At 68.1% G+C, this 86241-nt stretch carries 77 protein-coding genes, 2 tRNA genes and 3 pseudogenes (1 of these 82 cut by a window edge); 46 read left to right on the top strand and 36 right to left on the bottom strand.

What is annotated here, in order from left to right; translation table 11 throughout:
• Positions 1-258: pseudogene (locus tag ACWDKQ_RS01335) on the top strand (inositol-3-phosphate synthase); the annotation flags it as partial.
• 378 nt (positions 259-636) lie between these two features.
• On the opposite strand, the gene ACWDKQ_RS01330 reads toward ACWDKQ_RS01335, so the two are convergent.
• Positions 637-1488 (bottom strand): diguanylate cyclase domain-containing protein, encoded by an 852-nt coding sequence (locus ACWDKQ_RS01330; RefSeq protein ID WP_450136765.1) that lies wholly within the window; start codon positions 1486-1488, stop codon positions 637-639.
• A gap of 292 nt (positions 1489-1780) precedes the next feature.
• Here ACWDKQ_RS01330 and ACWDKQ_RS01325 point away from each other — a divergent pair, with 292 nt between their 5' ends.
• Positions 1781-3091: a glycosyltransferase 87 family protein gene (locus tag ACWDKQ_RS01325; protein ID WP_450136764.1), complete on the top strand. Its 1311-nt coding sequence runs from the start codon at positions 1781-1783 to the stop codon at positions 3089-3091.
• Positions 3092-3282: 191 nt separating this feature from the next.
• On the opposite strand, the gene ACWDKQ_RS01320 is transcribed toward ACWDKQ_RS01325, so the two are convergent.
• A complete protein-coding gene (locus ACWDKQ_RS01320) occupies positions 3283-4656 on the bottom strand; it encodes a hypothetical protein (protein ID WP_450136763.1) in 1374 nt (457 codons plus the stop codon).
• Positions 4657-4837: 181 nt separating this feature from the next.
• The gene (locus ACWDKQ_RS01315) at positions 4838-5677 is read right to left on the bottom strand and encodes a hypothetical protein (protein ID WP_450136762.1); all 840 of its coding nucleotides are present in this window, start codon (positions 5675-5677) and stop codon (positions 4838-4840) included.
• A gap of 199 nt (positions 5678-5876) precedes the next feature.
• Between ACWDKQ_RS01315 and ACWDKQ_RS01310 the strand changes: the two genes are divergently transcribed.
• Positions 5877-7055 (top strand): AI-2E family transporter, encoded by a 1179-nt coding sequence (locus ACWDKQ_RS01310; RefSeq protein WP_450136761.1) that lies wholly within the window; start codon positions 5877-5879, stop codon positions 7053-7055.
• Between the two features lie 65 nt (positions 7056-7120).
• Here the strand turns inward: ACWDKQ_RS01310 and ACWDKQ_RS01305 are convergent, their stop codons facing one another.
• Entirely contained in the window at positions 7121-8350 is a 1230-nt protein-coding gene (locus tag ACWDKQ_RS01305) for a GGDEF domain-containing protein (RefSeq protein WP_450136760.1), read from the bottom strand.
• Positions 8351-8489: 139 nt separating this feature from the next.
• Between ACWDKQ_RS01305 and macS the strand changes: the two genes are divergently transcribed.
• The 7 genes from macS to ACWDKQ_RS01270 all read left to right on the top strand — a co-directional run bounded on the left by macS (position 8490) and on the right by ACWDKQ_RS01270 (position 14057).
• Positions 8490-9671 carry a MacS family sensor histidine kinase gene (macS, locus tag ACWDKQ_RS01300; RefSeq protein ID WP_450136759.1) on the top strand — a complete coding sequence of 394 codons (1182 nt, stop codon included), beginning with the start codon at positions 8490-8492 and terminating at the stop codon, positions 9669-9671.
• A complete protein-coding gene (locus ACWDKQ_RS01295; RefSeq protein WP_450136758.1) occupies positions 9668-10345 on the top strand; it encodes a response regulator in 678 nt (225 codons plus the stop codon). The genes macS and ACWDKQ_RS01295 overlap by 4 nt, the downstream gene beginning before the upstream one ends.
• A 297-nt stretch (positions 10346-10642) precedes the next feature.
• On the top strand, positions 10643-10804 hold the full coding sequence (locus tag ACWDKQ_RS01290; protein ID WP_450136757.1) for a hypothetical protein: 162 nt from the start codon (positions 10643-10645) through the stop codon (positions 10802-10804).
• 84 nt (positions 10805-10888) lie between these two features.
• Positions 10889-11062, top strand: coding sequence for a hypothetical protein (locus tag ACWDKQ_RS01285; protein ID WP_450136756.1), 174 nt, complete (start codon positions 10889-10891; stop codon positions 11060-11062).
• Between the two features lie 114 nt (positions 11063-11176).
• Positions 11177-12508 carry a hypothetical protein gene (locus ACWDKQ_RS01280; protein WP_450136755.1) on the top strand — a complete coding sequence of 444 codons (1332 nt, stop codon included), beginning with the start codon at positions 11177-11179 and terminating at the stop codon, positions 12506-12508.
• A gap of 233 nt (positions 12509-12741) precedes the next feature.
• Positions 12742-13521, top strand: coding sequence for an AfsR/SARP family transcriptional regulator (locus ACWDKQ_RS01275; protein ID WP_450136754.1), 780 nt, complete (start codon positions 12742-12744; stop codon positions 13519-13521).
• Positions 13522-13793: 272 nt separating this feature from the next.
• Positions 13794-14057 carry a hypothetical protein gene (locus ACWDKQ_RS01270; protein WP_450136753.1) on the top strand — a complete coding sequence of 88 codons (264 nt, stop codon included), beginning with the start codon at positions 13794-13796 and terminating at the stop codon, positions 14055-14057.
• A 316-nt stretch (positions 14058-14373) separates the two neighbouring features.
• Here ACWDKQ_RS01270 and ptsP read toward each other — a convergent pair whose 3' ends face one another.
• Entirely contained in the window at positions 14374-16020 is a 1647-nt protein-coding gene (gene ptsP / locus ACWDKQ_RS01265) for a phosphoenolpyruvate--protein phosphotransferase (RefSeq protein ID WP_450136752.1), read from the bottom strand.
• Positions 16021-16230: 210 nt separating this feature from the next.
• On the opposite strand from ptsP, the gene ACWDKQ_RS01260 reads away from it, so the two are divergent.
• The gene (locus ACWDKQ_RS01260) at positions 16231-16518 is read left to right on the top strand and encodes a hypothetical protein (protein WP_450136751.1); all 288 of its coding nucleotides are present in this window, start codon (positions 16231-16233) and stop codon (positions 16516-16518) included.
• A gap of 305 nt (positions 16519-16823) precedes the next feature.
• Here ACWDKQ_RS01260 and ACWDKQ_RS01255 read toward each other — a convergent pair whose 3' ends face one another.
• Positions 16824-17156 (bottom strand): glutaredoxin family protein, encoded by a 333-nt coding sequence (locus ACWDKQ_RS01255; RefSeq protein WP_450136750.1) that lies wholly within the window; start codon positions 17154-17156, stop codon positions 16824-16826.
• A gap of 347 nt (positions 17157-17503) precedes the next feature.
• Here ACWDKQ_RS01255 and ACWDKQ_RS01250 point away from each other — a divergent pair, with 347 nt between their 5' ends.
• Complete coding sequence (locus ACWDKQ_RS01250; protein WP_450136749.1) at positions 17504-18205, top strand: TetR/AcrR family transcriptional regulator; 702 nt, start codon at positions 17504-17506, stop codon at positions 18203-18205.
• Between the two features lie 11 nt (positions 18206-18216).
• Here the strand turns inward: ACWDKQ_RS01250 and ACWDKQ_RS01245 are convergent, their stop codons facing one another.
• Positions 18217-18612, bottom strand: a complete 396-nt coding sequence (locus ACWDKQ_RS01245) for a hypothetical protein (protein WP_450136748.1) — start codon at positions 18610-18612, stop codon at positions 18217-18219.
• A 34-nt stretch (positions 18613-18646) separates the two neighbouring features.
• Positions 18647-18874 carry a zinc finger protein gene (locus tag ACWDKQ_RS01240; protein ID WP_450136747.1) on the bottom strand — a complete coding sequence of 76 codons (228 nt, stop codon included), beginning with the start codon at positions 18872-18874 and terminating at the stop codon, positions 18647-18649.
• Positions 18875-19062: 188 nt separating this feature from the next.
• Here ACWDKQ_RS01240 and ACWDKQ_RS01235 point away from each other — a divergent pair, with 188 nt between their 5' ends.
• Both ACWDKQ_RS01235 and ACWDKQ_RS01230 read left to right on the top strand, forming a co-directional pair.
• Entirely contained in the window at positions 19063-19926 is an 864-nt protein-coding gene (locus tag ACWDKQ_RS01235) for a helix-turn-helix domain-containing protein (protein WP_450136746.1), read from the top strand.
• Between the two features lie 4 nt (positions 19927-19930).
• A complete protein-coding gene (locus ACWDKQ_RS01230; RefSeq protein WP_450136745.1) occupies positions 19931-20113 on the top strand; it encodes a DUF397 domain-containing protein in 183 nt (60 codons plus the stop codon).
• On the opposite strand, the gene ACWDKQ_RS01225 is transcribed toward ACWDKQ_RS01230, so the two are convergent.
• Together ACWDKQ_RS01225 and ACWDKQ_RS01220 are read right to left on the bottom strand one after the other, a co-directional pair.
• Complete coding sequence (locus ACWDKQ_RS01225) at positions 20103-22322, bottom strand: ATP-binding protein (RefSeq protein WP_450136744.1); 2220 nt, start codon at positions 22320-22322, stop codon at positions 20103-20105. The two genes, ACWDKQ_RS01230 and ACWDKQ_RS01225, sit on opposite strands and share 11 nt — an antisense overlap.
• A 328-nt stretch (positions 22323-22650) precedes the next feature.
• A complete protein-coding gene (locus tag ACWDKQ_RS01220; RefSeq protein ID WP_450136743.1) occupies positions 22651-23616 on the bottom strand; it encodes a hypothetical protein in 966 nt (321 codons plus the stop codon).
• 203 nt (positions 23617-23819) lie between these two features.
• Here ACWDKQ_RS01220 and ACWDKQ_RS01215 point away from each other — a divergent pair, with 203 nt between their 5' ends.
• Positions 23820-24647 (top strand): isocitrate lyase/PEP mutase family protein, encoded by an 828-nt coding sequence (locus tag ACWDKQ_RS01215; RefSeq protein ID WP_450136742.1) that lies wholly within the window; start codon positions 23820-23822, stop codon positions 24645-24647.
• A gap of 131 nt (positions 24648-24778) precedes the next feature.
• Positions 24779-25366 carry a hypothetical protein gene (locus ACWDKQ_RS01210; protein WP_450136741.1) on the top strand — a complete coding sequence of 196 codons (588 nt, stop codon included), beginning with the start codon at positions 24779-24781 and terminating at the stop codon, positions 25364-25366.
• An 81-nt stretch (positions 25367-25447) separates the two neighbouring features.
• Here ACWDKQ_RS01210 and ACWDKQ_RS01205 read toward each other — a convergent pair whose 3' ends face one another.
• From ACWDKQ_RS01205 to leuS, 4 genes and pseudogenes are all read right to left on the bottom strand, one after another.
• Entirely contained in the window at positions 25448-25588 is a 141-nt protein-coding gene (locus ACWDKQ_RS01205) for a hypothetical protein (protein WP_450136740.1), read from the bottom strand.
• A gap of 88 nt (positions 25589-25676) precedes the next feature.
• Positions 25677-25907: pseudogene (locus tag ACWDKQ_RS01200) on the bottom strand (acyl-CoA dehydrogenase); the annotation flags it as partial.
• Positions 25908-25909: 2 nt separating this feature from the next.
• On the bottom strand, positions 25910-26038 hold the full coding sequence (locus ACWDKQ_RS01195; protein ID WP_450136739.1) for a hypothetical protein: 129 nt from the start codon (positions 26036-26038) through the stop codon (positions 25910-25912).
• Between the two features lie 216 nt (positions 26039-26254).
• Positions 26255-29143 carry a leucine--tRNA ligase gene (gene leuS, locus ACWDKQ_RS01190; RefSeq protein ID WP_450136738.1) on the bottom strand — a complete coding sequence of 963 codons (2889 nt, stop codon included), beginning with the start codon at positions 29141-29143 and terminating at the stop codon, positions 26255-26257.
• 465 nt (positions 29144-29608) lie between these two features.
• On the opposite strand from leuS, the gene ACWDKQ_RS01185 reads away from it, so the two are divergent.
• The 5 genes from ACWDKQ_RS01185 to ACWDKQ_RS01165 all read left to right on the top strand — a co-directional run bounded on the left by ACWDKQ_RS01185 (position 29609) and on the right by ACWDKQ_RS01165 (position 34281).
• Positions 29609-30271, top strand: coding sequence for a hypothetical protein (locus ACWDKQ_RS01185; protein ID WP_450136737.1), 663 nt, complete (start codon positions 29609-29611; stop codon positions 30269-30271).
• Entirely contained in the window at positions 30268-32523 is a 2256-nt protein-coding gene (locus ACWDKQ_RS01180) for an N-6 DNA methylase (RefSeq protein WP_450136736.1), read from the top strand. The genes ACWDKQ_RS01185 and ACWDKQ_RS01180 overlap by 4 nt, the downstream gene beginning before the upstream one ends.
• 36 nt (positions 32524-32559) lie before the next feature.
• The gene (locus ACWDKQ_RS01175) at positions 32560-32790 is read left to right on the top strand and encodes a hypothetical protein (protein ID WP_450136735.1); all 231 of its coding nucleotides are present in this window, start codon (positions 32560-32562) and stop codon (positions 32788-32790) included.
• Between the two features lie 47 nt (positions 32791-32837).
• Positions 32838-33251, top strand: a complete 414-nt coding sequence (locus ACWDKQ_RS01170; protein WP_450136734.1) for an SdpI family protein — start codon at positions 32838-32840, stop codon at positions 33249-33251.
• Between the two features lie 64 nt (positions 33252-33315).
• A complete protein-coding gene (locus tag ACWDKQ_RS01165; protein ID WP_450136733.1) occupies positions 33316-34281 on the top strand; it encodes a magnesium and cobalt transport protein CorA in 966 nt (321 codons plus the stop codon).
• A gap of 212 nt (positions 34282-34493) precedes the next feature.
• Here the strand turns inward: ACWDKQ_RS01165 and ACWDKQ_RS01160 are convergent, their stop codons facing one another.
• Together ACWDKQ_RS01160 and ACWDKQ_RS01155 are read right to left on the bottom strand one after the other, a co-directional pair.
• Positions 34494-35069, bottom strand: a complete 576-nt coding sequence (locus tag ACWDKQ_RS01160) for a YqgE/AlgH family protein (RefSeq protein ID WP_450136732.1) — start codon at positions 35067-35069, stop codon at positions 34494-34496.
• A 204-nt stretch (positions 35070-35273) separates the two neighbouring features.
• Positions 35274-36722, bottom strand: a complete 1449-nt coding sequence (locus ACWDKQ_RS01155; RefSeq protein ID WP_450136779.1) for a CCA tRNA nucleotidyltransferase — start codon at positions 36720-36722, stop codon at positions 35274-35276.
• 260 nt (positions 36723-36982) lie between these two features.
• Here ACWDKQ_RS01155 and ACWDKQ_RS01150 point away from each other — a divergent pair, with 260 nt between their 5' ends.
• The 9 genes from ACWDKQ_RS01150 to ACWDKQ_RS01110 all read left to right on the top strand — a co-directional run bounded on the left by ACWDKQ_RS01150 (position 36983) and on the right by ACWDKQ_RS01110 (position 48045).
• Positions 36983-37540, top strand: a complete 558-nt coding sequence (locus tag ACWDKQ_RS01150) for an NUDIX hydrolase (RefSeq protein WP_450136731.1) — start codon at positions 36983-36985, stop codon at positions 37538-37540.
• Positions 37537-39846: a DUF6049 family protein gene (locus ACWDKQ_RS01145; protein ID WP_450136730.1), complete on the top strand. Its 2310-nt coding sequence runs from the start codon at positions 37537-37539 to the stop codon at positions 39844-39846. Before ACWDKQ_RS01150 ends, ACWDKQ_RS01145 begins: the two co-directional genes overlap by 4 nt.
• A gap of 226 nt (positions 39847-40072) precedes the next feature.
• Positions 40073-41818 carry a murein biosynthesis integral membrane protein MurJ gene (murJ, locus tag ACWDKQ_RS01140; RefSeq protein WP_450136729.1) on the top strand — a complete coding sequence of 582 codons (1746 nt, stop codon included), beginning with the start codon at positions 40073-40075 and terminating at the stop codon, positions 41816-41818.
• Positions 41819-41915: 97 nt separating this feature from the next.
• The gene (locus ACWDKQ_RS01135) at positions 41916-43493 is read left to right on the top strand and encodes a protein kinase family protein (protein WP_450136728.1); all 1578 of its coding nucleotides are present in this window, start codon (positions 41916-41918) and stop codon (positions 43491-43493) included.
• Between the two features lie 121 nt (positions 43494-43614).
• Positions 43615-44223: an RNA polymerase sigma factor SigM gene (gene sigM / locus ACWDKQ_RS01130; RefSeq protein WP_450136727.1), complete on the top strand. Its 609-nt coding sequence runs from the start codon at positions 43615-43617 to the stop codon at positions 44221-44223.
• Positions 44220-45035 carry a hypothetical protein gene (locus ACWDKQ_RS01125; RefSeq protein WP_450136726.1) on the top strand — a complete coding sequence of 272 codons (816 nt, stop codon included), beginning with the start codon at positions 44220-44222 and terminating at the stop codon, positions 45033-45035. The genes sigM and ACWDKQ_RS01125 overlap by 4 nt, the downstream gene beginning before the upstream one ends.
• Positions 45036-45234: 199 nt before the next feature.
• Entirely contained in the window at positions 45235-46242 is a 1008-nt protein-coding gene (gene trxB, locus ACWDKQ_RS01120; RefSeq protein ID WP_450136725.1) for a thioredoxin-disulfide reductase, read from the top strand.
• A gap of 35 nt (positions 46243-46277) precedes the next feature.
• On the top strand, positions 46278-46607 hold the full coding sequence (trxA, locus tag ACWDKQ_RS01115) for a thioredoxin (RefSeq protein ID WP_450136724.1): 330 nt from the start codon (positions 46278-46280) through the stop codon (positions 46605-46607).
• A gap of 289 nt (positions 46608-46896) precedes the next feature.
• Positions 46897-48045: an N-acetylmuramoyl-L-alanine amidase gene (locus ACWDKQ_RS01110; protein WP_450136723.1), complete on the top strand. Its 1149-nt coding sequence runs from the start codon at positions 46897-46899 to the stop codon at positions 48043-48045.
• Positions 48046-48114: 69 nt separating this feature from the next.
• Here the strand turns inward: ACWDKQ_RS01110 and ACWDKQ_RS01105 are convergent, their stop codons facing one another.
• Entirely contained in the window at positions 48115-48741 is a 627-nt protein-coding gene (locus ACWDKQ_RS01105) for a GNAT family N-acetyltransferase (protein WP_450136722.1), read from the bottom strand.
• 440 nt (positions 48742-49181) lie between these two features.
• On the opposite strand from ACWDKQ_RS01105, the gene ACWDKQ_RS01100 reads away from it, so the two are divergent.
• Both ACWDKQ_RS01100 and ACWDKQ_RS01095 read left to right on the top strand, forming a co-directional pair.
• Complete coding sequence (locus tag ACWDKQ_RS01100) at positions 49182-50525, top strand: aminotransferase-like domain-containing protein (RefSeq protein ID WP_450136721.1); 1344 nt, start codon at positions 49182-49184, stop codon at positions 50523-50525.
• A 342-nt stretch (positions 50526-50867) separates the two neighbouring features.
• Positions 50868-51818, top strand: a complete 951-nt coding sequence (locus ACWDKQ_RS01095; protein WP_450136720.1) for a D-alanine--D-alanine ligase family protein — start codon at positions 50868-50870, stop codon at positions 51816-51818.
• A 131-nt stretch (positions 51819-51949) separates the two neighbouring features.
• Here ACWDKQ_RS01095 and ACWDKQ_RS01090 read toward each other — a convergent pair whose 3' ends face one another.
• The 8 genes from ACWDKQ_RS01090 to rpmH all read right to left on the bottom strand — a co-directional run bounded on the left by ACWDKQ_RS01090 (position 51950) and on the right by rpmH (position 57496).
• Positions 51950-52951, bottom strand: coding sequence for a ParB/RepB/Spo0J family partition protein (locus tag ACWDKQ_RS01090; RefSeq protein ID WP_450136719.1), 1002 nt, complete (start codon positions 52949-52951; stop codon positions 51950-51952).
• Complete coding sequence (locus tag ACWDKQ_RS01085) at positions 52948-53847, bottom strand: ParA family protein (protein ID WP_450136718.1); 900 nt, start codon at positions 53845-53847, stop codon at positions 52948-52950. The genes ACWDKQ_RS01090 and ACWDKQ_RS01085 overlap by 4 nt, the downstream gene beginning before the upstream one ends.
• Positions 53848-53945: 98 nt before the next feature.
• On the bottom strand, positions 53946-54644 hold the full coding sequence (rsmG, locus tag ACWDKQ_RS01080) for a 16S rRNA (guanine(527)-N(7))-methyltransferase RsmG (RefSeq protein WP_450136717.1): 699 nt from the start codon (positions 54642-54644) through the stop codon (positions 53946-53948).
• Positions 54645-55024: 380 nt separating this feature from the next.
• Positions 55025-55537, bottom strand: a complete 513-nt coding sequence (locus tag ACWDKQ_RS01075; protein WP_450136778.1) for a Jag family protein — start codon at positions 55535-55537, stop codon at positions 55025-55027.
• A gap of 80 nt (positions 55538-55617) precedes the next feature.
• Complete coding sequence (yidC, locus tag ACWDKQ_RS01070; RefSeq protein ID WP_450136716.1) at positions 55618-56550, bottom strand: membrane protein insertase YidC; 933 nt, start codon at positions 56548-56550, stop codon at positions 55618-55620.
• Between the two features lie 5 nt (positions 56551-56555).
• Positions 56556-56894: a membrane protein insertion efficiency factor YidD gene (yidD, locus tag ACWDKQ_RS01065; protein ID WP_450136715.1), complete on the bottom strand. Its 339-nt coding sequence runs from the start codon at positions 56892-56894 to the stop codon at positions 56556-56558.
• On the bottom strand, positions 56894-57340 hold the full coding sequence (gene rnpA, locus ACWDKQ_RS01060) for a ribonuclease P protein component (protein WP_450136714.1): 447 nt from the start codon (positions 57338-57340) through the stop codon (positions 56894-56896). The genes yidD and rnpA overlap by 1 nt, the downstream gene beginning before the upstream one ends.
• A gap of 12 nt (positions 57341-57352) precedes the next feature.
• Entirely contained in the window at positions 57353-57496 is a 144-nt protein-coding gene (gene rpmH, locus ACWDKQ_RS01055) for a 50S ribosomal protein L34 (protein ID WP_083822226.1), read from the bottom strand.
• Between the two features lie 602 nt (positions 57497-58098).
• Between rpmH and dnaA the strand changes: the two genes are divergently transcribed.
• The 11 genes and pseudogenes from dnaA (at position 58099) to ACWDKQ_RS01000 (ending at position 71938) form a co-directional block, all read left to right on the top strand.
• Positions 58099-59850 (top strand): chromosomal replication initiator protein DnaA, encoded by a 1752-nt coding sequence (gene dnaA, locus ACWDKQ_RS01050; protein WP_450136713.1) that lies wholly within the window; start codon positions 58099-58101, stop codon positions 59848-59850.
• A gap of 1463 nt (positions 59851-61313) precedes the next feature.
• A complete protein-coding gene (dnaN, locus tag ACWDKQ_RS01045; RefSeq protein WP_450136712.1) occupies positions 61314-62438 on the top strand; it encodes a DNA polymerase III subunit beta in 1125 nt (374 codons plus the stop codon).
• 152 nt (positions 62439-62590) lie between these two features.
• The gene (gnd, locus tag ACWDKQ_RS01040; RefSeq protein ID WP_450136711.1) at positions 62591-63478 is read left to right on the top strand and encodes a phosphogluconate dehydrogenase (NAD(+)-dependent, decarboxylating); all 888 of its coding nucleotides are present in this window, start codon (positions 62591-62593) and stop codon (positions 63476-63478) included.
• 269 nt (positions 63479-63747) lie between these two features.
• Entirely contained in the window at positions 63748-64923 is a 1176-nt protein-coding gene (gene recF, locus ACWDKQ_RS01035) for a DNA replication/repair protein RecF (RefSeq protein WP_450136710.1), read from the top strand.
• 136 nt (positions 64924-65059) lie between these two features.
• Positions 65060-65596, top strand: a complete 537-nt coding sequence (locus ACWDKQ_RS01030) for a DUF721 domain-containing protein (protein ID WP_450136709.1) — start codon at positions 65060-65062, stop codon at positions 65594-65596.
• Between the two features lie 439 nt (positions 65597-66035).
• The gene (gene gyrB, locus ACWDKQ_RS01025; RefSeq protein ID WP_450136708.1) at positions 66036-68009 is read left to right on the top strand and encodes a DNA topoisomerase (ATP-hydrolyzing) subunit B; all 1974 of its coding nucleotides are present in this window, start codon (positions 66036-66038) and stop codon (positions 68007-68009) included.
• A gap of 49 nt (positions 68010-68058) precedes the next feature.
• Positions 68059-70554 (top strand): DNA gyrase subunit A, encoded by a 2496-nt coding sequence (gyrA, locus tag ACWDKQ_RS01020; protein WP_450136707.1) that lies wholly within the window; start codon positions 68059-68061, stop codon positions 70552-70554.
• A gap of 54 nt (positions 70555-70608) precedes the next feature.
• Entirely contained in the window at positions 70609-71406 is a 798-nt protein-coding gene (locus tag ACWDKQ_RS01015) for a DUF3566 domain-containing protein (RefSeq protein ID WP_450136706.1), read from the top strand.
• A gap of 116 nt (positions 71407-71522) precedes the next feature.
• Positions 71523-71596 (top strand) — tRNA-Ile (locus ACWDKQ_RS01010).
• Between the two features lie 62 nt (positions 71597-71658).
• A pseudogene (locus ACWDKQ_RS01005) lies at positions 71659-71766 on the top strand (DLW-39 family protein); the annotation flags it as partial.
• 99 nt (positions 71767-71865) lie between these two features.
• Positions 71866-71938 (top strand) — tRNA-Ala (locus tag ACWDKQ_RS01000).
• 843 nt (positions 71939-72781) lie between these two features.
• On the opposite strand, the gene ACWDKQ_RS00995 is transcribed toward ACWDKQ_RS01000, so the two are convergent.
• Together ACWDKQ_RS00995 and ACWDKQ_RS00990 are read right to left on the bottom strand one after the other, a co-directional pair.
• Positions 72782-72991 carry a helix-turn-helix domain-containing protein gene (locus ACWDKQ_RS00995; protein WP_093260818.1) on the bottom strand — a complete coding sequence of 70 codons (210 nt, stop codon included), beginning with the start codon at positions 72989-72991 and terminating at the stop codon, positions 72782-72784.
• Between the two features lie 209 nt (positions 72992-73200).
• The gene (locus ACWDKQ_RS00990) at positions 73201-73776 is read right to left on the bottom strand and encodes a hypothetical protein (protein WP_450136705.1); all 576 of its coding nucleotides are present in this window, start codon (positions 73774-73776) and stop codon (positions 73201-73203) included.
• Between the two features lie 140 nt (positions 73777-73916).
• On the opposite strand from ACWDKQ_RS00990, the gene ACWDKQ_RS00985 reads away from it, so the two are divergent.
• Positions 73917-74465 (top strand): peptidylprolyl isomerase, encoded by a 549-nt coding sequence (locus ACWDKQ_RS00985; protein WP_450136704.1) that lies wholly within the window; start codon positions 73917-73919, stop codon positions 74463-74465.
• 56 nt (positions 74466-74521) lie between these two features.
• Entirely contained in the window at positions 74522-75451 is a 930-nt protein-coding gene (locus ACWDKQ_RS00980; RefSeq protein WP_450136703.1) for a rhomboid family intramembrane serine protease, read from the top strand.
• 3 nt (positions 75452-75454) lie between these two features.
• Here the strand turns inward: ACWDKQ_RS00980 and ACWDKQ_RS00975 are convergent, their stop codons facing one another.
• Both ACWDKQ_RS00975 and crgA read right to left on the bottom strand, forming a co-directional pair.
• Positions 75455-75862: a PH domain-containing protein gene (locus ACWDKQ_RS00975; protein ID WP_450136702.1), complete on the bottom strand. Its 408-nt coding sequence runs from the start codon at positions 75860-75862 to the stop codon at positions 75455-75457.
• Between the two features lie 166 nt (positions 75863-76028).
• Positions 76029-76295 carry a cell division protein CrgA gene (gene crgA, locus ACWDKQ_RS00970; protein ID WP_093260808.1) on the bottom strand — a complete coding sequence of 89 codons (267 nt, stop codon included), beginning with the start codon at positions 76293-76295 and terminating at the stop codon, positions 76029-76031.
• Positions 76296-76882: 587 nt separating this feature from the next.
• Here crgA and ACWDKQ_RS00965 point away from each other — a divergent pair.
• The gene (locus tag ACWDKQ_RS00965) at positions 76883-77524 is read left to right on the top strand and encodes an aminodeoxychorismate/anthranilate synthase component II (RefSeq protein WP_450136701.1); all 642 of its coding nucleotides are present in this window, start codon (positions 76883-76885) and stop codon (positions 77522-77524) included.
• Between the two features lie 145 nt (positions 77525-77669).
• Here the strand turns inward: ACWDKQ_RS00965 and pknB are convergent, their stop codons facing one another.
• The 7 genes in view from pknB to ACWDKQ_RS00930 are tightly spaced (at most 47 nt apart) and all read right to left on the bottom strand, a layout consistent with a single transcriptional unit that may run on beyond the window.
• Positions 77670-79631, bottom strand: a complete 1962-nt coding sequence (pknB, locus tag ACWDKQ_RS00960) for a Stk1 family PASTA domain-containing Ser/Thr kinase (protein WP_450136700.1) — start codon at positions 79629-79631, stop codon at positions 77670-77672.
• A 37-nt stretch (positions 79632-79668) separates the two neighbouring features.
• Positions 79669-80997 (bottom strand): serine/threonine-protein kinase, encoded by a 1329-nt coding sequence (locus ACWDKQ_RS00955; RefSeq protein WP_450136699.1) that lies wholly within the window; start codon positions 80995-80997, stop codon positions 79669-79671.
• 3 nt (positions 80998-81000) lie between these two features.
• Positions 81001-82455, bottom strand: coding sequence for a peptidoglycan D,D-transpeptidase FtsI family protein (locus ACWDKQ_RS00950; RefSeq protein WP_450136698.1), 1455 nt, complete (start codon positions 82453-82455; stop codon positions 81001-81003).
• Positions 82452-83876 (bottom strand): FtsW/RodA/SpoVE family cell cycle protein, encoded by a 1425-nt coding sequence (locus ACWDKQ_RS00945; RefSeq protein ID WP_450136697.1) that lies wholly within the window; start codon positions 83874-83876, stop codon positions 82452-82454. Before ACWDKQ_RS00945 ends, ACWDKQ_RS00950 begins: the two co-directional genes overlap by 4 nt.
• Positions 83876-85246 (bottom strand): protein phosphatase 2C domain-containing protein, encoded by a 1371-nt coding sequence (locus ACWDKQ_RS00940; protein ID WP_450136696.1) that lies wholly within the window; start codon positions 85244-85246, stop codon positions 83876-83878. The genes ACWDKQ_RS00945 and ACWDKQ_RS00940 overlap by 1 nt, the downstream gene beginning before the upstream one ends.
• Positions 85243-85707 carry an FHA domain-containing protein FhaB/FipA gene (locus ACWDKQ_RS00935; RefSeq protein WP_450136695.1) on the bottom strand — a complete coding sequence of 155 codons (465 nt, stop codon included), beginning with the start codon at positions 85705-85707 and terminating at the stop codon, positions 85243-85245. Before ACWDKQ_RS00935 ends, ACWDKQ_RS00940 begins: the two co-directional genes overlap by 4 nt.
• Positions 85708-85754: 47 nt before the next feature.
• Positions 85755-86241: the final stretch of an FhaA domain-containing protein gene (locus tag ACWDKQ_RS00930; RefSeq protein ID WP_450136694.1), read on the bottom strand. Its footprint extends 926 nt past the window's final position; 487 of the gene's 1413 nt are visible here — the last part of the coding sequence; its start codon lies beyond the right edge, outside the window — the gene reads right to left on this strand; it ends in the stop codon at positions 85755-85757.

Raw genomic sequence — 86241 nt, 5'->3', positions numbered from 1 at the left:
TACATCCGGCTGGAGGGCCGCGCGTTCGGCGACGTGCCGCTGAACCTGGAGTACAAGCTGGAGGTGTGGGACTCGCCGAACTCGGCGGGGATCATCATCGACGCCATCCGGGCCGCCAAGATTGCCAAGGACCGGGGCATCGGCGGACCGATCCTGTCGGCGTCGTCGTACTTCATGAAGTCGCCGCCGGAGCAGTATTCCGACGCCGCCGCCTACCAAGCGGTCGAAGACTTCATCGCCGGCAAGCTGGAGCGCTGATCGGCTGTTCGGGGTTGCCGCACGATCGGCAACCCCGAACCGCACGAGCGGCAATTCGCAAAACTCGCACGGTGCGCGCACCGCGACAGGTGACGAGGTGTTCGCCGGAGTTGTCGCAAGCGGTGAAGCCGCTTTGCCCACCCTTCGCAAGTGGCACCGCCGCGGGTTCTCAGAGGCCTTCTCGCCAGGACAGCCCCGACGCGACGTTGGTTACGTGTGTCGGGGATCCCGGAGTCGAGCAGGCCTCTGAGATTGCGCCACCCGCACCGCCAAGCAAAACGAGCCCGGAATCCGGGCGAAGAAAGGGCACCCGCTTCGGCGCAGGTGCCCGCTTTTCCTGTACGAGGTGTGCTCCCGCCCCACGCGCTGCCTCCTTCTTCAGTGTTGGAGCTGCTGCTCGGCCCGCGCCAGGACCGAATGCACCGTGGCCTGGCCGTCGGTGGTCACCCACGACACCCGCAACCCGGGGCGAACGCGCTTGCGGCCAATGCGCACCGGCCAGCCCGCAACTTCCCGCGCCTGCTCGGCGATCTCCTCGCCGGTGCCGTTCGGGTGCTCCGCGACCACCGCGAACTCGTCGCCGCCGTAGCGGGCGACGGTGTGCTCGTCGCTGAGCCCCTCCCGGAGCCGGCCGGACAGCGTGGTCAGCAGGTCGTCGCCGCGATCGAAGCCGTGCTCGGCGTTGAATGCCGCCAGCCGCTGCACGTCGATCAGCACCAGCGTGGACAGCGTGCCGCGACTGCGGGCGCGGACCAGCGACTGCTCGAGCCGGTCCAGCAGGAGCACGCGGCCCGGCAGCCCGGTCAGCGGGTCGAGCAGGCCCCGGCTGTGCGAGACGTCGGTGTGCACCGGCTGCAGCAGCATCAGCACCCGGCTGCGACCCTGCACCCGCACAGCGTGGTAATCCGCCCAGATGCGGCTGCGCGGTTGGCCGCTGCGGGCGATCACCATCGGGATGGACAGCGGCGAGCCGGCCCGCAGCACCTGACCGGCCAGCTCTGCCCAGTCCGGCATCGGTGCTCCGGTGTCGTCGCGCACCTGCCAGCCGACGGGCCGGGTGCCGGTGAGCAGATCGGACTTCGCCAGCTGCATCAGTTCGGCAGCGACGTCGTTGGTGGCCAGCACCTGGCCGCGTTCGTCGGTCAGGAGCACGCCGACCGTGAGCCCACTGATGAGTTCGTCCCAGACTGGCGCCCACTGACCGGGTGCAGCCACTTCGAGGACACTCATTCGGCCCCCTCCTCCCCACCGAACGGAGCAGTCCGTCTGAGCCTCCCCTTCGGGCAGGGCGAAATTCAAGGTCTCGGCGACTACCCGTATTGGTGGTATTCACGCTCCGCACATAACGGTGAGTCAGTTGTTCGCGGTGCGTTCCCCCCAGATCACCTCGGGGCCGGGGCTTGATGAATCGGGCAGGTGAAACATCGCCCGGTGGCCCGGGACTCAAAATCGCCCTGCGGCACCCACTTCACCCGATCGAATATCTACGCTGGTCGAGGTGCCGCAGGCGAGAGGATGGTGCATGCCCGTGCATGGGACCGCGGGTCGAATGCCGCTGCAGGAGCGGTTGCGCGACCACCGATCACTGCTGGTCGTGATCGCAGTCGCGGAGCTGATCGCGGTGATGGTGGTCTCCACCGTCAACACGCACGACCACATCGACGGTGAGGTCTACCGGCTCGGCGCGCAAGCGCTGCTCCGCGGACGCGATCTCTACAACAACCTCCCGGCCACCGAGTCCGGGCTGCTGCTGCCGTTCATCTACCCGCCGTTCGCGGCGATCGTGTTCGCGCCGCTGGCGCTGATCCCGAAGGCCGCCTCTACCGCGGTGATCATGCTGGTCAGCCACGCCGCGCTCATCGTCACGCTGTACGTCGTGCTCAGCGCCTCGACTTTCCTGCGCGCGCACCGGGAGAAGGTGCTGCTGGTGACGGCCGCGGTGCTGCCGCTGGCGACGATCAGCGAACCGGTTCTGGAGACGATCACCTACGCCCAGGTAAACATCGTGCTGATGGCGCTGGTCGCGGTGGACCTCCTGTGGCGGACGGACGGCGCGAAGAAGCTGCCGTACCCGCGCGGCCTGCTGATCGGCCTGGCCGCGGGCATCAAGCTCACGCCGCTGGTGTTCCTGCTGCTGCCGCTGCTGCGCCGGGACGTCCGCACGATCGTGGCCTCGCTGCTGACCTTCCTGGGCACCGTGCTGCTGGGGTTCGCGCTGACCTTCGACAACGCCCGCCGGTTCTGGCTGCACGAGATGCTGGCCAGCAGCAACGTGTCGTTCGGCCCGAAGTTCACCGGCGACGCGTCGACGTACGCGGGCAACCAGTCGCTGCGGTCGTTGCTGAGCAAGATGTCGACGCCGAGCCTGACCATAGTCTTCGCCCTGCTCGCGGCGATCGTGCTGGTGCTCGCGGTGCTGGGGATGGTGCACGCGATCCGGCAGCGGGACCTGCCGATGGCGGTGACGATCAACGGCATCCTAGGGCTGCTGGTGTCGCCGATCTCCTGGTCGCACCACTGGGTTTGGGCGATCCCGGGGTTGGTGCTGCTGATCGGCGCGGCGCAGGCCCAGCGCGACTGGGCGCTGGGCCTGGCGACCACGTTGACGGCCGGGTTTTTCATGATGGGCCCGCACTGGAAGATGCCCCAGGGCCACGGTCTGGAGCTGCGCTGGAACTTCTTCGAGCAGCTGATCGGCAACTCCTACGTCTACTTCGGACTGGCGTTCCTGCTCTACAACGCGGTGCGCTGGTGGCGCTCCCGCCGAACGCCGATCAAGCCCGTCAACGACGACCCGGCCCCCGAAGCCCCGCTTACCGCCCCGGTCCCGTAACAACGGCCGTTTCCAGGCTCGTTGTGCGTGGCGGTGCTTCAAAGGCGAGAAGAACAGATCCGTGAGTGCTTCTCGGGTTTGTGCGGCACCTGAAAAGCGCTCACGCGTTTTGGGCTGGCGCCTTCGTTCGGGCCATGGGCGTGAAAAAACCGGGGCGAGCTTGGCGCTCGCCCCGGTTTTCGGTCTTGGGGTCAGATGCGGTTGAAGACCACCGTGTCCGCGTTCTCCAGGGTGCGCAGCGCGCCCTGCGGGTTCAAGCCCGGCGTCGGCAACGTCTCGCCCTGCACGGCCGTGATGTCCGGGACACCGCCGCCGAGCACCGGCAGCGCCACGCCACCGGTCCGCGGCGCGGGCATCTGCCCGAACGGGTTCTGGGTGACGGCCTGCTCCGGCGGCACCGCCGCGGCCAGCTCGTCCACCACCTTGACCGCGACGTTCGACTGAAGCGGCGCTTCGGTGAACCCGCGGTGCGCGGTGCGCGGCGCCGTGCCGTCCAGCGCGGAGGTGATCCGGCTGACCTGCGGCACCGAGGTCTGGCCGCCGCCGACCGCGTTGAGGTCGCCCACCACCGGCAGCGGCGCCGTCACGCCAGGGGACGCGCTGCGCTCCACGGTGCCCGGCGTCTTGGACACACTGAGCAGGGGGAGGCTGGCGAGGTCGGGAACCTCGGTGGCCTTCATCTGGTGCTCTCCCGGCACCTCCAGCGGCATCAGGTCCGCACGCGGCGTCGGCTCGGCGGCGACCGCGGACAGCGCGCCGGCCAAGATCTCGCCCGGCACGGTGTGCAGGTCGCTACGCAGCCCAGGCAGTTCCGCGGAGGTGAGGTCCACCTGCCCCGGGTTCACCAGGCCGCCCGGGCCATGCGCGAGCGCGTCCTCCCAGAGCTCGACGATGCCGCCCGCCGGAGAGGTGAAGCCGTCGAAGTAGACCAGGTCGTCGTGCGGGATCGCGAGGTCTGCAGGGACTTCCAGGAGCGCACCCGTTCGAAATGCGCCCTCGTCGACGGTGTTGGCACCTCCTTGGATCACCTCACCGATGGGACCGGCCCAGCTCAGCGAGCGGTGGAAGCCCTCGGCGGGGGTGACCGGGCGGACCCCGTCCAACGGCGACAAGCCCGGCACGGTGTCCAGCGGACGGGCGTCGGCCGGGTCGGCGACCCAGCCCGCCAGGTGCAGCGGGGTGCTCTGCGACGGGGCGTGCCAGTGCAGGTCGCGCAGCGCCGGCATCTCCCGGGTCAGCTCGTTCTCGACGGCCGGCAGCAGATCGCGCACCGGGTCCAGGGTGCCCGTCAGCGCGGTGACCGAGTGGCTGGTCCGCGATTCCACCAGCGGGGCGTTGTACCGCGTGCCGGAGTTCTTGGGGAACATCTCGCCCGCGAAGCACCGATCGGCAGGCACCTCATCGTCTCCGAACTCGTCGAGCACGGGGGGCAGCGCCGATTCCCCCAGCGGCGGGGCCGGACGCTCCGGGCAGGTACCGGCGGCGGACGCGACTCCCGTGCCGACGGCCAGCATTCCACCGGTGACCAGCGCTGCCTGCACGCCGCGCTTCGCCCAAGTCTGCATGGACTTTCTCCTTCACAAGGCTTCCCCGGTCGGGGGAGGAAAATTAACTGTGGGCGCCACACCGTCATCGGAACTTGATCATCGAGTGACGGTGGGCCTTCGGGAACTGCGATCGGGTGGCGCGCGGCGGATTTTCTTTCGCCGGCAACGAGATCGGTCGTCGGCACGCCGCGCGGGGGATCTAGTCGGGGGTGGTGCCCGGCTGCGGTTCGGACACGGTGATCAGCGTGCCGGCGATGGCGCGGGCCGGTGCCCCGGCCAGAGTGGGGGCGCGATCCGGCTCTGCCGGGTAGCAGCCGACTGGCGCGTTGTTGTGCTGTGGCCCGTCGCCGGTTCCGCCGCAGCTGGGCGCGCCGGGGGGCGCTGGCAGGGCGAAAGGCCTTGACCAGTCGTGGTTTCCGGAGGTCTCGTCGGGTTCCGGCGCCCGCCGTTGGACGACCGACTCGGGTTGCTCGACCGAGTGCCGGTGCTCGACCAGCTGCGTCGGCAGCGGGACGACGGGTGCGGCGGCTGGTGCCAGCGCGGGCGGCGAGTAGGCCGGCTGCTGGCCGGTTTCCCAGGGCAGCAGCGGGCCGGCGAGGCCGTTCAGTCCATTGTCGATGGACGTGGACACGGCGACGGCTTGGGTTCCGGTGGTCGACAGCGCGTCGTCGGCTACGTGCCCGGCCGCTGCCGCGGACTCCTGCAGCACGCCGGTCACCGGCCGCGCCGCGTCGAGCAGCCGTCCGGCCGGATCGGACCGGACCAGTGCGACCGGGTCCAGGCGGGCCAGCGAGAACTCCGCCGGGTCGGACCGACCGACGGCCGAACCGTCCACTGTCGACTCCGGCGGCTCGACCGGTCGCGACACCGATTGGTCAGCGGGCGCGGGCGACGGGAGGTCCGCGGCGTCCGCGTGGAGCCCGAAGCCGATGAGCCAAGCCGCGGAGGTTCCGGCGACCGTCGCGCCCGTCACGACCAGCGCACGGGTGAGCAGCCGCCACCGTCGGGCGGCTGCTGTCCTGCGGTCGCGGCGGGACATCTCGGTGCCAGAACCTCCTCGGCTTCGGGCGACTCCCCGTTGGAGCTCCTCCTCGCCGCCGCGCACTCTTTCAAAACATCCGTCACTTCCGTAAGCGGAAAGCGATACCTTCGCTACATCGTGTTACTGAAGATCGAGTCTTGTAGCGCCCAGTGGTCGTTGCGCCCATGGATTCCGCGGTCGGCGCTACGGTGACAGGGTGAACGACTTCAAGATCACCACGCGAGACGATGCCGCGGCGTCGATCCCCCGCGTGCTACGAGTCTCGGCGGCGCTGAGCTGGCGGCTGCTGGTGGTCCTCGGCGCCTTGTACGTGGTGGGGCTGGTCATCGGCCAGATCTACGTGGTCGTGATCCCGGTCGCCATCGCGCTGCTGCTGTCAGCGCTGCTGGCGCCGATCGTGTCCTGGCTGGCCAGGCACGGCATGCCGCGCGCGGTGGCCACCGCGATGGTCTTGATCGGCGGGCTCGCGGTCGTCGGCGGCGTCCTCACGTTCGTCATCAACGCGTTCATCGAGGGCTTCCCGGACCTGCAGCGCCAAGTCGTCGCGAGCCTCAACCAGCTCAAGAACTCGCTGGCGCAGGGCCCGCTGCACATCAACGAGGACCAGATCGGCCACTACCTGACGCAGGCCCAGGAGTGGTTGGCGGCCAACCAGGCGGCGTTGACCAGCGGCGCGCTGTCCACGGCGGGCACCTTCGGCAACTTCCTGACCGGGTTGGTGCTGGCGCTGTTCACGCTGATCTACTTCCTGCACGACGGCCGCGGCGTGTGGCTGTTCGTGACGAAGCTGGCGCCGAAGCACGTGCGGCACCGGGTCGACGTCGCCGGCTGCCGGGGCTTCGCCTCGCTGGTGGGATTCGTGCGGGCGACCGCGCTCGTCGCGGTGGTCGACGCGCTCGGCATCGGGACGGGGCTGATGATCCTCGGCGTGCCGCTGGCGATTCCGCTGGCAGCGCTGGTGTTCCTCGGCGGCTTCGTGCCGATCGTCGGCGCGGTGGCCTCCGGCGCGGTCGCGGTGCTGGTGGCGCTGGTGACCAAGGGATGGATCGTCGCGCTGATCGTGGTCGGCATCGTGCTCGCGGTCCAGCAGATCGAGGGCAACGTGCTGCAGCCGCTGATCCTGGGGCGGGCGGTGCAGATCCACGCGCTGGGCGTGGTGCTGGCGATCAGCATCGGGATGGTGGTCTCGGGCATCATCGGCGCGCTGCTCGCGGTGCCGTTGGTCGCGGTGCTGAACTCGGCGATCCGCTCGCTGGTCGAGGAGGAACCGGCCGAACCGCCGGAACCTGCCGGCCGCGCCGAAGCCGAACCCCCGTCGGAGGAAACTCCGGACGAGAAAACCCCGGCCGGCTCGACCCCCAACTCGGAGGTCTGACGGGCGGCGGGCGCCTTCGACCGGCTATCGGCGGTCCCACCCAAAACCGGATCGAAGGGTGGGGATTAGGCGAGGGTGACCGCGTTCCGGCCAGCTGACTTGGCCGCCAGGAGGGCCGCGTCGGCGGCCACCAGGAGATCCGTGAGGTCGTAGCCGAAGCGGGAAGTGGTGGCCACGCCGATGCTGACCGTGAGGTCGTTGAGCTCCCGGTGGTGGCCCCGGGTGTCGCGGGTCGGCACGGACAGCGCCGCGGTCGAGGCCCTGATCCGGTCCGCCACGTCGCACGCGACGTCGGTGTCCTTGCCCGGCAGCAGCACCACGAACTCCTCGCCGCCGAAGCGGCCGACCGCGTCTTCGCGCCGCACGCTGCTGCGCAGCATCATCGCGACGGCAGCCAGCACGGTGTCGCCCGCCAGGTGCCCGATCTCGTCGTTGACCCGCTTGAAGTGGTCGAGGTCCAGCAACAGCAGCGACACGGGTTGGGCGCGGGCCTGTGCTCGGTGGAGTTCGTTGCGCGCTAACAGCTCCCAGTGCGCCGCGTTGGCCAGGCCCGTCTTGGCGTCCCGCTGCGCCGACCGCCGCCACTGCGGCAGCTGGCTGGCGAGGTCAAGCAGCACCAGCGGCGGCCCGGCCAGCAGCGCACTGCCCGGCTCGATGCTCACCGCCACCGCCAGCAGCCCGCCCAGGCTCGCGGCGACGATGCCGAGCAGCACGTCGATCGGTTCGCCCAGCACGTCCGCCCGCGCCGCCCCGGGGTTGCGCAGCCGGATGCCCACCGCGACCAGAAGGGCCCGCACCAGCAGCAGCACGGCCCCTGCCAGCACGAACAGCACCGGGCTCCAATGGGGTTGCGACCAGCCGATGAGCAACCGCGCGGACAGCGTGGCGATCGTGGTCGCGGCCGTGGTGAACAGCCAGCGGTGCAGCTCCGGGCGGCCGTCGAGCACGCCGTGCAGGGTCGGCCCGAGCAGCAGTAGCACCAGCAGGTTCGGCGGCAGCGTGAGGATTCCGGCGGCCAGGTAGGCGATGTGCAGCGTCCAGGGGTTGCGCCGGATCTGCCGCCGCACGTTGATTGACACCGAGGTGATCACGATGACCGTCCCGGTGGTGGCCGCCAGCATCGCGAAGGTCAGCAGCTCGTTGGACAGCGGCGACCGGCTCGTCACGAAGACCAGCACCACCAGCGCCAGGGCGACGGCCTGCACTGCGAGCACGTAGGCGATGGCCGCCGGCCGCAGGCGCCACAGCAGCCATCCGCCCGCCAAGACGATCACCTCCAGCAACGAGCCTGTCATAGGGGCCCGTTAAGCCGCAGCACGCCACTCGGGCATTTCACGTCGATGCGGGGCTGATCACAAACACGCGGAGTGGTCGGTGCGGCGACCTCCGCAAATCCGGACGTACGGCAGGATGGTCCGCTGGAAGGGAGCGAATGTGGGCAGTCCGCAATCGCCGTCGCAACCGCAGGTGACCGACGGTCGCTCGCCGCTTTGGCGCGGGCACAACGTGTTCCGCGTCGTCACGTTCCTGTACGCCTGCTACGGGGTCATCGACCAGTACGGCGACTACCAGCGGCCGTGGTTGGCGTTGGTGGTCATCAGCCTGATGGCCGGGTGGACGGTGTTCACCATCTGGCGCTACCGGACCCGGCCGGGGCGCACCAATTGCATGGTCTTGCTCGACTGCATCGTGGTGACGGTGCTGTTCCTCAGCAGCGAATTCATCCTTACTGATGAGCAGATGCTCTCGGCCAAGCCGTCGGTGGCGACGGTGTGGCACTCGACGATGGTCACGGTCGCGGCCGCGCAGTGGGGCATGTTCGGGGGTCTGACCAGCGGGATCATCGCTACTGCCTGCAACTACTTGATCCGCGGCTACAGCGCTGCGGACACCTCGCTGGACACCCTGCTGCTGATCGGCAGCGGCCTGGTGCTCGGCCTGGCCTCGGACACCGCGCGCAAGTCCACCGAACGGCTGGCCCGCGCGCTGCGTGCGGAGGCCGCGACCGCCGAGCGGGAACGGTTGGCGCGCGACATCCACGACAGCGTCCTGCAGGTGCTCGCGCGGGTGCGGCGGCGCGGAGCGGAGCTCGGCGGCGAGGCGTCCGAGCTGGCGAAACTCGCGGGGGAGCAGGAGATCGCGCTGCGCGCGCTGGTCACCACCACACCGCAGGAAACCACTGAGGACGGTGAGACCGACCTCGCCGCACGGTTGCAGGTGCTGCGCACCGGCCGGGTCCACGTGTCGATCCCGGGCAATCCGGTGCGGCTGCCGGAGCCGCTGAGCACCGACCTGTTCGCGGTGGTGCGGGAGGCGCTGGCCAACGTCGAGAAGCACGCCGGCGAGGACGCCCAGGTGTGGGTCCTGTTGGAGGAGCTGCCGGACGCGATCGTGCTCAGCGTCCGCGACGACGGCCCGGGCATCCCCGAAGGCCGGTTGGAGCAGGCCGCCGCCGAGGGTCGGCTGGGCGTGGCGAAGTCGATCCGGGGCCGCGTGGAGAGCTTGGGTGGCACGATCACGCTCGAGACCGCGCTCGGCGAGGGAACCGAGTGGGAGGTCCGGGTTCCCCATCCGGGTGCGACCCAGGGCAAGCGGCGCAGAGGAGGACAACGATGAGCGAGCCGCTCGTCACCGTGATGGTCGTCGATGACCACCCGATGTGGCGCGACGGGGTCGCGCGCGACCTTGTGGAGCGCGGCTTCGAGGTGCGGGCCACCGCGAGCGACGGTGCGTCCGCGCTGCGCATCGCGCGGACCGTCACGCCCGATGTGGTGCTGATGGACCTGAACCTGGGCGACACCTCCGGGGTCAGCGCCACCCTGCAGATCACCCAGGAGATCCCCGGCACGCGGGTCCTGGTGCTCTCCGCCAGCGGCGAGCACAGCGACGTGCTGGAGGCGGTCAAGGCTGGTGCCTCCGGCTACCTGGTCAAGTCGGCGTCGGTCGAGGAGCTGGTGGACGCGGTGCGGCGCACCGCCGCCGGCGATGCGGTGTTCACCGCAGGGCTGGCCGGGCTGGTGCTCGGGGAGTACCGGCGGATGGCGATCACCCCTGATTCGGAGTCGCATGCGCCGCAGCTGACCGACCGGGAGACCGAGGTGCTGCGGCTGGTCGCCAAGGGGATGACCGCCCGGCAGATCGCCAAGAAGCTGGTGATCTCGCACCGCACGGTGGAGAACCACGTTCAGTCGACACTGCGCAAGCTACAGCTCCACAACCGGGTCGAGCTGGCCCGCTACGCCATCGAGCACGGCCTGGATCAAGAAGAGGCCGAACCCGAAGGAGCCTGAGAACCTGCTGTTCGAGGCCCGCGAGCCAGCCCGGCTCCCGGGCCTTTTTTCATTGGGTGAGCACCATCCGTGTGGGAATTTCGCAGTTCACCCGATCCACTGACGAAAACTCTTGTCGAGCCCGAGGTATTCGCTGCTCACACCGTACGCACGGAAAGTGACCGGTGGGCCTCGCGATGGCCGGCGCGGCAGCGCGTGACGGTCTTGTGACGGTCGGGTGACGGACCTCTGGCGTACTCGTCACCAGCGGCGAGAAGCCGCAGTCGAAATTCCGTCAATGCGAACAGGAGCATGATCATGGAGTTTTCGAACGAGTTCGCTGAGATGCTGCCCGAGCGCGAGGCGCTCGGCGGCTGGTTCGGCCCCGACATCAACGTTGCCAACGCGGCGAACACCGCTGTGGCGCTCTTCGGGTCGGTGGCCACCGCCGCCCAGGTCATCAACCAGACCTCGGTCTGAACGGCCGGTAGCTAACAACACTCCCGGCCGCCCACTGCCGCTGCGCGTGGTGGGCGGCCGGGTTCCACCAACAGGAGATGAGACATGGAAACACTTGAGCTTACGAGCCAGTCCGCGGAACTGCTTCCGCAGCGCGAAGCCCTGGGCGGCTGCGGCTGCAACTTGTTCCCGGACATCAACGTCGTCACCGCCGTCAACACCGCTGTGGCGCTCTTCGGTTCGCAGGCCACGGCTGCCCAGATCATCAGCCAGGTCTGAGGGGCCTGTCTGGCCGGGAGCGATGCGTTCGCTCCCGGCCAGGCTCCCATGTCCGCCACAGCGCTGAACCAGTGCAGGCCCACCCGCGCGTGAACGGGTTCGCAGGAGGAAGCCATGTCAGAAGTCACCCAGACCGACCGCGTGGAAGAGACCGACGAGCAGGCGGTTGCGCGGCTGGCCAACGGGGTGTCGTTGTGCGGGGAGTACGAGGGCGGCGGCTTCGATGAACCGCGTTACCTGATCTCCCGCGGCGACGGCCAGATGGTGCTGGTGTCACCGCTGCTTTATCAGATCGCGACCGCGATCGACGGCAGCCGGGGCCTGGCCGAGGTGGCGGCGCGAGCGTCGCAGGCGACCGGCAAGAAACTGTCGGCTGCCAATGCGGAGTTCCTCATCAACGAGAAACTGCATCCGCTTGGCATCGCCACCCTGTCCCAGGCGATCGCCGAGCCGCCGAAGGCGGATCCACTGCTGGCGTTGGCGATGCACGGCACGCTCGCACCGCCACGGGTGGTGCAGGTGGCGGCCGCGGTTTTCGCTCCGCTCTACACGCCCGTGGTCGTCGTGCTCGTGCTGTGCGGGTTGCTCGCATTCGACGGGTGGCTGATCGGCTCCGGCTACGTCGACCTGGCGTTCCAGCAGTCCTTGGGCGAACCGGCGCGGGTGCTCCTGCTGCTCGGGCTGATGGTCGCCAGCACGTTGTTCCACGAGCTCGGGCATGCCGCTGGATGTCATTACGGCGGGGCCAAGCCGGGCGCGATCGGCGTGGGCATCATGCTGGTCATCCCCTGCTTCTACACCAACGTCACCGACGCCTACCGCCTCGACCGGCGGGGCCGGCTGCGCACCGATCTGGGTGGCATCTACTTCAACGCGGTGTTCATCGTGGTGATGTACGGGATCTACGGCTGGACCCAGTTCGCGCCGCTGCTGGTCTTCATCGCGCTGAGCCACATCCAGATCCTGCAGCAGCTGCTGCCGCTGCTGCGCATGGACGGGTACTACATCCTCGGCGACCTGGTCGGGGTGCCGAACCTGTTCTCGCAGATCCGCCCGTTCCTGCTGCGCCTGGTCGGGCGCGGCGGCGGCCAGACCGACGCGCACACCGGGCTGCGACCGCGGGTGCGGATCATGGTCACCGCCTGGGTGCTGATCGTGGTGCCCACGCTGTTGTTCGCGCTCGGGATGCTGCTCTGGCGGCTCCCGGTCTACCTGTCCAGGGCGTTCACCAGGGGTCAGGACTACTGGAACATGCTGGTGACAGGTGTCGGGCAGGGGCAGCTCTGGGGCCCGCTGCTGGCGGTGATCTCGATGCTCATCCTGCTGCTGCCGTGGATCGGCGCGGGCGCGTTCGCCGTGCGCACCTACCGGCGGGCATCACGGGCCATCTCGCGCCGCCTCAAGCAACGGAGCAAAGGCGGGCGGCACCGCACTGTGCGCGCCTGACTTGCTCCTTCATGGGGCTCCCACTGGGGGTGTGGGAGCCCCACACTTATGCATCCAGAGTTGGAAAGTCACCGTCCGTAGTCCCGTAACAGCTGACTGGAGTGGTCCCGATAGGCACGAGTGTGGACCCTGGTTCCGGCGTCCACGCCGGTGCTCGGGAGCTTCTGGGGGACCATGAGCGCGCGTCGCTTCCCTCGCGAAGCACCCGTTTCCGGCCTGTCGAGGGGGGAACTATGACCGGTGGAACAGTGCGTCCGATAAAACGCCTGCGGGTGCGCACTCCTGCGCAGCCCGATCAACCGTTCCGGCTGCAGCTGCTCGGCGGCTGGGACTTGCACGCGGACGGTGAGGCCGTTGCGATGTCCAGCAGCGGTCAGCGCCTGCTCGCCTTCCTGGCGCTACGCGGACGCACGCAGCGTGACCGCTTGGCCGGCGTCCTGTGGCCGGAGAGCGATGAGCATAGCGCCCTGGCGAATCTCCGGACCACGTTGTGGCGGGTGCGCCAGCGGGTGCGGGGCGCGGTGATCAGCACCTCGCACGACCTGCAGCTCGCGCCGCTTGTGACGCTGGACGTCGATGGCCTGGTCGCGGCCGGGCGCTACCTGGCGCACCAGGACTCGACCGAGTCGCCCGCGGACTGCGCGGAGATCGGCCGCGACCTGGCGCGGCACGCGCCGCTGCTGCCGGGCTGGTACGACGACTGGGTGCTGACCGAGCGCGAGCGCCTGCAGCAGTTGCAGGTGCATGCGTTGGAGGTGGCCGCGGAGCGGCTGGTGCAGTCCCGGCACCTGGCGGCGGCGCTGGAGATCGCGCAGGCCGCGATCGAGGTGGAGCCGTTCCGGGAGACGGCGCACTGCGCGGTGGTGAAGGTGTTGCTGCAGCAGGCCAACCCGGCGCAGGCGGTCCGCCACTACCAGCGCTACGAGCGCCTACTGGATCGAGAGCTGGGCATTGACCCGTCGCCGAACCTGCGCGACCTAGTCCGCCCGGTCCTCGCCCGCTCCCGCGCCTGACGCCGCGGAGTGGGCCTTGCCGCGCAAAGGGCATCTTCGACCCGACAGAGGTGCCCTTTGCGCGGCGATTGCTGCTATCCAGGGCCTTTGGTCGCGACATCCCGTGCCAGCAGAACATGATTTCGGCTTTTCGGCCCGAAAATCATGTCCGGGCGGCTTCTCGCGCACCTTCCCGGTTCCTATTCTGAAAAGCACCTTCCCATTACTTCTTCGGTGATTTTCCACGACACGGTTCGTGGGCTTCGTCGAAATCAACTGTAGGGGCAGCCGTGATGCATCCCGTGTTGCGCAGCTCGCTCGGCGTCGCGCTGGCGTTACCGCTCCTGCTGGGGACCTCCGCTCTCACCGCGACCGAGGCGCTGGCCACGAGCCAGGCACCGACCGCTGTAGTCCAGATCGCCCCGCAGCAGAAGCACAACCTGCACTGTTGGGGACCTCCGCAGAATCGGGTGTGCCACGAGCACGTAAGCGGGCACCGCCACCATCAACCGACGTTCCACGGGCACGAACACCAGCAGCACCGCCACTCGCATTAGCAACTGGTGAACACCTGCGGAAACCGGCCGGCCGAAACACCTTTGCGGGGCTCGTCGCTCTGGTGTATTTGGCTGTCTTTGGAACGCAGCCGATCAACGGCGCCGGGATCTACCGACCGAGCAAACACCTCTCGCAAGCCGTCTCGACTCCGCGCGCACCAACGATCGCGAGCGGCGTCGCCGTGCTGCCCGAGCCAGCTACCATTCCAACTTTCCGTAGAATCCCGTTCTGCGCGACCATGAACGGATTGAGCGACGGATTGAGCGACGGGAGGGGCACCGCGCCCATACAACCGGGCGCCGGGTGCCCCTCACCTCAGTTGGATCCGGCGAGGGCGGAGCAGGCCGCTTCCCGGGCGCGGGCCGCACTCGGAGCCGCCAGCGCCGCTTGGGCGGCCTGCTCGAACGCCGCGAGCGAGTGCTCGGCGAGCGTCGCGCCGACCGCCGGGACCGCCGCGGCGGCCATCGACAGGCTGGTCACGCCGAGACCCGCGAGGACGCCGCCCAGCAGGGGGTCGGACGCCGCCTCGCCGCACACGCCGACCGGCTTGTCGAGCTCCCGGCCAGCGCGGCCGACCTCGGCGATCAGCCGCAGCAGCGCGGGCTGCCAGGGGTCGTTGAGCTCGGCGAGCGCGCCCATCATCCGGTCCGCGGCGAAGACGTACTGGGCGAGGTCGTTGGTGCCGATGCTGACGAAGTGGACGGCACCGAGGATTTCGGCCGCGCTCAACGCCGCGGCCGGGATCTCGATCATCACCCCGGCACGCGGCAGGCCTGCGGCCCGCACCCGAGCGGCGAACCAGGCGGCCTCGTCGACGGTCGCTACCATCGGTGCCATCACGGACACTTCGGCGCCGGAGTCGGCCGCCGCCGCGGCGATCGCCTCCAGCTGCCGGTCCAGCACGTCCGGCCGGTCGAAGGCCACCCGCAGGCCGCGCACGCCGAGCGCCGGGTTCGGCTCCACGCCCATGGCGAGGAACGCCAGCGGCTTGTCCGCGCCTGCGTCGAGCGTCCGGACGATGACGGGCTTGCCCGCGAACGGCGCGATGACCTCGTGGTATGCGGCCCGCTGCGTTTCGACGGTCGGCTCTTCTCCGGCCGCGAGGTAGCAGAACTCGGTGCGGAACAGGCCGACGCCCTGCGCCCCGGCCGCGACGGCGGCCCGCGCATCGGCGCCCGATCCGACGTTGGCGACGACCTTGACCGGCCTGCCGTCCGCGGTGGCGCCGACGCCGTTCCACTCGCTGGTCACGGCCCGTTCCGCGGCCTGGACGGATACCTCCTGGTCGGAGGTCTCCACCTCGCCGCGCTCGCCGTCCACCACCGCGCCGACCACGTCGGGCACCGCGAGCACGCCGCGGACCGCCACCACCGCCGGAATGCCCAGCGCCCGCGCCAGGATCGCGGTGTGGCTGGTCGGGCCGCCTTCTTCAGTGACCAACGCGAGCACCATGCTCGGGTCGAGATCGGCGGTGTCGGCGGGGGCCAGGTCGCGGGCCAGCAGGATGCTCTGCTGGTCGAGTTCGGGCACGCCGGGCGGGGTCACGCCGACGAGTTCGGCGATGATCCGGTCCCGGACGTCCTGCACGTCGCGGGCGCGTTCGGCCATGTAGCCGCCGGCGGCCCGCAGCGCCTCGGCGAAGCCGTTGGCCGCCTCGTACACCGCGCGCGGCGCGGGCAGCGAGCGGCCGGTGACGAGTTGTTCGGCCTGCGAGCTCAGCGCCGGGTCCATCGCCATCGCGGCGGTCGTCTCCAGCACGGCCTTGGCATCGCCCTCGACCCGGCCGGCTCGTTCGAACAGCCGCTGGGCGACGGCTTCAACGGCCGGTCGGATGCGGGCCGCCTCCGCGGCCGGTTCGGCGGGCGCGGGAGTGGCGGACGGTTCGGGCAGGGGATCGGCGACCCGGGCGACCGGCCCCGAGGCGCGGCCGGAGCTGACTCCGACACCAGTCAAACGCGACATGGTCTAGACCATACCCTTCTAATTCCGCCTTTTGGGGCGATAGTAGGCACGAGTACCCGTTCGGCCCGAACTTCGCGGCCAGCGTGAACACGCCTCGTGGCCACAGTGGTTCTTACGTCGTTCGAATGCCGTAGTGCCCCGACTACTCATGAGTAACACCTGAGTAGCCGTACGGATCCGACCGGAACCCCGAAACAGCAGGCTGTGGGCATGGCATTGAGCACTCAGATCACCGAAACGAACCCACGTCTCGACTGGTTCGCCGAGCCGCTGACCGCGATCGTGAACCTCTTCGCCAACCAGTTCTCGGCCGGCTCCGACACCGGGCGGGTGAACGCGGACCCCACACCCGGGACCGCCCCCGTCAGACTCCCACCGCCGACGAGTGAACTGCCCGCGAGGCCCATGCCCATCCCGGGCGAGCCCGTCGACACCAGCCAGGCCCGTCCAGCGCAGTCCCCGGCCACTTCGGCCGGGGCTGCCCCGTTTTCGGAGTGATTTCCGCGTTCATGCCGCCAAGACACCGCCACCGAGCACGCGAGCGGCCCGTTCACCCCGATGACAGGGGCGAACGGGTCGTTCACTTCACCGACCGGCGTCGCGGGGCGCAGCGGAAGATCTCGTTCGAGGGATCCACCGTTCGAGCTAATTTCGGGTGATATATGGATCTTTTCGGCGTAGTCGAGCGGCAGACTGAAGAGGTTGTTGCTCGCCGGTATCGCGCCACCGACGATCACAACCTGCTGAGGGCCGGCCGCAACGCCCCCCGTGCGGTCGGCCCTCGGTGAAAGCTCCAGCCGCGCTCAGTCGCGGGACTTGTGCCGCCCCAATGCCTTCAGCGCCCCGTCCAACGGACCGGGCTGCCGCTGCGGCAACAGGTGCGGCGCGTGATCGGCGACCGCGGTAAGCACGGTGCTCGCCGAGGGGTTGACCGCCTGCCAGCCACCCACGACCACGGTCGGCACCGTCTCGTTGCCATCGGCGATGGAGCGCACTACCGCCGCCGCGTCCGGGTCCTCCCAGATGTCGACCTCGTTGAAATCCAAGCCCTGGCGTTGCAATCCGGCGCGCAGCGAGGCGCAGAACGGGCAGCCGGGCCGGGTGTAGACGACGACTTCCTGCGCAGCGGCGGTCATCTTTCCTCCTGGGTCGTAGAGCCGTTCGGCGAACCTAACCCGCACAGCGCCCGCGAACAGCCACCACAGACGAAGAACACACCCCCGATCCCGGCCAGCCCGGAACAGATCAGTGCACCACGTTGCCCTGTGGACGACCTGACAGCGCACCTCCGAAGGCGGGAACGATCCGGCAGAGGATGGTAACGGGCATCGGCGACCGGTTACCGTTGGGTGAACGCCGTTTACTGTCTGTGGGCGACGTGGCGGGTTCGGCCTCGCCCGCCCGATTGGGCGGCCGGATGGGCCACAATCATGGGCGGCCAATCGGGGAGGCAGGGCCGTCCACGGGAGCACTGGAGTGGCACATGACCGAGGTGACTCGGCGCGAGCGGCTTCGCGCGGCCACCCATTTGGAGATCCGCCAGCATGCGCGGGCACTGCTCGTCGGGTACGGGCGCGACGCGGTGACGCTGCGGGCGATCGCCCGGGAGCTGGGCATCACCGCGCCCGCGTTGTACCGGTACTACGAGTCACGCGAAGCCCTGCTCCGCCAGCTTTGCGACGACATCTGCGCCGACCTCGCGACCGAGCTGCACGCAGCGCTGGAACCGGCGGGCGGCGAGTTCCCGGAAAGTATCTTCGCGGTTTGCCGCGGGTTCAGGCGCTGGGCGCTGGCGCACCCCGAGGAGTTCGCGCTGGTCTTCGCCACCCCGGAGGGTGAGGAGGGCAAACGGCAGCTGGACCAGTTCGCCGGGGTCTTCCTGGGTATCGTCGGGCCGTTCCTGGTCGAAGGTGTGATGAAGACCGAACCGGGGCTGCCGTTCGAGCTGCCGGACCTGTCGGAGCAGCAGGAAGCGCTGGCGGCGGCCTTGTCCACCGAGGGCACCGAGGTCCCGCCGGGAGCCCTGCGCCCGGACGCGGTGTACTTCCTGCTGCGCTGGTGGGTCCGTCTCTACGGCTACGTGGCGCTGGAGGTCTTCGGCCGCTTCCCGTTGGACCCGATGTACGCCGACCGCCTGTTCGACTCGATGCTCGACGAGCTGACGCACGAGCTCGGCCTCGCCTGAGACCGAGCGCTTCAGGGCTGGTGGAAAGCGGTGGGAGCCAGGGTGATGGTGACCTTGGGGTGGAATTCGTCGACCAGGTCCTCGATGGCGAGCCGGTGTCTGCCGACGTACGGCGGGGGTTCGGCGGCGAACTTGCGACGGCAACGTTCCGCCAGGTAGGCCTGGCATGCTTCCTCGGCCATTGTGTCGAAAACGTCCCGGCTGACAGCTTCGGATCGTCGACTGGGCGCACGTTGCACGGTGTCGCGTATCTGCCAGACGCTGACCACACCTGGTCCGGCGCCCGCATGCTGACCGTTTCCGCCACGCAGCGGGAAAACCGCGACGAACGCAACGGCCGCCGCGAGCGCTCCGATTACTGTTGGTGCGCCCATCGGAGAGTTCATGAATCCGACCAGCACGTCCATTTCCAACCTCCGTGGCTTGTCCTGTGTGGACTAATCAGTTCTGGGCGTCGCGGCGAGCTTTGGCTTCGGACCAGCAGGTTTCACAGGTGGGAGCCAACCAATCCACCTCGGTCGGCCGGCCGATGTTGATCGTCCGGCCGCACAAGGTGGAGCGCTCCTGGCCGGGAAAGGGCGGCTCGTCGGGCTCCACCCCATGCCGGGCCCCTTCGAAGGGACGCCAGTAAGCAACCGGCCGCTGCGGCTCCAACTCAGGAAAAAGCACCAAACACCTCCGGAAGTAAGGGGAAAGACGGCGGCGGACCGGTCGTGTCGGGGGAAGAGGAGCGAGCCAGACCGCCGCCGCCTACGCACAAATATAGTTTTGCGATATCTCTGGCGTAAATTCCCCGATCGGGTAGAGAGATCACACCCCGTACGCTGCTGCCAGGCCACGGACGCTGAGAGGACCGGATGCCACCAAAATCGCCAGCCGTCGCTGCATGGGAACTCGGCCTTCGACTACGAGATGCCCGCGAAGAAGTAGGACTGAACGGAGTCACGGCCGCCAAACGACTTGGCATCTCCCAGAACTTCTTGAGCGACGTCGAACACGGCAAGCGCCGCCTCACCGAGGAGAAGCTCTCGGAAGCCGCAGAACTCTTCAACGTTCAGCCCGAAGAACTGGGAGACCTCCGAGCCCTTCGTGACGAGACCGACCAACGCGGCTGGTGGACGCGATTCTCAGGGCTATTTCCGCCCGAACTGCTTCGGTATTTCGGTTACGAGTGGGGTGCCGAGTCCATCCTCACGCACGAAAGCTTGATGATTCCCGGCTTGCTTCAGACCGAGGCATACGCACATGCGGTCATCACGAGCGACAGCCCAAACACCAGGACCTCTGAGGCTGATCAGCGCGTCGAAGCCCGGATACTGCGTCAGCGTCGGCTCAACAGCGGCGATCCACTACGCACAACCGCAGTGTTGAGCGAAGGCGCACTTCGCCAGCAAGTTGGTGGAAGGGATGTCCTTGCAGAGCAACTGAAGCACCTGCTCTCGGTGATCGAGGAGTTTCCAGAGTCCCTGGACGTACTGGTCATCCCGTTCACGGCTGGGGCGCATGGTGCGCTGGGAGCGTCAACCTTTCACATCTTGAACTTTCCGAGCCCGCGGCTCCCCAGCCTCGTCTGGCAGGAAACGGTCACCTGGTTTGGTGTGATCGAGAGCCGAACCCGCAGCCGGGAGTTCGTGGCGACCTACAACGAATCGCTGAAGAAGACGGCAGGGAAGCACGGCTCTCGGGACCTCGTTCACAAGGCACTCAAAGAGCTAACATGAGTGCGTGCCGGAAATCGCCCCTGACCTGTGGTTCAAGTCAAGCTACACCTCCAACGCGGCTGCCTGCGTCGAGGTCGCGATGACGCCCGATTTGGTAGGCGTCCGAGACACCAAGGACCGGGACGGCGGAACGCTTCTGTTCGGCCCGCGTCAGTGGGCCACCTTCGTCGCATCGATTAAGAAGTAGGCAACCCGTCCAGCTCGGCCCGAACCTCGGCTGCTTCGTCGTGGCCCAGTTCCTCGAAGACTGCCAGCGCTTCCTGCAACGCCTGCCGGGCTCCTTCCAGGTCCCCGACGTGCTGCAATACCCTGCCCAGTGCACGCAAGCTTGCGCCTTCTCCTTGCCGGTGGCGGATTTTTCGCCGGACCTCCAGAGCCTTCCGGTGCGTGTCGATCGCCTCGGCGATCCGCCCGGAGTCGAAGTAAGCGTTGGCGAGGTTGTTCAGCACGAACCCTTCGCCGATTTCTTCACCGATCTCGCGGTCGAACCGCAGCGCCTTGTCGAAGTGCGGATACGCCTGCTCGAACCGGCTGAGCTTGGCATGGAGAAGCCCCAGCGCGTTGTGCGAAAGGCCCTGCGCGAAGGCATCGTTCACGCCCTCGGCGATTTCAAGAGCGCTCTCCAACGGCTGGACCGCTTCTTCATTTCGCTCGGCGTCCATCAACGCGTGCCCGAGCGCGATAAGAACTTCCCCTCGTCCCTGGAGATCTCCGATCGCATCGAAGTGCGGGAGGGACATCTCGGCGTACCGCGCCGCTGCATCGAAGTCCTTGCGGTCGTAGTAGGCGATTCCCAGTTCATGGAGCAAGTTCGCCTGCGCTGCTTCATCTCCAAGCTGCCGAGCTGCTTCGATACCGATGTTGTAAGCCTCGATCCAATCGTCGGTGTAGCCGCGCAAGTGGAACAGGTACATCAAGCTGCGCGGCAACTGCCACGAGTGCTTCCACCATTTCAAATCCGAAGCTTGCTTGATCGCAGCTCTGAGGTTGTGGCGTTCGGTCTCCCACCAGGTCATCGCGGCTTCGTCGCCGTCGAAGGTGTGGCCCTTGATGTCCGACTCCGGCAATTCGGCGGCGAAATGCCTGGCGTGGCCGGTCGTCTGGTGATCGGCCGCTGCGCTAGTGCGGAGGTAAAAGTCCATCAAGCGATGGATGGCTGCGTGGCGGGTATCGGCCGATTCGTCGGTCGCTGCGCATTCGGCCGCGTAGGACCTCAGCAGGTCGTGGAAGCGGTAGCGGGCTCGCTCCGGTTGTTCGATGAGGTTGGTTCGCAGCAGCTCCGCGAGTGGTCTGCGGAGGTCGCGCTTGGTCCGGTCGGCGAGGGCAGCCAAGGCGTCCAGGCCGATGTCCGGCCCGGTGGGTAGGCCCATCAGGCGGAAAAGCCTGGCCGCTTCGGGGGAAAGCGAGTGGTAAGACCAGGAGAACACCGCGCGGATGCCGGTTTCACCGCCCGCTTCCAGGGCATCCAGGCGTTCGCGTTCGTTGCTGAGTTCTTCGGCCAGCTCGTCCAGCGGGAAGTCCTCGAACTCCACCGCTCGGACCGCGACGATGCCCAGGGCGAGGGGGAGTCCGGCGCAATGCGACAAGATTTCCGCCACGGCGTCCGATTCGGCGGCCAGCCGTTCTCGCCCCAGGTAGTGGGCCAACAGGTCGCGGGACTCCAGCTCGGTCAACACGTTGAGGGCCACCCGGCTGGCGCCCTCTCGGACGACGAGGGAGTCGAGGCGGTTCCGGCTCGTCACCACGACCAGGCAGGTCCGCGTTCCCGGCAGCAGCGCTCGCACTTGGTCGGCAGTGCGAGCGTTGTCGAGGAGCACGAGCATTCGCTTTTCGTGCACGAGACTCCGGAACATCGCCGCTCGGGCGTCGTCGCTCGGCGGGATGCGATCCGGCGCAACGTCGAGGGCGGCGAGGAAACGGCCCAGGGCCTCGTTCGGCGTCATGGGTTCCGCGATCGGATCGAATCCGCGCAGGTTGACGTACAGTTCGCCGTCCGGGAACCTGTCCCGCATCCGGTGCGCCCAGTGCACCGCCAGCGTCGACTTGCCCACACCGGCGGTGCCGTCGATGGTCGACAGCAGGACCACGCCGTCGCCCCGCGCCCCGGCCAGCAGTGTCGTCAGCATGTCTTGCTCGACCGCCCGGTTCACGAAATGTCGTGTCGCACCAGGCAGTTGCCGCGGTACCAAAGCGCCGGTACCGCAGTGGAAGTGCACGTCGCCGTGTATTGAGCCTGCCTGCACCACAGGCCCCTGCACCGGCGCCGCCACCTCATTGTCGACGCCGTCCGCCTTCTCGCCCACGCTTCCCCCAAGCCGGTAGATCAACATCCAGCCTGGCACGAAAGCCCGAGCTGCCAACACCCCCAGACTCGTGACCGCCCACACTGCCGTCACGCGACGGCTCACCATCGGCGGAGCCGGTCATGGCTATGGCGGCCCAAAGTGCTCACGGGTGTCTTGCAGGTCTCCCGGGCCGCACGAATCACGATGATCAGCGGTGGCCGCTCTATATCATCAACCGCATGACTGCTGAGGTCGCTGGGGCCCCCGATCAGGGTCACCGCAAGCTGCGGCGCAATCAGCAGCGGTGAGTCAGCGGGCTGCCGGGTAGCAGAAACAGCGGCCCGTCTTTCCTGAGGTGAGGGGCACCCTTGAGTGGTTTGGCCACCCAAGGGTGCCCCTCACCTCGTTTGAGACGGGCTGCCGTTTCGCTGGCGTGGGATCAGAAGCCGGTGATGGCGGCGATGTTGCCCTTGTGCACGTTCTCGATCACGTTGCGGGCGTCGCGGTACTTGTAGGAGCCCGACTCGAACAGCAGGTAGGCGTCGCCCTTGTACTCCGTGATGCCCTCGGCCATGCTCGGCGCGCGGAAGCACTTGGTGGACGGCTTGTCGATGTCCGTCGCGCCCTTGTCCACCACGAAGATGTTGCTGCGCTTGTCGCGGCCGTAGGACGTGCTGAAGATGAACTTGTTCTTCGTGACCATCAGGCCCTGGGTCTTGGTGGGCACCTCGTAGCCGTGCTCCGTGGTCAGCGAGCCGTTCGCGTTGATCTTGTACGAGAACATCTTGCCGCGGCCGCCGTCGTTGAACTTGCCCGCGTACAGGGTGTCGCCGTAGCTGGAGATGAACGACGCCGCATACACCCGGCGCGCCTCGCCGTCCTGTGTGAGGTACGGGACGCCGCCCTTCTTCATCGCGGCACGGAGGTCGGACAGCTTGTACTTGCGGATCGTGTCCCACTTGCCGGAGTCGCGGCCCTGCACGAACGCCCAGCCCCGGCTGACGGTGATGCCGCCGACATGCGCCTCGGCGACAGCGACCGTGCCGACGTGCTTGCCGGTCTTCGGGTCGATGCCAACGATGTGCGCGTCCTGGCCCTTCTCCCCATACTCGGTCACGAGCAGCAGGTCTCGGTTGGGGCCGTCCCAGTTGTACCAGGGCGAAATGCCCTGCGGCGTCCGCTTGTCGAGGCCCGGGACCGCCGGCCCCTTGGCGAAGGCCTTGTCGTAGACGTGCGACGCGGACGGGCCGCTGTAGAACGGGCCGTCGCCGCTGGCGTCCGACTCGCACTTGATGCCCTGGTCTGTGACGCCTTCTTCAGGCGCAGCGACACCCGTCGCCGCGGTGCCGACCAAGAACGCACCGCTGAAAACGGTGATCGCAGCTTTCCGGAGCAGGCTATTCATCGTGCCTCTCAACATCTCGGCATCAGGTCGTACACCGGTGAGACGCATCTCGGCCGCATCGGTTCCATCCGAGATCCACTCAGCGTTCACCGTCTGGTCACCCAGTCGCGGACTGCGGTCGAACACCCCAATGGCGCGTAGGCCATCCCGTGCACGACGCATATCCGCCAGTCCTGCGGGGCGAAATGTGGTGGACTGCGGACATGACGATCACCCAGCAGGACAAGGCAAAGATCTTCAACTCACTGCACGCCGAACGGGCGCCGCTGGTCCTGCCCAACGCCTGGGACTCGGCCAGCGCACGGCTCGTCGAGGACGCCGGGGCGACGGCGGTGGCGACCACGAGTGCAGGCGTCGCGTGGAGCCTCGGTGCCGCCGACGGCAACGCGCTCGACCGATCGCTGGCCATCGAGCTGATCGCGCGCGTCGCCGCCGCCGTCGACCTGCCGGTCACCGCCGACATCGAGAGCGGTTTCGCCGAAAACCCCGACGGCGTCGGGGAAACCATCCGCCTGGTGCTGGACGCCGGCGCGATCGGCGTCAACATCGAAGACGGTGTCGGAGCGTCGCTTCGCCCGGTCGACGAGCAGGTCGCGCGTATCGCCGCTGCACGCGCGGCGGCCGACGCCGCGCAAATCCCGCTGTTCATCAACGCGCGCACCGATCCCTTCCTCCGTCCCGTGCACGACGATCCGGCAGAGCGGTTGCGCGATGCCATCGCCCGCGCGGCCGCCTATGCGGAGGCCGGCGCAGACGGAATCTTTGTTCCCGGAACGACCGATGTCGCGGTGTTATCCGAGCTGGCGACGAACATCCAACGGCCGTTGAACGTCCTGGCCGGTCCGGGCGCGCCAACCGTCGCGGAACTGGCCGAGGCCGGAGCCGCTCGCATCAGCCTCGGCGCAGCAGTGGCGCAGGCCGCATATGCCGTGGCGCGCCGGGGAATCAGGGAAGCGCTGGAGCACGGCCGCTACGACACGATCGCCGACGCGGTGGACTACTCGGACCTCAACGCCCTGTTCAGCAATTGACCTGTTCGGGTAGCGCACTGACACTTTCGACGCAAACCTACCGCCGTCGCGAATTTCGCGCGGTTCGAGTGAACCTCCGCCGTCGACAGGCGTCCAATGAACAAATGGACGTTGCACTAGGAGGTCAGGTCGTGTTGCACAACTCCGTGCGAGTGCTCGGTTCGGCGGTGGCGGTCGGCGCCGCGCTGCTGCTTTCGGCTTGCGGTCAGCAACCACCGCCGCCGAACCTGGCTCAACCCGGTGACATCGGCCACCGTCCCATCGTGATGGACAGCCCGACCGCGTCCGCCATCGCGTCCACAGTGGAGCTTCCCGCAGCGCAAACCAAGACCGCGACCACGACGAAGACGACCGAAGAGCAACCGGCGCCCCAGCAGCCGGCACCTGAGAAGCAGTTCTACGCCGCCACGTACGTCGACGGCACGAACCAGAAGCTGGTGCAGCAGCCAAGCGAATTCATCCACCCCAACGTCACCGGCGAGCACGCCAGCGAAGTGAAGCTGATGAACCTCGACTGGTCGAAGTGGGGCGAGCACGGCGCCGTGGGCTACGGCAGCGCGTACATCACCGGCGGTGGCGGCCCACCCGAAACCGTGAACGGCGTGCAGTTGATCCTGGACAACCCGAAGATGCACAACGGGAAGATGCAGTACACGCACTACCTGGTCGTCTGGCCGCAACAAGACGCCCCTGACGAAGGCCAACTCCACACCCTCTGAGCCCGTTGCACGACAGGTGGACGGCGCCACCAAGCGAGTTGCCCGAAGGCGCCCTCCACCCAGTTCGAACCGCCGGGACGGTCACGCTGTTTCGTGGACGTGCCGGGTTTCCTGGCGACGGGCCTCGGCGCCGGTGGCGATCGCAGCTGTGAGCCACTGGCGGGGCAGGCCGAAGGCCGTCACCAGGCCCACCGCGTGCGGGCGGAGCTGGCCGCACAGCACGTTGAACGCCTCGGTGATCGCCTTTCCAGCGACGCGGCGTGATCCGCTCGTGCTCCAGGAACCAGCCGCTATCAGCCTCGATGTTGGACAGCACGTACAGGTCGCACACCTTGTTCAGCAACGCAGCGGTGCGCCGGTCGCGGCAACGTTCGATCGCCGCTACGAACGCCTCCAGCACGATGCGGTCCGCGTGCACGCGGGCGGCGCGCAGCACGTGGTCCTGCGCGTTGTTGAAAACCTCGAAGGCGTTTTCGCGGTTGGCCTTCCTTAGCCGGCGGCCGAGCCCGTCGAGGACATGCCGCTCGCGGTCGTCAAACAGCTTCAGCTGCCAGCCGCGGTCGAGGATGTCTCCTTGCCCGAGCCGTCGATGATCCGCTGCACCAGGGAAGGCGTCGCGGTCCGCTCGATCACCGCACCGACGAACTGGTCGGCGACGAACTTGCGGAGCACCGATCAGGCGGCGAGCTCGGCGGCCTTGGCAGCGACTCGGCTGCCGTAGCACTCCGCCGCCCGGAGCTTCGGCGTCGGTTGGGCCCGACTCGCTGCCGAAAGCTCCCGCGCCGTACGGGTTTACCGCCCGCCGCGTGGATCGCGTCGTCGGTGTATCCCGGCGGCACCAGGACCGAACCCCACTCGGGTCGCCCTTCGCTCGAAAACTCGCCAGGGTCAGGCGACGACGTTGACCAGGCGACCTGGGACGACGATGACCTTGCGCGGGTCCTTACCGTCCAGAGCCGCGACGATCTTCTCGTCCGCCAGCGCCGCCGCCTTCACCGCGTCCTGGTCCGCCGAGGCCGACACCACGACCCGGGACCGCACCTTGCCGTTGACCTGGATCGGGTACTCCGCGGTGTCCTCGACCAGGTACTCCTCCTCGGCCTCCGGGAACGGGCCGTGCGCCAGGCTCCCGCCGTGGCCCAGCCGGGCCCACATCTCCTCGGCCAGGTGCGGCGTCAGCGGCGCGACCATCAGCACCAGCGGCTCCAACAGCGACCGCGGAGTGCCCGCCGCCGACGAATAAGTCTTGGTCAGCCGGTTGTTGAACTCGATCAGCTTCGCCACAGCGGTGTTGAACCGCAGCTCCGCGTAGTCCTCCCGAACCCCGGCGATGGTCTTGTGCAGCGCCCGCAGCGCCTCGACGTCCGGCTGCTCATCGGTCACCCGCAGCTCACCGGTGTTCTCGTCGACGACGTTGCGCCACAGCCGCTGCAGGAACCGGTGCGAGCCCACGACGTCCTTGGTCGACCACGGACGCGAAGCCTCCAACGGCCCCATCGACATCTCATACAGCCGCAAGGTGTCCGCGCCGTAGGCGTCGGCCATCTCGTCCGGGGAAACGGAATTCTTCAGACTCTTGCCCATCTTCCCGTACTCGCGGTTGACCTCCTGGCCCTGGAAGTAGAACTTCCCGTCCCGCTCCTCCACTTCCTCGGCGGGGACGTAGACCCCGCGCGAGTCGGTGAAGGCATAAGCCTGGATGTAGCCCTGGTTGAACAGCCGCCGGTACGGCTCCTCCGACTCCAGGTAGCCCAGATCGTGCAGCACCTTGTGCCAGAACCGGGAGTACAGCAGGTGCAGCACCGCGTGCTCCACGCCGCCGACGTACAGGTCCACGCCGCCCGGGTCGTTCGCGCCGTGCAGCTCCGGGTGCTTGCCCATCCAGTAGCGCTCGTTGGCCGGGTCGACGAATCGCTCGGAGTTGTCCGGGTCGATGTAGCGCAGCTGGTACCAGCAGGAACCGGCCCACTGCGGCATCACGTTGGTGTCGCGCTCGTAGTGCTTCAGCCCGTCGCCCAGGTCCAGCTCCACCTCGGCCCAGTCGGTGGCCTTGGCCAGCGGCGGCTCCGGCTTGCTGTGGGCGTCCTCCGGCTCGAAGGTGCGCGGCGAGTAGTCCTCCACCTCGGGCAGCTCGACCGGCAGCTGATCCTCCGGCAGCCCCAGCGGCACGCCGTCCTCGCCGTAGACGATCGGGAACGGTTCGCCCCAGTAGCGCTGCCGCGCGAACAGCCAGTCGCGCAGCTTGTACTGCACGGTGCCGCGGCCGTGGCCGTGCTCCTCCAGCCAGGAGATGATCGTCTTCTTCGCGTCGTCCAGGCCCAGCCCGTTCAGGTCCAGGCCGACGTCCGGGTTCGCGGAGTTGATCCGCGGCCCCTCACTGGTGTAGGCGCCGCCCTCGAAGTCCTCCGACGGCTGCACGGTGCGGACGATCGGCAGGCCGAAGACCTCCGCGAACTCGTGGTCGCGGGTGTCCTCGCCGGGCACCGCCATGATCGCGCCGGTGCCGTAGCCCATCAGCACGTAGTCCGCGATGAACACCGGGATCTGCTTGCCGTTGACCGGGTTGGTCGCCCAGGCACCGGTGAAGACGCCGGTCTTCTCCTTGTTCTCCTGGCGGTCCAGGTCGGACTTCATCGACGCGGCCCGCCGGTACTGCGCGACCGCCTCCGCCGGGGTCGCCGCGCCGCCGGTCCAGCGGTCGTCGACCTCGGCCGGCCACGCCGCCGCGGTCAGCTCGTCGACCAGCGGGTGCTCCGGGGCCAGCACCATGTAGGTGACACCGAACAGGGTGTCCGGGCGGGTGGTGAAGACCTCGATGTGGTGCGCCGAACCGTCCAGCGGGAACACCACGTTCGCGCCTTGCGAGCGGCCGATCCAGTTCCGCTGCATGGTCTTGACCTTGTCCGACCAGTCCAGCCGGTCCAGGTCGTCGACCAGGCGGTCGGCGTACGCGGTGATCCGCATCATCCACTGCTTCAGGTTGCGGCGGAACACCGGGAAGTTGCCGCGCTCGGTCAGCCCCTCGGCGGTGACCTCCTCGTTCGCGACCACGGTGCCCAGGCCGGGCGCCCAGTTCACCGGCGCCTCCGACAGGTAGGCCAACCGGTAGGAGTCGATGGTCTTACGCTGCTCGGCGCGGCTGAGCTCGGGCCACGGGCGGCCGTCAGGGGTGGCGCGCTCGCCGGTGGCGAACTGCTCTTCCAGCTCGCTGATCGGCCGGGCGCGGCCCTTGCCGCCGTTGGCTTCGGTGTCGTACCAGGCGTTGAAGATCTGCAGGAAGATCCACTGCGTCCACCGGTAGAACTCGATGTCGGTGGTGGCGACCCGGCGGCGCTCGTCGTGGCCCAAGCCCAGCCGACGGATCTGGCCCAGGTAACGCTCGATGTTGGCTTCGGTGGTGGTCCGCGGATGGGTCCCGGTCTGCACCGCGTACTGCTCGGCGGGCAGGCCGAACGCGTCGAAGCCCATCGTGTGCAGCACGTTGCGGCCCAGCATCCGGTGGTAGCGGGCGTAGACGTCGGTGCCGATGAAGCCCAGCGGGTGGCCGACGTGCAGTCCGGCGCCGGAGGGGTACGGGAACATGTCCTGGACGAACAGCTTGTCCGCCGGAACGTCGCCCTGGAGTGGTCCGGCCGGGTTCGGCGCGTGGAACGTGCCGTGCTCGTCCCAACGGCGCTGCCACCGCTGCTCGATCTCGGTCGCCGTGTCCGCCGTGTAGCGGAACTGCGGGACCTCTTCGGAAACCCCGGTCGTCGAGCCCACTGCCTGGCCACTCATCGCGTTGCGTCCTTCCCTGACTTTCTCGCCCGAACCGCGCGGGTCGTGCCTGCCTAAGTGTGCCGCCTGCGGAAAATGGAAAACCCCCCAGGCCCTACCGGGCATGAGGGGTCGCCGCGTTGACGCCTGCTAACGGACGTTCAACGCGGCCTCGCAAGAAGCAGTCTCGCACTCACGGACTCCAGGGTAGCCGAGATCACTTCACGGGCCAGCGTGATTTGTCCGCGACGGTGCTGGCCACACCGAAGGATGTTCACAGATTCGCGCAACACACTGCGCGCTTGACCCTTGGAATACTCGATGATCTACTGGTGAAGCACGGCAACTCTCGGCCGCTGATCTCAGGGCGCCGCGAACCGTAGAAAAAAGGAAAGCCCCGGGCGGCATGCGCACTAGCACAGAGGCGAACCCGGGGCGTACGTGTTCGAGGCTAACACACACCGACCGCCGCACTTGGGGGAAATGATGTCGGGCGACTCCGCCGAATGGGTGCTCAAAACGCTGTCGCCCGCTCGAATGACGCCGTATCTCGCAGCGACCGCCGACGACGTGGAAGCGGCGTTCCGCGTGTACCAGTGGAACCTGGCAGTCTGTGCCGCCTTCTACAGTCCACTGCACTGGCTTGAGGTCGCGCTTCGCAACGCCATGCACGAAACGCTGCGGGACCACTTCGGCCGCGAATGCTGGTGGGAAGTCGCGTCTCTCGACCGCAATGGATGGGTGAAGATCCACGAGGCCGAAGCCAAGCTCAAGAAACGGCTCGACCTGGAGGGCCGTGCCATGACGGCGGATGACATCGTGGCGTCGTTGACCTTCGGCTTCTGGGTTTCCCTGGTCAGCCGTGGCGCCGGTTACGACCGCAAGCTGTGGGTGCCCGCGCTGCACCGCGCGTTTCCGAACTTCTCCGACCGGCGCAGGAAGTTGCACGACGAACTGAACCCGGTGCGGCACTTCCGGAATCGGATCATGCACTACGAGCCGATCTTCAACAGGCGCCTCACGGACTACCACAGCCACATCTACCGGCTGCTCGGCTACCTGTCGATCACGCTCAAGGTGGAGACCAGGCAATTCGACCGCGTTCCGCAGGTGCTCGCCCAGCGGCCCGATATCGGTGGTGCGCAATGACCGATCGGCTGTCCGCCAGCGAAATCGCCCGCGCCGCAGGGGTCGGGCGCGCCGCCGTGAGCAACTGGCGCGAACGCAACTCCGACTTCCCAGCAGCGCAGGGCGCAAGCTTCTCCACGACGGAAGTCGCCACCTGGCTCGACAAGCGCCGCATCCCGCGCAATGCGCTGCGAAAGGACGAGCCGGGAGGCACCAGCTACGGTGATCGCTTCCGCCGTGCGCTGGGTCTTGCAGACCGCGAGTCGGCACCTACACGCCGCCGCGAGCAGGCTCGACACGGTCTCACCGCAAAGGCGTGGCAGCTGATCGGCGAGGGACTTCGAGATCAACGCGGCGCCGCTACGACCGCCAATTACCAAGAACTCATCCTCGCCTTGCTGTATGCGCGGGAAAGCGGCGCATGGCAGTCGATTCACGAGGAAGCCGAACCCGCTGATCACAAAGCGCTTCCAGTGCTACTCGACAAGCTCGCGAATACCGATCCGCTGCTCGCCGGGCTCCGCTTCAGCCGCGAAGTCAATCCTCTCTTCCTAATCGGGCTAGTCGACGGCCTGAACGAACTCTGCGGCCATGAGCAGTCGGCTGGCAACCGAAGAGCTGCGGGGCTACTCGACGACTTGCTCAACGAGTTCTCGCCGTTTCGGATGACGAGCGAGTTCCACACACCACGGTCGATCGTCGTTCTCGCCGTCGAGATCCTCGATCCGGCCAGCACTGACACCGTCTACGACCCGTGCTGCGGCGATGGGGCACTGCTGGTAGGCGCTGTTGAACATGCCATTCGGCGAAACCCGAACGAACCGCTCACGGAAATCACCGGACGCGCCCTTTCCCCGGTTTCCTGGCGGCTCGCGAGCATGAACCTCGCCCTGCGCGGGGTGGAGCCCGACCTGGGCGATGGTGCTCGTGGCGTGCTCCGGCAGGACATGGATCGTGACCGAACGTTCGACGTGATCATGACCAATCCGCCTTTCGCCATGCGGGACTGGGCGGATCAGCCGCACGATCCGCGCTGGCGTTACGGCACACCACCGCGTAGCAGCGCAAACTTCGCGTGGATCCAGCACGTTCTCGACAAGCTGGCGCCGGGCGGTCGGGCAGCCGTGGTGATGCCACCTGCCGCGTCCTTCGCTGGCGGAGTGGAAGCCGAGATCCGACGGCAGCTGATCGACGCACGAACGGTAGCGGCAGTGATCGAGCTACCCTCGGGTCTCTTTCGCGCCACCGGGATCCCCGTGCACCTGTGGCTGCTGCGGGCTGCGGGCGAATCCGGTGATCGTGTGCTCCTCGTCAGCGCCAAGGACCGCGGCCACGCCAAGAGCAGAAACCTGCAGGAGTTGGCAAACGCGGACATCGACGAAATCGTCGCGGTCCACCAGCAGCACTCCCAGGGGGAGAACGTTCTCAAACCGGGGTTCGCCCGCTCCGTTAACATCGCGGAGATCGGTTATCAGGACTACCAACTGCAGCCGGGGACCTATCTGGCCAGCCCGCAGGCCCGGTTCCAGCCGCCGAAGCTCGCTGCTGCCGTTTCTGAGCAACAGCAGCAGCTGTCGACCTTGACACACCGCGCGGCGGCGCTGAAGGACCTGGTCGCTCGCCAACTCGAGCGCGTCGACCTGGCGAGCCTGGCATCGAGAAACAGCCATCCGGCTTTGCCAACAGTGTCGCTCGGCGAGATCTGCGACGTGTTAGCCGGGCCCAGCGGCATGCTCCGCGAAATCCCCGCACATGAGCACGGGGTACCGGTGCTGACTCCCCGCAGCCTGCGAAGGAACCGGCTGGTCCCCGGCGGGTCGGAGCGTGTCGACCCGGTCGCACGTGAGAAGTTGGCCCGCTATCTGCTCAAGGCCGACGACGTGCTGTGCGTGCGCACCGGCACCATCGGCCGGACCGCACTCGTCACCGCTGAGCACGAGGGGTCACTGTTCGGTCCCGGCTTCCTCCGGCTGCGGCCCCGTGCGCCGGAATTGAGCAATCGCTACCTGCTCCACTACCTCGCGACGGAATGGGTGCAGGACTGGCTGAGCCAGCACTGCGCGAGAACCACCGTCCCGAGCTTGAGTGCCAAGACCATGCGGCAATTGCCGGTCTGGCTGCCTCCGCTGGATCAACAGGAGTCGATCACCGAAATCATGTCCAGCCTCGACGAACAACTGGCGCTGCAGGACGAAGTAACCGACATCACAGAGCGGCTCAAGCACTACCTCGGGCAGCTCATCGGCACCGGCTACTTCCCCCTACGCGACTGAAACCCAGGCCTACTTCAGGCCAACGTGATTACCTGCGTGGTCTGGTTCGGGGCGAAGTTGTCGTCGCTGACCAGCACCAAGCTTCGCCGACCATCCGGCAGCAGCCGCGATCCCTTGGCGGCCGTGCGGCAGCGTCGCTTCACCGACCAGCCGAAGCCCCCGCTGGGCGTCGCAACGGCGGGCGCGGCCGGTAGGACCACCCGCGAGCGCGGCCGCCAGCAGTCCGGTTGGGACAGCAATCTTCGCCATGGCCGACAGCACACCTGACCTGGGTGTCGGGCAGGTAGCAAGCAGGCGAGGCTTACGCTGTCGGAGTGCTCGCTGTACAGGTGATCCTCTGCGCTGTCCTGGTCCTCGGCGGAGCGGCGCTGCTGTTCCTGGGCTTCCGGGGGCTGCGGGGCCAATTGACCCGCAACCGCTACGTCGGTGTTCGCACCCCCGCCGCCATGCGCAGCGAGGACGCGTTCGAGCTCGCCAACAGGGCCGCGGCACCCGCGATGCTGGCCGGCGGCGCGATCGCGGTGCTCGCCGGTGTATCGCTGCCGATGCTGGCCGCCACTTCCAGCGTCGTGATGGTCGCGGTGTTCGGACTGATCGGCGCCTTCGCGCTGATGACTGTCGGCGGAGTGGTCGGCAACCGCGCCGCCGAATCGATGCCCGCGCCGGTACCCGCCACCGGATGCGGTGGCTGCGCTGGCGGCTGCTGCGGCGTGCTCAAGCAGAACTGATCTTCCGGGAGACACGGCACGGCAATGCGCCGCGCGGTCACACGTTCGTGGCAACGTGGCGGTCATGCTGAGGTGCACCCGCTTCCGCGACGGCCACCCCGAGGACATCCCGAGCGGCGAAGCGCTCGATGCTCTGCGTGCCGTGCCGGACGACGCCTTCGTCTGGCTCGAGGTTCCGCCCGCGCGGCTCGACCTGCTGCACGAAGTGGCGCAGCTGCTGGACCTGCCCGCGCTGGCCGTCGAAGACGCGGTCCGGGCGCACCAGCGCGCCAAGTTCGAGCGCTACCCGGGCTGCGCGTTCATCGTCCTGAAGATGCTCGACTACGCCCAGCACGCGTCGGCGGTCAGCACCTCGGAGGTGATGCTGTTCCTGACCGACCGGGTGCTGGTCACGGTGCGACACGGCGATCAGGACCCGGCCACCGAGGCCCACCGGCGCGCCGCCGAACGGCCAGACCTCCTGGCCCTGGGGCCGCATGCCGCGGTGTACCTGCTCGCGGACGTCGTGGTCGATTCCTACCTCGCCATCGCGGCGGAACTCGGCAAGGACCTCGTCGCGCTGGAGCGCCGGGTCTTCGCCCCGAACCGGGACGACCCGACCGAGGACCTGTACTCGCTGAAGCGGGAGGTGCTGGAGTTCCGCGACGCCGTCGAGCCGCTGGTGCCGGTCGCGCAGCACTTGATCCAGCCGGGCAACGGCGAGCCCGGGCTGCTCGGCCAGCACTTCCGCGATGTTGCCGACCACGTCCTCCGGGCAGGGCGCGAGGTCCGGTCCTACGACGAGCTGCTCAACTCGGTGCTCGCCGCCCAGTTCTCGCGGGCCGGGCTGTGGCAGAACGAGGACATGCGCAAGATCTCCGCATGGGCGGCGATCGCGCTGGTACCGACCATCGTCGGCGCGATCTACGGGATGAACTTCGAGAAGATGCCGGAGCTGCACTGGTCCTTCGGCTACCCGGCGGCGCTGCTGCTGATCATCGTCCTCTGCTGCGCCGTCTACGCGGGCTTCCGCCGCAACGGCTGGCTCTGACCTGTCCACTCCGAACCTGTCCATAACTCTGTGGATAACTCCCAGATCTGGGGATAACTCACCCGTCCATCCACAGAGCCCGCAGCACCGCGCCCCTTGAACAAGCAGGCAAGCGGCGCCGCTTTCTCACAATGAGCCGGGGATCCCGGACCGAGAAGGCGTCCGAGGTTCCGCTACCCGCACCGCCTCGCAAAACCGAGCCGAGTGGCTCCTCAGTTGAGTTTCACGTCGCCGGGGTGGGTCGCGAGGAATGCCAGCGGGGGGCCTTGGCGGCGCAGGACCCGCCCCCAGAGCTCGGCGCCCGGGTCGGCGATGACGTCGTCCGGCAGGGCCGGGACGACGATCCAGTCTCCGCGTTCGATCTCGCCGGCGAGCTGGCCCGGCTCCCAGCCGGCGTAGCCCGCGAAAAAGCGGAGGCCGCGGGCCCGGGGGACCAGTTCGTTCGGGTCGCCGTCGAGGTCGACCAGGCCGACCGGGCCGCGTACCCCGACCATGCCGGCGATCGCGCCGACGTTCTCACCCGCGCGCAGCGTCGCCAGGCAGATCGCCGTGCGCTGTTCCACCGGCCCGCCGACGAACAGCGATCGCGGTTCGCTCGCGTGCTGCCCCCACTTCGGCAGCACGTCGTGCACCGCCACCTCGCTTGGCCGGTTCAGCACGACGCCCAGGGTGCCCTCGGCGCGGTGGTGGATCACGTAAACCACCGTCCGCCGGAAGTTCCGGTCCAGCAGCTGTGGGGCAGCGACGAGCAGCGTCCCCGGTTCCACGTCCGCGTCTGATCCCACCATCGCATGATCTCACTGGATTGCCCGTCCACGAACCAGCTGAGCGAAACCACAAGTCCCACAGCCCGCCCGGCCGATCGAGAAGCAGTATCAACAACTGCTCAACAACAGGGCGTCACATCAAGAAATACGAGTCAGTATTATTAAAACCGTCTGAGCTGCGATGGAAGAACTCGCAACCGAAACGAGCGGGCGCAGGCGCAAGGCTCAGGGGACGTCGAGGCCCTGTTCACGGGCCCAGCGCAAGAGCTCCTCGACGGCGTCGTCGTGGGACATCGGGCCGCGGTCCAGGCGTAGTTCTTTGAGGTGCTTCCAGGCCCGGCCCACGACCGGGCCCGGCTCGACCCCGAGCAGCCGCATGATCTCGGTGCCGTCCAGATCGGGCCGGACCTTCGCCAGGTCCTCCGCCTCGGCGATCAGCGCGATGCGCTCTTCGAGCTCGTCGTACGCCTGCTGCAGGGCCGTCGCCTTGCGCTTGTTGCGGGTCGTGCAGTCCGCGCGCACCAGCTTGTGCAGCCGGGGCAGCAGCGGGCCCGCGTCGTTGACGTAGCGGCGGACCGCCGAGTCGGTCCACTGGCCGTCGCTGTAGCCGTGGAAGCGCAGGTGCAGGAACACCAGGTCGGCGACGTCCTTGGTGACGTCCTTCGGGTACCGCAGCGCACGCAGTCGCTTGCGGACCATCTTCGCGCCGACGACCTCGTGGTGGTGGAAGCTCACCCCGCCGCCCGACTCGAACCGGCGGGTGGCCGGCTTGCCGATGTCGTGCAGCAGCGCCGCCAGGCGCAGCACCAGGTCCGGCTCGCCCGCCGGATCGGCCGACCGCTCCAGGTCGATCGCCTGGTCCAGGACCGTCAGCGAGTGCCGGTAGACGTCCTTGTGCTGGTGGTGCTCGTCGATCTCCAGCTTCATGGCCGGCACCTCGGGCAGCACGTGGTCGGCCAGTCCGGTCTCCACCAGCAGCTCGATACCGCGCCGCGGGAACTCGCCGCACAGCAGCTTGGACAGCTCGGCCTGCACCCGCTCTGCGGTGATCCGGGCGATCTCGGTGGCCATGTCGGTCATCGCCGTCACAACCCGGTCGGCGGCGGTGAAGCCGAGCTGGGAGACGAAGCGGGCGGCACGCAGCATCCGCAGCGGGTCGTCGGCGAAGGAGTCCTCCGGCGCGGCCGGGGTGTCCAGCCGCCGGTCCACCAGGTCTTTCATCCCGCCGTGCAAGTCGATGAACGAGCGGCCGGGCAGCTCGATGGCCATCGCGTTCACGGTGAAGTCGCGGCGCACCAGGTCGCCCTCGATGGTGTCGCCGAAGGCGACGTCGGGGTTGCGGCCCACGCGGTCGTAGGTGTCCGCGCGGAACGTGGTGATCTCCACCGTCGTGCCGCGCCGGTACGCGCCGAGCGTGCCGAACTGGATCCCGGTGTCCCAGATCGTCTCCGCCCAGCCGGTCAGCAGCTCGCGGACCTGCTCCGGTCGTGCCTCGGTGGTGAAGTCCAGGTCGGTGCCCAACCGGCCCAGCAGTGCGTCCCGCACGCTGCCGCCGACCAAGTACAGCCGGTGGCCCGCCGCGGCGAATCGCTGCGCGAGCTCCTCGGCGACCGGTGCGACCTTCACCAACTCCACGACGGCGTTGCGCTGCGCTTGGCGCTCCCGGGCCTGCAGCTGCTCGGCGGGCGTGGCGGAGTCGTGGCGTGAAGGAGAGGACACGATTTACCAGGATATCGGCCGCTCGGCCCAACGAGTCACCCATATGCGGCCGCCACCCGACCGACGCGGGCGCGGTGTGATTTCCGCCGACCATCGACGCCCCAGTTTCCCCGGCAATCGCGTCCGGCCCCAGGTCGCAACGGGGTTCGGCGACTCCGCGGCAGCCGACGAGCCAGCTCCCCCGTCAACCAGCTGATCGCACTACCATCGGCGGCATGCCCCCGTCGCCCGGCCGCTCTGACGGTGCCCAGCCGGGGCGTCGGAACCGGCGCCGGCGGCGCAGGCTGCGGACCGTCGACGAGACCTCTGCCGGGGGGTTGGTGGTCGACGGCACCGAAGGCCTCGCTGCGATCATCGGGAGGCTGGACCGCAAGGGGCGACTGCTGTGGTCGCTGCCGAAGGGGCACATCGAGGCGGGCGAGAGCGCGGAGCAGACCGCGGTGCGCGAGGTCGCCGAGGAGACCGGCATCATCGGCCGGGTGTTGGCCCCGATCGGCACGATCGACTACTGGTTCGTCGCGGGCAACCGGCGCATACACAAGACCGTGCACCACTTCCTGCTGGATGCGGTGGGCGGAAAGCTTTCCGACGAGGACGTGGAGGTCACCGAGGTGGCGTGGGTGCCGCTTGGTGAACTGGACGAGATATTGGCCTACGCCGACGAGCGTCGGCTGGTGCGCCGCGCGCTGAGCCTGCGCGACGGCGGAGCGGGTGGCGCGAGCGAACGGCTCGGAGCCCGGCCGGCACGAGGTAGCGGAACGGAGCCGGGGTGAGGTTTCTGCTGGCCGCGCTGGTCGCGGTGCTGTTTTGCGCGGTAGTTCCGCTGGTCCCGGTGCCGCAGGCGGCAGCGCAGGGCGAGACCCCGACCCAGTTGGACGTGATTAAAATCACACCATCTGTGGTCGGTGTCGGATCGCCCGGCGAAGTGGTCGTCACCGGCCGGTTGACCAACACCACCGATCACCAGATCAACAACGTCGAGGCCCGCATCCAGCGCGGCAACGCGACCAGCGCCGAACCGGCCGTCCAGCGCGCGCTGCGCGAGGACCCGGCCACCGTCACGGAGCCCGCGTTCACCTCGGTCGCCACCCGGCTCGCGCCCGGCCAGCAGATCCCCGTCGAGCTCCACATCCCGCTGACCGGCGCGAACTCGCTGCAGATCAGCCAGCCCGGCGTGTATCCGCTGCTGGTCAACGTCAACGGCGCGCCCAGCGGCGGCGGCCGCGCTCGCATCGCGCAGGCCCAGTTCCTGCTGCCGGTACTCGCCCCGCCGGGCGGTACTCAGCTCCGGCCCGAGAAACCAACCGAGACCAGCATGCTGGTGCCGTTGGTTGACTACCCGCGGTTGGAGCGGGAAGCCATCGGCGGCATGCGCGCGGTGCTGGCCGACGACCAGCTGTCCACCTCGCTGGCACCCGGCGGTCGGCTCTACGACCTGGTGCAGGCGGTGAGCGACCGCGTGACGCCCGGTTCACCGCTGGGCAGCGCGTTGTGCTTCGCCGTCGACCCGGACCTGCTGATCACTGTCCAGTCCATGCAGCGCGGCTACCTGGTGCGCCAGCCCAACGGCTCGCTGGTCGAGGGTATCGGCGCCGGTGCCGCCGACCTGTGGCTGTCCAAGCTCCGCCAGGCCACCTCGGGGCGCTGCGTGATCGCGCTGCCCTACGCGGACGCGGACATCGTGGCCCTGGGCCGGGCCGGGCTACCGGACCTGGTGGACGGCGCGCTCGACGGCACCGACCTCGTGCGCAACATCCTTCGCGTCGAACCGCGCAACGTGCTCTGGCCGATCGAGGGCGTGCTGGCCGATCCTGCGATCGGCCAGAAAATGCCCCACACCGCGCTGCTGGAACCCCGGGCGCTGAACATCCCCGCCGGGTCGCTGACCCCGGTCCGGGTGCGCAACCGCGACATGAGCGCGGTCCCCGTCGACCCGTTGCTGACCAGCGCGCTCGACCCGCAACACGACACGGAGCAGACGGTCACCGCGCTGTCGCCGCCGCAGAACGGGCTGCTGTCCGTCCAGGACACGCTCGGCGCTCTGGCGTTCCGCGCGACGCAGGCCCAGGTGCCGGGCGCCACCTCGGTGCTGGCACCGCCGCGCCGCTGGAACCTCCGCGGTGACGACCTGCGCGCCCTGCTCGACGGCATGCAGCAGCTGGCGGACGCGGGGCTCATCCGGCCCACCCCGATGCCCGACCCGACCCCGAACTCCCTGCCGCAAGCCGACCTCGACTACCCGGTGGACGCCGGTTCGGCCGAGATCTCGCAGCCGGTGCTCTCCGAGCTCGCCGCGCAGAACTTCAAGGTCGGCGACCTGTACGGATCCATCCGGGAGGAGCGGTCCAGCACCGTCCGGAAGGGCGACATCACCACGCCGCTGCGCAACGGCCTGCTGCACGGCGCGTCCAGCGCGTGGCGCGGCAACCCGGAGGCCGCCCGCCGGTGGGTGGACCGGACGACCCTCACGATCGACGACGTGCTCTCGCAGGTCCACATCGAGGAGTTCGCCGGCCAGGTCACGCGGATGGACACGGCCACCAGCCCAATCCCGTTGACCGTGGTCAACGACCTGCCGATCACGGTGGTCGTCGTGTTCCGCATCCCTCGGGTGCCCGGCGTCGAGATCAAGCAGGACTTCGACGGACCCGTCACCATCCCGGCCAACAGCCGGCGCGGGTTCCAGCTGCCGGCCACGACGCAGCGGGCCGGCAAGTTCACCATCGACGTGACCCTGACCACGCAGTCGGGCACCCAATTCGGCACCACCAAGCGGATGCAGCTCGAATCCAACAACTTCGGTGCCCTGATCCCGATCCTCACCGGGAGCGCGGCCGCGCTGTTGGTGCTGATGTCGGGGCTGCGGATCGCCAAGAGGGCCCTGGCCAGGCGCCGGCGGAGGGCCGCCGGTTCGACCGACCCGGCCGCCGACTCGTCGAGGCCGTGGAACCCGGCCGAACCGGACGCGGAGCCGGGAACCGCCTCGACGGGCACGGCGGCCACGAACGGCGCGCAGCAGGACAGCACGCCCGGAACCGCCCAGATCGCCACCACCGACAGTGATCGGAACCGGAACTGAGATCCTGAGCGGGGTCACGCCTTCACTCTTAGGCGTGAGCCTCGACTGAAAGACAGGATCGGGCCGTGCACTCGGCGTGTCGACGGGCGAAGGATTTGAGGCAGTGAACCGAGACAGGGATGCCGGGCGGATGAGCGGTAACCTCGGGCCACCCAGGCCCGCGCCACGTCCGGCGCCACGCCCCGACTCAGCGCGCCCAACCGTGCCGACCCGCCGACCTGACGCCGTGCCCCAGGCGCCGGGCGTGCCGCGCGGCTGGCACGTCGCGGAGACCCAGCCGATCCCGGTGGTGCCACCGGAACCCGGCATGAGCCAGGCCGCGGAGCAGGCCACCGAGCAGACCCAGATCATCCGCCCGGTCTCGCCGGCCAAGCCGTCGCTGCTCAAGGCCAGCGGCTCGATGGCCATCGCCACCCTGATCAGCCGGATCACCGGCTTCCTGTGGAAGCTGATGCTGGCCGGGGTGATCGGCTTCGCCGTCGAGAACGACTCGTTCAACGTGGCCAACACGATGCCGAACATGCTCTTCGAGCTGCTCATCGGTGGTGTGCTGACCAGCGTCGTGGTGCCGGTGCTGGTGCGGGCCAAGAAGTCCGACGCCGACGGCGGTGAGCGGTTCGTCCAGAAGCTGATGACGCTGGCCACGGTGGTCCTGGCGCTCGGCACGCTGTTGGCGATGGTCTGCACGCCGATCTTGACCTGGGCGCTGGTCACCGAGTCCGACGCCTCCAACCGGGACCTGGTCAGCGCCTTCGCCTACCTGCTGCTGCCGCAGATCTTCTTCTACGGCATCAGCGCGCTGGTCGGCGCGATCCTGCAGGCGAAGCAGATCTTCAGCCCGCCGGCCTGGGCGCCGGTGGTGAACAACCTCGTCGTGATCGCCACGATCGGCGTCTACGTGCTGCTGCCGGGCAAGATCACGCTCGACCCGGTGTCGATGACCGACACGCACCTGCTCGTGCTGGGCATCGGTGTCACCTTCGGCGTGGTCTGCCAGGCCGCGGTGCAGGTGCCCGCGCTGCGCAAGACCGGGTTCCGCTTCCGCTGGCAGTGGGGCTGGGACTCGCGGTTGTCGGAATTCGGCGGCCTCGCGCTGTGGATGCTCGGCTACGTGGCGGTCAGCCAGGTGGGGCTTTGGGCGCTCACCCGGGTGGCCACCGGGGCCGTCGGGGGCGCCCTGTCGACCTACAACTACGTGTGGATGCTGCTGCAGCTGCCCTACGGCGTGATCGGCTTCTCCATCATGACCGCGATCCTGCCGCGAATGAGTGCCGCTGCCGCGGACGGCGACCACGCCAAGGTGATCGACGACCTGTCCCTGGGCAACCGACTGTCCGCTGTGACCTTGTTGCCGATCAGCGCGGTCATGACCGCGCTCGGCGTCCCGCTGGCGCTTGCCCTGTTCACGACGGTCAAGCCCGAATTGCTCGAGCAGGCCAACACCCTCGGCCTCGGACTGGCCGTCTCCGCGTTCGGCGTGCTGCCCTACGCGCTGACGATGATGCAGATGCGGACGTTCAACTCGTTGAACGACGCCCGCACACCCACCCTGATCATGGTCGTGATGACCGTCGCGAAGGTGTTGATGGCGTTCGCATTGCCCGCGGTGTTGGCACCCGAGCAGGTGGTGTTCGGCCTGTGCTTCGTCAATTCGTTCACGTTCGTGGTGGGCTGGTTGGTCGGTGAAGCCTGGCTGCGGCATCGCCTCGGCCCGCTGGGCAGCCGACGTTTCCTTATCACGTTGGCGAAAACGTTGACGGCTTCGGTGCTGGGTGGACTCCTCGCCTGGGCGGGCACGCTCGGCGTGGACGCGCTGATCCCCGGAACCGCCGGTGCCGGAACGGGTTGGCTGCAGTTGGTCGTCGGCTGCTTGATCGGCTTGGCCGCGATCTTCGGATTGATGTCTGTGCTGCGGGTGGCGGAACTGCAGCCCGCCATCGGGCGGCTCACCGGTTTGCTGCGTCGTCGCTGACTTCCGCGTCACGTACCCTCGTTGGCGAAGTCTCCTTCCGCGGGGGAATTAAGTGGCACGCAACCCCTGGCGGACCGGAAGGAGCGGGAGAGGGAAGGTGACCAGCAAACCCACCGAGCAGATCGCTGCGGAACGCGACGAGTCCGGCGACGAGGGTTCGACCGAGCAGGCGCTGACACCTGGCCGGGTACTGGATCACGGCCGGTACCGACTGCTCTCCGAAGTCGGTGCGGACAAACGCTGCAACGTGCAGCTGTGGCGAGCCAAGGACGGCGTGCTCGGCCGAGACGTCGCACTGACGATCCTGGTCGGCGACCGTTCGGACGCCGAGGCGGCGTCGAGCGCGCGCCGGACCCTGGAACGCGCGATGCACGCCAGCACTTTCAACCACGTCGGCGTCGCGCGGGTGCTCGACGTCGTCACGCAATCGTCCAGCGACCCGACCGGCGTGCTCGGCCTCGTGATCGCCGAGTGGACGCACGGAACCGACCTGCTCGATTTGGTCGCCGAGGGCCCGCTGCCGCCCGGCACCGCGGCGCGGCTGCTGCAGCCGCTGGCCGCCGCCGTCGAGGCGGCGCACCACGCCGGCCTGGTGCTCGGCGCCGACCACCCGCAGCGGATCCGGGTCACCCCGGACGGCGAGATCCGGATGGCCTTCCCGGGCCCGATGGCGCAGGCCACCTCCAGCGACGACGTGCGCGGCCTCGGCGCCGCGCTGTACTTGCTGCTCACCGGCCGGTGGGCGCTCGGCGACGCGCCCGAGGGCCTGCCCGCCGCGCCGACTGGACCCGACGGCAACCTGGTCGCGCCACGCACGCTGCGGCCGACCGTGCCGCTCGAGCTGTCCACGGTCGCGGTGCGCGCGCTGGGCAACCCGGACTCCACCGGCACCACCGGCGGGGTCCGCACCGGCGCGGCGGTGCTCCGCGTGCTGGAGCAGCACGCGACCTTCGAGAACAGCAGCGCATCGGCGCAGGGCGCGCAGTCGACCGAGAGCAACGAGGTCTGGCGACGAGAAGACCCCAAGCCGGACAAGGCGAAGCGCAAGAAGCTGATGATCAGCGTCGGCGTGCTCGCGGTGGCCACGCTGCTGGTGGTCGGCTGGATCGCGGCATCCCTGATCGGCATGTTCACCGAGACCAACACCGGCCACAACACCGGCCAGGTCATCGGCGAAACCGGCAACCACCCCGGCGCTCAGCAGCAACCCAACGAGCAGCCGCAGGCGCCCGCGACCCCGGTGAAGATCACCGCCGGCACCTCGTTCAACACCAGCGGCGATGCGGACGCCCCGCAACGCATCCCGAACCTCTTCGACGGCAACCCGGGCACCTGGTGGTCAACGTTCGACTACAAGCAGCAGCTCGGCCCAGGCGGTATCAGCAACGGCACCGGCGCAGTGCTGACGCTGGATCACGCCGCCGTGCTCCGGGAAGTGTTGATCAACTCGCAGAGCGCAGGCACCAAGGTGGAGATCCGGCAGGTCAACGGCACGCCGAGCATGGACGGCAAACTGCTCGGGTCCGCGGTGCTCAACGCCGGCGACACCTCGATCCCGATCCACGCCGACTCGCCAACTCATCAGATCCTGGTGGTGATCACCCAGCTGGTCCCCAACAACGGCGGGTTCGCCTCGCAGATCAACGAGGTGAAGGTCAGCGCAAGCGCGGCCTGACGGTCGTGGTGCGGACTCGGGCACGGCGCCCGGCTCCCACCACGACTACTGACCTGGCCAGATCCGCCGCTGGTCAATGTGGCGGGTGTGCCGGTTCACAAGAACAGTAAAGTTCTGTTCCGTGTCTGTCCCCGTCAGCTCGGACGCCGAACTCATAGCGGCGCATACCAACGGAGATCCACATGCGTTCTCCGAGCTCTTCCGCCGACATCGGGATCGGCTGTGGGCAGTGGCGCTGCGAACCATGCGCGACCACGAAGACGCCGCCGATGCGCTTCAGGACGCCATGATCTCGGCATTCCGCAACGCTTCGTCGTTCCGCGCCGAATCCCAGGTGACCACCTGGCTGCACCGGATCGTGGTGAACGCCTGCCTGGACCGGATACGCCGCCGCCAGGCCCGGCCGACCGTACCGCTGCCGGAAACCGGCCCGACCGAACCGGCTGTTGTCCGCGACGCCATCGATGAGCAGGACACCAAGATGGCCGTCCAGGAGGCACTAGCCGAACTTCCCGAAGATCAACGCTCCGCGATCGTGCTGGTGGACGTGGAGGGATACTCCGTGGCAGAGACAGCAGCGATCTTGGGGGTTGCGCAGGGAACCATCAAGAGCCGGTGCGCGCGCGGGCGAGCCAAACTCGCCAAACTTCTGGGACACCTGCGGAACCCAAGTGCAGATGCGAACGTCCCAGATGACGCGATGGCCATGCGTCAACGGGAGGGACGATGAGTGGTGAACAACGGCGCACGGGGGCGCCGCAGGGGCCACCGTGGTCCCTGGACCTGCTGGCCGATCTCCACGCCGGAGTGCTGGACCAGCAGACCGCCGATCAACTGCGCGTCCAGGTACGGGACGACCCGGAGGCCGCAGAGGTACTGGCGGCGTTGGACGCCACTAGCGCAGACCTGGCGGCGCTGCCGCCGCTGACGATCCCCGACGACGTTTCGGCTCGCATCGACGCCGCGTTGGAGAACGAGGTCCGGGCCTGGTCCCAGCTGCAGGCCGCCGCTGCACCGCAGGCCGAACCCGTCACACCGCCCGCCCAGCAGGGCGGCCAGGTGATCGACTTCGCCGCGGCCAAGCGGCGCCGCCGGAGGCGGTTCACGCTCGGCGCCGGAGGGATAGGGGTGGCCGCCGCGGCCGCCGCCGTGGTGTTCTCGGTCCTGCCGAGCAACACGGACACCTCAGGCAGCAGCAACCAGGCGCAGCCGCAGCCGACCGCGACCGGCGGGGCACCGGCGCCACTGGCGCTGCAGGGGGAGCAGGTCACGCTCAACGGCGAGCAATTCGGCGAGATCATGAAGTCCGAGCAGTACAGCAGCGCGCTGGCGGACCCGCAGCGGCTCATCGGCTGTCTGCAGTCCAACGGCGTCAACAGCGGCAAACCGCTGGGCGCGCGGGAGATAACGCTCAACGGTAAACCCGCCCAACTGCTGGTTCTGCAAGGCGGTGCCATCGGCAAGTTCCGCCTTTTAGCGGTCGGCCCCGAGTGCGGCCCGGGCAACCCAGCCAAGATCTCGGACTCCACCTTCGGCGGCTAGGGCTCATCCGGCGGTGCGAGTACGACCCGCACCCGCACCGCCGGCCTCACCGACTCCCGATCCGTGGGACGGGGGTCGGCTCCGCTGTGCCCTCCGGCACGGCGTCTCCATGATCGGGAACAGACCCGAATAGGATCGCGTTGAGCCGGATACGGTCGCGCGCCGAGCGCGGCGGAGACGCTACGACGGAAGGGGCGCGGTGACTGGCGACGTCCGCAACGTGATCATCGTGGGCTCTGGCCCTGCCGGGTACACCGCTGCGGTGTACGCCGCACGGGCGGAGCTCGAACCACTCGTCTTCGAGGGCACCCAGTTCGGTGGCGCGTTGATGACCACCACCGACGTGGAGAACTTCCCGGGCTTCTCCAACGGGATCATGGGCCCGGATCTGATGGAGCAGATGCGTTCTCAGGCGCAGCGCTTCGGTGCCGAGCTGCGGGCCGAGGACGTCGAACGCCTCGACCTGCGGCCAGGGGAAGAAGGCGCCGCCGTCAAGTCCGTGTTCGCAGGCGGCGTGGAGTACCGCGCCAAGGCGGTCATCCTCGCGATGGGCGCCGCCGCGCGCTACCTCGACGTCCCGGGTGAGGAGCGCCTGCTCGGCCACGGGGTGTCCGCCTGCGCCACCTGCGACGGCTTCTTCTTCCGCGACCAGGACATCGCCGTCATCGGCGGCGGTGACTCGGCGATGGAGGAGGCCACCTTCCTGACCCGCTTCGCCCGGTCCGTGACGATCATCCACCGCCGCGAGGAGTTCCGCGCCTCCAAGATCATGCTGGAGCGGGCCCGGGCCAACGAGAAGATCAAGTGGCTGACCAACAAGGCGGTCACCGAGGTCGTCGGCGACAACGCCGTCAGCGCCCTGTTGCTGCGCGACACGGTCACCGGCGAGGCCTCCGAGCTGGACGTGACCGGCATGTTCGTCGCGATCGGCCACGACCCGCGCAGCCAGCTGGTGCGCGACCAGGTCACCGTGGACGCCGAGGGCTACGTGCAGGTCCAGCAGCCCACCACGCACACCGGCATCCCCGGCGTGTTCGCCGCGGGCGACCTGGTTGACCACACCTACCGGCAGGCGATCACCGCGGCCGGTTCCGGATGCTCCGCCGCCATGGATGCCGAGCGCTGGCTCGCTGAGCACGACGTGCCCGAGGCCGAGGTGGCCGCCGAGCTCGTCGGTGGCGGCTACGGGCCCGGCTCGGCGAACTGACTCCAGGCAGCACCAAACCGATAGGGAGTAGGAACATGGCCGACACCAACACGGTGGTCGTTGACGAGAAGACGTTCAAGGAAAAGGTCCTGGACAGCGACAAGCCGGTCCTGGTCGACTTCTGGGCCACCTGGTGCGGTCCGTGCAAGATGGTCGCCCCGGTGCTGGAGCAGATCGCCGACGAGCACAAGGACAAGATCACCGTCGCGAAGCTGGACATCGACGCCAACCCCAGCCTGCAGCGCGACTACCAGGTGATGTCCATCCCGACCCTGCTGCTGTTCAAAGACGGGCAGCCGGTCAAGCAGATCGTCGGCGCCAAGCCGAAGGCGGCACTGGAGTCGGACCTGTCCGAGTACCTGTGAAATCGGACTCCATCTGACGCAACCGAATAACGCGGTCCCGCCGTCTCGTCGATAGGACAGTGACGGCGGGATCGTGTATTAGCGCACCGAACAAGATCACCCACCCACGGACCGTTGTCGCACGTCCACCCCGGTGGTCGTGGGCCGCAGCGCCGGGTCCCGGTGCACAAGGCACAATGACCCGACGGGTCCTCCTTCCGGACCCTGCACGCAGAACGGGAATCCGGGACACACCCGGCCATCCTTCGCGTCGGTGCCAGTACCGGCGCCTGAATCGAGCGAGGAGTGCATGCAGCTGCTCCACCGCGGTGACGTCGGTCCGGCCGTTTCCGAGATCAAGAACACCCTTGCGGCGTTGGGTCTGCTTCCCGCCAACACCCGGACGGGACCGTCGATCTTCGACGACGCGGTGGAACAAGCGGTTCGGGTCTTCCAACAGCAACGCGGGCTGATCACCGACGGCGTCGTGGGCACGGCGACCTACCGGGCGCTGACGGACGCGCGCTGGCGGCTCGGCGACCGGTCGCTGGCCTTCCTGGTGTCCAAGCCGATCAGCGGCGACGACGTCTTCGCGCTGCAGGAGCGGCTGCTGGAGCTGGGCTTCGACGCGGGCCGCCCGGACGGCATCTTCGGTCGGGAGACTGAGCAGGCGCTGCGCAGCTTCCAGCGCGACTACGGGCTGAACCCCGACGGCATCTGTGGGCCGGGCACGCTGCGGGCGCTCAAGCAGCTCGCGCCGAAGGTCCGCGGCGGGCGGCCGGTGTTCCTGCGCGAGCAGGAGAAGGTGCGGCGCGCGGGGCCCCGGCTGCGCGGCAAGCGGATCGTGATCGACCCGGGCCACGGCGGCGCGGACCGCGGGGTGCACATCGGCAACGTGCACGAGGCCGACCTGACCTGGGACCTGGCCCGCCGGTTGGAAGGCCGGATGGTCGCCACCGGGATGGAGGCCCTGATCACCCGCGGGCCCAACGCCAGCCCACCGGACGCCGACCGGGCCGGCTTCGCTAACGAGGCCGGCGCCGACATGTTCCTGTCGCTGCACATCGACGCCAACCAGTCGCCGCTGGCGGAGGGCGTGGCGAGCTTCCACTTCGGCACCGGCAACGGCACCACGTCGACCGTGGGGGAGGCGCTGGCGGGCTTCCTGCAGCGTGAGATCGTGGCCCGGACGGGGCTGCGCGACTGCCACACCCACCCCAAGACCTGGGACGTGCTGCGGCTGACCCGGATGCCCGCGGTGCGGATGGAGATCGGCTACCTGACCAACGCCCGGGACCGCAGTCGGCTGTTGGACCCGGCGTTCCGGGACGTCGTCGCGGAGGGCCTGCTGGTCGCGGTGAAGCGGCTGTATCTGCTGGGCAAGGACGACCAGCCGACGGGCACGTTCACCTTCGACGACCTGCTGCGCCACGAACTCGCCCGCGCCGAGGGTGCCTGACCCCGCTAGTTCACCGCGGTGGATTTGTCGACTTGGTGACTTCTCGACTCGGCCGCCCTGTCCGGCCGGTCAGGCGCCGCCTACGACCGGTTCGGCCGTCTTGATCGTCACCGAGCTCAACAGCCGCTCCAGCGCCGCCTCCACGTCTTCCTTCCAGGAGATCGCGGTGCGCAGCTCAAGCCGCATCCTGGGCCACTTGGGGTGCGCGCGGACGGTCTTGAAGCCGACCTGCTGCAGGAAGCCCGCCGGGATCACGCAGCTCTCGGCGGAGCCCGCCAGGTCGCCGAAGGCCTCCACGGCCTTCACCCCGCGCCGGGTCAGGTCCTTCGCCACGTTCTGCACCAGAATCCGCCCTAGCCCGCCGTCCGCGAACTCCGGCAGCACGCGCAGCGCGGTCAGCAACACCGCGTCCGCGCTCACCGGGGCTGTGGGGAATGCGCTGGAGCGCGGCACGGCCGCAGGCGGCGCGTACATCGCGTACCCCGCCGGAACGCCGTCCACGTAGACGATGCGGCCGCACGAACCCCACTCCAGCAGCACGCTGGAGACCCAAGCTTCCTTCTCCAGTTCGGTCTCGCCGAACTCCTCGGCCTGCTCCCGGATGTGCGGCGCCAACTCCCAGAAAACGCATCGGCGACACCGCTGGGGCAGGTGGTCGAGGTTGTCCAGCGTGACGCCGACGACGCGTCGCGACACCTGACCTCCTGGAAAACCCGCACGAACCCGCGCGCATGCGACGGGATGCCGCCAGGATAAGCCGCCGCAGCCCGGCTCCGGAACCCACAGCGCACTCCACCAGCAACCCAATGGAGTGAGATCGCTTACCACCGACCAACCGATCACAAGAGCGCCGCCACCACCAGCGCCACCGGAACAACCGCAACAGCGACACTTGAACGGATGCGCTCAAAGCTGTCGCAAGCGGCGAAGCGCGAGTCGGGGATCCCGGCGTCAAGAGAGCCCCTGAGATCCCGCCACTCACACCGCTACGCGCACCGCCGCGCGGAACTAATCGGAGACCCCTTTTTGCGAGGTGCTCGTTACATGTTGGGTGGGTTGTGACGATAGGCCCTATAGAATCGCCCGATCGTCCCCACGGGGATGAGCAGAGCGCACAACCGAAACCGGAGCGCGATATGTCGGACCACGGAAGCCAGCCGGCCACGCCGGGACAGCCCAGCCCGCCCGAAAAGCCCGCACGCAACCTGGACGCGTACCGGGCGCACTACGCGGAGCGGACCACCGGGATGACTGCTTCCGAGATCCGAGCTCTCTTCGCCGTCGCCAGCCGCCCCGAGGTGGTCTCGCTCGCCGGCGGCATGCCGAACCTCGCCGCGCTACCGCTGGACTCGCTGGCCGCCGAGGTCGCCCGCCTCATCTCCGTCGACGGCCAGGTCGCGCTGCAGTACGGATCCGCGCACGGGGTACCGGAGCTGCGCGAACAGATCTGCGAGGTCATGGCGCTGGAAGGGATCACCGCCCACCCGGACGACGTGATGGTCACCGCGGGCTCCCAGATGGCCCTGGACATGGTCACGCGCATCTTCTGCGACCCGGGCGACGTCATCCTCGCCGAAGGCCCGTCCTACGTCGGCGCGCTCGGCTCCTTCGCCGCATACCAGGCCGAGGTCGTGCACATCGCGATGGATGAGGACGGCCTGCAGCCCGACGCGTTGCGCCAGGCCATCGCCAACGTGACCGCGCAGGGCAAGCGGATCAAGTTTCTTTACACCATTCCCAACTTCCACAACCCGGGCGGCATCACGCTAGCCCTGCCGCGGCGCTCCGAGATCCTGGAGATCTGCGCCCAGCACGGCATCCTCGTGGTGGAAGACAACCCGTACGGCCTGCTCGGCTTCGACGGCCAGCCACACCCCGCGCTGCGCAGCATGGATGCGGACAACGTCGTCTACCTCGGCTCGTTCTCCAAGACGTTCGCCTCCGGCCTGCGCGTCGGCTGGGTACTGGCGCCGCACGCGATCCGGGAGAAGCTGGTGCTGACCGCCGAGTCGGCCACGCTGTGCCCGCCCACGCTGAACCAGATGATCGTGTCCCGCTACCTGAGCACGCACGACTGGCAGGGGCAGATCAAGATCTTCCAAGAGCAGTACCGGGAACGGCGCGACGCGATGCTCAGCGCGCTGGATCAGTACATGCCGGCGGATTGCACGTGGACGCGCCCCGACGGCGGCTTCTTCGTCTGGCTCACCGTGCCAAAGGGCGTGGACACCAAGGCGATGCTGCCCCGCGCGGTGACCCAGCGGGTCGCGTACGTGTCGGGCACCGGGTTCTACCGCGACGGGTTCGGCAGCCAGCAGATGCGCTTGTCGTTCTGCTACCCGACGCCGGAGCGGATCCGCGAGGGCGTCCGACGACTGGCCAACACGCTGACCGAGGAGATGGAGCTGGTCCGCACCTTCGGCACGGTGCCCCAGCGCAGCGTCCCGGGCCCGCAGGCTCCGTCGCCCGACACCGCGTAGAGTTTTCGCCGAATCCTGGCAGGAAAGGGTTCGCTGGCTGGATTGCGGAGGTGGTCCCGCGGCGGGTTCTCAGACGCTGCCTCGACTGCGGGATCAGATCCCCGACTTGCGTATGACCAAATGCGCGGCATCGGGGCTGACCTCGGGAGGCGACGTCTGAGAACCCGTGGTGGTGCCGGTTGCGTGTGTTGCGAACGGCGGCTTCGCCACTTGCCTGACGTCACAGTGCGGTGGGGCACCTCGCGCCTTTCGGTCCGCGTGGTCTGCAAACGAGAAACAGTCCACTGTGCACCAGGAGTTTTCCTGAGCACAGTGGACTACTACTTTCCAGGGGTGTGTTGAGTGTCTGATCGCTGGGTTGCCGTGCTCGCAGGGGGGCTGTCGCACGAGCGCGAGGTGTCGCTGCGCTCGGGGCGCCGTTTATCCGCCGCACTGCGTTCGGTCGGCATGACCGTGGCGGAGTGGGATGCCGACGCCCGGCTGCTGTCCCGCATCGAACAGGAGCGCCCCGACGCGGTCGTGGTCGCACTGCACGGCGGGGAAGGTGAAAACGGCGCGGTGCAGGCCGTGCTGGACATGGTCCGTGTCCCGTACGTCGGCACCGGCCCGCATGCTTGCCGCCGGGCTTGGGACAAGCCGACCGCCAAGGCCGAGCTGGCGCGCTCCGGGCTTGCCACGCCGGACTGGGTTGCGTTGCCGCATGCAACGTTCCGCGAACTCGGCGCGCAGGCCGTGCTGGACGCGCTCGTGGCCAAACTCGGGCTGCCGTTGATGCTCAAGCCGGACCAGGGCGGGTCGGCGCTGGGCGCGCACGTAGTGCGCGACTCCGCCGAGCTCCCCGCGGCGATGGTGGGCGCGCTGTCCTACGGCGACGCGGTGCTCGTCGAGCAGTTCGTCGAGGGGACCGAGGTGGCGATCACCGTCATCGACGGGCCGGATGGGCCGGAGGCGTTGCCCGCAGTGCAGATCGAGCCGGCGGACGGGGTTTACGACTACACCGCCCGCTATACCGCAGGGCTCACCAGCTACCACGCACCTGCCGAGGTCCCGGCCGAAGCCGCCGCCGCTGCGGGTGAGCTGGCTATCGCCGCACATCGACTGCTCGGGCTCCGCGACGTCTCGCGGACGGATGCGATCATCGACCGGAACGGGACGCCGCACTTCCTGGAAGTCAACGTGTCGCCCGGACTGACCGAGACCTCGCTGCTGCCGATGGCGGTCGAGGCCGCCGGGCGGTCACTGGGGGAGGTCTTCGCGATGCTCGTCGAGCGGGCGATCGCACGATCGCGATGATCCGCTGTTTCACGTGAAACAAGGGCCGGTCTCCGTCGGAGGCCGGCCCTTTCTGTTCCGCAAGCAGCGGTTACATTTTAGTGTTTTTTAACTACTTAAAGTAAGTGTCACCGTGACGAAAGGGCTCGGTGTCATTGCTCGCGGAACTGCGACGCTTGATCACCCAAGATCAACTCTGCGAGGCGCTCGAGATCGTCGACCGACCCGAACTCGACGACGATCCGCCCCTTCCGCTGACCGCGCTCCACCTTGACCCTGGTGTCGAAGTGGTTCGACAGCCGGTCTGCCAACCGGTCGAAGCCAGGGGCCTGGATCGGCTTCTTCGCTGCCGCCTTCTCCTTCGCCGGGCCCTCCGACTTCTGGAGCGTCACCGCCTCCTCCGTCGCCCGGACCGACATGCCCTCCGCGACGATCCGCTTGGCCAGATCCTCCTGGGCCCCGGCATCGTCCAGGCCGAGCAGCGCGCGGGCATGCCCGGCCGAGAGCACCCCGGCCGCTACCCGACGCTGCACCACCATCGGCAGCCGCAGCAGCCGGATGGTGTTGGTGATGACCGGGCGACTGCGGCCAATACGGTCAGCCAACTCGTCGTGCGTCACGCCGAACTCTTCCAGCAGCTGCTGGTAGGCCGACGCCTCTTCGAGCGGGTTGAGCTGAACCCGGTGGATGTTCTCCAGCAGCGCGTCCCGGAGCAGCTCGTCGTCCTGCGTCTTGCGGACGATCGCCGGAATGAACTCCAGCCCGGCCAACTGGGAGGCACGCCACCGGCGCTCGCCCATGATCAGCTCGAACTGGTCGGCCTCCAACTCGCGCACCACGATGGGCTGCATCAGGCCGAACTCACGGATGGAGTGCTGCAGCTCCTGCAGCGCCACCTCGTCGAAGACCTGGCGCGGCTGCTTGGGGTTCGGCGTGATCGAAGAGATGGCGATCTCGCGGTAGACCGCGCCAGCCACGATCGCGCCGGTTTCACGTGAAACCGGCTCCGGCGCGGGTTCGGCGGGCTTCGGTCCGCGCAGCACCGGGCTGCGCAGCGCAGCGCCGTCGACACCCGTCTGGGGAGCGCCTGCCGGGGGACCGCTGGGTATCAGCGCGGCAATGCCGCGGCCAAGACCACCTCGACGCTCGGTCATGCTGTCTTCCTCTCGGCACCCCGCTCGGCGATCTCCCGAGCGGCATCCAGGTAGCTCATCGACCCGCGCGAACCGGGGTCGTACGTCAGGACCGTCTGGCCGAAGCCTGGCGCCTCGGAGATCTTCACGCTCCGCGGGATGACCGTTCGCAGCGCCAGGTCCCCGAAGTGGCCGCGAACCTCGGCGGTCACCTGGTCCGCCAGCTTGGTGCGCCCGTCGTACATGGTCAACAGGATCGTCGACACCCAGAGCGCAGGGTTGAGGTGTGCCTGCACCAGCTCGATGTTGCGCAGCAACTGGCCCAGCCCCTCCAGCGCGTAGTACTCGCACTGGATCGGGATCAGCACCTCGTGCGCGGCGACCAACGCGTTCACCGTGAGCAGCCCCAGCGACGGCGGGCAGTCGATGAAGACGTAGTCGGGCGCGAGCTGGTCCACCACCTCGGAGTTCAGCGCCTCCTTCAGCCTGCCCTCGCGCGCCACCATGGTGACGAGCTCGATCTCCGAGCCCGCCAGGTCGATCGTTGCCGGCACGCACCACAGGTTCTTCGACTGGGTGCTTTGCGCCGCCGCGTCGGCGATGCTGATCTCACCGAGCAGGACCTCGTACACCGACGGAACGCCGGAGCGGTGCTCGACACCCAGCGCAGTACTCGCGTTGCCCTGCGGGTCGAGGTCGATGACCAACACGGTTAGCCCGTGCAACGCCAACCCCGCCGCGAGGTTCACCGTGCTCGTCGTCTTGCCGACGCCGCCCTTCTGGTTGGCCACGGTGATGATCCGCCGATGGGTGGGGCGGGGGAGTTCCAGGGCTTCCGGGTGCAGCACCCGGGTCGCCCGCTGGGCCTCCTCCATGATTGGGGTCCAGCCGATGTCGTCCTTGCCGAAGCTGCTCATCGACGACTCGCCTCCCGGCACGGACGGGAACCGAAGCCCGCCCATTGCACGCCCCTTCGTTTCACGTGAAACACGACCCGCTCCGTTTGACTCCGGATTCACCGTCCACGATCCTTTCTCGTTCGACGTGCACCGTCACGACGCCGACCGGACGCATTTCGGGTCGCCGCGACCCGCTCAACCACGACGACGGTCGTCGGCACCTCGATCACACCGACACCGCACGAAACCACTTCACCGCGACCGCCACCGACCGCAGCAATCGCCGGCGCATCCCGTTCGAGTTCCTCCGCCGCGCTCTCGCCCTTCATGGCGAGCAGTCGGCCCCCGGTCCGAAGCAGCGGGAGGCACCACTTCGCGAGCCGTTCCATCGGCGCCACGGCACGCGCGGTCACGACGTCCTGATCGGCCAGCCGTTCGCGCACCGGGCCCTCCTCGGCACGTCCACGCACCACCTCGACGGTGAGCGCCAACTCGGTAACGACTTCCTGCAACCAAGTCACCCGTCGAGCCATCGGCTCCAACAGGGTCAGATTCAGATCCGGGCGGGCGATCGCCAACGGGATGCCCGGCAACCCCGCCCCAGAGCCTACGTCCAACACCCGGCAATTCGGTGGCAGCAACTCCGCAATCACCGCAGAGTTCAACAAATGTCTTTCCCAGAGCCGGTCCAGTTCGCGCGGACCGATCAGACCGCGGCGGATTCCGTGCTCCTGGAGCAACTCGACGAAGCGTTCCGCCAACGCCAACCGCTCGCCGAATACGACCCGCGCCGCAGATGGCGCACCTCCGGTCAAAGCATTCACCCCGTGTCGATGTTTCACGTGGAACCAGGTGTGTTCACCTAAGCCTGCCGGATCGCGATCCGCAGTCGTACGGCAACCCGCGTTTCACGTGAAACTTCCTTTGGGGAATCGACTCGACTCGCGTATCGATGCGGGTGGTGGAATCTCAGGCGCCGCCCGGACTCCAGATCCCCGATTCGCGCGATTACGACGTGGCGTGAGGCGTTCTCGCCAGGCGACGTCTGAGAACCTGCGACGGCGCAGGCGCTACTTCAAAGGAGGACTCGAGGTCTCGGCCAATCGCCGTGTTTCACGTGAAACACGGGCCCGAATGCGCCGGTGCCCCCGTCGGTCCGAGGAGGGGACCGACAGGGGCACCGGTGGGGCAGGGGTCAGCTCTTGAAGACGACAACCTTGCGGTTGGGCTCTTCGCCTTCACTCTCGCTGTGCACGCCGTCGACGGCCGCAACGGCGTCGTGGATGATCTTCCGCTCGAACGGGGTCATCGGGCGCAGCCGCGCCTCCTTTCCGGTCTCCAGCACGGTCTCCGCGGTCGAGCGCCCAAGTTCGGTCAGCTCCTGCCGGCGGCCCGCCCGCCAGCCCGCGACATCCAGCATCAGCCGACTGCGGACGCCGGTCTCCTGCTGTACCGCCAGCCGGGTCAGCTCCTGCAGCGCCTCCAGCACCTGACCGCGTCCGCCGACCAGCTTCTCCAGATCGTCACCGCCGTCGATGCTCACCACCGCTCGACCCGCCTCGACGTCCAAGTCGATGTCCCCGTCGTAGTCCAGCAGGTCGAGCAGCCGCTCCAGGTAGTCACCCGCGATGTCGCCCTCCTGCACCAGGAGAGCTTCGGTGTTCGACACCTCGGACTTTGCGGTCTCGCTGCTCTCCGCGCTGTCGATCTGGGACTCGGCCGGGGACGGGCTCGGCTCCTGCACGGTTTCGGACACTGGGTGTCTCCTCTCCAGGGTTCGCGACGGACTCAGCGGGACTCGCCCGGCTTGTCCGCGTCGCGAGAACGGTCTTCGATCTCCCCGGGGATCTCACCGGGTTGGTCCTTGGCCACCGGGTCCGCGACCCACGTGGTGCCCGTCTCCACCACAGTGGATTCGACGACCGCGGGCGCGCCGGCCAGCGCAGCCTCCTCGCGGTCGATCCGGCGGTACACCACACGCTGCTGACCAAGCGTCCAGAAGTTGTTGGCCAGCCAGTAGATGAGAATGGCCAGCGGCAGGAACGGACCACCGATGATCGCGAACATCGGGAAGATCCACAGCGTCATCCGGTTCATGATCGCCGTCTGCGGGTTGGCCGCCGCGTCGACTGTCTGTCGCTGCACCGAGTGGCGCGCGGTGAAGTGCGTGGCGATCGCGGCGGCGATCATCAGCGGCACACCGACCAACATCATTTCCACGCGGTCGGTGCCGAACATCGCGAGCACCTCCGGCGTCTGGCTGATGGTGTTCGACAACTTCGCGCCGAACAGATCGGCCGCCACGAACGAGGCCACGTCGTCCGCGTTGAAGATGTAGTTCGATGGTGCGCCCGGCTTGAACCCGTTGAGCACGTGGAAGAGCCCGATGAACACCGGGATCTGCACCAGCATCGGCAGGCAGCCGCTGAGCGGGTTGAAGCCCCGCTCGGCCTGCATCTTCTGCATCTCGGCGGCCAGCTTCTGCCGGTCGTCGCCGTACTTGGCCTGCAGTGCTCGGATCTGCGGCGCGAATTCCTGCATTTTCTTCATCGACCGCACCTGGTGCACGAACGGCTTGAACAGCAGCGCGCGCAGCGTGAAGACAAGGAAGATCACCGCCAGCGCCCAGGCGTAGCCGCTGGCCGGATCCAGCACGAAGCCGAACACCTTGTGCCAGAACCAGAGGATGGCCGACACCGGGTAGTAGATGAAGTCCAGCACGCGGGCTACTCCTCGGCAGGTTTCTCGGGTACGCGGCCACTAACGGGGTCGGCCGCCGCGGACCGCTCACGGGGCGGTGGAACCGGGTCCAGGCCTCCAGGGTGCCAGGGGCCGCACCGCAGTAACCTGCGCAGGGTCAACCAGCCACCGCGGAACAGTCCGTGGACGGTGAGCGCCTCGACCGCGTAGGTGCTGCAACTCGGGTAGAACCGGCACGACGGCGGCAGCAGGGGGGAGATCACCTTGCGGTAGACGTGCACCGGACCGAGCAGCACCCAGGCCAGTGGGCTCGGGCGCCGAGCAGGGGCGCGGAGCCTGTCGTCGTGACGCTCGTCCGAAGCCATCACCTGGAACCCGTCGCCGGAACATCGGGGGAGAGGACGCGGAGCTTGCGCAGCGCCACGTCGAGGTCCGCACCGAGTTCGCGGCTGGACGCACCTGCTGCGGGAGGCAGGGCGCGGACCACCACCAGTGTGCCAGCGGGCAACGCCGACAGGAGGTCGCGCATCAGGTGCCGGAGGCGACGGGTGACCCGGTGCCGGACCACGGCCGTCCCCACGGCCTTGCTCACGACAAAACCCACCCGGGTCGAGACATCCGAATTCCGGGTGGGTGCCGTTTTCGCATCGGCTTCCGGCAAGGCCTCGCCGGTGTAGCGCGGCCCGAGGTCCCGAGCCTGGTCCGGACGCAGCACGTGGACCACCAGGCGGGACCGGCCGGCCCGGCGACCACGACGGACCACCAGACGGAACTCCTGGTTCTTGGTCAGCCTGGCTGCCGCGGGAAGCACGGCCGGACGCGATCAGGCGGTCAGCTGCGCGCGACCCCGGCGACGGCGCGAGGCCACGATGGCCCGGCCGGCCCGAGTGCGCATGCGCAGCCGGAACCCGTGCTTCCTGGCACGGCGGCGGTTGTTCGGCTGGAAAGTGCGCTTGCCCTTGCTCACGGTCGGATCTCCCGGTTACTACAGGCACCGATGGCCACGGTGAACCACGGTTCGGTCAAGGTGTCCCTGTTTCGCGAGCCGCAGTCGCTGGCCACGCGGCGATCGGCGAATACCGAGCGGCGCACGGCACCAGAATCTCGGCGCAGCGACATGCCCGCTCAGGAAGCGGGGGACTGTACGAGGGTACGCAGTGGCAGCGGAGGAAGCTGAACCGGGGTCGCCATCTGGCGACGATCACCGGGCACAACCGCCGCACCGGTGGCAACGAGGCTGCCACATCCCGACCTTCGCGGCGTCTCCGGGAGTCGCATGTGACGCGGGTGCCCCCCTGCGATGCGCGGATCGGTGTGCGGGAACACCCGGTCTTCGGTGGGCACCTGACCTCGATCGAAGCGGTACAGCCGCCCCAGGGGGGATGACCGCAGTGGCCTGCCGTACCTTCATACACAAGTTGTGGACAACTCTGTGGACACCTGATTGAACAGGTGTCCACCTGAGTCTGGCCCCACCGTCCCGTGACACCGCCCGCGCCCGAGCACCGTGGGAGCCCGGCCCGGGACCGCACCGGGGGCTGCGCGAGCGAGGGGAGGGGGAGCAAGGCGGTGTCCGACCACCAAGCCGATCTCGTTCGAGTTTGGGATGAGGTGGTGCAGGAGCTGTCCTCCGGCACGCTCTCGCCTCAGCAACGCGCCTGGATGCGGGTGACCCGACCGATCGGGCTGCTGGACGGTACCGCTCTGCTCGCCGCGCCGAGCGACTTCGCCAAGGAAGCCATCGAACGCGCGCTGCGTGATCCGATCACCGACGCGCTTTCCCGCCGGCTCGGCCGCGCCGTGTCGCTGGCGGTGAAGGTGGACACCGCCGTTCCCGGGCCCACCCGCCCGGCCGCGGCGCCCGCGCCGGCCGATTCCCGGTCCGGCCGCGGCGCCGATCACCCCGGGCCTCCATTCCTCTCCTCGCCTGGCTTCGGGCGGGGGCCCGAAGCTTTCGGGAACACCGCGCACACCGGTTCGATCAGCGGGTCCGTCACCGGTCCGGTGCCTGGTTCGGTGCCCGACGCCGGAGGGCGGCACGCGGTACCGGACAAGCACCTCGGGATCGACTTCCCGACGGCCGAGTTCAAATGGCCCAACGGCGAGGTTCCGTCGCCGTTGGGTGCCGACGGCGACGGCGAAACCGACGAGCCGGAGAGCGCGGCGACCGAGCCGGAAGCCGACGAGTCCGCCAACGAGATCTGGCCGACCTTCGGCCGCGCCGGACAACCAGGCGAGCCGCACCAGGGCCAGCCGTTCACCGCGCCGAAGCACGCGCCGCCCACTTCGCAAACCCGGCTGAACGCGAAGTACACCTTCGACACGTTCGTCATCGGCTCCTCGAACCGCTTCGCGCACGCCGCCGCCGTCGCCGCGGCGGAAGCACCGGCCCGCGCGTACAACCCGCTGTTCATCTGGGGCGAGTCCGGGCTCGGCAAGACGCACCTGCTGCACGCGGTCGGCCACTACACCCAGCGACTCTTCCCCGGGATGCGCGTCCGCTACGTGTCCACCGAGGAATTCACCAACGACTTCATCAACTCGCTGCGCGACGACCGGCAGGTGGCGTTCCAGCGCCGGTACCGCGACGTCGACGTGCTGCTGGTGGACGACATCCAGTTCTTGGAGGGCAAGGAAGGAACCCAGGAGGAGTTCTTCCACACCTTCAACACGCTGCACAACTCGAACAAGCAGATCGTGGTGTCCTCGGACCGGCCGCCGAAGGGACTGCGCACCCTGGAGGACCGGCTGCGCACCCGGTTCGAGTGGGGGCTGATCACCGACATCCAGCCGCCGGAGCTGGAGACGCGGATCGCGATCCTGCGCAAGAAGGCAGCCCAGGACCGGATGAACGCGCCGGCCGACGTGCTGGAGTTCATCGCGTCCCGGATCGAGCGCAACATCCGCGAACTGGAGGGGGCGCTGATCCGGGTCACCGCGTTCGCGTCGCTGAACCGGCAGCCGGTCGACCTGCAGCTGGCCGAGATCGTGCTGCGCGACCTGATCCCGGACTCGCAGACCCCGGAGATCACCCCGCCGACGATCATGGCGGTGACCGCGGACTACTTCAGCGTGACCATCGACGACCTGTGCGGCCCCGGCAAGACGAAGGCGCTGGCGCAGGCCCGACAGATCGCGATGTACCTGTGCCGGGAGCTGACCGACTCGTCGCTGCCGAAGATCGGCCAGTACTTCGGCGGCCGCGACCACACGACGGTGATGTACGCGGACAAGAAGATCCGCAAGGAGATGGCCGAGCGGCGCCGCATCTACGAGCACGTCCAAGAGCTCACGGCCCGCATCAAGCAGCAGTCTCGCTGACACCTCAGAGGAAACTGGCGGCGTACTGCGTGGCGGTTCGGGTAGTGCACCTTCCGACGCCGCAGGGACTCCGGGATCCCCGGCTCATGGTGCCAATTCACCACGCCGGGTACTGGCCTCGCCAAGAACCCCGACGGACCGGCAAGGCATGAGAACCCGGGGCAATGAGCCGAAGCGGCCGACGCCGCACGTCCGACACCTCGTCTGCCGAATGTTCGAGGTCAGAAGGGTCGGGACGCTCAGATGGCTTCTGCGGGGCTATCTCGGGGGCCAAGTGTGATTCCTTCGCCTCTCTCCGCGAATCTTTCTGCTGACCCCGCCCGGCGCGAGCTACCCCCTTCAACAGAAAGCTCCCCCGTCGCGGCCCGTGGGGAATCGTCCGGTAGCGAGCAGTCGGGCCCGCAACCGGGCTGCGCCTGATCGTTGATCGCTGCGCGCTTCGTGGCGCGCGCCGGAGGCCCTCAGGGCCCGCCAGGGACGTCGAGATGTTTCTGTTGGGCTACCCGGCTCGGATCAGACCGCTCCGACAGAAACTTCGGGCCACTTTGCGGGCCGCCCGGAGCCCGGGATGCGCACGCATCGAGCCCTTCGAGCCGACCGCAGGGTGCGCATCCGGACAGCAAACCAACACGTTCCGAGGTTGATCAAGCGCGCTCCGCAGTCGCAAAGAGGTTTGGCGCGCCGAACTTTTCTGAGGACCGGGGTGGCCTTCGCCTCACCCCATCGGCAAAAAAGTCCGCCGAGGCTCGAGCTGTCCACAGATTTTTCATCCCCAGGCCTGACCTGGAATTTTCCCCAATTCATCCACAAGCTGTGCACAAGCTGGAGCAAGCTGCCCACAGAGTGGAGCCGGGTTGACCACAACGCTCTCACAGGTTTGCCCACAACCTGATCGGTGGAGGAGCCCAAAACCAACAGGGGGTGGGTATAACCGGGCCGACAACTGTGGATGGAGCTGTGGACAACTGGGGGTGGCTGTGGACAAACCGTTGTAAGGCAGAAGTTGTCCACCACCTGGACGTCGTAGTCCACGGTTACATCCCGTGTTCATCCACACCCGACCACGCCACACGACCAGCCCAAACGACACTTGTCCCCACAACTCACAGCCCTTACTACTACTGCGGTTATTTCTTCTTTTGAAAGAAAAAGAAAAAGAGAAGAAGGCTCGGTGGATAAGTGGACAACTCGGCCTGGACAGCCAGGACGGCAGCACGAACTGCTCGGACCCGGATGCGGAGATCGCGGCGCACGCTCTACGGTGGAACTCCCGCGGAGGCCGCCGACGTGAACTCCGGGTCGAGCCCGGGCCGAACTTCGCGTGCACGGCGCTCGTGGGGGGACCGCTTCGTCCTCGTTGCGATGAGCGCGGGGCACACCGACTACACCGACCCGATGAGCTGCTCCCCAGCTCTACAAAGTTCTCCGGCAGCCGAGCCACGGCTGGAACCGAAAGGACACCCATGAAGATCCGCGTGGAACGTGACGGTCTCGCCGACGCCGTCGCCTGGGTCGCGCGCAGCCTGCCGTCACGGCCACCGGTTCCGGTGCTGGGCGGAGTGCTGCTCGACGCGAGCTCCGGGGAGGCGCTGACCATCTCCGGGTTCGACTACGAGGTCTCGGCCCAGGTCACCATCGATGCCTCGATCGACGCCAGCGGACGCACCCTCGTTTCCGGGCGGTTGCTGGCGGACATCACGAAAGCGCTCCCGGCCCGCCCGGTCGAAATCACCGTCGACGGCTCCCGCGTCACCATCACCTGCGGCAGCTCGCGGTTCAGCCTGCCGACCATGCCGGTCGAGGACTACCCGGAACTGCCCGCGATGCCCGAGCACGCCGGTTCGGTTCCGGGCGATCTGTTCAGCGAGGCCGTCGGCCAGGTCGCGGTGGCGGCTGGCAAGGACGACACGCTGCCGATGCTCACGGGCATCCGGATGGAGATCAACAACGACAAGCTGACCATGGTCGCCACCGACCGGTTCCGCTTGGCGATGCGCGAGATCACCTGGGAGCCGGGCACCTCGATGGAGGACACCGCGGTGCTCGTCCCGGCCAAGACCCTCGCCGACTCGGCGAAGACGCTGGGCACGGGCGGCAGCAAGGTCGAGATCTCGCTGGCCTCCGGCGACGGCCTGCTCGGCCTGTCTGGGACCGCTCGCCGCAACACCACCCGGCTGCTGGACGCGGAGTTCCCGAAGTACCGCCAGCTGCTGCCTGCCGAGAGCGCCGTGACCGCCGACGTCGACGTCGCCCCGCTGGTCGAGGCGATCAAGCGCGTCTCGCTGGTCGCCGAGCGCGGCACCCAGGTGCGACTGGAGTTCTCCGACCGGCTGCTGCGGCTGACCGCCGGCGGCGATGACGAGGGCAGCGCCGAGGAAGAGCTAGCAGTCGAGTTGGTCGGCGAGCCGCTGACCATCGCGTTCAACCCTGCCTACCTGCTCGACGGGCTCGGCGCGATGAAGACCGAGCGCGCCCAGCTTCAGTTCACCACCGCCAACCGCCCGGCCCTCGTCAAGCCGGTCGGAGAGGATGGCGAAGTGACGGAGGGCTACCTCTACCTCCTGATGCCGGTCCGCCTCCCGGGCTGACCTGGGTCACATCCGGCGCACTGCCCGACCGGAGCCGCCAACGCCGATGGCTAGGCTCCGGTCGGATCGATTCAGCTGGTGAGGTCCTCACCCCGCGGTCGGTGATCCGCGCCGACCAACCAGTCGATACACAGCTCGCAGAGGGAGATCGGGTGCAACTCGGACTTGTCGGTCTCGGCCGAATGGGTTTCAACATGCGTGAGCGGCTGCGCGCCGCCGGTCACGACGTCGTCGGTTACGACCGCAACCCGGAGGTCAGCGATGTCGCTTCCATCGCGGAGCTGGTGCAGAAGCTGGCCGGCTCGCGGATCGTCTGGATCATGGTGCCGCACGGCGACCCGACTCGGCAGACCGTCGAGGAGCTGGCCGGGTTGCTGTCGACCGGCGACCTGGTGATCGAGGGCGGCAACTCGAAGTTCACAGATGACCAGGCCAACGCGGCGCTGCTCGCCGAGCGCGGGATCAAGTACGTCGACGTCGGGGTTTCCGGCGGCGTATGGGGTGCCAAGAACGGTTACGGCCTGATGGCCGGTGGTGATGCCGAGGACATCGAGCGGGCCATGCCGATCTTTGACGCGCTGCGCCCGGAGGGCCCGCGTGAGGAAGGCTTCGCGCACTCCGGCCCGGTGGGTGCCGGGCACTACGCGAAGATGGTGCACAACGGCATCGAGTACGGCCTGATGCAGGCCTACGCCGAGGGCTTCGAGCTGCTGTCGGCGTCGGACGTGGTCACCAACGTGCCGGAGACGATCAAGGCGTGGAGCCGCGGCACGGTGGTCCGCTCCTGGCTGCTGGACCTGCTGGTCCGCGCGTTGGAGGAGGACCCGGAGCTGACCGAGCTGCGCGGTTACGTCAACGACTCCGGCGAGGGTCGGTGGACCGTCGAGGAGTCGATCAACAACGCCGTGCCCACGCCGGTGATCACCGCCTCGCTGTTCGCGCGGTTCGCCTCGCGTCAGGAGGATTCCCCGGCCATGAAGGCGGTCGCGGCGCTGCGCAACCAGTTCGGCGGCCACGCCGTGCAGAAGACCGAGGACTGACCGGGAACCGGAAGCGGTGTTGATTTGTCGACAAATCGATACCGCCCACCGTCCTCGCTGTTTCCGCAGGCAGGTGCCTTGAGTACGTTGAGGTGCTGTAGCGCCTCAACAGACGAGTCAGCTACCAGCGAAAACCCTACCCAGGGAGCACCGCCGTCCGATGCCCTGGCGATTTGTCGACAAATCGCCAGGACGACGAAGGCACCGAATCCGCGAATTCGGCGACCGGGCGGACGACCGAACAAAAGCTGCGAATAAGTTGGATCGCCGTGTACGTCCGTCATCTGCAAGTGACCGACTTCCGGTCGTGGCCGCACGCCGACCTGACCCTGGAGCCGGGCATCACCGTGCTGGTAGGGGCCAACGGGCAGGGCAAGACGAACCTGGTCGAGGCGATCGGTTACGCCGCGACTCTCGGATCGCATCGCGTCTCCGCCGATGCCCCGCTGGTACGCGACGGCGCGGCGCGCGCGGTCGTGCGGACCGCCGTGGTCAACAGCGGACGCGAGCTGCTGGTCGAGCTGGAGATCACGCCGGGCAAGGCCAACCGGGCGCGGATCAACCGCGGTGCCGTCGCCAGGCCTCGCGACGTGCTCGGCATCCTGCGCACCGTGCTGTTCGCACCGGAGGACCTCGCGATCGTGCGCGGTGATCCGGGTGAGCGCCGCCGGTTCCTCGACGACCTGCTGGTCACGCGGTCACCCCGGTACTCGGGTATCCGTTCGGACTACGACCGGGTGCTCAAGCAGCGCAGCGCCTTGCTCAAGTCGGCGGGCGCGGCGCGCAGGGGCGGCGGCTCGGCGGACCTGCGCACGTTGGAGGTGTGGGACGGCCACCTGGCCCGTTTCGGCGCTGAGCTGTTGGCAGGTCGGCTCGATCTGGTCGCCGCCATCGCACCCCACGTGACCAGCGCTTATGCCAACGTCGCGGCGACCGATGAGGCGACCGTGCCGTCCGGTCGCGTGGCCGGCGTACGCTACCGCAGCAGCCTCGGCGAGTCGCTGCCCGAGGGCTACGGCGTGCCACTAGGCAAGGCCGCAGACCCGGCGGAACTGGAAGTGGCCCTGCTCGCCGAGCTGGAGCGGGTCCGGGCGCAGGAGATCGACCGCGGTGTGTCGCTGGTCGGGCCGCACCGCGACGACCTGGAACTGATGCTCGGTGACCTGCCCGCGAAGGGCTACGCGAGCCACGGCGAATCTTGGTCGTTCGTCCTGGCGTTGCGGCTGGCTTCCTACTACCTGCTCACCGAGGATGGCGCCGAGCCGGTGTTGATCCTGGACGACGTCTTCGCCGAGCTCGACCGCCGCCGCCGGGCCCGGCTGGCCGACCTGGTGGGCGGGGCCGAGCAGGTGCTGGTGACCGCGGCGGTGCCGGAGGACGTTCCGCCGGAGCTCATCGGTGCCCGATTCGACGTCCGGGAGGGCGAGGTGCGACGTGCCATATAACCGTTCGCAGTCGTCAAGTAAACCCAGAGTGATAACCGGGGCGGGAAAGACCGCAGATTTGCCCACATCTGGGGATAACCCTGTGGATGGTGTGGATAACTCGGCGCCATCACCGGGACCATCAACGACGGTCCCGGTGGATACCGGGACGTCGCCGGTCGGGTCCGACGGGGCCGCGTTGTCCGGTCCGGACCTCGCCCGGGCCGCCCTGCAGGCCGCCCGGGAGCAGTCCGCAGCCCGCCGGCGCGACGGCAAGAAGAAGGGGGGCGTGGTCCGGGCGCGCCGCCGTCGTGGCTGGTCCGGGCCGCGCCCGGACGACCGCGATCCGCAGCCGCTGGGTCGGCTGGCCGCCCGGATCGCCAGCGAGCGCGGCTGGACCGAGCACCTCTCCGGCGGCCAGGTCTTCGCGAAGTGGGCGTCCCTGGTCGGCGGCGACGTGGCCGAGCACACTAAGCCGGTGGCGCTGAAGGACGGCGAGCTCACCGTCCAGGCCCAGTCCACTGCGTGGGCCACGCAGTTGCGTTTGCTCCAGCGCCAGATCCTGAAGCGGATCAGCGATGGCGTCGGCCGCGACGTGGTGCGCCGCATCAAGGTGCAGGGCCCGGCCGCGCCGAGCTGGCGGCACGGCCCCAGGCATGTTCCCGGGCGTGGCCCCCGCGACACCTACGGCTAGTAGCCTGCCGATACGCGCTTATCGTCGGCCCGCGCGGGCCACGGTCCGCAGGCCCGGTGGGGCGAATGGCCGCGTCGCACCGGGGAGCAGACCCCCCGGCTGGCCCGCCGCCGGGGCGGCAACCGGCCGATCGCCACCGAGATCCCCCGGCGACCTCTCGAGGCTCTCGGATGGTGGATTGATTCGAGTTCTCCGCTCTGTGAGGAAGTCAGGGGTGTCCTTGCCCTACTTCTGTCGCGGGGGGCCAGTAGAATCAGTGCAGGGTGTGGCCGACGCCTTCGACCGATGTGATCGTCGAGGCGCTGGGCAACGCGCGCAGCAGGGTGCGGCGCCGACAGACAAGTCGCCCCGAAGTGGTCTGCGGTGCGGGAAGGGCGTGTTTTCGAACCGGCACCGGCCAACCTGACAGCACAGTCGGCTCAAGGAGAAATCGAGGCCCGTGGCACCGAAGAAGAGCGAATACAACGCTTCATCCATCACCGTTCTTGAGGGCCTTGAGGCCGTCCGCAAGCGTCCCGGCATGTACATCGGTTCGACCGGCGAACGCGGCCTGCACCACCTGGTGCAGGAGGTCGTGGACAACTCGGTCGACGAGGCGATGGCTGGCTACGCCTCCAGGGTCGAGGTCACCCTGCTTGCCGACGGCGGCGTGCGCGTGGTCGACGACGGCCGCGGCATCCCCGTCGGCATGCACCCGGTGGAGAAGAAGCCGACCCTCGAAGTCGTGCTCACCGTGCTGCACGCGGGCGGCAAGTTCGACAGCGACTCCTACGCGGTCTCCGGCGGTCTGCACGGCGTGGGTGTGTCGGTGGTCAACGCGCTGTCCACGGCGCTGGAGGCGGAGATCCACCTAGAGGGCTACGTGTGGCGGCAGCGCTACGAGGACTCCAAGCCCGTCGCCGACGTCGAGCGTGGCGAGCGCACCAACAAGACCGGCACCACCATTACCTTCTGGGCCGATCCGACGATCTTCGAAACCACCAGGTACAACGCCGAAACCATCTCGCGTCGCCTGCAGGAGATGGCCTTCCTGAACAAGGGACTGACCATCGTCCTGCGCGACGAGCGGGCCGCCGAAGAAGACGAGGCCGGCGAGGACGCCAGCGGCACCACCGCCCGCGCCACCGAGCGCACCTTCCACTACCCGGGCGGCCTGGAGGACTTCGTCCGCCACATCAACGCCACCAAGGAACCCATCCACAAGAAGGTGGTGTCCTTCAACGCCTCCAGCAAGGACTACGAGCTGGAGATCGCGATGCAGTGGAACTCCGGCTACAACCAGTCGGTCTACACCTTCGCGAACACCATCAACACGCACGAGGGCGGCACCCACGAGGAAGGCTTCCGGTCGGCGCTGACCCGCGTTGTCAACAGCTACGCCAAGGACAAGAAGCTGCTCAAGGAGAAGGACGGCAGCCTCACCGGCGACGACGTCCGCGAGGGCCTGGCCGCGATCGTGTCCGTGAAGGTCCGCGAGCCCCAGTTCGAGGGCCAGACCAAGACCAAGCTGGGCAACACCGAGGTCAAGTCGTTCGTGCAGACCACCGCCTTCGAGTGGCTCACCGACTGGTTCGAGCGCAACCCCGCCGAGGCCAAGGTGATTGTCAACAAGGCGGTGTCCTCGGCGCAGGCGCGGATGGCCGCGCGCAAGGCCAAGGAGCTGGTGCGTCGCAAGAGCGCGATGGACATCGGCGGCCTGCCGGGCAAGCTGAAGGACTGCCAGTCCAACAACCCGGAGGAGACCGAGCTCTACGTCGTGGAGGGCGACTCCGCGGGCGGCTCCGCGAAGGAGGGCCGCGAGTCGCGGTTCCAGGCGATCCTGCCGTTGCGCGGCAAGATCATCAACGTGGAGAAGTCGCGGATCGACAGGGTCCTCAAGAACAACGAGGTCCAGGCGATCATCACCGCGCTGGGCACCGGCATCCACGACGAGTTCGACCTGTCCAAACTGCGCTACCACAAGATCGTGCTGATGGCCGACGCCGACGTTGACGGCCAGCACATCCGCACCCTGCTGTTGACCCTGCTGTTCCGGTTCATGCGGCCGCTGATCGAGAACGGCCACGTTTTCCTCGCGCAGCCGCCGCTGTACAAGATCAAGTGGCCGCGGTCGGAGCCGGAGTACGCCTACAGCGACAAGGAACGCAACGCGCTGCTGGAGCAGGGCGCGGCAGCCGGCCGCAAGCTGCCCAAGGACGACGGCATCCAGCGCTACAAGGGTCTCGGCGAGATGAACGCCGACGAGCTGTGGGACACCACCATGAACCCGGAGACCCGGCTGCTGCTGCAGGTCTCGCTGGACGACGCGGCGACCGCGGATGAGCTGTTCAGCGTTCTGATGGGCGAGGACGTCGAAGCCCGGCGCTCGTTCATCACCCGCAACGCCAAGGACGTCCGCTTCCTCGACGTGTGACGCACCGCGCCGCTAAGCCCCCGAACTTCCCGGAAAGCGAAGGACGAGCATGACGGATATCCTGCCGCCGGTACACGGCCGGATCGAGCCGGTCGACATCCAGCAGGAGATGCAACGCTCATACATCGACTACGCGATGAGCGTGATCGTGGCCCGCGCGCTGCCAGACGTGCGCGACGGCCTCAAGCCGGTGCACCGACGCGTGCTGTACGCGATGTACGACTCCGGCTTCCGCCCGGACCGCGGGTACGTGAAGTGCTCCCGCGTCGTCGGCGACGTGATGGGCAACTACCACCCGCACGGCGACTCGGCGATCTACGACACCCTGGTCCGCCTGGCCCAGCCCTGGTCGATGCGCCACCCCCTGATCGACGGCCAGGGAAACTTCGGTTCGCCCGGCAACGACCCGGCCGCGGCGATGCGGTACACCGAGTCGCGGCTGGCCCCGTTGGCGATGCACATGCTCGCCGACATCGAAGAGGACACCGTCGACTTCGCCGACAACTACGACGGGCGCACCCAGGAACCCACGGTGCTGCCGTCGCGATTCCCGAACCTCTTGGTCAACGGAGGTGGCGGGATCGCGGTCGGAATGGCCACCAACATCCCGTCGCACAACCTGCGCGAGGTTTCCGACGGTGTCGTCTGGGCGTTGGAGAACCCGGAGGCCACCGACGAAGAGCTGCTCGACGCTCTCATGGCGCGGATCAAGGGTCCGGACTTCCCGACCCACGGCCTCATCCTCGGTACCAATGCGATCGCGGACGCCTACCGCACCGGCCGCGGCTCCATCAAGATGCGGGCCGTCGTCACGATCGAAGAGGACGCCAAGGGCCGCACCACATTGGTGGTCACCGAGCTGCCCTACCAGGTCAACCCGGACAACCTGATCGAGAACATCGCCGCGATGCACCGGGAGGGCAAGCTCACCGGCATCTCGGACATCGCGGACGAGTCCAACAGCCGGCGTGGCATGCGGATCGTGATCACGCTGAAGCGTGACTCGATCCCCAAGGTCGTGCTGAACAACCTCTACAAGCACACCCAGCTGCAGACCACCTTCGGCGTCAACATGCTGGCGCTGGTCGACGGGGTGCCGCGCACCCTGCGGTTGGACCAGGTGATCCGGTACTACGTCAAGCACCAGATCGAGGTCATCGTCCGGCGCACCAAGTACCGGTTGAAGAAGGCTGAGGAACGCGCCCACATCCTGCGCGGCCTGGTCAAGGCGCTGGACATGCTCGACGAGGTGATCGCGCTGATCCGCCGGTCGCCCACGGTGGACGACGCGCGCACCGGGCTGATCGAACTGCTCGACGTCGACGAGATCCAGGCCAACGCGATCCTGGAGATGCAGCTGCGCCGCTTGGCGGCCCTGGAGCGGCAAAAGATCATCGACCAGTTGGCCGAGATCGAGCGGGAGATCGAGGACCTCAAGGACATCCTCGCCAAGCCGGAGCGGCAGCGGCAGATCATCCGCGACGAGCTGATGGAGATCGTCGACAAGTACGGCGAGGACCGGCGCACGAAGATCGTCCCGTTCGAGGGCGAGGTCTCGATGGAGGACCTCATCGCGGACGAGGACGTGGTCGTCACGATCACCCGCACCGGCTACGCCAAGCGGACGCGCACCGACCTGTACCGGGCGCAGAAGCGCGGCGGCAAGGGTGTGCAGGGCGCGCAGCTGAAGCAGGACGACATCGTGTCGCACTTCTTCGTGTGCTCCACGCACGACTGGATCCTGTTCTTCACCAACAAGGGGCGCGTCTACCGGGCGAAGGCCTACGAGCTACCGGAGGCCAACCGCACCGCGCGCGGCCAGCACGTGGCGAACCTGCTGGCGTTCCAGCCGGACGAGCAGATCGCCCAGGTCATGCAGATCAAGGACTACACCGCGACGCCGTACCTGGTGCTGGCCACCCGCAACGGGTTGGTCAAGAAGTCCCGCCTGACCGACTTCGATTCCAACCGATCGGGTGGTCTCATCGGGATCAACCTGAAGGACGAGGACGAGCTGGTCGGCGCGGTGCTGTGCTCCGCCGATGACGACCTGCTGCTGGTGTCCGCGGAGGGCCAGTCGATCCGGTTCCACGCCACCGACGACGCGCTGCGACCGATGGGCCGGGCCACCTCGGGCGTCCTGGGCATGCGGTTCAACGACGGCGACGAGCTGCTGGCGATGGGCGTCGTCCGCGCCGACCGGTACGTGCTGGTGGCCACCGACGGCGGTTACGCGAAGCGCACCCCGATCGATGACTACCCGGTGCAGGGCCGTGGCGGCAAGGGCGTGCTGACTCTCCAGTACGACAACAAGCGTGGCAGGCTGGTGGGGGCGCTCATCGTCGAGATCGACGACGAGCTCTACGCGATCACCTCGACCGGTGGGGTCATCCGGACCACCGCCAAGGAGGTGCGCAAGGCCGGCAGGCAGACGAAGGGGGTTCGTCTGATGAACCTGGACGAGGGGTCCGCGCTGGTGGCGATCGCGCGCAACGCCGACGAAGCCGCCGACCCGGACGCTGCTAGGCCCGAACAGCAGCAGTAAAACCGTGGGAGACCACGTCGCACACCGCCGCCGACGATCAACGAAGGATCGCTCGTGACACCTTCCGAGAAGCCGGAGCAGTCGGACCCGCAGCAGGATGCGGACCGGGCTTCGGTCAGCACCCAGACAGCCGACGACAGTGCCGCGGACGTCGGCAAGGAATCCGGCTCGGCTCCCGCGCAGCCGACCGCCGGAGGTAGCGGGGAAGACCTGCACGGCACCGAGACGCCGCCCCCGTGGCAACGCGCCTCGGCGACCGCGTCCGGCTCGTCCGACACACCGGTGGCTGCTGCCGCGGCAGCCTCCGGCCCGGACGTCGCTGACACGCAGAACATCCCGAAGCAGGTGCAGGACCAGGAAACGGTGCGCACCAAACTGCCGCCGTCCACGCGGACGACCGTGTCGTTCACCGGCGGCGCTGCAGGTGCCGCCGGTGTGGGCGGGGCGACCCGCGGCACGACGACGGCCTCGGCGCGGCGGCCGAGCCGAGGCCCGCGGCGGGCCAGCCTGCAGGTGAAGCGACTGGATCCGTGGTCGGTGCTGAAGCTTGCCCTGGTGCTCAGCGTCGCGTTGTTCTTCGTGTGGATGATCGCCGTCGCGGTGCTCTACGGGGTGCTCGACGGCATGGGCGTGTGGGCCCAGCTCAACGGCACCTTCACCGAGCTGACCCAGCCCGACAACGCGGCCAGCGAACCGCTGATCAGCGCGGGACGCGTGTTCGGGGTCGCCTCGATCATCGGTGCGATCAACATCGTGCTGGTGACCGCGCTGGCGACGGTGGCCGCGTTCATCTACAACGTGGCGGCCGACTTCGCTGGCGGCATCGAGGTCACCCTCTCTGAGCGGGAATGAACCGCTGACGTGGCGATTCCGGTCCAGCACCGGGATCGCCACGTCCCGGCAGATCCGCAACGCCGACCCCCGTTTCGAGCTCCGGAAGGCGTCCTGTAGTGTTTGAACCACACCAAGGGCCTATAGCTCAGGCGGTTAGAGCGCTTCGCTGATAACGAAGAGGTCGAAGGTTCAAGTCCTTCTAGGCCCACTGGTAATCTTTCCAAATCCGAGGACTTCTCGGCTGCACGCCATGCTAGGAGGCGACCGGAAGTGAAGAAGCTGCTCGCACTCGCCGCAGTTGCTGGGGTCGTTCTGTTCGTCATCCGGCGCAACCGGGCCGCGAAGGCCGAGGCTGACCTTTGGCGCGAGGCCACTGCCGAGGCCTGATCGCCGCCCACCGCTCTTGATCCGGCTCGCGGAGCCGGTAGCCATCGTGGGCGTCACCGGTCAGCAGACCTGAGTGGGGCTGCGATAGCTGGGGACGTAGCTCAATTGGCAGAGCACCGCCTTTGCAAGGCGGGGGTTAGGGGTTCGATTCCCCTCGTCTCCACGCTTCAGTTCGGTGGAGTGTGTCCACGGAAAGTGTGGGCCATTACCGCCGCGTCATTATCTTGCGGGGGCTCGGCTCCCGCAGACCCCCACGATGTGGATACGGTGTGGGGGTTTCTTTTTTTGTCCGATCCTCGGTCTTCGGAGCTTTCCCGGGCTGCTCTTGGACTAGCTCTCCGGGGCTCTGAGCTCCAGCCTTCGGCTGTCGGAGCACTTGGGCCTCTTCGTGCACCGAGGTTCTAAGCAGCGTTTGTCGTGTCTTCGTTCGTGGTGAAACCCTTCCCTCTCGCGCACTTTGTCGACCTTCGGCCGTGCCTGTGGGGGCAGCCTTCGGTTGTCGGCGTTTCTGGGGCTCTGTTCCAACCGTTTGGGTTGTGCTGCCTGGGGGTGCTGGTTTTGGGCGGCTGTGTTGTTGTTCTGGGTGGGGTTGCTCCGGTTTGGGGTTGGTTAGGTTCGTCCTTTTTGGACATTTGGTTTCGTTGGCTTCGGTTTCGTTGTGGGTTTGGTTTTGGTTTTCGGCGTGCTTGGAGGTGGGGTTTGCGTTCGGCTTTGCGGTGACGTTTTGTTTTCGGTTGGTGCTTTGCCGGGTTGGGGTTTCGGCGGAAGGGAGCCTCCTGAGCGGGCAGCATGCCCGCCGCTAGTGCTTATGTCGTGTCTCGGTGCCGTGCTCACCGCAGTGCTCGGGATCGCCGTGCTGTCGACGCTCGGGTGACGGGCGATGTTCGTCATCGGTGCCGCTCCTGCGTTGGTGTTCGTTCCCCTGATGCTGCGCTACCTGCCGGAATCGGCCTCCTTTCTGCGGTCGGCCACCCCGGAGCGCAAGCTCACAACTCCTCGAACATGATCAGGACCTCCCGTGTTTTTTGTGCACGGCCTGCCGCGATACGCCGAGCTCCGCAGCGATCTCCTGCCACGACCAGCCCTGGTTGCGGGCGTTGCGAACCTGGACGGATTCCAGTTGTTCGAGCAGCTTCCGCAGCGCCGCCACGGCTCGCAGGCCGATCCGCGGATCGCGGCTGCTCGCCGCGGAGGCGAGTTCCGTTGCTTCTGCCATGCCGTCAACTTATGTTGACAATTGGGGGATGTCAGCCCCGGTTGACGCGCCACGCGGCCACGTGCTTCGACGCGTGCAGGTCGTAACTCGTCGGTTCGCTCATCCTGCGTCGTGGCCATCGATCCGGCGAGATCGAATGTGGGAGTGCGACGCCTGGAGAAGGTCGGAGGCCGGACCCGACGGGTCCGGCCTCCGAGAAGTTCACGGGGTCAGCGGGATCGTTCCGGCGCGATGTGCGCCTGGCCGTCGGGCTGCGCCGGCACGTCGGGGCGGCTCGCACGGTGACGGGCCTGGGTGTCGCTTCTGGTGAAGCTGTCGTCGGCCTCAGCCACCGGCAGCTCCTCCGGGCGGCGGGAGAACGCCACTGCCGCGGCCGCGCCGAGAGCGGTCAGCGTTAGCAGCACCCACGGCCACTTGCGCCGCGACTTCGGCTTGGCCGGGTCGATGCGAGCGGCCAGCTCCTTGCGGGCGGCGGTCGTATTCCTGGCCAGCTGCTTGCGGGACTTCGCGGTCTTCTTCTCCCACTGCTTGCGCGCCTTGCGGCCGCGCTTGGCGAGCTCCTTGCGCGACATCCCGGTGGCGCGCTGCGCGATCAGCTCCTGCAACTCGTCGGTCGAGTACCCGTGGTTAGCCAGCTCCTGCTCGGCGAGGGCAGCGGCCTGCTTGGACAGCGCCACACCAACCTCACCCGCGCGTCTCGCGCCGTGGCGGGCGGACTTGATGCCCGTCCCGACCGCCTTGCCCACGCTTTCGCCAGCTCGGGCCATCGCCTTCACCTCGTCCATCGTGTGCCTCCTCGGCCCGGCGTTCGCCGGTCGACTTCGTCGGCCCACGCCTGCGGCGTGGGCACCGCCCAGCAGGCGGCGATCAGCCCCATATTGCACCCAGACTCCGGGTTCGGCCTCTTCGATGGCAGGATGGTCTGGTGGCTGAAGACAACGGATCGCTCGTTGGGACTACGGTGACCGCGACCCTGCACACGTCGCAGGGCGACATCCGGATCAACCTGTTCCCCGATAAGGCGCCCAAGACAGTGGCAAATTTCGTGGGCCTCGCCGAAGGAACCAAGGAGTACACCGAGCCCAACGCAAAGGGTGAACGTTCTGGGCCGTTCTACGACGGGGTGATTTTCCACCGCGTCATCTCCGGATTCATGATCCAGACCGGGGACCCGACCGGGACCGGCCGCGGTGGCCCGGGCTACAAGTTCGGCGACGAGTTCCACCCCGAGTTGCAGTTCACCAAGCCGTACCTGCTGGCGATGGCGAACGCCGGGCCGAACACCAACGGCTCGCAGTTCTTCGTCACGGTGGGCGCCACGGACTGGCTGAACTACAAGCACTCCATCTTCGGTGAAGTCGCTGACCAGAAGTCTCGCGACGTCGTCGACTCGATCGCGAACACCGCGACCGGCGTGGGGGACCGCCCGGTCAACGACATCATCATCGAGAAGGTCTCGATCGAACGCGGCTGAAACTCGGCGACCAGGTTCGGTTCCGAGACAGTCCGAAGCGAAGAGCAGGTCCTGACGTGACTGTTCCGCCTGGATCCCAGCCCGGCGCGGACGGGGCTCCGCCGCAGCTGCCGACCTGCGTCCGGCACCCCGACCGCCCCACCGGGCTGCGCTGCACCCGGTGTGAGCGGCCGGCGTGTGCGGAGTGCCTGCGCGATGCCGCCGTCGGCCAGCAATGCGTCGACTGCGTCACGCAGGGACAACGCGGCATGCGGCAACCGGTGACGGTGGCCGGCGCTCGGCTTGCCAAGAAATCCATTTTGGTCCCCGTGCTGGTCGCGATCAACGTGGTGGTCTTCGCGCTCACCGCGGTGCAGGCCGGCAGCATCGGCGGGAACTACACCTCCGCGCTGTTCGACGACTTCGCGCTGTGGCCGGTCGTGGTCGCGGGAGGGCAGTGGTGGCGCCTGATCAGTGCCGGGTTCCTGCACATCGGTCTTCTGCACCTGACGATGAACATGATCGCGCTTTGGGTGATCGGCCGGGACCTGGAGCTCCTGCTGGGGCGGCTGCGGTTCGGCGCGGTGTACCTGCTGTCGCTGCTCGGCGGCAGCACCGCGGTGTTCATGTTCGGCGAGCCGGTGCAGATGGTGGCTGGCGCGTCCGGCGCGGTGTACGGCCTGATGGGCGGTATCGCGATCGCCGCGCTGCGGTTGAAGATCAGCCTGCGGCCGGTGTTGGTGGTGATCGCGCTGAACATCGCGGCCAGCGTGCTGATCCCGGGCCTCTCGCTGCTGGGGCACCTCGGCGGGCTCGTCATCGGTGTGCTCGCGACTGGTGCGCTCGTCTACGCGCCACGCGAACGGCGGACGCTGGTCCAGGTGGGTGGCCTGACCGCGCTGCTGGTAATCCTGATCGCCGTGCTGGTGACACGTGATCTGCAGTTCGGCAACGTGGTGTGCATCGGTTCCGGCGCGGAAACCCGCTGCGGCTTGTTGAGGTCCTGATGCTCAGCTGCGCAGGGCGCGCAGTTCGTCCGCGACTTCCTGCGGGTCGGCGCCGAGGTCGAGCCTGGTTAGCACGACCAGCTCCGGGTCGGCGTCGAGTTCGAGCGCCTGCACGGTGCGGCCGAACCGGCGGTCGTGCCGGACCCGGATCGTCACCGCAGGCCAGGGCCAGTGGTGCTGGCCGCGCAAGCCTCGCACGGTGACACCGTCGAGGTCCGCGCGCAGCCGCGGTCGGCAGATGCTGCCGTGCGCGGAGGTCGCGGCCAGCGCCAACACGAGCACGCCGATGAACAGCCGGTCGACGGGGCTGTCCGCGGCCAGCCACCACGCCGCGGCCGAAGCGGCGAGCACCCATCCGCAGGTGATCAGCCCGATGGGCGTCGACCACTGTCGAGATCCGCTCTCGTCCACCGTTATCCACCTGCTACCGATGAGTTATCCACAGGAGTTATCCCCAATGGGGATGAGTTACACCTGTGTTGTTCGCTGACCGAACGTCAAGAGGCCCACGAGATGGGTGAGGTCCGAAGGGATTGACCCCTTCGGACCTCGACACATTCCGCTTACGCGCTAAAAGTCAGCGCCATCGCATCGTCATAAGCAGGCCGATGATCATGAACGCGAAGCCGACGGCGAAGTTCCACCCGCCCAGGTCGACCATGAACGGGATCTTGTCGCCGGCGATGTAGTTGATCACTAGCCAGAGCAGGCCGATCACCATCATCCCCAACATCACGATGACGTAGATCGGGTGGGACGGGCCGACCGCCTTCGCCTTCACCGGCGTGCGGCGATCGGTCACCGGGGTGGGGGAGTCCTTCTTGCGGACCTTGGACTTCGGCATGGTGTCCTCGCCAGGTGGTGCGGCATCGTGCGCCGCGTGCTCGGGCGGTGGCCGCACCCCGGGCGTTAGCGCGCCGGGGCGCGCGCAACTTCTCGCGGTGCAGCTCGTTTTCCAGCTACCACGTTAACGCAATCACAGCGTTGATCTACCTCGTGGTCCAAGCCGTGACACGAGAGGACCCGTCGTGACAAGCGAGGCCCGTCGTGGCTTCGCCGGAGCTGGTGGTCGTCCCGCCACCGGACCGCCGGGCAGCTCGGCTGCGCACGGTGCTGCACGTGCTGGGGCGAGCTGCTGATCACCGTGGGGCTCGCGCTGCTGCTATTCGTCTTCTACGCGGTGTAGCGTCACCGCCTGGTTCACCGCGCGGAACCAGCTCGTTGCTGTTGTTCGTGATGTTCCCGCTGGTGGAGCCGATGCCGCCGTTCAATGACGGCACCACCAGGTGAAAACTCCATCGCTTCCCTTAAACGCCGAAGGCGCTTGGACCACGCTCGAAGCCCGCACCGCCGCGGTTCAAGCGGTGTCTGAGGTTCCGCTACGTGCAACGAGCCTGGAAATGCGTTTTGTGCTCCGCGTAGTCTGGCGGGGTGCGCGTACTCGTCGTCGACAACTACGACAGCTTCGTCTACAACCTCGTGCAGTACCTCGCCCAGCTGGGCGCGGACTGCGTCGTGCGCCGCAACGACGTCGTCACCGACGACGACGTGGTCGCCGCCGACGGTGTTCTGCTAAGCCCCGGTCCTGGCACACCGGACCGCGCGGGCCGCACGATGGAGTTGATCGAGCGCTGCGCCGCGGAGCGCAGGCCGGTGTTCGGCGTGTGCCTCGGGCACCAGGCCGTCGGTGCGGTGTGGGGCGGGATCGTCGAGCGGGCGCCGGAGCTGCTGCACGGCAAGGTCAGCGAGATCCACCACTGCGGGGCTGGGGTGTTCGCCGGACTGCCGACGCCGTTCATCGCGACGCGCTACCACTCGCTGATCGTCCGCGCGGACACCATCCCGGACGACTTCGAGATCACCGCGCGGACAGCGTCCGGCATCGTGATGGGCATCCGGCACCGGGAGCTGCCGGTGGAGAGTGTCCAGTTCCACCCCGAGTCGGTGCTCACCGACGGCGGCCACCGGATGCTGGCGAACTGGATGTCCTCGGCTGGTCACCCGGTCGACGAGCAGCTGGTCGCCGAGCTCGAACTCGGCATGCGCAAGGTCGCCGCCGCCGCACAGCGCTGAGCCTGGAAGGTTGAAGGGCACCCCTGACCGGTCAAGTCGGCCAAGCCGGTCAGAGGTGCCCTTCAACCATAACTGGATCCGGTGATGCGTGAGGGGCACCCGCGACCCGGTTGCTCGGTCACGGGTGCCCCTCACACAGAACAGGTCAGCCGAACGGCGGGAAGAGGGAGCCGTTGGACGGGGGACTGGTGGTCGGGCTGCTGTTGCTGCTGTAGTCGCCCACCATCAGCGTCACTGGCTGGTTCTTACCCAGCTTCTGCCCGCTGGTCGGCGACGAGCCGACCACCTTGCCGTCCTGGCTCTTGTCCGCGGTCGACTGGTTGACCTCGGCGATCTCGCCTTCCCAGCCGCGGGACCGCAGGGCGTCCTCGGCTTGGCTGGGCGACATGCCCAGCAGCGACGGCATGGTGATCTGCTGGCCGTTTGAGACCACCAGGGTGATCTCTGTGTTCGGCCGCACCTTGCTACCGCCCGACGGGCTCTGGTCGAGCACGGTGCCCGGTGCCTGGTCGGAGTCGCGGTCCTGCCTGCTGACCTTGAACCCGGCACCCTCCAGGTAGGCCTTCGCGGTGTCGTAGGGCATGCCGCGCACGTCCTTGACCTCGACCGTCGGGATTGCCTTGCCCACCGTCACGGAAATCGTCGTGCCCTGGGTGACGGACTGGCCCTTCTTGTCCCAGTCGATGATCTTGTCGATCTGCTTGGGGTCGCTGGTCTCCTCGTAGGAGGGCGTCAGCCCGAGCTTGAGCCCGGCCTCCTCCAACGTCTGCGATGCCTCGGGGATGGACAGTCCGCTCAAGTCCGGCACCTGAACGCTCGCCGGCCCGGTGCCGGAGCAGAGCTCGATCTTCTGGGTCTCCTTGGCCACGGCCACGCCCGGGGCCGGCTTCTGGCTGACGACCTTGTCTATGTTGTCGACGCTGGACGGGAACACGCACCAGGCGAGCTTCCATCCACGTGCGTCGGCCTCGGCCTGGGCCGAGGCCCGGGTCATGCTGACGAAGTTCGGCGGGACCTCCGTCTTCGGCGAGCTGTTAAAGATCCAGGTCGCCAGCCATGCGACGAGCGCGAACACGATCACACAGGCCGTCGTGACCAGCGCGATCGTCCGGTGTTTGCGCTTCTTACGCTCCCGCTCGAGGTCGGCCTCGCCCGGCTCCCGGTCGACCGACCGGTGACGGCCGGGCGGCAGCACCTCGGTCGCCGAGGCCTGCGAGAGCATCGCCGTCCGCTCGTCGTCGGACATGATCATCGGCGCCTTCGGGCGCTGCCCGGAGAGCACCCGCACAAGGTCGGCCCGCATCTCCGCAGCCGACTGGTAGCGGTTGGCTGGGTTCTTGCTCAACGCCTTGAGCACCACGGCGTCCAGCGAGGCCGGCGTCGTCGGGTTGACGTCGGAGGGCTTGCGCGGCTCCTCCCGGACGTGCTGGTAGGCGACCGCGACCGGCGAGTCGCCGGTGAACGGCGGCTCCCCGGTGAGCAGCTCGAACAGCACGCAGCCGGAGGCGTAGACGTCGCTTCGCGCGTCCACCGCCTCGCCACGCGCCTGCTCCGGCGAGAGGTATTGCGCGGTCCCGATCACCGCCGCGGTCTGCGTCACCGCGGCCTGCCCGTCGGCCAGCGCGCGAGCGATGCCGAAGTCCATCACCTTCACGGCGCCGCCGCAGGTGATCATGATGTTGGCGGGCTTGACGTCCCGGTGCACGATGCCGTGCCGGTGGCTGAAGTCCAGCGCGGCCGACGCGTCCGCCATGACCTCCATGGCCCGGCGCGGCGACAGCGGACCCTCGGTCTTGACGATGTCGCGCAGCGTCCGGCCGTCGACGTACTCCATCACGATGTACGGCAGCGGCCCGCTCTCGGCCTCCGTCTCGCCGGTGTCATAGACGGCCACGATGGCCGGGTGGTTCAGCGCGGCGGCGTTCTGCGCCTCCCGGCGGAATCGCAGCTGGAACGTGGGGTCGCGGGCGAGGTCGGCGCGCAGGATCTTCACCGCCACGTCGCGACTCAGCCGGGTGTCGCGGCCGCGGTGCACCTCGGACATACCGCCGTAGCCGAGAGTCTCACCGAGCTCGTAGCGGTTGGACAGAAGTCGAGGTGAACTCATCGAAGTGTCGTTCCGATCCTTGTCAACGATCGTCCCATCATGCCGATTCGCCCTGTGCGGCCGGTGCCAGCAGGACGACCGGCGGCAGTCCCCCGAATTCCGTGTTCGGCCAACTCGTGGGGTTCGCCCCGATCAAGGGCGTGCGCCGTAGCGAAGTCTGGCCCAAAGCAGTTGCCGAATCCAGATTCTGCGTTTTCACACGGCCGGATCCGACCAATCCCTGGTTCCAGTTGACCACCCAATAAGTGGCCACACCAACAGCGACCAGCAAGGCTACCGCGAGCACCGCGACGAGCGCCCAGACGATGACCTTGTTCGTGCGCGGCGAGGACGGCACCTGCTGAGGTGGCAGCTGCGAGGCAGGCACCTGGGGGGCCGGTGCCTGCGGCGGGATCAGCCCAGGAGGGTACGTGTTCCCCATCGGCGGCAGCTGCCCGGGCATCTGGTGCACCCCGGTTTTCGTCGGCACGGCGACGTTTCGCTGCTGCCGCTGCTGCGGCATGACCAGCGAGGACGGCGTGGGCAGCGGCATGCCCACGCGCACCGCGGCGACGGCGTTGGCGAACTCGCCGCCGTCGGCGTAGCGGCGTCGCGGGTCCTTCGCCAGCGTCGCCTCGATCAGTGCCCGCACCCCCGGCGGCACGTCCGGCGGAAGCGGCGGCGGGATCTCCCGGATGTGCATCATCGCGACCGTGACCGCGTTCTCGGACAGGAACGGGCGGTGACCCATCAGGCACTCGTAGCCGACCACGGCCAGCGAGTACACGTCGCTGGACGGCGTCGCGTCGTCGCCCAGCGCCTGCTCCGGCGCGATGTAATGCGCGGTGCCCATCACCATTCCCGAGCGGGTCACCGGTGCCGCGTCGGCCGCCTTCGCGATGCCGAAGTCGGTCAACTTCACCTTGCCCTCGGGCGTGATCAGGATGTTGCCCGGCTTGACGTCCCGGTGCACCAGGCCTCGCTCGTGCGCGGCCTGCAACGCCCGGCCGGCCTGCTCCAGCATGTCCAGCGTGTGGTCGGTGTTGATGCGGCGCTCGCGGGCCAGGATCGCGGCCAGCGGCTCGCCCTCGACCAGCTCCATCACCAGGTACGCGGTGTCCTCCGGGCCGTCCGGGATGGCTGCGGTCTCGCCGTAGTCGTGCACAGCGGCGATGCCCGGGTGGTTCAGCGACGCGGTCGTCCGTGCCTCAGTGCGGAAGCGGTGCAGGAACTCGGCGTCACCGCACAGCTCCGCCTTGAGCACCTTTATGGCAACGGTCCGGTCCAGCCGGACGTCCACGGCCTGCCAAACCTCCCCCATCCCGCCGACGGCGATGCGCTGGCCGAGCCGGTACCGGTCGGCGAGTAACTGGCCGGAGGTCAGCACGGGTCAGCCACCCCCCTGTAGACCGGCCCGGATGACCTCCCGGCCGATCGGGGCGGCGATCGAGCCACCCGTAGCCTCGGTGCCCTCGTCACCACCGTTCTCCACGATCACCGCCACGGCGATGGTCGGGTTCTCCGCCGGCGCGAACGCGACGTACCAGCCGTGCGGCTGGTCCTTGACGTCGCCGTGCTGGGCGGTACCGGTCTTCGAAGCGATCTCGATGCCGGAGATCTTGCCGCCGCCCTTGGTGTTCTTCTCCGACTGGATCATCATGTCGCGGATCATCCGCGCGATGTTCGGAGAGACGGCTTGGTCCATCTCCTCAGACTGGAAGGAGCTCAGCTCCGCCATGTCCGGCGACCGGGTGGCCTCGATCAGCTGCGGCTTCATCAGTTTGCCGTCGTTGGCGATGGCCGCGGCCATCATCGCGTTCTGCAGCGGCGTCACCCGCACGTCGCGCTGGCCGATCCCGCTCTGGTACAGCGACGGGGCGTCGGCCATCGGACCCAGGTCCGACTTGGCGACGTTCATCGGGATCGCCAGGTCCTGCCCGAAGCCGAATGCGGCGGCGGTCTCCCGCATCTTCTCCGGGCCGAGCTCACCGGCGATCTTCGCGAACGCGGTGTTGCACGAGTGCGCCAGCGCCTGCGTCAGGGTGTTGCCCGCGCAGGTCTTGCTGCCGTAGTTCGGCAGCTGCGTGTTGGTGCCGGGCAGCGTGATCGACGCGGCTGCCTCCACCTGGCTGTTCGGGTTATACCCGTTCTGCAGCGCGGCGGCGGCGGTGATCAGCTTGAATGTCGAGCCCGGCGGGTAGATCTCCGAGACCGCCCGGTTGGCCATCGGCGCATCCGAGTTGTCGTTGAGCTTCTTCCACTCGGCGGCGGCGTCGTTGTTGTTGGTGGTGGCCAGCACGTTCGGGTCGTACGACGGCGCGTTGACCATCGCCAGGACCTTGCCGGTCTTCGGGTCGAGCGCCACCACGGAGCCGTGGAAGCCCTGCTTGGTCAGCTGCTCGTAGGCCACCTGCTGAATCGCCGGTTTGATGGTCAGCTCGACGCTGCCACCGCGCGGCTTGTTGCCGGTGATCATGTCGGAGAGCCGGCCGAAGGCCAAGCTGTCGTCGGTGCCGTTGAGGATCTTTTCCTCGGCGCGCTCGACCCCGTTGGAGCCGTAGAAGAACGAGTAGAACCCGGTGACCGGGGCGTACAGCGGCCCGTTCGGGTAGGTGCGCTGGAACGCGTAGCGGTCGTGCTCGATGGGCATCGAGCTCGCCAGCGACTGGCCGCCGGCGATGATCTGCCCGCGCTCCCGCGAGTTCTCCTCGTACTTGATCCGCACGTTGCGGGCGTCGTCGTTGAGCTCGTCGGCCTTGATCACCTGGACGTACGTCGCGTTGCCCATCAGCAGCACGATCATCGCCATCATGGCCAGCGCCACCCGGCGCAGCGGCTTGTTCATCGGGGACGCTCCACCAACTCCGTATGTGCCTCCGCGATCGGCGCCTGCTTCGGCTTCGGCTTCGCTGGCGCCTGCGGACGGCGGGCCGCGTCGGAGACCCGCAGCAGTAGCGCCACCAACATGTAGTTGGCCAGCATCGAGGAACCACCGGCGGCCAGGAACGGAGCCGTCAGACCGGTCATCGGGATCAGCCCCGTGACACCGCCGGCGACCACGAACAGCTGCAGCGCCATGGTGAACGACAGACCACCGGCGAACAGCTTGCCGAAGGAGTCGCGCACCGCGAGCGCGCTGCGCAGCCCACGCATCATCAGCATCAGGTACACCGTGAGCAGGGCCATCAGCCCGACCAGACCGAGTTCCTCGCCCAGCGCCGGGATAATGAAGTCGCTGAAGGACAGCGGGGTGATCTGCGGCATGCCGCCGCCCAAACCGGAGCCGCCGATGCCGCCGTGCGCCATCCCGAACAGGCCGGTGCGCAGCTGGTAGCCGGGGTCCCACTCACCATCGGGCACCCGCACCATCGGGTCCAGCCAGGTGTTCACCCGGTCCTGGACGTGGCCGAAAAGGTTGAAGGCGATGACGCAGCCGACGGCGAACATCGACAGGCCCAGGAACACCCACACCGCACGCTCGGTGGCGATGTAGATCATCACCAGCACGATGCCGAAGAACAGCAGCGACGTGCCCAGGTCCTTCTCCAACACGACGATGCCGATGGACAGGGCCCAAGCGGCGATGACCGGCATCAGGTCCCGCGGACGCGGCCAGTCGATGCCTAGGAACCGCTTGCCCGCGGTGGTGAACAGCTCCCGCTTGGACACCAGGAACGAGGCGAAGAAGATCAGCAACAGGATCTTCGCGAACTCGTTGGGCTGGATGGACACGAAGCCCAGGTTGATCCACAGCTTGGAGCCGTTGACCTCGGAGATGCTCGACGGCAGCAGGCCGGGCAGCGCCAGCAGCGCCAGGCCGACGAAACCGCAGGTGTAGCCGTACTGGGCCAGCGTCCGGTGGTCCTTGATGAACACCAGCACCAGGATGAACAGCACCACGCCGGCCGTGGTGAAGACGATCTGCTTCGGGGTGAACGGGTAGCCCACCGCCTCGGCGAGGTCGAGCCGGTGCAGCATGACCAGCCCAAGCCCGTTGATCAATGACACCAGCGGCAGGATCAACGGGTCGGCGTACGGAGCCCACCGGCGGACGCCGAAATGCGCCGCGCCGAAGAGCACCAGGAATGCCAAGCCGTAGAAGAACAGCTCCCGGGTAACGGTCTGCTCCTGGGAGACCTCCACCACGATCAGCGCGAACGTGACGATCACCGCCGAGCAAACCAGCATGAACAGCTCGGTGCCCCGCCGAGTGTCGACTCGGGGGGCCCCGCTGGCAGCTCCGGTCGTAACGGCCGGTTGCGCCATCAACTCACCGTCCGGCAGGTCACGCCCGGCTGTTGTTCCTCCGTCTGCAGCGGGGTGGCGTCCGCCGGCTGCTCGGGCTGCTGGCCCTGCGACGGCTGCTGCCCAGCCGGAGGCTGCGCCGGCGGCGGCTTGGGCTTCTGGCATTCCGGCAGCAGCGCGGTCATCCGGAGCCGCCGCATCGCGTCGCGGGCCTCCTGCAGCCCGTTGACCTCGGCGATGCCGTTGCGGACGTCCGGCCGCTGCGCTTCCTGCAGGTCGACCACCTTGATCGGAGTGCAATCCGGCGCGGAATCCGACGGGCAGGACGTTTCGACCTGCCAGTTCAGCGAAACACCCAGCACGCTGCCCTGCACTCCTTGGAAGATCACCACCTCATCGGCGCGGTTCGCGCCGATGTAGTACTGGTTGAGCACCCACCAACGCCCAACCAGCGCGACTCCGGCCAGCACGATGAGCACGCCGCACGTCACCAGCAGCGAACGCAGCCAGCGGCGCTTGCGCGGCTGCTCGGGTGGAGGTGAGGTGGGTTCGAAACGCTGCGGCTGCGGCCGCGGCATGGTCACCGCGGATGCGCGTGCCGCAGACGAATCGGGTTGCGGATGCTCATCGCCATTTCCCGCCGCGCCCCCGACGATCGGGGCGTCGTCGCCGAACTCGACGTCGACGACGTCGGCGATGATCACGGTGACGTTGTCCGGACCACCGCCCTTGAGGGCGAGCTCGATCATCCGGTCCGCGCACTGCTGCGGGTCCGGGATGCGCAGCGCTTCCGCCATCGTCTCGGTGCTCACCGGGCCGGTCAGGCCGTCCGAGCAGAGCAGGTAGCGGTCGCCGGCCCGGGCTTCCCGGATCGCCAGGCTCGGTTCCACCTCGTGGCCGGTCAACGCGTGCAGCAGCAGCGAGCGCTGCGGGTGGTTGGCGGCCTCCTCTTCGGTGATCCGGCCTTCGTCGATCAGCGACTGCACGAAGGTGTCGTCGTGGGTTATCTGGGTCAGCTCGCCGTCGCGGACCAGATAGGCCCGGGAGTCGCCGATGTGCACCAAGCCCAGTTTGCTGCCTGCGAACAGCACAGCGGTGAGCGTCGTGCCCATCCCCTCCAAGTCCGGGTCGTTGGCCACCAGCTCGGAGATCGCGCCGTTGCCGGCCAGCACCGCACCGCGGAGCTGCCCGAGCAGGTCGTCGCTCGGCTCGTCGTCGTCCAACGGCGCCAACGCCGCGATGACGACCTTGCTGGCGACCTCACCGGCGGCATGTCCACCCATGCCGTCCGCGAGGGCGAGTAGTCGTGGGCCGGCATAGACCGAGTCCTGGTTGTTGGAGCGCACCAGGCCGCGGTCGCTGCGGGCTGCGTAGTGAAGGACGAGGGTCATGAGCGCAGCTCGATCACCGTCTTGCCGATTCTGATCGGAACGCCGAGTGGGACCTTGGTCGGCCCCGTGACCTTCGCCCGATCGAGGTATGTGCCGTTTGTGGAGCCTAGATCCTCCACGTACCAATCGGAGCCTCGAAGCGACAATCTCGCGTGTCGTGTCGACGCGTAGTCGTCGTCGAGGACCAACGTGGAGTCATCGGCGCGACCGATCAGGATCGGCCGGCCGTCCAGGGAGATGCGCGTGCCGGCGAGAGCACCGTGCGTCACCACCATCTGGCGGGGCGTCTTGCTCTTGCCCCGGGACTGCTTGCCCGGTAGCCGACTCGCACCTGGCATTGGGACCCGCATCCCGGACGCCGAGTAAAGATCCGAGCGAACCACGCGAAGCGCAGCCAGCACGAACAACCAGAGCAGGGCGAGAAACCCTGCTCTGGTCAGCTGAATCACCAGCTCTGGCACTTGTTGTGAACGCTCCTACTCGTGTCTGGACGCGGAGTTACGCGGTCTCAGGCCTGCTGAGCGCGGAAGACCAGGGACGAGTGGCCCACCCTGATCACGTCGCCGTCTGCCAACTGCCAAGTCTGCACCGGCGTGCCGTTCACCGTGGTGCCATTGGTCGAACCGAGATCGGCCAACATCGCGCTCTGGCCGTCCCAGGTGATCTCGATGTGCTTGCGCGAGACCCCGGTGTCCGGCAGGCGGAACTGGCCCTCCTGACCCCGGCCGATGATGTTCGAGCCGTGCTGCAGCGTGTACGACCGGTTCGAACCGTCGTCGAGGTGCAGCGTCGCGGTCATCTGCGCGCGCGGACCACCCGCGGCGAAACCGCCGCTCTGCGGGTACGCCCCACCCGGCTGCTGGCCGTAGCCCTGGTCCGGGAAGCCACCGGACTGCGGATACGCCCCACCCGGCTGTTGCCCGTAGCCCTGGTCGTAACCGGCGGGTTGGCCGTAGCCGCCCTGGTCGTAACCCGGCGGCTGCTGGCCGTAGCCC

Source organism: Saccharopolyspora sp. NPDC000995 (assembly GCF_053599315.1).
The sequence above is the reverse complement of the archived record's forward strand: the minus strand, read 5'-3'. Positions and strand labels throughout refer to the sequence as shown.

Excerpts from the sequence above, each read along its gene's own strand:
- ACWDKQ_RS01330 (WP_450136765.1), bottom strand. The coding sequence starts at position 1,488 with ATGAGTGTCCTCGAAGTGGCTGCACCCGGTCAGTGGGCGCCAGTCTGG.
- ACWDKQ_RS01325 (WP_450136764.1), top strand. The coding sequence starts at position 1,781 with ATGCCCGTGCATGGGACCGCGGGTCGAATGCCGCTGCAGGAGCGGTTG.
- ACWDKQ_RS01320 (WP_450136763.1), bottom strand. The coding sequence starts at position 4,656 with ATGCAGACTTGGGCGAAGCGCGGCGTGCAGGCAGCGCTGGTCACCGGT.
- ACWDKQ_RS01315 (WP_450136762.1), bottom strand. The coding sequence starts at position 5,677 with ATGTCCCGCCGCGACCGCAGGACAGCAGCCGCCCGACGGTGGCGGCTG.
- ACWDKQ_RS01305 (WP_450136760.1), bottom strand. The coding sequence starts at position 8,350 with ATGACAGGCTCGTTGCTGGAGGTGATCGTCTTGGCGGGCGGATGGCTG.
- ACWDKQ_RS01295 (WP_450136758.1), top strand. The coding sequence starts at position 9,668 with ATGAGCGAGCCGCTCGTCACCGTGATGGTCGTCGATGACCACCCGATG.
- ACWDKQ_RS01290 (WP_450136757.1), top strand. The coding sequence starts at position 10,643 with ATGGAGTTTTCGAACGAGTTCGCTGAGATGCTGCCCGAGCGCGAGGCG.
- ACWDKQ_RS01285 (WP_450136756.1), top strand. The coding sequence starts at position 10,889 with ATGGAAACACTTGAGCTTACGAGCCAGTCCGCGGAACTGCTTCCGCAG.
- ACWDKQ_RS01280 (WP_450136755.1), top strand. The coding sequence starts at position 11,177 with ATGTCAGAAGTCACCCAGACCGACCGCGTGGAAGAGACCGACGAGCAG.
- ACWDKQ_RS01275 (WP_450136754.1), top strand. The coding sequence starts at position 12,742 with ATGACCGGTGGAACAGTGCGTCCGATAAAACGCCTGCGGGTGCGCACT.
- ACWDKQ_RS01270 (WP_450136753.1), top strand. The coding sequence starts at position 13,794 with ATGCATCCCGTGTTGCGCAGCTCGCTCGGCGTCGCGCTGGCGTTACCG.
- ptsP (WP_450136752.1), bottom strand. The coding sequence starts at position 16,020 with ATGTCGCGTTTGACTGGTGTCGGAGTCAGCTCCGGCCGCGCCTCGGGG.
- ACWDKQ_RS01260 (WP_450136751.1), top strand. The coding sequence starts at position 16,231 with ATGGCATTGAGCACTCAGATCACCGAAACGAACCCACGTCTCGACTGG.
- ACWDKQ_RS01255 (WP_450136750.1), bottom strand. The coding sequence starts at position 17,156 with ATGACCGCCGCTGCGCAGGAAGTCGTCGTCTACACCCGGCCCGGCTGC.
- ACWDKQ_RS01250 (WP_450136749.1), top strand. The coding sequence starts at position 17,504 with ATGACCGAGGTGACTCGGCGCGAGCGGCTTCGCGCGGCCACCCATTTG.
- ACWDKQ_RS01245 (WP_450136748.1), bottom strand. The coding sequence starts at position 18,612 with ATGGACGTGCTGGTCGGATTCATGAACTCTCCGATGGGCGCACCAACA.
- ACWDKQ_RS01235 (WP_450136746.1), top strand. The coding sequence starts at position 19,063 with ATGCCACCAAAATCGCCAGCCGTCGCTGCATGGGAACTCGGCCTTCGA.
- ACWDKQ_RS01220 (WP_450136743.1), bottom strand. The coding sequence starts at position 23,616 with ATGAATAGCCTGCTCCGGAAAGCTGCGATCACCGTTTTCAGCGGTGCG.
- ACWDKQ_RS01215 (WP_450136742.1), top strand. The coding sequence starts at position 23,820 with ATGACGATCACCCAGCAGGACAAGGCAAAGATCTTCAACTCACTGCAC.
- leuS (WP_450136738.1), bottom strand. The coding sequence starts at position 29,143 with ATGAGTGGCCAGGCAGTGGGCTCGACGACCGGGGTTTCCGAAGAGGTC.
- ACWDKQ_RS01185 (WP_450136737.1), top strand. The coding sequence starts at position 29,609 with ATGTCGGGCGACTCCGCCGAATGGGTGCTCAAAACGCTGTCGCCCGCT.
- ACWDKQ_RS01180 (WP_450136736.1), top strand. The coding sequence starts at position 30,268 with ATGACCGATCGGCTGTCCGCCAGCGAAATCGCCCGCGCCGCAGGGGTC.
- ACWDKQ_RS01165 (WP_450136733.1), top strand. The coding sequence starts at position 33,316 with ATGCTGAGGTGCACCCGCTTCCGCGACGGCCACCCCGAGGACATCCCG.
- ACWDKQ_RS01160 (WP_450136732.1), bottom strand. The coding sequence starts at position 35,069 with ATGGTGGGATCAGACGCGGACGTGGAACCGGGGACGCTGCTCGTCGCT.
- ACWDKQ_RS01150 (WP_450136731.1), top strand. The coding sequence starts at position 36,983 with ATGCCCCCGTCGCCCGGCCGCTCTGACGGTGCCCAGCCGGGGCGTCGG.
- ACWDKQ_RS01125 (WP_450136726.1), top strand. The coding sequence starts at position 44,220 with ATGAGTGGTGAACAACGGCGCACGGGGGCGCCGCAGGGGCCACCGTGG.
- trxA (WP_450136724.1), top strand. The coding sequence starts at position 46,278 with ATGGCCGACACCAACACGGTGGTCGTTGACGAGAAGACGTTCAAGGAA.
- ACWDKQ_RS01110 (WP_450136723.1), top strand. The coding sequence starts at position 46,897 with ATGCAGCTGCTCCACCGCGGTGACGTCGGTCCGGCCGTTTCCGAGATC.
- ACWDKQ_RS01100 (WP_450136721.1), top strand. The coding sequence starts at position 49,182 with ATGTCGGACCACGGAAGCCAGCCGGCCACGCCGGGACAGCCCAGCCCG.
- ACWDKQ_RS01090 (WP_450136719.1), bottom strand. The coding sequence starts at position 52,951 with ATGACCGAGCGTCGAGGTGGTCTTGGCCGCGGCATTGCCGCGCTGATA.
- ACWDKQ_RS01085 (WP_450136718.1), bottom strand. The coding sequence starts at position 53,847 with ATGAGCAGCTTCGGCAAGGACGACATCGGCTGGACCCCAATCATGGAG.
- yidD (WP_450136715.1), bottom strand. The coding sequence starts at position 56,894 with ATGGCTTCGGACGAGCGTCACGACGACAGGCTCCGCGCCCCTGCTCGG.
- dnaN (WP_450136712.1), top strand. The coding sequence starts at position 61,314 with ATGAAGATCCGCGTGGAACGTGACGGTCTCGCCGACGCCGTCGCCTGG.
- gyrA (WP_450136707.1), top strand. The coding sequence starts at position 68,059 with ATGACGGATATCCTGCCGCCGGTACACGGCCGGATCGAGCCGGTCGAC.
- ACWDKQ_RS00995 (WP_093260818.1), bottom strand. The coding sequence starts at position 72,991 with ATGGCAGAAGCAACGGAACTCGCCTCCGCGGCGAGCAGCCGCGATCCG.
- ACWDKQ_RS00990 (WP_450136705.1), bottom strand. The coding sequence starts at position 73,776 with ATGGACGAGGTGAAGGCGATGGCCCGAGCTGGCGAAAGCGTGGGCAAG.
- crgA (WP_093260808.1), bottom strand. The coding sequence starts at position 76,295 with ATGCCGAAGTCCAAGGTCCGCAAGAAGGACTCCCCCACCCCGGTGACC.
- pknB (WP_450136700.1), bottom strand. The coding sequence starts at position 79,631 with ATGAGTTCACCTCGACTTCTGTCCAACCGCTACGAGCTCGGTGAGACT.
- ACWDKQ_RS00950 (WP_450136698.1), bottom strand. The coding sequence starts at position 82,455 with ATGAACAAGCCGCTGCGCCGGGTGGCGCTGGCCATGATGGCGATGATC.
- ACWDKQ_RS00945 (WP_450136697.1), bottom strand. The coding sequence starts at position 83,876 with ATGGCGCAACCGGCCGTTACGACCGGAGCTGCCAGCGGGGCCCCCCGA.
- ACWDKQ_RS00940 (WP_450136696.1), bottom strand. The coding sequence starts at position 85,246 with ATGACCCTCGTCCTTCACTACGCAGCCCGCAGCGACCGCGGCCTGGTG.